At 39.9% G+C, this 115,343-nt stretch carries 100 protein-coding genes and 1 tRNA gene (1 of these 101 running past the window's edge); 55 read left to right on the top strand and 46 right to left on the bottom strand.

What is annotated here, in order from left to right:
• Positions 1–1,717, bottom strand: the 5' portion of a protein-coding gene (locus tag QWZ08_RS18900; RefSeq protein ID WP_290339090.1) for a VCBS repeat-containing protein. 1,592 nt of this gene lie to the left of the window's left edge; only the first 1,717 of its 3,309 coding nucleotides appear in the window; the start codon lies at positions 1,715–1,717; its stop codon lies beyond the left edge, outside the window.
• Positions 1,718–1,845: 128 nt separating this feature from the next.
• On the opposite strand from QWZ08_RS18900, the gene QWZ08_RS18895 reads away from it, so the two are divergent.
• Complete coding sequence (locus QWZ08_RS18895) at positions 1,846–3,081, top strand: multiheme c-type cytochrome (protein WP_290339089.1); 1,236 nt, start codon at positions 1,846–1,848, stop codon at positions 3,079–3,081.
• 109 nt (positions 3,082–3,190) lie between these two features.
• Here QWZ08_RS18895 and QWZ08_RS18890 read toward each other — a convergent pair whose 3' ends face one another.
• The 7 genes from QWZ08_RS18890 to atpD form a co-directional block, all read right to left on the bottom strand.
• Positions 3,191–4,057: a LamG domain-containing protein gene (locus QWZ08_RS18890; RefSeq protein WP_290339088.1), complete on the bottom strand. Its 867-nt coding sequence runs from the start codon at positions 4,055–4,057 to the stop codon at positions 3,191–3,193.
• A gap of 38 nt (positions 4,058–4,095) precedes the next feature.
• Positions 4,096–5,661, bottom strand: a complete 1,566-nt coding sequence (locus tag QWZ08_RS18885; RefSeq protein ID WP_290339087.1) for a RagB/SusD family nutrient uptake outer membrane protein — start codon at positions 5,659–5,661, stop codon at positions 4,096–4,098.
• A 19-nt stretch (positions 5,662–5,680) separates the two neighbouring features.
• Positions 5,681–9,028 carry a TonB-dependent receptor gene (locus QWZ08_RS18880; RefSeq protein WP_290339086.1) on the bottom strand — a complete coding sequence of 1,116 codons (3,348 nt, stop codon included), beginning with the start codon at positions 9,026–9,028 and terminating at the stop codon, positions 5,681–5,683.
• A gap of 207 nt (positions 9,029–9,235) precedes the next feature.
• Positions 9,236–10,363 carry a FecR family protein gene (locus QWZ08_RS18875; RefSeq protein ID WP_290339085.1) on the bottom strand — a complete coding sequence of 376 codons (1,128 nt, stop codon included), beginning with the start codon at positions 10,361–10,363 and terminating at the stop codon, positions 9,236–9,238.
• A gap of 66 nt (positions 10,364–10,429) precedes the next feature.
• On the bottom strand, positions 10,430–11,017 hold the full coding sequence (locus QWZ08_RS18870; protein WP_290339084.1) for an RNA polymerase sigma-70 factor: 588 nt from the start codon (positions 11,015–11,017) through the stop codon (positions 10,430–10,432).
• Between the two features lie 133 nt (positions 11,018–11,150).
• Positions 11,151–11,402, bottom strand: coding sequence for an ATP synthase F1 subunit epsilon (gene atpC, locus QWZ08_RS18865; RefSeq protein WP_290339083.1), 252 nt, complete (start codon positions 11,400–11,402; stop codon positions 11,151–11,153).
• A gap of 74 nt (positions 11,403–11,476) precedes the next feature.
• Entirely contained in the window at positions 11,477–12,982 is a 1,506-nt protein-coding gene (gene atpD / locus QWZ08_RS18860) for a F0F1 ATP synthase subunit beta (RefSeq protein WP_290339082.1), read from the bottom strand.
• Positions 12,983–13,282: 300 nt separating this feature from the next.
• On the opposite strand from atpD, the gene QWZ08_RS18855 reads away from it, so the two are divergent.
• From QWZ08_RS18855 to QWZ08_RS18795, 13 genes are all read left to right on the top strand, one after another.
• On the top strand, positions 13,283–14,395 hold the full coding sequence (locus QWZ08_RS18855; protein WP_290339081.1) for an endonuclease/exonuclease/phosphatase family protein: 1,113 nt from the start codon (positions 13,283–13,285) through the stop codon (positions 14,393–14,395).
• Between the two features lie 63 nt (positions 14,396–14,458).
• The gene (locus QWZ08_RS18850) at positions 14,459–15,631 is read left to right on the top strand and encodes a hypothetical protein (protein WP_290339080.1); all 1,173 of its coding nucleotides are present in this window, start codon (positions 14,459–14,461) and stop codon (positions 15,629–15,631) included.
• 78 nt (positions 15,632–15,709) lie between these two features.
• On the top strand, positions 15,710–17,530 hold the full coding sequence (locus QWZ08_RS18845; protein WP_290339079.1) for a DNA polymerase III subunit gamma/tau: 1,821 nt from the start codon (positions 15,710–15,712) through the stop codon (positions 17,528–17,530).
• Between the two features lie 200 nt (positions 17,531–17,730).
• Entirely contained in the window at positions 17,731–19,389 is a 1,659-nt protein-coding gene (locus QWZ08_RS18840; protein ID WP_290339078.1) for a pyruvate dehydrogenase complex dihydrolipoamide acetyltransferase, read from the top strand.
• A 117-nt stretch (positions 19,390–19,506) separates the two neighbouring features.
• Complete coding sequence (locus QWZ08_RS18835; protein ID WP_290339077.1) at positions 19,507–20,013, top strand: GbsR/MarR family transcriptional regulator; 507 nt, start codon at positions 19,507–19,509, stop codon at positions 20,011–20,013.
• 88 nt (positions 20,014–20,101) lie between these two features.
• Positions 20,102–20,464, top strand: coding sequence for a hypothetical protein (locus QWZ08_RS18830; RefSeq protein WP_290339076.1), 363 nt, complete (start codon positions 20,102–20,104; stop codon positions 20,462–20,464).
• Positions 20,465–20,486: 22 nt separating this feature from the next.
• Entirely contained in the window at positions 20,487–20,945 is a 459-nt protein-coding gene (locus QWZ08_RS18825) for a hypothetical protein (protein WP_290339075.1), read from the top strand.
• On the top strand, positions 20,942–21,835 hold the full coding sequence (locus QWZ08_RS18820; RefSeq protein WP_290339074.1) for a TIGR01777 family oxidoreductase: 894 nt from the start codon (positions 20,942–20,944) through the stop codon (positions 21,833–21,835). Before QWZ08_RS18825 ends, QWZ08_RS18820 begins: the two co-directional genes overlap by 4 nt.
• A gap of 43 nt (positions 21,836–21,878) precedes the next feature.
• Positions 21,879–22,280 (top strand): thiol-disulfide oxidoreductase DCC family protein, encoded by a 402-nt coding sequence (locus QWZ08_RS18815; protein ID WP_290339073.1) that lies wholly within the window; start codon positions 21,879–21,881, stop codon positions 22,278–22,280.
• A gap of 95 nt (positions 22,281–22,375) precedes the next feature.
• A complete protein-coding gene (locus QWZ08_RS18810; RefSeq protein WP_290339072.1) occupies positions 22,376–22,741 on the top strand; it encodes a CoA-binding protein in 366 nt (121 codons plus the stop codon).
• Positions 22,742–22,879: 138 nt separating this feature from the next.
• Positions 22,880–23,350 carry a hypothetical protein gene (locus QWZ08_RS18805; protein WP_290339071.1) on the top strand — a complete coding sequence of 157 codons (471 nt, stop codon included), beginning with the start codon at positions 22,880–22,882 and terminating at the stop codon, positions 23,348–23,350.
• Between the two features lie 75 nt (positions 23,351–23,425).
• The gene (locus QWZ08_RS18800) at positions 23,426–25,003 is read left to right on the top strand and encodes a T9SS type A sorting domain-containing protein (RefSeq protein ID WP_290339070.1); all 1,578 of its coding nucleotides are present in this window, start codon (positions 23,426–23,428) and stop codon (positions 25,001–25,003) included.
• 249 nt (positions 25,004–25,252) lie between these two features.
• A complete protein-coding gene (locus QWZ08_RS18795; protein WP_290339069.1) occupies positions 25,253–25,726 on the top strand; it encodes a ribonuclease H-like YkuK family protein in 474 nt (157 codons plus the stop codon).
• Positions 25,727–25,825: 99 nt separating this feature from the next.
• Here the strand turns inward: QWZ08_RS18795 and yihA are convergent, their stop codons facing one another.
• A complete protein-coding gene (gene yihA / locus QWZ08_RS18790; protein WP_290339068.1) occupies positions 25,826–26,614 on the bottom strand; it encodes a ribosome biogenesis GTP-binding protein YihA/YsxC in 789 nt (262 codons plus the stop codon).
• Between the two features lie 60 nt (positions 26,615–26,674).
• On the opposite strand from yihA, the gene ubiE reads away from it, so the two are divergent.
• A complete protein-coding gene (gene ubiE / locus QWZ08_RS18785) occupies positions 26,675–27,418 on the top strand; it encodes a bifunctional demethylmenaquinone methyltransferase/2-methoxy-6-polyprenyl-1,4-benzoquinol methylase UbiE (RefSeq protein ID WP_290339067.1) in 744 nt (247 codons plus the stop codon).
• Positions 27,391–28,122 (top strand): type IX secretion/gliding motility protein PorT/SprT, encoded by a 732-nt coding sequence (gene porT / locus QWZ08_RS18780; RefSeq protein WP_290339066.1) that lies wholly within the window; start codon positions 27,391–27,393, stop codon positions 28,120–28,122. Before ubiE ends, porT begins: the two co-directional genes overlap by 28 nt.
• A gap of 25 nt (positions 28,123–28,147) precedes the next feature.
• Here the strand turns inward: porT and QWZ08_RS18775 are convergent, their stop codons facing one another.
• The gene (locus tag QWZ08_RS18775; RefSeq protein WP_290339065.1) at positions 28,148–29,863 is read right to left on the bottom strand and encodes a hypothetical protein; all 1,716 of its coding nucleotides are present in this window, start codon (positions 29,861–29,863) and stop codon (positions 28,148–28,150) included.
• A 39-nt stretch (positions 29,864–29,902) separates the two neighbouring features.
• Between QWZ08_RS18775 and QWZ08_RS18770 the strand changes: the two genes are divergently transcribed.
• From QWZ08_RS18770 to QWZ08_RS18750, 5 genes are all read left to right on the top strand, one after another.
• Positions 29,903–31,249: a dihydroorotase gene (locus QWZ08_RS18770; protein WP_290339064.1), complete on the top strand. Its 1,347-nt coding sequence runs from the start codon at positions 29,903–29,905 to the stop codon at positions 31,247–31,249.
• Positions 31,250–31,400: 151 nt separating this feature from the next.
• A complete protein-coding gene (locus tag QWZ08_RS18765; RefSeq protein WP_290339063.1) occupies positions 31,401–32,717 on the top strand; it encodes a MutS-related protein in 1,317 nt (438 codons plus the stop codon).
• Positions 32,718–32,904: 187 nt separating this feature from the next.
• Positions 32,905–34,704 (top strand): ABC transporter ATP-binding protein, encoded by a 1,800-nt coding sequence (locus QWZ08_RS18760; RefSeq protein ID WP_290339062.1) that lies wholly within the window; start codon positions 32,905–32,907, stop codon positions 34,702–34,704.
• A 203-nt stretch (positions 34,705–34,907) separates the two neighbouring features.
• Entirely contained in the window at positions 34,908–36,455 is a 1,548-nt protein-coding gene (locus QWZ08_RS18755; protein WP_290339061.1) for a YifB family Mg chelatase-like AAA ATPase, read from the top strand.
• 116 nt (positions 36,456–36,571) lie between these two features.
• Positions 36,572–37,630 carry a glycosyltransferase family 4 protein gene (locus QWZ08_RS18750; RefSeq protein ID WP_290339060.1) on the top strand — a complete coding sequence of 353 codons (1,059 nt, stop codon included), beginning with the start codon at positions 36,572–36,574 and terminating at the stop codon, positions 37,628–37,630.
• A gap of 6 nt (positions 37,631–37,636) precedes the next feature.
• Here the strand turns inward: QWZ08_RS18750 and QWZ08_RS18745 are convergent, their stop codons facing one another.
• Positions 37,637–38,608 (bottom strand): glycosyltransferase family 2 protein, encoded by a 972-nt coding sequence (locus tag QWZ08_RS18745; protein WP_290339059.1) that lies wholly within the window; start codon positions 38,606–38,608, stop codon positions 37,637–37,639.
• A gap of 135 nt (positions 38,609–38,743) precedes the next feature.
• On the opposite strand from QWZ08_RS18745, the gene QWZ08_RS18740 reads away from it, so the two are divergent.
• Complete coding sequence (locus QWZ08_RS18740; protein WP_290339058.1) at positions 38,744–39,664, top strand: glycosyltransferase family 2 protein; 921 nt, start codon at positions 38,744–38,746, stop codon at positions 39,662–39,664.
• Positions 39,665–39,745: 81 nt separating this feature from the next.
• Complete coding sequence (locus tag QWZ08_RS18735) at positions 39,746–40,630, top strand: glycosyltransferase family protein (RefSeq protein WP_290339057.1); 885 nt, start codon at positions 39,746–39,748, stop codon at positions 40,628–40,630.
• 8 nt (positions 40,631–40,638) lie between these two features.
• On the opposite strand, the gene QWZ08_RS18730 is transcribed toward QWZ08_RS18735, so the two are convergent.
• Positions 40,639–41,520 carry a glycosyltransferase family protein gene (locus QWZ08_RS18730; RefSeq protein ID WP_290339056.1) on the bottom strand — a complete coding sequence of 294 codons (882 nt, stop codon included), beginning with the start codon at positions 41,518–41,520 and terminating at the stop codon, positions 40,639–40,641.
• Between the two features lie 195 nt (positions 41,521–41,715).
• Between QWZ08_RS18730 and QWZ08_RS18725 the strand changes: the two genes are divergently transcribed.
• The 3 genes from QWZ08_RS18725 (at position 41,716) to QWZ08_RS18715 (ending at position 45,003) form a co-directional block, all read left to right on the top strand.
• A complete protein-coding gene (locus QWZ08_RS18725; protein WP_290339055.1) occupies positions 41,716–43,518 on the top strand; it encodes an ABC transporter ATP-binding protein in 1,803 nt (600 codons plus the stop codon).
• A gap of 92 nt (positions 43,519–43,610) precedes the next feature.
• Complete coding sequence (locus QWZ08_RS18720) at positions 43,611–44,054, top strand: DUF983 domain-containing protein (RefSeq protein ID WP_290339054.1); 444 nt, start codon at positions 43,611–43,613, stop codon at positions 44,052–44,054.
• A gap of 82 nt (positions 44,055–44,136) precedes the next feature.
• On the top strand, positions 44,137–45,003 hold the full coding sequence (locus QWZ08_RS18715) for a UbiA family prenyltransferase (protein WP_290339053.1): 867 nt from the start codon (positions 44,137–44,139) through the stop codon (positions 45,001–45,003).
• 11 nt (positions 45,004–45,014) lie between these two features.
• On the opposite strand, the gene QWZ08_RS18710 is transcribed toward QWZ08_RS18715, so the two are convergent.
• From QWZ08_RS18710 to QWZ08_RS18695, 4 genes are all read right to left on the bottom strand, one after another.
• Complete coding sequence (locus QWZ08_RS18710) at positions 45,015–45,944, bottom strand: phosphatase PAP2 family protein (RefSeq protein ID WP_290339052.1); 930 nt, start codon at positions 45,942–45,944, stop codon at positions 45,015–45,017.
• Positions 45,941–46,573: a phosphatase PAP2 family protein gene (locus tag QWZ08_RS18705; protein WP_290339051.1), complete on the bottom strand. Its 633-nt coding sequence runs from the start codon at positions 46,571–46,573 to the stop codon at positions 45,941–45,943. The genes QWZ08_RS18710 and QWZ08_RS18705 overlap by 4 nt, the downstream gene beginning before the upstream one ends.
• 195 nt (positions 46,574–46,768) lie before the next feature.
• Positions 46,769–49,183, bottom strand: coding sequence for a TonB-dependent receptor (locus tag QWZ08_RS18700; RefSeq protein ID WP_290339050.1), 2,415 nt, complete (start codon positions 49,181–49,183; stop codon positions 46,769–46,771).
• A gap of 131 nt (positions 49,184–49,314) precedes the next feature.
• Positions 49,315–50,493, bottom strand: a complete 1,179-nt coding sequence (locus tag QWZ08_RS18695) for a thiolase family protein (RefSeq protein ID WP_290339049.1) — start codon at positions 50,491–50,493, stop codon at positions 49,315–49,317.
• Positions 50,494–50,655: 162 nt separating this feature from the next.
• Between QWZ08_RS18695 and QWZ08_RS18690 the strand changes: the two genes are divergently transcribed.
• Both QWZ08_RS18690 and QWZ08_RS18685 read left to right on the top strand, forming a co-directional pair.
• On the top strand, positions 50,656–51,702 hold the full coding sequence (locus QWZ08_RS18690) for a quinone-dependent dihydroorotate dehydrogenase (protein WP_290339048.1): 1,047 nt from the start codon (positions 50,656–50,658) through the stop codon (positions 51,700–51,702).
• A gap of 16 nt (positions 51,703–51,718) precedes the next feature.
• The gene (locus QWZ08_RS18685; RefSeq protein WP_290339047.1) at positions 51,719–52,516 is read left to right on the top strand and encodes a TerC family protein; all 798 of its coding nucleotides are present in this window, start codon (positions 51,719–51,721) and stop codon (positions 52,514–52,516) included.
• A 3-nt stretch (positions 52,517–52,519) separates the two neighbouring features.
• On the opposite strand, the gene QWZ08_RS18680 is transcribed toward QWZ08_RS18685, so the two are convergent.
• Positions 52,520–53,227 carry a 16S rRNA (uracil(1498)-N(3))-methyltransferase gene (locus QWZ08_RS18680; protein WP_290339046.1) on the bottom strand — a complete coding sequence of 236 codons (708 nt, stop codon included), beginning with the start codon at positions 53,225–53,227 and terminating at the stop codon, positions 52,520–52,522.
• A 72-nt stretch (positions 53,228–53,299) separates the two neighbouring features.
• Positions 53,300–54,862: a replicative DNA helicase gene (gene dnaB / locus QWZ08_RS18675; RefSeq protein WP_290339045.1), complete on the bottom strand. Its 1,563-nt coding sequence runs from the start codon at positions 54,860–54,862 to the stop codon at positions 53,300–53,302.
• A gap of 492 nt (positions 54,863–55,354) precedes the next feature.
• Here dnaB and pheT point away from each other — a divergent pair, with 492 nt between their 5' ends.
• From pheT to QWZ08_RS18630, 9 genes are all read left to right on the top strand, one after another.
• Entirely contained in the window at positions 55,355–57,781 is a 2,427-nt protein-coding gene (gene pheT, locus QWZ08_RS18670; protein ID WP_290339044.1) for a phenylalanine--tRNA ligase subunit beta, read from the top strand.
• Between the two features lie 52 nt (positions 57,782–57,833).
• Positions 57,834–58,121 (top strand): hypothetical protein, encoded by a 288-nt coding sequence (locus QWZ08_RS18665; RefSeq protein ID WP_290339043.1) that lies wholly within the window; start codon positions 57,834–57,836, stop codon positions 58,119–58,121.
• Positions 58,122–58,124: 3 nt separating this feature from the next.
• Positions 58,125–58,406 (top strand): cell division protein ZapA, encoded by a 282-nt coding sequence (locus QWZ08_RS18660; protein ID WP_290339042.1) that lies wholly within the window; start codon positions 58,125–58,127, stop codon positions 58,404–58,406.
• Positions 58,407–58,544: 138 nt separating this feature from the next.
• Positions 58,545–60,110, top strand: a complete 1,566-nt coding sequence (rny, locus tag QWZ08_RS18655) for a ribonuclease Y (protein WP_290339041.1) — start codon at positions 58,545–58,547, stop codon at positions 60,108–60,110.
• Between the two features lie 182 nt (positions 60,111–60,292).
• On the top strand, positions 60,293–60,661 hold the full coding sequence (gene rplS, locus QWZ08_RS18650; RefSeq protein WP_290339040.1) for a 50S ribosomal protein L19: 369 nt from the start codon (positions 60,293–60,295) through the stop codon (positions 60,659–60,661).
• A gap of 175 nt (positions 60,662–60,836) precedes the next feature.
• On the top strand, positions 60,837–60,965 hold the full coding sequence (locus QWZ08_RS18645) for a hypothetical protein (protein ID WP_290339039.1): 129 nt from the start codon (positions 60,837–60,839) through the stop codon (positions 60,963–60,965).
• An 88-nt stretch (positions 60,966–61,053) separates the two neighbouring features.
• A complete protein-coding gene (locus QWZ08_RS18640; protein ID WP_290339038.1) occupies positions 61,054–61,344 on the top strand; it encodes a Sec-independent protein translocase subunit TatA/TatB in 291 nt (96 codons plus the stop codon).
• A 118-nt stretch (positions 61,345–61,462) separates the two neighbouring features.
• Entirely contained in the window at positions 61,463–62,914 is a 1,452-nt protein-coding gene (gene gatA / locus QWZ08_RS18635; protein WP_290339037.1) for an Asp-tRNA(Asn)/Glu-tRNA(Gln) amidotransferase subunit GatA, read from the top strand.
• Positions 62,915–62,926: 12 nt separating this feature from the next.
• A complete protein-coding gene (locus tag QWZ08_RS18630) occupies positions 62,927–64,123 on the top strand; it encodes a lytic transglycosylase domain-containing protein (RefSeq protein ID WP_290339036.1) in 1,197 nt (398 codons plus the stop codon).
• Between the two features lies 1 nt (position 64,124).
• Here QWZ08_RS18630 and QWZ08_RS18625 read toward each other — a convergent pair whose 3' ends face one another.
• From QWZ08_RS18625 to QWZ08_RS18585, 9 genes are all read right to left on the bottom strand, one after another.
• On the bottom strand, positions 64,125–65,402 hold the full coding sequence (locus QWZ08_RS18625) for an anthranilate synthase component I family protein (protein ID WP_290339035.1): 1,278 nt from the start codon (positions 65,400–65,402) through the stop codon (positions 64,125–64,127).
• Between the two features lie 47 nt (positions 65,403–65,449).
• Complete coding sequence (locus QWZ08_RS18620; protein WP_290339034.1) at positions 65,450–65,863, bottom strand: hypothetical protein; 414 nt, start codon at positions 65,861–65,863, stop codon at positions 65,450–65,452.
• An 82-nt stretch (positions 65,864–65,945) separates the two neighbouring features.
• Positions 65,946–67,208: an adenylosuccinate synthase gene (locus tag QWZ08_RS18615; RefSeq protein WP_290339033.1), complete on the bottom strand. Its 1,263-nt coding sequence runs from the start codon at positions 67,206–67,208 to the stop codon at positions 65,946–65,948.
• A gap of 333 nt (positions 67,209–67,541) precedes the next feature.
• Complete coding sequence (gene clpX / locus QWZ08_RS18610; protein WP_290339032.1) at positions 67,542–68,780, bottom strand: ATP-dependent Clp protease ATP-binding subunit ClpX; 1,239 nt, start codon at positions 68,778–68,780, stop codon at positions 67,542–67,544.
• Between the two features lie 186 nt (positions 68,781–68,966).
• Positions 68,967–70,052 carry a hypothetical protein gene (locus QWZ08_RS18605; RefSeq protein WP_290339031.1) on the bottom strand — a complete coding sequence of 362 codons (1,086 nt, stop codon included), beginning with the start codon at positions 70,050–70,052 and terminating at the stop codon, positions 68,967–68,969.
• Positions 70,053–70,188: 136 nt separating this feature from the next.
• Complete coding sequence (locus tag QWZ08_RS18600) at positions 70,189–70,818, bottom strand: ClpP family protease (RefSeq protein ID WP_290339030.1); 630 nt, start codon at positions 70,816–70,818, stop codon at positions 70,189–70,191.
• 115 nt (positions 70,819–70,933) lie between these two features.
• The gene (locus QWZ08_RS18595; protein WP_290339029.1) at positions 70,934–71,626 is read right to left on the bottom strand and encodes a ClpP family protease; all 693 of its coding nucleotides are present in this window, start codon (positions 71,624–71,626) and stop codon (positions 70,934–70,936) included.
• A 229-nt stretch (positions 71,627–71,855) separates the two neighbouring features.
• Positions 71,856–73,223, bottom strand: a complete 1,368-nt coding sequence (tig, locus tag QWZ08_RS18590; protein WP_290339028.1) for a trigger factor — start codon at positions 73,221–73,223, stop codon at positions 71,856–71,858.
• Between the two features lie 106 nt (positions 73,224–73,329).
• Positions 73,330–73,411 (bottom strand) — tRNA-Leu (locus QWZ08_RS18585).
• A 75-nt stretch (positions 73,412–73,486) separates the two neighbouring features.
• On the opposite strand from QWZ08_RS18585, the gene QWZ08_RS18580 reads away from it, so the two are divergent.
• Entirely contained in the window at positions 73,487–75,724 is a 2,238-nt protein-coding gene (locus QWZ08_RS18580; protein ID WP_290339027.1) for a RelA/SpoT family protein, read from the top strand.
• A 107-nt stretch (positions 75,725–75,831) separates the two neighbouring features.
• Positions 75,832–76,188: a hypothetical protein gene (locus QWZ08_RS18575; RefSeq protein WP_290339026.1), complete on the top strand. Its 357-nt coding sequence runs from the start codon at positions 75,832–75,834 to the stop codon at positions 76,186–76,188.
• Between the two features lie 105 nt (positions 76,189–76,293).
• On the opposite strand, the gene QWZ08_RS18570 is transcribed toward QWZ08_RS18575, so the two are convergent.
• The 5 genes from QWZ08_RS18570 to porX form a co-directional block, all read right to left on the bottom strand.
• Positions 76,294–77,436 carry an acyl-CoA dehydrogenase family protein gene (locus QWZ08_RS18570; RefSeq protein WP_290339025.1) on the bottom strand — a complete coding sequence of 381 codons (1,143 nt, stop codon included), beginning with the start codon at positions 77,434–77,436 and terminating at the stop codon, positions 76,294–76,296.
• 51 nt (positions 77,437–77,487) lie between these two features.
• Positions 77,488–78,270 carry a helix-hairpin-helix domain-containing protein gene (locus tag QWZ08_RS18565; RefSeq protein ID WP_290339024.1) on the bottom strand — a complete coding sequence of 261 codons (783 nt, stop codon included), beginning with the start codon at positions 78,268–78,270 and terminating at the stop codon, positions 77,488–77,490.
• Between the two features lie 249 nt (positions 78,271–78,519).
• Positions 78,520–79,299, bottom strand: a complete 780-nt coding sequence (locus tag QWZ08_RS18560; protein ID WP_290339023.1) for an MBL fold metallo-hydrolase — start codon at positions 79,297–79,299, stop codon at positions 78,520–78,522.
• Between the two features lie 57 nt (positions 79,300–79,356).
• Positions 79,357–79,683 (bottom strand): hypothetical protein, encoded by a 327-nt coding sequence (locus QWZ08_RS18555; protein WP_290339022.1) that lies wholly within the window; start codon positions 79,681–79,683, stop codon positions 79,357–79,359.
• A 91-nt stretch (positions 79,684–79,774) separates the two neighbouring features.
• A complete protein-coding gene (porX, locus tag QWZ08_RS18550) occupies positions 79,775–81,331 on the bottom strand; it encodes a T9SS response regulator signal transducer PorX (RefSeq protein ID WP_290339021.1) in 1,557 nt (518 codons plus the stop codon).
• Positions 81,332–81,602: 271 nt separating this feature from the next.
• Here porX and QWZ08_RS18545 point away from each other — a divergent pair, with 271 nt between their 5' ends.
• The 5 genes from QWZ08_RS18545 to QWZ08_RS18525 all read left to right on the top strand — a co-directional run bounded on the left by QWZ08_RS18545 (position 81,603) and on the right by QWZ08_RS18525 (position 87,019).
• A complete protein-coding gene (locus QWZ08_RS18545; RefSeq protein ID WP_290339020.1) occupies positions 81,603–82,784 on the top strand; it encodes an HD domain-containing protein in 1,182 nt (393 codons plus the stop codon).
• A 70-nt stretch (positions 82,785–82,854) separates the two neighbouring features.
• Positions 82,855–83,901 carry a UDP-3-O-(3-hydroxymyristoyl)glucosamine N-acyltransferase gene (gene lpxD / locus QWZ08_RS18540; protein WP_290339019.1) on the top strand — a complete coding sequence of 349 codons (1,047 nt, stop codon included), beginning with the start codon at positions 82,855–82,857 and terminating at the stop codon, positions 83,899–83,901.
• Between the two features lie 223 nt (positions 83,902–84,124).
• Positions 84,125–85,531 (top strand): bifunctional UDP-3-O-[3-hydroxymyristoyl] N-acetylglucosamine deacetylase/3-hydroxyacyl-ACP dehydratase, encoded by a 1,407-nt coding sequence (locus tag QWZ08_RS18535; protein ID WP_290339018.1) that lies wholly within the window; start codon positions 84,125–84,127, stop codon positions 85,529–85,531.
• Between the two features lie 24 nt (positions 85,532–85,555).
• A complete protein-coding gene (gene lpxA / locus QWZ08_RS18530) occupies positions 85,556–86,353 on the top strand; it encodes an acyl-ACP--UDP-N-acetylglucosamine O-acyltransferase (RefSeq protein ID WP_290339017.1) in 798 nt (265 codons plus the stop codon).
• Positions 86,354–86,407: 54 nt separating this feature from the next.
• Positions 86,408–87,019 (top strand): ABC transporter ATP-binding protein, encoded by a 612-nt coding sequence (locus tag QWZ08_RS18525; RefSeq protein WP_290339016.1) that lies wholly within the window; start codon positions 86,408–86,410, stop codon positions 87,017–87,019.
• A gap of 5 nt (positions 87,020–87,024) precedes the next feature.
• Here the strand turns inward: QWZ08_RS18525 and QWZ08_RS18520 are convergent, their stop codons facing one another.
• Entirely contained in the window at positions 87,025–88,239 is a 1,215-nt protein-coding gene (locus QWZ08_RS18520) for an alanine dehydrogenase (protein WP_290339015.1), read from the bottom strand.
• Between the two features lie 27 nt (positions 88,240–88,266).
• Positions 88,267–88,680 (bottom strand): tRNA (adenosine(37)-N6)-threonylcarbamoyltransferase complex ATPase subunit type 1 TsaE, encoded by a 414-nt coding sequence (tsaE, locus tag QWZ08_RS18515; RefSeq protein ID WP_290339014.1) that lies wholly within the window; start codon positions 88,678–88,680, stop codon positions 88,267–88,269.
• A gap of 62 nt (positions 88,681–88,742) precedes the next feature.
• Between tsaE and QWZ08_RS18510 the strand changes: the two genes are divergently transcribed.
• Positions 88,743–90,860 (top strand): heavy metal translocating P-type ATPase, encoded by a 2,118-nt coding sequence (locus QWZ08_RS18510; protein ID WP_290339013.1) that lies wholly within the window; start codon positions 88,743–88,745, stop codon positions 90,858–90,860.
• Positions 90,861–90,882: 22 nt separating this feature from the next.
• The gene (locus tag QWZ08_RS18505) at positions 90,883–92,787 is read left to right on the top strand and encodes a RecQ family ATP-dependent DNA helicase (RefSeq protein WP_290339012.1); all 1,905 of its coding nucleotides are present in this window, start codon (positions 90,883–90,885) and stop codon (positions 92,785–92,787) included.
• A 245-nt stretch (positions 92,788–93,032) separates the two neighbouring features.
• Here QWZ08_RS18505 and QWZ08_RS18500 read toward each other — a convergent pair whose 3' ends face one another.
• From QWZ08_RS18500 to QWZ08_RS18475, 6 genes are all read right to left on the bottom strand, one after another.
• Positions 93,033–94,958 carry an LTA synthase family protein gene (locus tag QWZ08_RS18500; protein WP_290339011.1) on the bottom strand — a complete coding sequence of 642 codons (1,926 nt, stop codon included), beginning with the start codon at positions 94,956–94,958 and terminating at the stop codon, positions 93,033–93,035.
• 36 nt (positions 94,959–94,994) lie between these two features.
• Complete coding sequence (locus QWZ08_RS18495) at positions 94,995–96,542, bottom strand: helicase HerA-like domain-containing protein (protein WP_290339010.1); 1,548 nt, start codon at positions 96,540–96,542, stop codon at positions 94,995–94,997.
• 192 nt (positions 96,543–96,734) lie between these two features.
• Positions 96,735–97,739: a vWA domain-containing protein gene (locus QWZ08_RS18490; protein ID WP_290339009.1), complete on the bottom strand. Its 1,005-nt coding sequence runs from the start codon at positions 97,737–97,739 to the stop codon at positions 96,735–96,737.
• A 15-nt stretch (positions 97,740–97,754) separates the two neighbouring features.
• Positions 97,755–98,690 carry a DUF4381 family protein gene (locus tag QWZ08_RS18485; protein ID WP_290339008.1) on the bottom strand — a complete coding sequence of 312 codons (936 nt, stop codon included), beginning with the start codon at positions 98,688–98,690 and terminating at the stop codon, positions 97,755–97,757.
• Between the two features lie 27 nt (positions 98,691–98,717).
• Entirely contained in the window at positions 98,718–99,686 is a 969-nt protein-coding gene (locus QWZ08_RS18480; protein ID WP_290339007.1) for a DUF58 domain-containing protein, read from the bottom strand.
• A gap of 72 nt (positions 99,687–99,758) precedes the next feature.
• Complete coding sequence (locus QWZ08_RS18475) at positions 99,759–100,760, bottom strand: AAA family ATPase (RefSeq protein WP_290339006.1); 1,002 nt, start codon at positions 100,758–100,760, stop codon at positions 99,759–99,761.
• Between the two features lie 246 nt (positions 100,761–101,006).
• Here QWZ08_RS18475 and QWZ08_RS18470 point away from each other — a divergent pair, with 246 nt between their 5' ends.
• Positions 101,007–101,342, top strand: a complete 336-nt coding sequence (locus QWZ08_RS18470) for a YbjQ family protein (RefSeq protein ID WP_290339005.1) — start codon at positions 101,007–101,009, stop codon at positions 101,340–101,342.
• A 10-nt stretch (positions 101,343–101,352) separates the two neighbouring features.
• Here QWZ08_RS18470 and QWZ08_RS18465 read toward each other — a convergent pair whose 3' ends face one another.
• A complete protein-coding gene (locus QWZ08_RS18465) occupies positions 101,353–103,035 on the bottom strand; it encodes an NAD+ synthase (RefSeq protein WP_290339004.1) in 1,683 nt (560 codons plus the stop codon).
• Between the two features lie 85 nt (positions 103,036–103,120).
• Between QWZ08_RS18465 and gldB the strand changes: the two genes are divergently transcribed.
• On the top strand, positions 103,121–104,131 hold the full coding sequence (gene gldB, locus QWZ08_RS18460; protein ID WP_290339003.1) for a gliding motility lipoprotein GldB: 1,011 nt from the start codon (positions 103,121–103,123) through the stop codon (positions 104,129–104,131).
• Between the two features lie 2 nt (positions 104,132–104,133).
• Here the strand turns inward: gldB and QWZ08_RS18455 are convergent, their stop codons facing one another.
• Entirely contained in the window at positions 104,134–105,240 is a 1,107-nt protein-coding gene (locus QWZ08_RS18455) for a fatty acid desaturase family protein (RefSeq protein ID WP_290339002.1), read from the bottom strand.
• Between the two features lie 77 nt (positions 105,241–105,317).
• Positions 105,318–105,704: a Co2+/Mg2+ efflux facilitator ApaG/CorD gene (apaG, locus tag QWZ08_RS18450; protein WP_290339001.1), complete on the bottom strand. Its 387-nt coding sequence runs from the start codon at positions 105,702–105,704 to the stop codon at positions 105,318–105,320.
• Between the two features lie 78 nt (positions 105,705–105,782).
• On the opposite strand from apaG, the gene QWZ08_RS18445 reads away from it, so the two are divergent.
• Positions 105,783–106,016 (top strand): (4Fe-4S)-binding protein, encoded by a 234-nt coding sequence (locus QWZ08_RS18445; protein WP_290339000.1) that lies wholly within the window; start codon positions 105,783–105,785, stop codon positions 106,014–106,016.
• 12 nt (positions 106,017–106,028) lie between these two features.
• Here QWZ08_RS18445 and QWZ08_RS18440 read toward each other — a convergent pair whose 3' ends face one another.
• The 3 genes from QWZ08_RS18440 to QWZ08_RS18430 form a co-directional block, all read right to left on the bottom strand.
• Positions 106,029–106,376 carry a translation initiation factor gene (locus QWZ08_RS18440; RefSeq protein WP_290338999.1) on the bottom strand — a complete coding sequence of 116 codons (348 nt, stop codon included), beginning with the start codon at positions 106,374–106,376 and terminating at the stop codon, positions 106,029–106,031.
• A 172-nt stretch (positions 106,377–106,548) separates the two neighbouring features.
• Positions 106,549–107,418: a carboxylating nicotinate-nucleotide diphosphorylase gene (nadC, locus tag QWZ08_RS18435; RefSeq protein WP_290338998.1), complete on the bottom strand. Its 870-nt coding sequence runs from the start codon at positions 107,416–107,418 to the stop codon at positions 106,549–106,551.
• Between the two features lie 84 nt (positions 107,419–107,502).
• Positions 107,503–107,895 carry a DUF4783 domain-containing protein gene (locus QWZ08_RS18430; RefSeq protein ID WP_290338997.1) on the bottom strand — a complete coding sequence of 131 codons (393 nt, stop codon included), beginning with the start codon at positions 107,893–107,895 and terminating at the stop codon, positions 107,503–107,505.
• 131 nt (positions 107,896–108,026) lie between these two features.
• Between QWZ08_RS18430 and gpmI the strand changes: the two genes are divergently transcribed.
• From gpmI to uvrC, 6 genes are all read left to right on the top strand, one after another.
• Positions 108,027–109,544 carry a 2,3-bisphosphoglycerate-independent phosphoglycerate mutase gene (gpmI, locus tag QWZ08_RS18425; RefSeq protein WP_290338996.1) on the top strand — a complete coding sequence of 506 codons (1,518 nt, stop codon included), beginning with the start codon at positions 108,027–108,029 and terminating at the stop codon, positions 109,542–109,544.
• Between the two features lie 72 nt (positions 109,545–109,616).
• Entirely contained in the window at positions 109,617–110,120 is a 504-nt protein-coding gene (locus QWZ08_RS18420; protein WP_290338994.1) for a heme-binding domain-containing protein, read from the top strand.
• Positions 110,121–110,246: 126 nt separating this feature from the next.
• Positions 110,247–110,834, top strand: a complete 588-nt coding sequence (locus tag QWZ08_RS18415) for an RNA polymerase sigma factor (RefSeq protein ID WP_290338993.1) — start codon at positions 110,247–110,249, stop codon at positions 110,832–110,834.
• A 76-nt stretch (positions 110,835–110,910) separates the two neighbouring features.
• Positions 110,911–112,464 carry a hypothetical protein gene (locus tag QWZ08_RS18410; protein WP_290338992.1) on the top strand — a complete coding sequence of 518 codons (1,554 nt, stop codon included), beginning with the start codon at positions 110,911–110,913 and terminating at the stop codon, positions 112,462–112,464.
• Positions 112,465–112,584: 120 nt separating this feature from the next.
• The gene (locus QWZ08_RS18405) at positions 112,585–113,196 is read left to right on the top strand and encodes a hypothetical protein (RefSeq protein WP_290338991.1); all 612 of its coding nucleotides are present in this window, start codon (positions 112,585–112,587) and stop codon (positions 113,194–113,196) included.
• Positions 113,197–113,223: 27 nt separating this feature from the next.
• On the top strand, positions 113,224–115,044 hold the full coding sequence (uvrC, locus tag QWZ08_RS18400) for an excinuclease ABC subunit UvrC (protein WP_290338990.1): 1,821 nt from the start codon (positions 113,224–113,226) through the stop codon (positions 115,042–115,044).
• Positions 115,045–115,343 lie beyond the last annotated feature (299 nt).

Here is a 115,343-nt window from a genome sequence, read left to right as displayed (position 1 = left end):
TTGCTGCATCACCCAAACCAAAATGCAGCCTTGGTTCAACGGAAGATTCAAAACCCCTGGTAAGCATCAGTTGCTGGTATTGTATTTTTTTGCCGGCAAATACATAGGCTTTGGCGCCAATGCCTGAACTGTTTAAGCTGTCGCCTTTAAAAGAAACAGTGATGTAATTTTTCTTTGGCGCATTATTTTTTAAGATTACAGCTGGTGCATTGAGGCTGTTAATTATGATATCAAGGTTACCATCATTGTCAAGATCAGCATAAGCTGAGCCGTTGAAATAACCTTTCATTTCACCAGTACCCCAACTATCGCTGACATCTGAAAAATGGCTGTTTCCAGCACCCTGGAAAAGAAAGGGATGTGATGCTCCATCAGGCATTTTTTCCAATGCCGCCGCATCATATTGATCTGTCTTATTCATTGCCTGTCTAAAAGATAAGTCTGAAACAAAACGAATGTAATCAAGATCCACTGGACGTTTCACAATACCGCCTGATATAAATAAATCCTTATTTCCATCGTTGTCAAAATCAGCAAAGAGGGGAGCCCAGCTCCAATCGGTTGCCGAAATACCACTCAATAAACCAACCTCGCTAAAACTAATGCCATCGCCATTATTTTGTTGCAGACAGTTTTTTGAATACTGGTACTGAAAGCCATTACTGATGAGCTTAAATTTATAGGTGTCGGCATTCTCATCACTGCCATAGGTTTTTAAGGTCTTTTCCTCGCCCGGTAACATATCTACTGTTACAATATCCAATTGACCATCGTTATTAAAATCAGCTATATCATTACCCATACTAAATCGGCTGTAATGTCTAAAATGTTTGGCACCACTTTCTGTAAAAGTTCCATTGCCATTGTTAATATAGTAATAATCATTCTCGTGAAAGTCGTTACCGATATAAATATCCTCCCACCCATCATTGTTGATATCTGCAACCGAAATGCCGAGCCCGTAGCCCAAACTGCTTTGATAAATACCCGACATTGCTGAAACATCTGTGAACTTTTTAGCGGACGTATTCATATCATTACGCATTAATTTATCACCCGCTTCCGCGTCAAATTTCCTTCGGTTAATTGTGTCGACAATATTTTCATTTGCCTTATGAGATTGGTTTAAAATATAACAGTCCAGATCTCCGTCGTGGTCATAATCAAAAAAGGCAACCTGTGTGGTAAACCCTGAAAAATTCAATCCATATTGTGCGGCACTTTCTGTAAACGTTACTTCGCCGGGAGCTGTTTTAGATGGTCCGTTATTTATAAATAACCCATTGTGTCCTTTTATTTTTCCGTTGATGTTTACTGCCGAAACATAAATATCCAGTAACCCATCACCGTTTACATCTGCCATGGTTGAACCGGTACACCAGTCTGAACTTCCCGCTACACCAGCATTTTCGGTAATGTCTTCAAATTTAAAATTGCCTTTGTTAATGTATAATTTATTACCTGCGTGGTTATTGGCGGTAAAATAAATATCCGGCAATCCATCATTATTTACATCTCCAACTGATACTCCGCCGCCATTATAATAATACAGGTAATATAAAATTCCAAAAGCCTTCTGATCTTTCAACGTATTTTGGAACCGCACATTTGTTTCGGAAGAAGACAGACTGGTGAATAACGTATTGGATTTTTTGCACGAAATAAAGAGAAAAAAAACAGAAGAAAAATACAAATAAATTATTCGGTTGGCAGGCATAAAAAGATTTTAAAAAATGCAAAATCTGTTACTGTAAAAGTAATCATTTAATTAGGGCTTAACTGAGTTTTTGGTGTTTGTATTTTATTGATTTAACTTGGTAGTACTGGGTTACACCTTCTTTTTTTATGAAAATATTTGCACCATACTTTCGTTCTTTTCTTACCATTTTTATCGTTGCATTGGCTGTGATTTTCTTTGCGCAATGCATCCATCCCGACAAGGAACAAGCACCCGTGACACCAACCGTTTCCATTAACCAATTTGCCGGATCTGCCAGTTGCATCCAATGTCATAAAAGTATCTACGACACCCATCTTCACACGGCCCATTATTTAACCACCCGAATTGCCGAAGAAAAGTTTATAAAGGGTAGTTTTAATAAAGACAGTAATATGTTTGCTTATGATACCAGCCATTTTGTTGCCATGGAAAAAAGGGATAGTGGCTTTTACCAGGTTGGTTACAGCAATGGTATCGAAAAAATTGCCCGTCGCATGGATATTGTTATTGGCTCCGGCACCATGGGCCAGTCTTTTTTAAACTGGAATAAAAACCTGCTCTTTCAATTGCCCGTTACTTATTTTTCCGCAGCCCATCAATGGTCTAACAGTCCGGGTTACCCGAACAAAATTATCTTTAACAGGCCCATCACCTCACGGTGCCTGGAATGCCATACCACTTTTGCAAAAAAGCTTACGAACGAAAATGAAGATCCCGAAGCTTTCGACCGCAATCAAATAATTTACGGTGTGGATTGTGAAAAGTGTCACGGCCCGGCCGCTGAGCATATAGCTTATCAAACTCAACATCCAACTGCGTTAAAAGCAAAGTTCATCATTAATCCAGCGCATCTGACAAGGCAGCAAAACATGGATCTATGCGCTTCCTGCCACGGCGGCAGACTAACAAAAACAAAGCCCTCCTTTCAGTTTAAAGCCGGCGACAAGCTTGCTGATTTTTATGCAATAGATACCACGGCGCCGAATACAAATTCAATTGACGTACATGGCAATCAGTATGGCTTATTGAGGGCAAGTAAATGTTACAGAATGAGTGATACGATGACCTGCAATACCTGCCACAATACACACGAAAACGAAAAAGGAAAAACTACTTTATTTTCACAACGTTGTTTAACCTGTCACACAGTTGAGCATGGAAACTTTTGTACTTTAAAAAATGTGTCCGCCGCCAGTTTAAAAAGCAACTGCATTGATTGCCACATGCCATTGTCTCCATCCCGGGCTATTGCAGTATACTTAACCGGCAAGGCTGAGCCCACGGCAGCATTAATACGTTCGCACTTCATCAGCATTTACCCCGAAGAAACAAAGAGACTGCTTAACTATATTAAAAAGTAGCGCCGACATCTCTCCAAAAGATTTTTTAACAAACATCAAAGAACTGTAATTATAAAGAGGGCTGCAAAATCTTTGCAACCCTCTTGTATCATGTAAAAGAATTGAAAGCTTATTGCTTGTTGGCGTATAAAGCTGCAACATCCGCGGCGGATAATGCAGCACCATACAACCTGAATTGGTCCAGTTGACCGTCAAAATATCCCATCCACGAATTTGCTTTGTATGCTTCTTCTCCCGCTCCGCCAATAGTAAGCCCGGTGATAGGTTTATCTGCATTAAAGTTTAGCTGCCCCCTGGGCGAGCCGTTATTGGTTACGTTACCGAAACCTGCCGGTAAATTGGTTGGTACCGCACCATCAATGTACGGCGTAAGCACCGAGGTTGTTTCATCATAAGTAAATGCCAGGTGATGCCATTGACCGTTCAACACGTTCTTCATTCTTTTTGTTCCTGTAAATTCAAACCATTGATCGAACAGATAAAACTTAGCGGAAGCCGAGTCTGTTGTACTGGGATTGCCTGCATCTTCAAACTCCAGGAACATTTTTAAATTGGTCCAGCTGTAACCTGATGAATTTAAAGCAAAAGCAAAATTGGTTCCTTTGCCTGCAGCCTGGGGCGTTTTTTTAACCCAAAATGAAATAGTAAAACTGGTGGCAGATGTAAAGTCATTGGCAGATGCATATTGGGTAAATGCCGTTTCGCTACCCATATAACCTTTACCAGATATACCTTCTCCCACCGCAGCAGTATTGCTCGAAGGAAAATTCGCCCTGATACTATCAACACCATTCATCAACGGATTATCTGACGTGCCATCAAAAGCGGCATAAAATTTCAAAGGGCCACCTACAGGATTAGCATCTTTTGTATAATCTCCCAAAGCAGGATGGGTTATTTTTTGGCAACCTGCCAGCAGGCTCCCGAAGGCTATGATAAGAACGACATTTTTAGTCATTATTTTCCTTATGTTCATAATTAGATTTTTAAAGTGTGAACTTTTGTTTGCATGTTTTACCACTCAGGGTTTTGTACCAGGATACCTCCGGATAAATTGATGGCCTGTTGCGGTATAGGATAATACCTGCAACGGTTCGTATAGCCGAGGCTACCTAGTTCCTTAACTGCATCGCCCCAGCGAACCAAATCGAAGAAACGATAACCTTCCATTGCAAACTCAAACCTGCGTTCATTTTTAATTGCCGCACGCATCTGGTCCTGGTCAACAAATGGAATCGGCTTTACAATAGTACGCGTTGGTCCAAGGTTACCACTTGCCCTGTTCCTGATCAGTTCCAAATTAGTCGCAGCAGTTGCACCATCACCTAATTCGTTACTGGCTTCTGCCAGCATTAAAATCACATCAGCATAACGCAATATTCTATGGTTGATCCAATCGGCCCCGCCACTTCCAAAAATCTGTCCTGTAAACTGGCGCATGGCCGGATCAGAATACACTTTTTTATTCCAGTAGGGCTGATCCAAACCGGTACCGGGACTGTAAGCTGGTAATGTAGCTCCGTATCCACCAGCTGCCGGTCCGCCGTCGTACTGGCCGGAATATAAAATTGTCTGGCTTTTCCGCGGATCTGTACTGTCCCAGGCGCTAACCAGTTTTTGTGTAGGTGTATTCCATCCCCAGCCTAAATTCCATGCATTACTAGCGCCGCCTTGTCTCACGTTCTGGCTTGTTCCCCATTGTGTTCCTTTATTGGGCGTATTGTTCGGACCTACATAACTCTGCTCTTCAAAAATTGATTCCGGACCATTTTTACCAGCTCCGTTTAAACCATCCTTCCATATATCAGGGAAATTGGTAGTTAAACTATATTGCTGCGACTGAATTACCTGGTTGCAAAGACTTACAACCTGTGCCCAATCACCCCTGAATAAATGCGTTTGAGCCCACAAGGTGTTTGCAGCACCTCTTGTAAGACGGCCCGGATAGATATTAGTTCCACCCACAGACCAGTTCAATGGAAGGTATTGTGCAGCAAGGTTCAAATCTTCATCAATCTGCGCATAAATTGCCGCAACGGGAGACTTCGCTTTAATTCCATCCGCGGCATTGGTGTAATAGAAATTAATCAACGGCACATCTCCATAAGTTCTCACCAGGTCGAAATAGCAATAGGCCCTGAAAAAGCGGGCTTCACCAATATTTCTTAACGATGCCGGATCGCTGACTTTTAAAGAATCGGCATAATACAATTCCTTGTTTGCAAGGTTGATCATATAATACCGGTCGTTCCAATACGTATTGGGAGCCCAGTCATCTTTGGAATATTGAAAAGTTTCAAACTCTGTATTGATTTCCTTGCCATCCGTTGTACTGCTTCCCTTTTGCGCATCATCATCCCGTATACTGTGGAAGTCAAGCCATGGCAAAGTGGAAAAACCGGCGTAAGAAGTTAAGGTATTGTACAGGCCAAAACTTTGCGCTTCCAACGTTCCCTGCTTTAAATCATCCAGGGTGGCTGTTAAGGGTTTTCTATCCAAAAATTTTGCGCACCCCATTGTTAGCAGCATCAACGGCAGCACCGCCATTGCTAACTGTAATACAATTTTATTTTTTTTCATATCAATAAATTTAAAAAGATTAAAAAGTTACATTTAAACCTGCGGTAGATACCAGGGGAATCGCACCTCCTGCATTATCATAGCCAAACGCAGTTGCATCACCACCGTATTCAGCAGTATAGCCTAAATTGTTTTTCCATGTTTTCACATTTTGAACATTGAGGTATACTCTTAAGTTTTTAATCTTTGCCTTTGAAAGTAAACGCTGGCTGAAGTTAAAAGCCAATTGTACGTTCCTGATTCTGAAATAACTTCCGTCTTCAATATTATAGCTGGAGCCGTTGTAGTTAAAGCGATCTCCCTGGCTCAGGATGGGCACCCAGTCAGAGGTACCTGCGCCATGCCATCTGTTAATTTTTTCTGCTGAATAGTTTACACGCTGAAACGGAGATTCAAGCGAACCCCAGGTTCTGAAAATCTGGTTACCATAAACGCCGCCCATATCAACCGCAAGGCTTAAACTTTTATAAGTTAAATTAACGGAAGTACCATAGGTAAACTTAGGTGTTGGATTACCAATAACAGTTCTGTCATCAGCAGTAATTTTTCCATCTCCATTCAAATCTTTAAATTTAAAATCGCCCGGCCTGTAAGCACCAATAGCAGAGGCAACTGGTGATTTCAAGATGTCAGCATAGCTTTGATATAGCCCCTCTACTTCGTACCCGTAAAAAGACCCGATAGGAAGTCCTGGCTGGGTGCGGCTTTCAGCTGATCCATTGTTTTGAAATGCTCTTGAGAAATACCCTGCCACCGTACCTTCAGCAATGCTTAATACTTTGTTTTTTAAGAAGGTAATATTGCCTCCGATATTAACAGAAAAATCACGGTTAACAGCCTGGTTCCAGCTGGCAGAAAATTCTTCACCCCAGTTTCTTAAACTACCACCATTTGTCAGCTGATCCGGCAAACCAATGGAAGCCTTGCTTAGATATGACATCAGGTTATTGGTAGTTTTGTTGAAATAATTGGCTTCAAAATGCAACCTGTTTCTAAAGGCTGACAATTCAAATCCTGCTTCCTGGGCCGAAACGGTTTCCCATTTCAAATCTGGATTAGGCACATAGGAAGGTTGTGCAGCACCATAAATATTGGTGCCAAAAACTGCTGCGATACCTGTATTTAATCTTGGATAAAATGGATAATTGATGGTTAATCCATTGGGATCTACCGCTGTTTGATTGCCCAAGACACCAACAGATCCTTTTAATTTAAGATAGTTTAAAAACGTTTGTCCCTTCATGAAATCTTCCTTGGATATTTCCCATGCGCCTCCAAGCGCCCAGAATTGCTGGTGACGATTTTTTTCGGGGATTTGTGACGAAGCGTCATCCCGGACAGATGCGTTTAAAAAATACTTTTGCTTGTAATTGTACAATATCCTTCCCAGCATTGAAACTGTTGAATATTCGCTTTGAGAGGAAGATGCCAGTGATGTTGTTGGATCCTCAAAACCATTGGTCATGTACCAGAATCTTTTATCATCAGGTATTGGCAAGGCATTACCGGTAGTATAGGGTTTAGCAACGCCAGACCTGTTGAAGTTGCCGAAATAGTAAGAAGTAAAACCAGCAGTTGCAGTTAAATTATGATCTCCAAAACTTTTTCTGAAGGTAAGGATATGGTCCTGCTGAAATTTTTTGTAAGAGTTGTCATTCTCACTCACCTGTGTTTTTGCACCGTACAGGTAAGGGGTGTTATTTAAAGGGTCATAAGCATAATAAAGCGGTGAATATTGCCTGTTATTCACTGTGCTCATATCCGCATAGAAAGTTGATCTGAAATTGAAATATTTAAGGAAATTAATTTCGCCATAAACACTTGCAACAGTTCTAAACTCGATATTAACCTGCTTATTCCATGTATTTTCCAATTCAAGCAATGGATTTACAACACCTGAATTTTGAAGCGCATTATCAAGGCCTGAATACAAATTAACAGTCATGCTATCTCCGCCATAAGGATTCGCTACACTGAAAGGCTTTGTGCCCGCTGAAACCTGTGGCATTACTTTTCTGGCATTGTCCAATACGCTGGTTGCGTTGTAAGGATTATTTTGCCTTGATGCATTGAAGTTGATGCCAATTTTTATGGCTTTATTCACCTTAAACTCATCCCCAAAAGAAAGTAGTATTTTTTCTAGCTTTTCGTGTTTGATAATTCCTTCGTCGGTTAAATATCCCAGCCCGAAGTTGAAACGGTTTTTTTCTGTGCTTCCGGAAATACTCAGGTTATTATTATTAAATTTTCCGGTCCGGGTAACAGCATCAATCCAGTCTGTATTGGCAGTTAAGGCTGAATAGTCTGGAGTAGCAACACCATTATTGGCATTTTCTTCATCAAACAAGGTTTTAAACTGGGTGGCATCTGCAAGCTTAATTTTATCTACCAGTTTTTTTGTTCCGTAAGATGTATTGAAGTTTACTACCACCTGGCCTGCCTTGGCTTTTTTAGTGGTAATAGCAATAACACCTGTGGCGCCTTTTACACCAAATATGGCTAATGAAGAAGGATCTTTCAGTACTTCTATAGACTCAATGTCATTCGGATTGATATAATCAATGTTATCGTTAAAAATACCATCCACTACATATAACGGATGAACCTGTCCAATACTTACAGTTCCCCTGATCCTGATGTCCGGAGCTGCACCGGGAGTACCGTTGTTAACAACTGACAAACCGGCTACCTTTCCCTGCAAAGATGCAACCGGATTAGTATTGGGTTTATCGGCGATATCTTTACCGGCTACTTTTGTAATTGATCCTGTCAGGTCTCTTTTGCTTGCGCTACCATAACCAATCACCACAACCTCATCCATTTTTTGAGTAGCAGCTTTCAATTTAACATCGATGGTAGTTCTACCTCCTACTGCAATTTCAACTGTTTCGTACCCTACGTAAGAAATTATAAGCGTAGCATTATCGGGCACAGCTAATGAATACTCGCCCGAGGCAACTGTATAGGTCCCTGTTTTATTTCCCTTTACTTTAATGCTGGCTCCTTCGAGTCCTCTTCCGTTTTCATCAGTAATTGTCCCTTTAACAGTAAGATCTTTTACTTCATCGTCACGCTGGTACAAAACAACAAGGTTGTCTTTCATAATTTTATAAGACAAACCTGTACCGGTAAGGAACTTTGTCATCACTTCGGGCAAATCTGCCTCTCTAAAAGTGGCATCAATCTTTTTTGCGACAGGGATCAAATTGTTATTGTACACAAAACGATAATCGCTTTGTTTTTCCACCAGTGACATCGCTTTTGTGAGCTCAATGTTTTTGAGTTTGATGGTAATCTTGTCCTGTCCTTTAGCAGAAACAGTTAGCTGCGTCATAAAAATGAGCAACACGGGGGTCATCAATTTCATAAGCAGTAAAATTTTAAACTTGCTTCGGTTGCCCAAAGCTTGCAGCCGTTTGTTTTTTTTCATATGTTTGTCTTTTGGTTAATGTATACAAAAAGGAAGTTTGATCCACTTGAGCGTTTTTCAAATTTTCCATGTTAGCCTTTCTGAACCCGGGAAATGCGTCAACATTTTCCTGGGTTTTTTTATCTTTTTTCTTCTTACATAATTTTATTTTGAAATGGTGATGCGATCATTATTTATTTTAAAATTAAACCTGGTTGCTAATTGGAGTGCATGAAGCGCTTCTGATAAAGTTTCTTTTTTAAAAGTAGCTGTGAGTGGTTCTGATTTTAATTTTTCATCTGCAAACGCAATTTCCACCCCATACCATTTCTCCATCTTTAAGGCAACTTCTTCAAACGTTTCGCTGCTGAATACCAGCCTGTTTTCTACCCACGCTGTTTCTACAATCGTGCTATCCTGCGGCAAAACGGTTAAGTGACGCAGTACTATGATATCCTTTGCAATTACTTTATCAGCAGTTTTATCAGGTGTTGCTGATTTTGCCGGACCCGCCAGTTCTTCGTCACTTATAATTAATTTCTCTGATGGCCTCAGCATTATTTTATCCTTCCTGTTTTTCAAAGTCACTTCAATACTTCCCCTTATTAAACTGGTTTCCGTCTTTTTTTCACCAGGGTAACAACGCACATTAAAAATAGTGCCCAGCACCCTGACATCCATTTTACTGGTGTGAATAATAAATGGCCGGCCAGCATTTTTTACCACGTCAAAATAGCCTTCACCCGTAAGAGAAACTTCACGGACCGCACCATTGAAATGTTCATTATCATACATTAGTTTGCTGCTGCCATTTAACCATACCTGCGTACCATCCGGAAGTTGAATTTTAGTGCGGGACCCGTTTTTTGTGCTTACTTCGCTCTGCGGGCTCTTTACAGATTCCTTGCCTTCAAAAGCAAATACCTTTTTATTGTTATTGAAAAAGACAAAAAATAACGTTATTGTTGCTGTGGCAAAAATACATGCGGTAAGCAATTTTTTGTACTTTTTTTTGCCGGGTGATGGGTGATTGTTATCAAGTGCTTCCTCAGTATTATTTGTGGCCAGATCATATCCTCCGGCTTTCATCCGGTTTAAATGCAGATGATAGGTAGCTTCCAAAAAATCACTATCGTGTTCAGCAGATACATTCCAATATTCATCCAGCAGGTTTGCCGGAATCTGCTGATCAGGAAAATTTTTTAGTAATTCAGCAAGTTCAGTCAACTCCGAAGCAGTGGCTTCGCCAGCCAGTTTCCTTGACAATAATGTGGAAATTCTATCTATACTCATAGCTTGTATTTTGTTAGAGACAACAAAATATAAATTCCCCTATGAATGTTAAAAAAAAATTAACAATTAGTTGGAAGAAGGCTTTTTGGCGGAAATATTTAATACGGCAGCGAGCTTTTTTACTGCCGTGGCGACTTGATTATCGATTGTTTTTATGCTTACATTCAGCAATAATGCAATCTCCTTATACTTTAATTTATCTTCTTTGGCTAGTTTGAAGATTATTTTACAGCGTTGCGGAAGTGTTTCAATGGCAGCATCAATTTTAAGGGATAATTCGTCATTAAGTAACCGGGTTTCTGCATTTTGATCAGGAGAAGCAAACTCCACCTGCAATTCATCAAGCGAAAAAAAAGCCGCTTTTTTATGCTGATTTAATTTTCTTACCGAATTGTTGCGTACGCTGGTATATAAATACATTTTAAGGTCTTCAATGGAACACAATTGTTTTCTCTTAATCCATATGTCCAAGAAAATATCTGATACTATTTCTTCGGCGGTTTCTTTGGATTTAATTATGGAGAAAGAAAAACTTTTTAAGGGCAGAAAATAATGGAAAAACAACTTTTTGTATGCAGCTTCATCTTCATACTCAGCAATACGTTGCTGCAGTTCGTAAATATCTTTTGAGCCTAAGTCTTGTTTTCTGTTCATGGCAAACAAATCAAGTTCGAAGTTAATACTTTATTTGCTGTAGAGATAAAATTGTATATAGCGTGCCCCAATTAAGGTAGTTATAAAAAAAGCCTCCAATAAAATTGAAGGCTTTCACTATTATTTTCATTTTTTAAACTTCTTCCGCACCTTCTACCAAAACAGTTGTTTTGTTATTCAGCACTTCCGCAAACCCGCTTTGAATGGTGAAAAGCATGGTAGTATTTTTATCTTTTAAAATTTTAAGTTTACCTGCTTTTAAAGCACTTACCATGGGTGCATGTTTGTCCAGTACTTCAAACAAACCGGTAATGCCGGGCAACTGTATACCATACACATCGCCGCTGAATAATTTCTTTTCGGGTGTTAAAATTTCTAAAGTCATACCCCTGCCCCCTAAGGGGAACTTTGTTTGTTAGTTAAATAATTATTTGCCTTCTCTCTTCAAAAGGAGTGGATTTATGCCTGTGCTGCTGCCATCAACTTCTTACCCTTCTCAATTGCATCTTCCAAAGTTCCTACCAGGTTAAATGCAGCTTCAGGATATTCATCTACTTCGCCGTCCATGATAGAATTAAATCCGCGTATGGTATCTTCAATTGGTACCAATACACCTTTCAAACCTGTAAACTGCTCAGCTACAAAAAATGGCTGACTCAGGAAACGCTGTACTTTACGTGCCCTTGATACAGTTAATTTATCTTCATCACTTAATTCATCCAAACCAAGGATTGCAATGATATCCTGCAATTCCTTATAGCGCTGTAAAATTAATTTTACCCTGTTCGCTGTATTGTAATGTTCGTCACCAACAATTAACGGAGTTAATATTCTTGACGTAGAATCCAACGGATCTACCGCAGGATAAATACCCAAATCCGCAATTTTACGACTCAATACCGTAGTGGCATCCAAGTGAGCAAAAGTTGTTGCGGGAGCCGGATCCGTTAAATCATCCGCTGGTACATATACCGCCTGTACGGAAGTAATAGAACCATTTTTTGTAGAAGTAATTCTTTCCTGCATCAAACCCATTTCTGTAGCCAATGTAGGCTGGTATCCTACTGCTGAAGGCATACGGCCTAACAAAGCTGATACTTCAGAACCCGCCTGAGTAAAACGGAAGATATTATCAACAAAAAACAGGATATCTTTTCCCTGGCCGGTACCATCACCATCACGGAAATATTCCGCCACAGTCAGTCCGCTCAAAGCCACACGGGCACGGGCGCCAGGAGGTTCGTTCATCTGTCCGAATACAAAAGTTGCTTTTGATTCTTTCAGGTCTTCCATATTCACAGCACTCAAATCCCATCCACCTTCTTCCATACTATGTTTAAACTTCTCGCCGTAGTTCATAATACCGGCTTCAATCATTTCCCTCATCAGGTCATTCCCTTCCCTTGTTCTCTCCCCCACACCGGCAAACACAGAAACACCACTGTATGCCTTGGCAATATTATTAATCAATTCCTGAATCAATACTGTTTTACCCACACCGGCACCACCAAACAAACCAATTTTACCCCCCTTTGCGTATGGCTCAATCAGATCGATTACTTTAATACCGGTAAATAAAATTTCATTGGCGGTACTTAGGTCTTCAAATAATGGAGGCTTGGCATGTATTGCTCGTCCGCCCACTTTGCTAACCTGTGGTAAACCATCAATCGCATCTCCGGTTACATTAAATAAACGACCCTTAATTGCATCACCCACCGGCATTGAGATAGGAATACCAGTATCAACTACAGCCATACCACGTACCAAACCTTCGGTACCGTCCATCGCAATAGTTCGTACACTGTCTTCACCTAAATGCTGCTGTACTTCAAGCACCAGCAGGTCGCCATTTTCACGGGTAAGCTGCAATGCGTTTAGAATTTCAGGGAGTTTGCTGCCACTGTCAAACTGTACGTCAACTACGGCACCAATGATCGATTTTATTTTGCCTGTATTGGCCATAAATCAAATTTTATTGTAATGAGGTGTTTTTTCAGAGCGCAAAGGTAAGGGTTGCAAAGTAATTTTTGAAATTCGACAATCAATATTTTAGCAGGCCATTTTAATCGGTGAAATAGTTTGAAAAATATGCTTTGGAGTGTTCCCGCATTTCGATGTTACAAAACGCTTAAGGCCGGTAAATTTAGTTGATGCTGTTTTTCGCTTGTATATTTTGGAGTAAATCATACCGGCATTTAATTTTATCATTGCATTTTAAAATATACTTTAACCCGGTTCGTTAGCCCAAAAACAATATACCATTTGTCTTTTTCAAAAAAAATAGTTAGCCGTTTATTTTTAATACTAAACTTTTTAACGGTTTTTATTTACCTGCTCACCTGCCTGGTTCCATATATAGACCCCGGCAGATACTGGTTTGTAAGTATTCTGGGTCTTGCATTTCCGTTGCTATTTTTTGCTGTGATTACTTTTCTTGCTGGCTGGATTTTCGCCAGGTCAAAATGGGTGCTGATTTCTTTCATTGCCCTGCTGCTAAGTTTTCAGCAGGTAAAGGTTGCCTTTGGCTGGCATTATTTTCAACCTTTTTCAGCAATAAAAGCGCAGGGAAGTTTACGGATTTTATCCTGGAATGTGTCCAGTTGGGACGAACTGAATAAGGTACAAAAAGGCGGCACCAGCTACCGGCCGCTCATGATGGCAGAGGTGAAGAAATACAATGCGGATATATTGTGTTTCCAGGAGTTTCTGGAAACCCGCAATCTGGAATTGTTTGATCCCACTATTCCTGAAATCAGGCTAATGGGTTATCCCTACCACTATTATATACCCAGTTACAGCGAAAAAAAATATAGTGAAATGGGGATGGTCATTTTTTCTAAATACCCGATTACAAATACTGGCGTGCACGATTTCGGCGACGAAGAATCTGTTCAGCAATTGATTTATACTGACATTGATTACAATGGAAAGCCAATACGTGTATTTAATGTTCACCTTCAATCGGTAAGATTTGGCGAAAAGGAATACAAAAGTCTTGACCTGATCAAACACAGTGAGAAGGACGGACTGAAGGATTCAAAAACAATTATCAGCAAATTAAGGAGGGGCTACCGGTTCCGTGGAAACCAGGCTGATATTGTAAATGATTTTGTACAAAAAAGTCCTTACCCGGCTATACTCTGCGGAGACTTTAATGATGTGCCGAACTCCTATACCTATTTTACCATTAAAGGAAATATGCAGGATGCTTTTTTACAAAAAGGCAGCGGTATAGGCAGAACATTCAGGCATATATCCCCTACGCTGCGTATAGACTACATCTTTTCAGATAAAAAATTTACCGTTGACCAATATCAAAGACTAACTGTTCCCTGGTCGGATCATTTTGGCATTATGGCCGATATGAGTTTTTAAAGTGGCCGGTTGCTATTCACAAGTGTGCATTGCCTTAACTACATTTGCGTTTTACCTTATAATATGATGCAGCTCATTCCCGTAAACGATTCTAAAACCGCCCGGCAATTTTTACAGGTTGCAGTGCAACTATATAAAAACGACGTCAACTGGATCCGTCCGCTGGACAAGGATATTGAGGAGGTATTTGATGCAAAAAAAAACAAGGCTTTTCGTTTTGGTGAAGCGGCCCGCTGGATTTTACTGGACGACGATCATAATTTAATTGGCCGTATAGCCGCTTTTGTGAATAGTAAATATAAAAATAAAGGGGATGATGTGCCGGTTGGAGGCATTGGCTTTTTTGAATGTATCAATAACCAGCATGCCGCCGATCTTTTGCTGGATAATGCCAAACACTGGCTGACGCAAAAAGGAATGGAAGCAATGGACGGACCAATTAATTTTGGTGAGCGGGACCGTTGGTGGGGACTCGTCACAGAAGGCTTTACCGAACCGATGTACTGCATGAATTATAATCCACCTTATTACCGGCAGTTATTTGAGAACTACGGATTTAAACTGTTTTTTAATCAACTGTGTTTTGGCATGCATCCCAAGGATGTTTTAAGTGCCAAAATGTTTGAAAGACACGCCCGCTTTGGCGCAGACCCCGAATTTACAGCAACGTATATCGATAAAAATAACCTGGAGAAATTCGCTGCAGATTTTGCAACAGTTTACAATAAGGCCTGGGCTGGGCACGGCGGCTTAAAGCAAATGCCCAAAGAGCAGGCATTGCTGTTATTTAAAAAGATGAAACTGGTAATGGACGAACGGATTGTCTGGTTCGCCTATCACAAAAATGAACCCATCGCCATATTTATAAATCTGCCCGATTTAAACCAATGGTTTAGGCACCTGGATGGCAAATTTGGATTGCTGCAAAAGCTGCAGTTTTTATGGCTTAAAAAATTTAGTCCCAATAAAAAGTTTTGTGGCATCGTATTCGGCGTAGTGCCGGAGTGGCAGGGGTACGGTGTTGATGCATATATTGTTGTGGAAGCAGCCAAAGTAATACAAACACCCTCGCTTCCATATAAAGAATATGAAATGCAGTGGATTGGCGATTTCAATCCTAAAATGGTCAACATAGCTCAAAGCCTGGGAGAAGTTTTTCAAAGCCGTAAGCTTACTACCTACCGCTATTTATTTGACAGAACAAAAGAATTCAAACGACATCCAATGCTGGCCTAGCGTGATTTGACCCGTTGAAACTGTTTTCCTTTCAATAATTATCTTTTCAAAAAAGGCTATTAATCGTAATTTGCACGCATGGATAAATTTGTAGTATCGGCAAGAAAATACAGGCCGCAAAATTTTTCAACGGTGGTAGGGCAGGCACATATTACTACCACGCTGAAAAATGCTATTAAAAATAACCAGCTGGCGCACGCTTTTTTATTTTGCGGGCCAAGAGGTGTGGGTAAAACTACCTGTGCCAGGATATTGGCTAAAACAATCAACTGCGAAAATCAAACTAAAGACGGGGAAGCCTGCAATGTATGCAACAGCTGCATTTCTTTTGATGCCGGCACTTCTTTAAATATACATGAACTGGATGCTGCCAGCAATAACTCCGTAGATGATATCCGCAGCCTGGTGGAGCAGGTGCGCTTTGCGCCACAGGCGGGTAAATACAAGGTATATATAGTAGATGAGGTCCACATGCTAAGTTCGTCTGCATTCAACGCATTTCTAAAAACGCTGGAAGAACCTCCTCCCTATGCCATCTTTATTTTAGCCACCACCGAAAAACATAAGATACTACCTACTATTTTAAGCAGGTGCCAGATATTTGACTTTAAGCGCATCACCAACAATGATACGGTTGAACACCTGCAGGAAATCTGCGATAAAGAATCAATAAAAGCAGATAAGGCTGCACTGCATGTAATTGCGCAAAAAAGCGAAGGCTGCATGCGGGATTCCCTGAGTATCTTGGATAAGATTGTAAGCTTTACAAATGGCGCCGTTACTTACACCAATACTTTAGAGCACCTGAACATCCTGGATGAAGATTATTATTTTAAACTGCTGGATTATTTGCAGCAGCAGGATTTAAGCAGTGCTTTGCTGATGTATGATGAAATTAACCGGAAGGGTTTTGAAGGAGATATGGTACTGGATGGCTTTTCAGAATTTTTGCGCAACTTGCTGGTAAGCCGGGATGCAAAAGTGGCTATGCTGCTGGAAGTAGCGGAAGATTTTAAACAAAAATATTTACAAACAGCCCAAAAAATACCAGCGGCATTTATCATCAGTGCTTTAAATATTTTAAACGAAAGCGAGCTGAATTATAAACAATCCCGCAACAAACGCCTGCATGTGGAGCTCACTATTATTAAGCTCAGCTATTTGCAACAGGCCTTGGAACTGGTAAACAACGATGGCGTTGTAAGTAAAAAAAAACTGATTGATGGTGCAAAAACCATTGCTTTCCGTGCGTTGCCGATTGAAAAATTAAAGCCATCATCTGTTGAAAAGCATGGTGAACAAGAAGCACAACTTAAGCAACCCGTAAACCGGCAACCGCAGGCAGAAGCAAAATTGATCATTGAAGAACCATCACCGGTAATAAAAAAGTCGGCTCATGATACGGCGCCGGGCAATACTTCAAATGCAACTGCAGCCACGGCTGCAAAACCTACACTTGGTTCACTTAGCAAAATACGCCAGCAAATAGCGCAACAAAATCAAAACGGCAGCAACGAAGCCGTGCAAATAACTGAAGACGAACTGTATGTTTGCTGGGGCCTGTTTATTGAAAAGCTGCGAAATAAAAGTAATTTTTCGGCGGTAACTAATTTTAAAGCCGCCGAGCTGAAGGTTATTGACAACAACACCATCGAAATCATTACCCAGGGCGAAATACACAAAGCTTTTATTGAAGTTGAACGTGCAGACCTGGTTACCCACCTGCAGCAGCATTTCAATAACCGCTTGCTTACATACCAGGTTTTGGTAATAGAAAAAGAAGATACCGCGGTTGAAACAGATATCCCGCTGACAAGAAAACAGCAGTACCTGAAAATCATAGAAGAATACCCGCTGGTTAAAGAGCTGAAAGAAAGATTAAAACTGGAACTGGATTAACATATAATTTCACATTCATGTTAAAAGCTCCGGATTCAAAGTCCCTTTGACACGGTATCTTTTGTTTCAGAAGTTTTGCTTGTCTGAAACAAATGCTTTTTATTGCAACAATTAGAAATGCGCTAACGAACAATGGTGGATTTCCCTTTTTTGCATTAATTTCGACCTTCAATTTAAAAAACAAACAGAAATTATTTATTATGGCAGAAGTGATACGCATGCCGCTGTTGAGCGATACTATGACGGAAGGAAAAATAGTGACCTGGAATAAAAAAGTAGGCGATAAAGTAAAGAGTGATGACGTGCTGGCAGATGTGGAAACCGACAAAGCTACCATGGAAGTGACAGGCTATGTGGACGGCACTTTGCTTTACATTGGCGTACCTGCAGGAGAGGCCGCTAAAATAAACCAGATTATTGCCATTGTAGGTAAAGAAGGTGAAGACTATAAAGCCTTGCTGGAAGGAGATACCAAAGCCGCAACACCTGCAGCTCCTGCAGCAGAAAACAAAGCTGCAACACCTGCCCCTGCTACAATAGCGCCTGCCACACCTGCACCCGAAACCAAATCTCAAAAAGTTGCACTGCCTGCCGGTGCAAAAGAAATAAGAATGCCTTTGTTAAGCGATACAATGACGGAAGGAAAGATTGTATCCTGGAATAAAAAAGTGGGCGACCAGGTAAAAAGTGATGATGTACTTGCAGATGTTGAAACCGATAAAGCAACGATGGAAGTGGTGGGTTATGAAGAGGGTACTTTATTATATATTGGAGTGGAAGCTGGTAAAGCGGCTAAGGTAAATGAAATTATTGCCATAGTTGGTAAACCGGGAACGGATGTGAGCGCATATGTTGCTGCAGAAAAATCTGGTGCCAATGCAGGACCAGCTTCAGCTCCTGCTGCTACTGAGACTGCGGCTGCTCCTGCTGAACAGGTTGCTCCACAGGTTGCAGAAACTGCTTCGTCTGACCAGCGCATTAAAGCCTCTCCCCTTGCTAAAAAACTGGCCGCCGATAAAGGAATAGATTTATCAAAAGTAAACGGCAGTGGCGACAATGGCCGAATTACCAAAAAAGATATAGACAACTATACACCTGCTACTGCACCTGCAAAAGCCGCTTCTGAGCCGGCTTCAACGCCTGCTGCTACAGCGCCTGCATTTACTGCCGTTGGACAGGAAGGATATACTGATACGCCGTTAACGCAAATGCGCAAAGTGATAGCCCGCCGTTTAAGCGAAAGCAAATTTGCTGCGCCGCATTTTTATCTTACCATGGAAATTAACATGGACAACGCCATGACTGCAAGAACAGCGATGAACGAAGTAAGCCCTGTAAAAATTTCCTTTAATGATATGGTGATAAAAGCAAGTGCAATGGCACTTCGTCAGCATCCTGATGTGAACAGCAGTTGGATGGGAGATTTTATCCGTCACAACCAGCACATTCATATCGGTTCTGCACTTGCATTGCCCGAAGGGCTGATTGTTCCTGTGATCCGTTTTGCAGATCAGAAATCTTTATCACAGATAGCCGCTGATGCTAAAGAACTGTATGGTAAAGCAAAATCCAAAAAATTACAGCCAAACGAATTTAGCGGCAATACATTTACCATTTCCAACCTGGGAATGATGGACATTGAAGAATTCACCGCCATCATTAATCCGCCCGACAGCGCCATTTTAGCCGTGGGCGCCATCAAGGAAAAAGTTGTTAAGAAAGGGGATGGTTTTGCCGTAACCAATGTAATGAAACTTACGCTGAGCTGTGATCACAGAAGTGTGGACGGTGCTGTGGGGGCATCTTTTTTACAAACACTTAAGAAATTTTTAGAAAACCCGGTTACCATGCTGGTTTAATTTAAAATAAAATAGCTGAAAAGCGTTGGCCTAATTGCCAACGCTTTTTTTTTGCCGACTCAAAATTAATCTTTCAATATATTTTGAAAGTTCAGAAATATACTTTAGCTTTAACACATGAAATTAACCGAAGCAAAGCAACAATTTATCAGCAGCTGGGGCGCCTTTGGTAGCCAGTGGGGTATTAACCGCACGATGGCACAAATACATGCATTGCTGATGGTGAGCCCGGATCCGCTTACCCAGGAAGATGTAATGGAGCAGCTGAATGTAAGCCGTGGTAATGTGAATATGAATATGCGTGACCTGATTAGCTGGGGACTGGTCGACAGGGTTTTGATACCTGGTGAAAGGAAAGAATATTTTTCAGCCGAAAAAGATACCTGGAAGATAGCAACACAAATTATACAGGAAAGAAAGAAACGGGAACTTGACCCCATGCTGAAATTACTGGGTCAGCTGGAAAAAATTGAAGGCGATAAGAAAGATAAAAATGTGAAACAATTTGTGGATACGGTAAGCGGCATCCGGAAATTCGGCAACCAGGCAGAAAAAATGCTGGACATGATGGTAAAGGCGGACGAAAACTGGTTTTTAAGCGGGTTGATGAAATTGTTTAAATAGATCAGCAACTCCAACTAAACAAGCTGCACTGCAGCTTTTATTTGGAGACAAACTTTCAAATATTTCTGAAATTATAAAATACACAATCATGAAAAGTATTATGAAAATAGATTTTCGGATAAGTTCGTGTTTAATTATTTTTTTCACCATAGTTACTTTATTAAAAACTGAAAGGCCCATTGTTGACTTGAATTTTTTAACCGGTTACTTCGTTGTGGGCGGCTGGCAGGTTATCAGTATGATTGTTCACGCATTGAATCATTGGTTTACTTACAATAAAGGCAAGCGCTATGCATATCATTGGATTACATTTATAAGTATAGTCACAATGCCACTGGGTTCAGTTGTTATTTTAGTATTTACAGCACCATTTATGGCGATTTGGTATACCTGGATATGTTATGAAGAAGTGTATATAAAAATGCAACGGCCGCTGGCATTACTTAAGTAATATTTACACTTCAAAATACATCATGCAAGTCTCAAAAATAACAATTCCGCCAATCTTTAAATTAGCTGCAATAGCATTTTGTATTGCTGTGACAGCCTTCACCTTAAGCCGTTTTGCCTTGCTGATTCAGCATCTTATTGTAATAAAATATAACTGGCAGTTTGAGCTTTTCATGATTACAGGCATGATGTTGTTCCAGTTTCCGTTGATTTATAAAAAACCCAATTCACTAAAGTTGGATTATTATTTCAACCTTTTGATGATATCATTCATTGGGGCTGTTTTACTCTGGCCGTTATTGCGCATCAATCTCGTTTACCAAATGAACGATATGGTAAACCTCGCCTACTTTTTTGCTATCGTTCTCATTCTCTTTTTTGTACACAAGCGGGTAGTTGCTACATTATCGCTGCCGGAAATGCTCTCTTATACCTGGGTATTTTACCGCTTTATTGTTTTACTTTTTATACTTTTAAAATGAAAGAAAAAATTATTATTGCCGGTGGAACAGGTTTCATTGGAAATTATCTCAGGGAAAGATTCAATGCGTTGGGTTTCGAGGTTAAAATAATTTCGAGACATCCTGATCATGTTAAATGGACCGACACAACGGCAATTATTAAGGCACTTGAAAATGCAGCTATACTGGTTAATTTAGCCGGAAAATCTGTTGACTGCAGATACAATGACCAAAATAAAAAAGAGATTCTCGACTCAAGAATAAACACTACCATTGCCCTGGGTGATGCCATATTAAAATGTAAGAATCCGCCGAAACTCTGGATCAATTCAAGTACAGCAACAATTTACCGGCATGCAGAAGACAGGCCAATGACAGAATCGGCAGGTGAGATTGGTAGCGGATTCTCGGTGAATATTGCCACCAGCTGGGAGAAAGCATTTTTCGGTTTCAAACTAAACCACACAAGGCAGGTCGCATTAAGGATGGCGATCGTAGTAGGCAAAGATGGAGGCGTTCTAAAACCATTGAAAAGATTGGTTCAATTTGGCCTTGGGGGTAGGCAGGGAACCGGCAGACAGATGTTTAGCTGGATACATGTAGAAGATATTTTTGAAATAATCTTGTTTTTAAAAAAACATACAATTTTGGAAGGCGTATTCAATGTGTCGGCACCTAATCCCGTAAATAATTATACACTAATGAAATCATTACGCAATAATATGAAGGTGAAGTTTGGCGCACCAGCTCCCGTATGGCTGCTTCGGATAGGGGCTGTTATTATCCGCACTGAAACAGAATTGATTTTGAAAAGCAGGTGGGTTGTCCCGGAAAGATTATTAGCCTGCGGCTACATATTTAAATTTGAACAGCTGGATCATGCACTTAATGACATTTTGGAAGGACATTAAATCCACGGATATAATTCATTCACGGATGTAACTTTGCTGGCAAATGAAATCAACCTCCATCATCTTATTCGACGGCGTTTGTAATTTATGCAACGGGGCTGTGCAGTTTATCATTCGTCACGATCCCAATGGTAAATTCTTATTTGCTTCTTTACAAAGTGAAGCGGGCCAGCAACTATTGCAACAACATCAATTACCCGTTGATGAATTTTCTTCATTCATCCTGGTGCAGCATAATAAAATTTTCACAAAATCGACAGCAGCGCTGTATGTTGCCAGGCAAATAAGGGGTGCCTGGTGCTGTTTATATATTTTTATAATTGTTCCGCGGTTTTTACGGGATGCAGTATACAACTGGATAGCGCAAAACCGCTACCGTTGGTTTGGAAAGAAAGAAACCTGCATGATTCCAACGCCTGAATTAAAAGCAAGATTTTTGCCCTGATGATAATCTTGTTTAACCAACATTTTGTAAATGTAGTCTGTTTCATGAAGCGTACAGCAACAACTATCTTGTTGTAAAATTTTGTAATTTTAAGTATGCAAAAGAAAAAAACGCTCGTTATTGGCGCTTCAGAAAATCCGGCACGGTACAGTTACCTTGCAGTGAAAAAGTTAACGGCAAATGAGCACCCCGTGGTGGCATTAGGCATAAAAAAAGGCAACATCGGTAATATAATTATTGAAACTGAAAAAAAACCTCTTGACGATATTGATACCGTAACGCTTTACATCAATCCTGCCCGGCAACCGGACTATTATGATTACATTATGTCACTACACCCCAACAGGATTATTTTTAACCCAGGCACTGAAAATGAAACGCTGGAAGAGCTGGCACACAAAAACAACATTGCCACACAGGAAGCCTGTACACTGGTATTATTAAGCACTGGTCAGTATTGATGCTTTACAGTATCCATCCAAATTAAAGCCCGCCTGCTGAAAAAAAACCTTCTTTATAAAATAATATTGACGGACTGTCGTTCTCTGTAAAGACAAATCTATTCCTTACACAATAGTTTTGTTTAAATCCTTTGTACCATGAAACACCTTGCAACTACCACCCTTATGGTACTGCTGATCCTTGCAGCAGTCACCAGCTTTGCACAAGAGCATCCCCAAAACAGGGCCTCTCCTGCTAAACCAGCATTATTCACTCAATTTCCTGACGTTATCAATTGTACAGCCGGACAGCTAAACAGTTTTTTTAACAGCCGCCCCGGAGAAAACATTGCAGTTTCTTTCAACAGCAATCTTATGCTGGATGGAAATGTAAAAAGCAATATTTCAAAATACAGCAACCTTCAAACGGTAGTTGTAAAACTGGCGCAGTTTAATAATATATCGTTCACAATTTCCAGGATAATAGATGAGGACAACCAGATTGTATACTCCGGTCATTTGTTTGATCCTGCTTATGCGGACGGATTTGAACTTAAAAATAAAGGAGGAGGCAACTATCAGTTCGTGAAAATCGAGTTGCAAAAAATGCTTCCCACCTGTAGTCAGTAAAGCATACCCTACTACCTTACAAAATCCTTACCCTACATGTTTCTGGCCTGACAAACCGGGAAGAAAATTATTAACATGAGAAAGCCCACTACCCTTTTTGTGCTATTGATAGCATTGTTGGTTTCTTTCGATACCTATGGTTTGCCTAAATTAAGCAGCTATCCAACTGCAAGTGCAACCATCTTTCTGGACTTTGACGGTCACAACGTTAACAGCCCACTCTGGCAGGGCGGCACCCCGTTTACCTGTGCTTCGGCTCCAATGACAGATGCCCAGATAACTGAAGTATTCAACAGAGTTGCTGAAGACTACCGGCCGTTTAATATAAATATTACAACAGATTCAATCGTTTTTTTGGCTGCTCCTCTTAAAAAAAGAATCAGGGTGGTTATTACCCCTACCAGTGCCTGGTATCCCGGTGTAGGAGGCATATCTTACGTAGGCTCATTTACCTGGGGTGACGATACCCCCTGTTTTGTTTTTTGTGACCGGCTTGGGCCCAATAACGCAAAATATGTAGCCGAATGCTGCTCTCACGAAAGCGGACATTCCGTAGGCTTGTCTCATCAGTCGAGATACGATGGCAGCTGTAACTTAACGGCCACCTACAATGATGGGGCTGGTACAGGCCAGGTTGCCTGGGCACCCATTATGGGCAATAGTTATAACCGTAACATGAGCGGTTGGAACAATGGGCCCACCCCCTATGGATGTACTGCAACTCAGGATAACCTTTCCATCATTACCACTCAAAACGGCTTTACTTACAGACCGGATGATTTCAGTGATGCTATCAGCGGATCACCAACGCAGATCAATTTGTCACCTGTTCCTGTAACCGGCATCATCACTACTTCTACCGACCTGGACGCATTTAAAATTCCGGTAGCGGTAAATTCAAATATCCATCTGGATATTTCTCCATTTAGCATCGCGGCCAATAATAATGGCGCTGACCTGGATGTGAAAGTAAGCTTATACGATGCAACAAAAACGTTGATTAATACCTACGACCCAACTGACAAAATGAATGTAACCATCGACACAATTTTAAACGCAGGCAATTACTATATAATAGTACAGGGGGCTGGTAATAGCAACGCTACAGATTATGGCAGTCTTGGTTCTTATACCATTACCGGCGTGCAGGGTACGTTACCCATCCGGCAGGTACTCCTGGCAGGGAAAAGCGAAAAAAACAAGCATTCCCTCACCTGGAATATTCAGGCAGATGAACCTGTTCAATCTGTTACCGTTGAGTCTTCACTCACAGGTAGTAATTTCAGTACGCTCGCCAAAGTCGATGGGACTTCCAGCGGTTACAGCTATGCACCATTTCAGCGTGGAGATATTTATTACAGGCTAAAAGTAACTTCAGTACTCAATCAAAGCATGTATTCCAATACCATTGTTTTAAAAGACGCCGTAAAAGCCGATTTTAAGGTTTCTACTTTGGTTCATAGCCAGCTCACCATAACAGCAAACAGCAATTATCAATACCGGTTGAATGACATCAACGGCAATACCCTTGCCGCAGGAAACGGCAGACAAGGCTTTAACCAGCTGAATATGGATAACCGGCCGGCCGGTATATATATACTGCAACTGGTAAACAACAACAAACAACAAACAGAAAGAATTATAAAACAGTAAGGTAGATTCATGTGTAAGTTAAAGGGTCAGCGTAAGGGGCTGGCCCTTTTTTATTTCCCGCTTTCATTCTTGCCCGTAAATACAGCAGAGTATAGAATGCTTTGCAAATGCTTTTCAGCATCTTAAGATGCCCTTTCCCTTCAATACCACAAAATATTTTCTTAAATAAACATTAAATCAATTCATCACGAAATGCCTCAACGTTGATGATATATATTTTTTAAGTAACTTTAAAAAACCCTTTTTTATATGTTATGGAGAAAATTCAATGGCGATCCCATTCAACTACCCATTAAACAGGCGGTAGAAGAAACAATCACAAGAGAAACAAAAGCAGGCAACCATCTTAAAGTTTGCATCGGTACAGACAGCCAGGTAAAAGGCAAGGAAACAGAATTTGCAACCGTAATTGTGTTTTTACGCGAGGGCCGCGGTGGCTTTATGTTTATTCACAATGAAAAAAGTTTGGTGAAGTACAGCATTAAAGAACGTATGCTGGTTGAAGTTGCCAAAAGTATTGAAATTGCGTATGAATTATGCGACCTGTTTACGTTGTATGATGTTGACATGGAAGTACATGCCGACATCAATACCAATCCGCAATTTAAAAGCAACGAGGCTTTGCGTGAAGCGATGGGCTACATACTAGGTATGGGCTTTGCATTTAAAGCCAAGCCGGAAGCCTTTGCCAGTAGTAGTTGCGCCAACAAAATTGTAAACTAGCTTCCTGTTTCTGACTGAATTGTTTGTATGCTAAATCATACAAACTGTAAATCCGACTCCCTGATATTTTTAATAGCACTAACAAGAATAGTCGACTGCTTACCCTTCTTCCTTTACTTCGTTCCGTTCATCAATCAGGTGCAATATTTTATCACGCCCTAATCTTTTGGTAGCGCTGCTTATAAAATGCTGTGGTAAAAATTGCCATGTTTTTCTTAATCGTTCCAAAAATAATTTCACATTTTTCGCCACTACCGCCTGTGTCTCTTTATCAGCTTTTGTAAATACCAGGGTAAAGGGAATTTGCCAGGCATCCAGCTGATTTAAGAAATCAAGATCCAGTTTCTGAGGTGTATGACGGGCATCTATTAAAACAAATACCATCTCAAGATTGGTTCTTTTGCGCAGGTAATTTTCAATCATTTGTTCCCACCTTCTGCGGCTGCGGATGCTTACTTTAGCAAAGCCATAACCCGGTAAATCAACCAGGTACCATTTTACATTTTCACCCTCTTTTTTTGTGTTAACAGCCGAAGCTGAAATAATTTCAAAATGGTTGATGAGTTGGGTTTTACCCGGCGTGCCGGATGTTTTGGCCAGCTTATCATTATTGCAAAGCATATTAATTAAAGAAGATTTGCCTACGTTACTGCGACCAATAAAGGCATATTCTTTCTTATCCGGGGCGGGGCATTTTTCAAAATCAGGACTACTGATGATATATTTTGCAGATTTTATAAGCATGCCGCAAAGATAGGCTGAAAGCGCAAAGCTCAGGTCTGTAAGCCTGGCGCAAAGCTGAAGCCCCATGCAAAATCCGGACGTTTCGAAATGTTGGCAACGCTTGACGCCTTCAGCCTTACGCTTTTTGATCAAAATGTTAAACATATTCCGTATTCTTCAACAACAGCCACCCAAAAAAGCTGAATCCTATATCTTTGCACCACAATGACCCAATTTGCTCACGATACCATCTTTCCGCTAAAAGATTCTGATCTTTCAAAAAAAGACCAGGTGGCGGATATGTTCAATAACATTGCTCACCGGTACGATTTTTTAAATCGCTTTTTAAGTGCCGGGGTAGATATATGGTGGCGGAAAAAAGCTATCCGCCAGCTAAAAAAATTAAACCCGAAAAAGATCCTGGATGTAGCAACCGGCACAGCTGACGTGGCAATTATGTCGGCATCTATCCTGAACCCGGAAAAAATTACGGGCATTGATATCAGCGACGGCATGCTGGAAATAGGCCGTACAAAAATTAAAAAGCAGGGCCTTGAAAAAACGATCGAACTGGTGAATGGAGACAGTGAAACAATAAAATTTGCGGACAACTCGTTTGATGCGGTAACAGTGGCCTTTGGTGTGAGAAATTTTGAACACCTTGAAAAGGGGCTGGCGGAAATTAAAAGAGTTTTAAAACCGGGCGGCAAATTAGTGGTGCTTGAATTCAGCCAACCTAAAACTGCCGGTGTTACGCAGGTGTATAATGTGTATATGAAACTGGTGGCGCCCAATGTGGGTAAGATATTTTCGAAAAACCGCAACGCATATAAATATTTAGATGAATCAATTAAAAAATTTCCTGAAGGCAAAAATTTTACTTTAATCCTGGATAACCTGGGATACACAAACACTTATTGTAAACCATTGAGCTTAGGAATATGCAGCATCTATTGCGGAGAAAAATAACCTCCATCATCATCGCTTGTTCATTACTCCCGTTTACCGGGCTATCGCAATTACGCAGTGAATTGAACCAACCCGACCACGATTATAAGCCTTACCATTTTGGTATTAACCTGGGCTTTAATAAATCGCATTTTAGTTTTACACACCACCCAAGTTTTATGCAGCAGGATAGCGTTCTTGCTATCGAAAGTATCAACAGTACAGGCCTGAATTTAGGGTGGCTTGTAGATATTCCTTTATCAGACCACTTTGACGTACGTACTTATCCCCTCGATTTAACATTCAGTGAAAAGGCCTTTGAATACTCGCTGGCTTATCCTGACGTTCCGGGCGGAGAAAGTAAGCTGACCATTAAAAAAGTTCAGTCCATTACCATGAGTTTGCCTGTGCAAATAAAATTCACCAGTGACCGTATTGATAATATGAAAGTGTATACCATTGCCGGTGTTAAGTTTGATTATGACCTGGCGGCCAATGCCGGAAAAAACAACGGCGATGAATTAATTAAACTAAATAAATTTGATTATGGGATTGAGGGCGGCATTGGCTTTCACCTGTATTTTCCTTACTTTGTACTAACGCCTGAATTGAAGGTAAGCTGGGGACTGGCCAACTTGCACAGCCGTAATCCACTTCTTAAATTTTCCAGCAATATTGATAAAATTAACAGCCGGATGATTTCGTTTTCATTAACTGTTGAATAAATTTTCTTTTTTTATAAAAGGTGGATTAAAAATCATACTGCCTTTTGGCGATATTGAGCCTTACTCCTGCGGTAATCAAAGACATTGAGTTATCCTGCGCTGGTGTGTTTACCACCTTAAAACTGCGGTGCTGGTAGGAAAGATCGATATATAAATTTTCTCTTAACTCATAAGATACCTGCATCAATGCGTTGATACAGGTTGCCTTTTTACCTCCGCCAACAGTATAGCCTTCATCAATACCATAGCGATCGGTATCAAGCCGAAAGATGTTACCACCTGCGTTATATCCCAGGCTATCCAGGCCCTTTTTATAATAAATAAGTTTTGCCATAATAAATACTTTAGCCAAAGGCTGATAACGGGCAATACCAACAAACTCATTAAAGTTTGCTCCCAGCGGGTGCCCCAATGGCTGGTTATAATGACTGTAATTGGAAACAGAATCATTATGAGAATAGGTATACGGCCTTACTCTATTGGTCTCCGCCTGTAAGTCAAGATTGGGAATACCAAACGCATCAATATATTTTATACCCAGTTGCGTACCATATTTATTAGCCCACCATCCGCGGTTTGCTTTTATCCTGCTCAATACAAATTCATCCAGCAATAATTGTCCGTACACCTGAACCTTATGAGCGATGTTTGCTTTAAAATCTCCCCCAAGCAATGCATTGTCAGGGCTCCCAACTGTACTTTCAATATGCCTTAAAAAGATAATCGGATTTAAGTATTCGAAATCAAAATGGTTTCTCCTGCCGAAAATGATACTTTCAAAAACGCCCACGTTCAGCCATTTGGTAACATTCATGCTTAGGTGATGCATGGCTGCATATTTCCTGTCCAATAAATTATCGCCATTCTTTATAAACTGTGGCATCAGTTCCATAAACAAATTCTGGTAATTTAATTTCCAGATTTTAGTATTTAATTTTAAAAACAAATTGCTATTACCCCAATCGCTCAAAAACAAACTACGGTAACCATTGCCGATAAAATTTTTATCGTAGCCAAACTGTACATCAATATATTTCGCCGCGTTAAATGTGATGTACCCCCGTGCATCAAAATAATCTACACCTGTATTTTTAAATCCTTTATAATACCCGGCACCCGGCACCGCCCTGGCGCTGCCAATGTATTGTTGAAAAAATTGCGGGCCCCTTTCCTGGTTGTCTGTGATGGTAGTTACAAAGCCCAGCTTCTTAGCAATCATTCCCCTTGCAGTTATGCCTCTTGTGTTTAAAAATATGGTCTCACTATTACCAGACTCTTTTGATAAATTGAATTGCAAAACTGGATTCACGACCAGGAAGAAGTCTTTTACATTTACCTCCAGCAGGTTGGGTTTGGTTTTATAAAAAGCTCCCCAGAAAGGCTTCTTGCTTAAAAAACTTTCTTTGGAGCCTGTAACCCACTCACTGTTATTCATCAGCAAACTGTTCATATTGTATTCATCCAGTTTGGTAAACTTTATGTGATGAGTTTCTTCCGTAACTAGTGAGCTGGCGAACTGCTTACGAAGGCTGTCAATATATTCGGCTTGTTGTACGATGTATTTACGGTTATAGGGTTTTAGCGTAGAAAAATTGAGGTCGGTATTGGTTTGCTGTTTAATCTCCAACCGGTCAACAAAATGATAGCCTTTGTCTCCTTGCGGCAAATAGGTTGATTGCGCCGTAGCGGCAAAGGGGCAAATAAAAACTGCCAGTTTGAATATGCTTTTAATAATTTGCATAAAATTTTGTTGGTTTAACGAAACATTCATTTTGAAGATATGCAAAAATACCTTTTTAAGAACATACATATTGTAAACGAAGGAAAAATTGAAACCCTCGATCTGCTAACCGATGGTGAACGAATCGAAAAAATTGGTTCGGGGTTGAGTTGTAAAAGTGATGTTACTGAAATAAATGGAGAAGGTAAGTTTTTACTTCCCGGTGTGATAGATGACCAGGTACACTTCAGGGAACCCGGGCTTACACATAAAGCCACCATTTATACAGAAAGCAAAGCGGCGGTAGCAGGTGGCGTTACCAGTTTTATGGAAATGCCCAATACTATACCCAATGCCTTAACAGTTGATTTACTGGAAGACAAATACAGCATTGCTTCACAACACTCTCTGGCCAATTATTCTTTTTTTATGGGGGTTAGTAACACCAATGCAGAAGAGGTTTTAAAAGTGAATAAATTAAAAGAAAATATTTGCGGTGTTAAAATTTTTATGGGTGCCAGCACGGGTAATATGCTGGTGGATAACTACAATACATTAGAAAAAATTTTCAGAGAAACTGAATTACTGGTGGCTACGCATTGTGAAGATGAAAAAATAATCAGGGATAATTACCAGCGTTTAAAAACAGCCAGGGGTGTATTAACCGCCTCTGATCATCCATTGATCAGGGATGATAATGCATGCTATGAATCCTCTCTGGCGGCAATACAAATTGCAAAAAAATTCAACACCCGCCTGCATATACTGCACATCAGCACCGAAAAGGAATTACAGTTGTTTGGCAACATGTTCCCTTTAAAACAAAAAAGAATTACCAGTGAAGTATGCGTACACCATCTGCATTTTACTTCAGACGATTATGCTGAACTTGGCTACAAAATAAAATGCAACCCTGCCATAAAAGCGCCCAACAACAAAGCTGCCTTATGGAAAGCCTTGCTGGACGATCGTTTGGACGTTATTGCCACGGATCATGCACCACACCTGATGTCAGAAAAAGAAGGCGATTATGAGCATGCGCACGCTGGCCTTCCGCTTGTACAACATCCATTATTACTGATGTTGCATTATTATAAACAAGGACATATTGCACTTGAAAAAATAGTTGAAAAAATGAGTCATGCCGTTGCAGATTGCTTTGGCATAAAAGACCGCGGCTATATCCGGGAAGGTTATTTTGCTGATCTTGTACTGGTTGATATGAATCAGCCTTCGGTAGTTAGTAAAGAAAATATTTTATACAAATGCGGCTGGAGCCCGCTGGAAGGCTTTGGCTTTCCGGCAACCATCACGCATACATTTGTAAATGGCTGTATGGTTTATGGAAAAGGTGTGTGGCATGAATCTGAGAAGGGGCAAAGATTGAAATTTGGTGGCCCCCTCTAACACCCCCGGGGGAGAGTGAGATGTGGTAATTTTTGTTTGGCAACAGTGTTAGTCTTTAGAAAGAATGATTATCGATGTCAGGAATTTTTAAAATAAAAATTATTTCAATGTTCTTTTAATACATCTCAGGTAATAAAGAACATTTCTTTTTATGGAAACAGATAAAACCACGCTGGCCGACTTATCTATATTGGATACAGGCGACGATTTCTCGGTGTTTAGCAAATTAAATCTCTGCCGTACTGTTGGGGGAAGGGACAAAATGTATGAGAATTTCACCAACCCGCTCAACAACATCGAAGCGATTACCGGCATTCAACAAACCTTGCAAACCATATTGCAAAACCTGCAATACTGGCCAGACGAGATAAGCAATGGATCTGTTTTAATGATCGGGAAATTTTATTACGCCGCAATAGATGATATTCCGGCAAGCCCATCCGTTATTTCTGCTTATGGATACAAGTATTTTCATAAAGCCGATTTCTCCCTGGTAGAATATTCAGTGGGTCATGCATTTGATTTTATTAAAGGCATGCAAAAACTGGTAAAGCATTTTATTACTGATACCACCCCGGCGCCATTGCTGAATATTTTAACGTCGGTTCGAGATATGATGCAACCGGAGCAATTAGCCATCATCGAAAAAAAGAACAAAGCTGGTGATTTAACCATTGTTGAGCAATTGCAGCTGGGCCGCTTTTTAAGGCATTATTACAAGCGCAATATGTTACAGTTACTGGATATGTACAGCCAGCTGGATGCCTGGTACGGCATGGCCATGTCGGTAAAACAATTTGGCCTCAGCTTTCCTGAATTTGTAACCGAAAATGAGCCTATGCTGGAAGCAAAAGGGCTTTACCACATTTTATTGAGCACACCAGTAGATTATGACATCAGGCTGGACCCGGCCCGTAATTTTTTATTCCTCACTGGTGCAAATATGGCTGGCAAAAGCACTTTTATCAAGTCTGTTGGCACGGCTGTCTTTTTGGCCCATATTGGCATGGGTGTACCTGCACAACATATGCAACTGAGCTTATTTGATGGCCTGTTAAGTAATATCAATGTGGCTGATAATCTACACAAAGGCGAAAGCTATTTTTACAACGAAGTACAACGTATTAAATCAACCGTAACAAAAATTTCTGACGGCCGCAAATGGCTTATCCTAATTGATGAACTATTTAAAGGCACTAATATTGAAGATGCCATGAAATGCTCTTCCACCGTGATTGAAGGGTTTCTCAAAATCCATAATTCCCTCTTTATTTTAAGCACACACCTGTACGAAATTGGTGAAGCATTGAAAAAATACTCCAACATAAGTTTTAATTATTTTGAAACTACGGTTACCAATGAGCAACTGCTGTTCAGCTATCAGTTAAAAAATGGGATAAGTAATGACCGGCTCGGTTATCTTATTTTAAAAAATGAAGGTGTGGTAGATATGCTGGAGAAGTTGTAGCAGCCGCCTCAATTCCCTAAACGAAACTTTTGGTACAGGGAGTTGGGTAATTATTATTTTCTCTATCCAACAGCATATTACGTTTAAACCTTTCGATATTCGTTTTCAGCCACGTTAAATTTATCCCCTTATTCTTTATTCCGTGTACATTTGTAGTTACGTTTTTTTAAATTAACAGCATTCAATAATGAAATTTTTCAGGATTTTCAAGTACATACATATACCCAAAAATAAACTGGCCTTATACCTGTTTTATTCCATCCTCGCTACCTTGTTTTCCCTGGTCTCTATCAATGCCCTGGCACCTTTCTTTAATATTATATTTAAAGCCGACAGCCCGATGCCAACGGTACCCCAAAGTTCACTGGGAAGATTTAATGTATTCTTTGCAGCGCTGGTAAAAAATCATTCCCCTTTATATGCATTAGGCATTATATGCATGGTAATGGTTGGTTCAGTTTTGCTCAAGAACTTTTTCGTTTATCTTTCTATCTATATTTCAACACCGATGCGTAGCCGGATTATGACCGATTTCCGTTTACGGTTTTACTCCAAAATTTTACAGTTGCCCATTAGCTTTTTTACAGAACAAAGAAAGGGCGACATTATGAGCCGTATGATCGGCGATGTTACTGAAGTACAAAACTCCATTTTTACTGCATTGGAAGGATTGATAAAAGATCCTTTGCTCATCATCGGCTTTTTAATTTCCATGATCTTCATAAGCCCGCAACTATCCCTCTTCCTCCTGATTTTTCTACCCGTAACAGGACTGCTCATCGGCCGTGTTAGCAAGCGTTTAAAAAGGCAGTCGGTTGAATATTCCGCAGCCAACGGCGAAAATTTGTCCCATGTGGAGGAAACCCTTGGGAGCATTAAAGTAATAAAAGCATTCACAGCAGAATCGCGTATGCTCACAAAGTTTACAGATGGAAACAATAAAATGTTTTTCATGCTCAACAAAATGACTTTGCGCCGTGATTTGGCAAGCCCGTTAACAGAAACACTGGGTGTGACAGTATTGAGTGCCATTTTATACATTGGCGGCAGGTTCGTTTTTAGTCCGGGTAATCATCTTACCGGCGGCGAGCTGGTAAGTTTTATTGTAGCTTTTGCAATGATCATAAACCCCGCAAAAAATTTTTCCACTACCATTTCTAATTTACAAAAAGGATTGGGTGCCGTAGAAAGAATTGAAGATATTTTAAATGCACCTTTGGAAGTAGAAGAAAAGCCAAATGCTACCGTATTGTCCGATTTTCATAATAGCATCGAGTTCAAAAATGTATCTTTTAACTACGATGATAAGCCCGTGTTAAAAAACATCAGTTTCGTAATTGAAAAAGGAAAAACAGTGGCACTGGTAGGTTCGTCAGGAGCAGGCAAATCCACACTGGCAGATTTGATACCAAGATTTCATGATGTTGCAGAAGGAGAAATTCTGATTGATGGCGTAAATATCAAAGAGTTTACCATTCAGTCCTTACGCAGGCAAATGAGCGTAGTAACACAGGAAGCGATTTTATTCAATGATACGATTGCCAGCAATATTGCACTGGGTAACAGCAAGGCAACTGCAACGGAAATTGAAGAAGCCGCGATGATTGCGAATGCGCATAAATTCATCATGCAAAAAGAAGATGGTTATAATACAAACATTGGCGACCGCGGTATGAAATTAAGTGGCGGCGAACGCCAACGTGTTACCATTGCGCGGGCGGTTTTGCAAAATCCACCGATACTGATTTTAGATGAAGCCACCTCTTCGCTTGATACAGAAAGTGAACGACTGGTGCAGGACGCCATCGTGAACCTGATGCAGGACAGAACCTCATTGGTAATAGCCCACAGGCTAAGCACTATCCGCAATGCAGATGAAATTATTGTTTTGCAAAAAGGCGAAATTATAGAAAGAGGGACCCACGAAATTCTGCTTGCACAAAATGGTTTTTATACCCGGCTTGTAAAAATGCAGGAGATAAAATAAATGTGTTGATATTTTTGAACCCGGCTTCTGTATTACAATCAAACTTCACAGGCGTCGCACACTTCAACTAAACAATACTATTGATCGTAAACACAGCAATCAATTTATCTGCTCAATGTTTTATTTGAAGTGTAAACCTATAGCATTTAAAAAATGTATTGCTTATCTTTCATTCCATTTATCAAATCCTTAATCATTCACCCATGCTGGTTAAAACATATGGCAGCGCTGTTTATGGCGTAGAAGCAATTACCATTGCGGTAGAAGTCAATATCAATAACCAGGGTAAGTCTGACGCCATCATTGTAGGCCTGCCGGATGGCGCTGTAAAAGAAAGTCTATTGAGGGTAGAAAGCGCCATTAAAGACAATGGTTATTTTATGCCGCGTACAAGACTGATTGTAAATTTAGCCCCGGCCGATATTCGTAAAAGCGGTACTGCCTTTGACCTGCCGATAGCAATGGGCACACTCGGGGCAAGTGAGCAACTGATTAATCCTGAAAAATTAACAGACTATGTGATCATGGGAGAACTGAGCTTAGACGGTTCTGTCAGGTCTATCAAAGGTGCTTTGCCAATAGCCATCCAGGCAAGAAAAGAAAATTTTAAAGGCCTGATTGTACCTAAACAAAATGCCCGCGAAGCAGCGATGGTGAATAACCTGCTGGTTTATGGAGTTAGCCACCTGAATGAAGTAATTGATTTTTTTAAAGATGAAACTACATTACAACCCATCATCGTAAATACAAGGGAAGAATTTGCCTATGCGCAAAGTGATTTTGACATTGATTTTTGTGATGTAAAAGGCCAGGAAAATATCAAGCGTGCGTTGGAGATAGCCGCGGCGGGTGGCCACAATGCCATTTTAATTGGCCCGCCTGGTGCCGGTAAAACCATGCTGGCAAAGCGTTTACCAACGATACTGCCACCGCTTTCACTACATGAGGCTTTGGAAACAACCAAGATTCACAGCGTGGCGGGCAAGCTGCCGGAAAACGCAACGTTAATTTCTAAAAGGCCTTACCGGAGCCCGCATCATACTATTAGTGACGTGGCTTTGGTCGGGGGCGGCGGTAATCCTCAACCCGGAGAAATTTCACTGGCACATAACGGTGTGTTATTTTTAGATGAATTACCTGAGTTTAAAAGAACGGTGCTGGAAGTAATGCGGCAACCGATGGAAGAAAGAAAAGTGACCATTAGCAGGGCAAAAATTGCATTGGAATTTCCAGCCAGCTTTATGCTAATCGCCAGTATGAACCCTTGCCCCTGTGGCTATTTTAATCACCCGGAAAAACCCTGCACCTGCCCACCTGGAGCTGTACAAAAATACCTTAACAAAATTTCGGGACCATTGCTTGACAGGATTGACCTGCATGTAGAAGTAACCCCAGTAGCGTTTAGTGAACTATCCAGCACAAGGCAATTTGAAAAAAGCGACAGTATACGGGCAAGGGTTATAAAAGCAAGGGAGATACAGGAAGAAAGGTATAAAAACAATGAAGGCGTTTATTCCAATGCCCAGATGAGCAGCAAAATGCTGAAAGAAATTTGTATTATAAATACTGCCAGTCAAAACCTGTTGAAAATTGCTATGGAAAAACTAAATTTATCAGCCCGTGCGTATGACAGGATTTTAAAAGTAAGCAGAACCATTGCAGACCTTTCGGGAAGTGAAGACATCAAAGCAGAGCACCTTGCCGAGGCAATACAATACCGGAGCCTGGACAGAGAAGGTTGGGGTGGGTAACGTGGTGAATCATAAATTGTGAATCCTCAAATCAGGCATTCAATCGCCGTGGCGTATAGAAAATAGATAAACTGGTATGGGCATTTTTGTAAGCGTCCGGAAAACAACAATAAAACATGTCTAAAAAAATCATCATCGACTGTGAACGCATGAAATATCCCCATACAGGGCTTCACAGTTATTGCATCAATCTTGTGCCGGCCCTGCAAAAAGTTGTTCATCCCGATTCAGAAGAATTGTGTTTTTTTTTGCCTAAAGAACAAAATGGCGCTTTTGGAAACGACCAGGATTATCTTTTTCAGCACTCTTATCATAAATTGGTAATGCCGTCACTAAAAAAGTTTTCCATTTGGCATTCATTGCACCAGGACAGCGACTATTATCCTTTAAAAAATAAATTACCGGTAGTTCTTACCATACACGACATCAATGTTATGCACAACGCAGACAAGAGTGCGGCTAAAAAAAAGCGTTATATCCAACAGGTTGAAAAAAAAATACGCAGGGCAAATCATGTGGCCTTTATCTCCAACTTTACCAGCAACGATGTGAAGCAATATATTGACTTTACCAACAAGCCTAATTCAGTAGTGTACAACGGGTGCACTATAAGGGAAATTTATCCGTTGCAAACACCTTCGATAAAACCGGCAGCGCCCTATTATTTTACGTTGGCCACCATCATGAAAAAAAAGAATTTCCATGTGTTACCAGCCTTGCTTGTTGGTAACGACAGGTTATTGGTAATTGGAGGCATTACTGCCAGTGAATCTTACAAACAGGAAATTATTAGTATAGCTATAAAATACGGAGTGGAGAAAAGGCTCGTCTTTACAGGCCCTGTTACTGAAAATGATAAGCAGTGGTACATGAAAAATTGTGAAGCATTTTTATTCCCCTCATTAACAGAGGGCTTTGGTGCTCCGGTTGTGGAAGCTATGTATTTTGGCGTACCCATTTTTCTTTCGCAGCTTACCTCCCTGCCTGAAATTGGCGGAGACGTTTGTTACTATTTTCCATCATTTGAAAAAGAGGCTATGCAACAGACAGTAAAGGAAGGATTGCAGCATTACAAAAACAGCAACGCTGCTGAAAAAATAAAAAAAAGAGCAGCCATGTTTAGCTGGCCCAATGCGGCTGCAGAATACCTGAATATTTACCGCAGTTTATATTGAGTGATGTTATTTTATTATCACGAACATCTTGAGGCAAAACAAATAACGCCTGATTGCAGAACGTTTTTTTGACGCCAGGAATTGATCCTGGTATTTGAAAAACAGCATCATCCGTTGAAAATTATTGACCAGGGAAAAATTCTGGTAAGTTTTTACCAGTTTTTTCAACACTGCTTTTTCTTTAACCAGCGCATCCGGGCAGGCATTGTAAAAAGCATTCATCCTGGTACGGATGCGGCTCATTTCAAGCCTGTTTCTTTCCGCCTTATTAATTTTGTTATGCTTGCGGCTTTTGCTGCCTACCACTCCAAAAATATTAGCTGCGTGCTGCCGGTAGCTGACCAGTTGTTCTGGTAAGTATTTTATTCCGCCATAAAATGTTGCCCTATAGCACAACCACCAGTCGTGTGGTATAACTTCTAAAAATGGCACCGCCTGCTGAAGAAAAAATTTAGTCATCAGTGTAGCATGACCGTAAATCCTGCAAAATACAACCTGCTGCAAACAGCTATTAAAATCAATAGAGTTTACCCGGTCAGATATGTTTACTCCGAGCGGCTTAAGGTGCTCGTCGCATAAAATGGAGTCGCAGTAGATGAGCGGATAATTACCGATGGCAGCCTGCATGTTTTTTATTTTATCGCTATGCCAGTAATCATCCTGGTCGCACAAAGCAATCAATTCACCGTTTGCCAGCAAACAGCCTTTTTCAAAATTTTTAATGTAGCCAAGATTAACTTCATTCCGGATTATTTTTAGGAATGAATATTGTTGCTGAAAACGTTGTAGAATTTCAACGGTGTCGTCGGTGCTTCGATCGTCAACAATAATAACTTCAATATTCGGATAAGATTGAGCAACGATTGACTCCATTTGCTGGGCTAGGTATTTATTTCCATTGTAAGTAGCCATTACAATCGAAACGAGTGGGAATTCCGAATTGACATGATTTTGAGTCTCAGATTGATTGATATTCACGATAAATTATATTTACTTAGATTGCCTGGCTGCTACATTGGATTAGCTAAAACGCAACTGCTATTGCAAAAATAATAATAGTAGGGTGATGTTTCTTTGAACCTTTTAACAAAACAGTAATAAACAATACTCTTAATGAACCATCCGTTAATATCTATACTCTTATGCACATATAACGGTGCGGATTATCTGGAAGAACAGATACAATCTCTGTTGCACCAAACATACCCTAATATTGAAATCATCATTTCAGATGACGCATCAACAGATAAAACCAGCAATATTTTAAAAAAATACACCAGCAATCCAAAAATCACTATCAATTTCAATGAAAAAAATGTAGGCTTACAGAGAAATATTGGGGTCGCCGCTGCTTTGTCCAATGGCCGTTTTATTTGTTTTTCAGACCAGGATGATTACTGGCTGCCAAGGAAGGTAGAGAGATTATTTAATTCAATTGGTAGTTATTCATTGGTTTATAGTGACAGCAAACTGGTTGATGCTAAAGGCAATTCCCTCAATAAAAATTTATCTGACTTCAGGAAGTTACAGGATGTAATGGATTCAAAAGGCTTTAGTGTTGACAATGCGGTATCCGGGCATTCCATGATGGCCACAAGGGAGTTATTGAATTTGGCCTTACCAATACCCGAAGAACATTTTCATGACTGGTGGATTGCCGTTCAAGCTTCAAACCTAAATGGCATAAAATATTTGGATGAAAAGCTAACGTTATACCGGCAACATACTAAAAATATCACCCCAAGTTACATTGAAAAAGTAGCCGGTTCAAGAAGCTTTAACACAAGACATGGGCAATTCATAAAGGAATTACAAGGGCTTGAATTGCTTAAAAATAATGAATTAGAAAAACAAAAATTATTCTACAAACAATTTTATAATTTACATCTCCAGAAAAAAAAGGGCAGTTTTACCTGGCCTTTGTTCTGGTTTTTAATCAGGAACAAAAAAGATATTTACAGGTTTTCAAAAAAAAGTGAATTGAGTCAGTTAAATGAAATCAGGAAAAGATCGAGGGCTGAAAAAGAAATGTAAATTAGTGACGATGCTTTTACTGCCTTCACAAATGCGGAAACAAGCACCTGCTGCAGCTTATATCAGATAAAATTTATATTCATGAAAATTGCTGCGGCTATTATTTTATATCATCCTGATAAGTCTTGCTTAGCCAATATTCATACCTACTACAATTACGTACAAAAACTCTATGTTTTCGATAATACCGAAACCGGAAATAACTTCAGAGATGAATTGCAAAGTCTTACCAAAATTGAATATTACCAGGATGGAGTAAACATGGGCCTTTCCAAAAGGTTGAATGAGGCCTGTAGCCTGGCCATCACGGATGGCTTTGACTGGCTGCTGACAATGGACCAGGATTCAAGTTTTTCGGAAGGTGATTTTATAAAATACCTGGGTTGTGCAAACCAGTGTACGGCAATGGATACCGTTGCGATGTTTGGTTTGGCATATGAACGGGACAATTCCGGCCCATCACCAACCTGCCGGTATGAAGAAAATATCCGGCTGATAACTTCCGGCTCCTTGTTAAACTTGCAAACCTTTAAAAAAATTGGTTCGTTCGATGAAGCACTGTTTATTGATTTAGTAGATCACGATTATTGCATACGGGTAATAGCTGCGGGATACAAAACGATCCAATACAACAATATTTTACTTTTACATAACCTGGGTAATACCGTATACAATGCTTCAATCAAATCACTTTTTCTTGTTAAAAAGAAAAAGGTAATACATTCACCTGTACGGTATTATTACATGGTAAGAAATACTTTTTACCTGATTAAAAAATTTGAAAACCAAAATTTACCGCATGTTGGGCAGCTTAGAGCTGACCTGAATACCCGGCTAAAAATAGCTTTTTTTTATAGCAGAAATATCTGGCAGATTTGGAAATATGTTCGCCTGGGGTACAATGACTATAAACAAAACAACATGGGGCAAATTGATGATATGCAGAATGCCGGGCCGGGTCGTTAAAATAAATTTTATCCTTTTACTCGTCGGTAATTTTTAAAATCAAACAATCGCTTGCCTGTCTTCTTCTCAAACCAGAACAATAACTTTTGTTTTAGTGAAAACTTCTTTTTGCTGATATCCAATTCTATCTGCCAGTTTTTCCTTTTGATGCGCTGAAGCATTACCGAAGGATGACTGCCTGTAAACTTTCGCAGAGAATCATAATTTTTTTCAAAATCGTATACCTCAGAACTTTTTATAGCCATATGGCTTTCATCGGCTTTTTTAAGATAATACTGGTCAGTATTTTTTTGTTTTTGCAGCATCTTATGTGGTTCCTTTACCCAGCCGTAATGATACACTTCCGCATCAATTAAAACCACGTCCAGTTTTTTATCACCCATTCTAAATCCCTGCGCATCTTTATAAGATGTAATTCGCCGGTCATTTTTAATCATCCTGATTTCATAATTATACCACTTTCTGCTGTCGCCAACGTAATCGTAGGTGGCATAAAAATGAAGGTATTTAAACAGCAACCCCTGCACTTTTTTATTGTCAGCATATTTTTCTGCAGCAGCTGTAATTACCGGGTGATATTTTTCATGAATCACTTCATCCGCCTGTATATAGAATATCCAGTCAGTGTCGGCCGAAACCTGGGCGATAGCTTTATCCGTTTCTATTGCATATACACGCCCGCCCTGCTTCAATGCCATATCCCAGGTTGAGTAAACTATTCTTATTTTATCAGAAGCAATACTTTTTATCAACTCATCTGTTCCATCGTTGCCTTTATCAATGCTCACAATCATTTCGTCTACCATGGGTAGAACAGAAGTAATGGCCTCCACTACCGGGTAATCATTTTTCACCGCATTTTTAATAATGGTAACGCCTGTAATTTTCATGTTTGTGAGTTATCAAATTCAAAGAACCGAAATTATTCTGACAGAAGATGATTACGGTCCAAACAAAAATTGGTTTACATTAAAAATGGTTGCTGTTATATTTTGCCCGCCTGTTATCTTGTCATTTTTACCGAACTTGTACGATATTTGACACATTGAAACTTTTCGATACAATTTTACGCTTCAATACAATACATGAAAATATTACTTACTTATTTAAAGCCTTATAAATGGCTGATTGCATTGGCGCTTTTACTGGCAGCCATCAACCAGATTTTCTCCATGCTTGATCCATTCTTTTTTGGGAAACTGATCGATCAATATGCTGCACATCCAAAAGAAACGGGTGATTATGATGCAAAAAAAGTGTTTCACTCAAGCGGAATCAGAAGCCAGGGAGAATTTGTGTGGGGTGTTCTGGGCATGCTTGGTATTTTAATCAGTGTGGCCATGGTATCCAGAATTGCCAAGGCTTTCCAGGATTATTTTGGCAATGTGATCGTGCAGAAATTCGGCGCAAAAATTTTTACTGACGGGTTGCAGCATTCCATGAAACTGCCTTACCAGGAATTTGAGGAACAACGGAGCGGCGAGACCTTGTCTATCCTTTCAAAAGTAAGGTCGGATACTGAGAAATTTATTATTTCGTTTATCAATGTGTTGTTTGGTATGCTGGTGGGTATCATATTCGTATCTGTGTATGCAGTAAGATTACATTGGTCTATTATGCCCATCTATCTTGGCGGAATGATCGTGCTGGCATTGCTTACCAGTTTGCTGAGTAAAAAAATAAAAATCATTCAAAAGAACATTGTAAAGGAAACGACCGTATTGGCAGGCTCTACCACTGAATCTTTAAGAAATATTGAACTGGTAAAAAGCCTTGGATTAACCAACCAGGAGATAGACCGGTTAAATAAAAACACGTATAAAATCCTTGGTCTCGAACTGCGTAAAGTAAAAAGCATCCGCACGCTCAGTTTTATCCAGGGCACGTTTGTAAACTTTCTTCGCCAGTTAATTATGTTTACTTTATTGTGGCTGGTTTTCCAGGATAAGTTAACAGCAGGTGAGGTGATAACACTTACTTTTTACTCCTTCTTTATATTCGGTCCACTGCAGGAAATTGGAACTATCATTCTTTCCTACCGGGAAGCTGAAGCCTCTTTAAATAACTTTCATATGCTGATGAATAAGGCACCGGAGCCCACGGCAATTAACCCCAAGCCACTCGGTACAATCAATGAACTGGCTTTTAAAGGTGTAAGTTTTAAATACAATACTGTCAGTCACAAAGCAATTGATAAAATTACTTTCGATGTGAAGGTGGGCGAAACGATTGCATTTGTAGGACCAAGTGGCAGTGGTAAATCGACCTTAATGAAATTGCTGGTTGGTTTGTACCGGCCGCAGGAAGGAAGGATTGAATACAATGGATTGGATGAAACCAAAATCAATTTTGATGACCTGAGAAAACAGATAGGTTTTGTAACGCAGGATACCAACCTCTTCAGCGGTACTATTAAGGAAAACCTGTTGTTTGTAAATCCAAATGCTACCGACAACGATTTGAATGATGTGTTACAAAAAGCAAGTTGCACCAATTTAATCATGCGGGCTGAAAAAGGCCTTGATACCATGATTGGTGAAGGCGGGTTAAAATTATCAGGTGGTGAAAAACAACGTCTGTCCATTGCGCGGGCATTGTTAAGAAAACCACACCTACTGATTTTTGATGAAGCCACTTCTGCGCTTGACTCTTTGACCGAAGAAGAAATTACCAATACCATTAAAGAAATTTCTTCTGCCAAAGAACAAATCTCAATCTTAATAGCCCACCGTTTAAGTACCATCATGCACGCCGACAGAATTTATGTACTGGAAAAAGGGGATGTTGTAGAAACAGGTACGCACGAAAATTTGCTTACAGAAAAAGGGTTGTATTATGCCATGTGGCGTCAGCAAATAGGGGAAAGAAAAAAGATGCAATTGCAATAAAGTTTCTTTATCAATAAGTGCTGACTATCGTTATTGATTGTATATGCTTTGTTTACAGACCGGCTTGGTAGTTTTTAATTAACTTTGCAGCCATGGAAAATAAAAGACCGAAACCCGGGTATCTCTTGAGTATTCTTGGTATGCGTTGCCCCAGGTGTCGCAGGGGTGAAATGTTTACACATAAAAATCCTTTTAAAAAAATAAAGCTCGACTATATACTGGATATGCCCGAGACATGCCCCGAATGTGGACAAAAATTTGACCTGGAACCGGGGTTTTGGTTTGGTACTGGTTATGTTAGCTACGCCCTCGCAGTAGCCCTTTCCGTTGCTACTTTCGTAGCCTGGCTGGTACTGATAGGCGTATCAACAGAAGATAACCGGATTTTTTACTGGCTAGGCCTAAATGGAATTTTATTGGTTGTTATACAGCCTTGGCTCATGCGCCTGAGCCGCGTTATCTATTTATATTTTTTTGTGAGTTATGATGAAAACTACCAGCAATCAAAGCCATTTGAATTTGATCATAAATTGTAATGGATCTTTATCGCAATCTGATTGTTAAGGCGCAGAAGTAGTTTATCAAATAGTGTAACTTGCAATTCAACAATCATACACATTGAGGCTGTTTTATTTCCTGATCAATACCAATATTTTTATTGCGCTTGCCGCAGTGGTGCTTACGCTTGAAACACAGGTACAGCTTGGAATGCGGCCTCAATTTCACCCCTATCTAGTATTGATTTTTTTTTCTACACTTTTTGATTATAATCTCCACCGGCTCATTACCGTACTTACCAACAAAGAGGCATTGAATTCTGTAAAGCACCGTTGGGTGAGGAAAAATCTGGTTCTTTTTTATATACTCGTAGCATCTTCCGTAATTGGATTTTTATGGGCTGTTTTTTATGCAGATATAAAAGTGTTGATCACACTTGCCCCAATTGCACTGATAACATTTTTTTATTCTGTGCCGGTATATAAAAACAAAAAAAGTCTTTTCCGGCTAAGAGAAATTCCCTGTTTAAAAATATTCTTAATTTCATTTGTGTGGGCAGCAACAACTATCTTATTACCGGTGATGCGGGGTTCCACAATGTATTCCAAAGAACATGTTTTACTGATGATGGCGGAACGATTTCTTTTTGTATTTGCCATTACAATACCTTTTGATATAAGGGATATGAAGGCTGATGCCAGGCAGGGCTTAAAAACCATTCCGCTATTAATCGGTAAAACCCCGGCGTTAATCTTAGCCAACGTCTTATTGTTTTTGTTCCTCGTAGTAATCGTTCAGCATTACAAATTTACAGGCACAAACTGGCTTATATATCCTCTCTCCCTTTCTGCAGCCACTACTTTTTTGTTTTTAAATAATAAGAAACTTCAATCTAATTTCTTTTATCACTATGGCATTTTGGATGGCACCCTTTTGCTTCAGGGTGCGCTGGTGTTGGGGATGTTTTATTTGCGAAGCATGTTTTAAAATAGTTCAACCTAAAGGGCTGTCACAACCTTGATATGATTTTTTTTGGTGATGAATTTGCCGAAACCGTAACCCAATGCAAAGCCCAGCGGGAAATCGCCTGCCCAGTGTACACCGTTGTTCATCATCGCAAAACTTAACAATCCAGATATAGTATAACCAACCGGCTTTATCCATTTTACAAAAGGGTAATTTTCAGAGATAATAGTAATTGCACTTACAAAAGTGGCCAGGTGCCCCGAAGGGAATGCATCAAATTTTGTTTTATCATTTTGAAAATCACTTAGTCTTGGAAAGGGCCGCCACCTGCCGCCCGGTATACTTGCTGCAGAAGGATTTTCCCGGCCGGTTGCATACTTCATAAGCTGGGTGCCTGCGCCAAGCGTTAAAAAAGATTCGCCCAACTGGCTGGCAGTTTGCAATGCCCGGTTATCATTTTTAATTTTACCAGCCACCAAAAATCCTGCAGCCATTAACACTACAGAAGAGCCCTGCCCCAAATTATAAAAAGCTGTGTTTACATTCCTGGGCATCTTACCCAGGTTGGTATTTTTTCCGAATAACTTAACCCTGACAATAGGATCAAAATCTTCGCTGGCACTGATGCCATTACGACTGGCAAAGCGCTGCACCCCATTGGTGATCTGTTGATCAAAAATAATAAGCAACGCGGAAGAAGCAGCTACAATTCCTACTTTGTATAAATTTTGCTTTTGAAAAGAGTGCTTTGCATACCCAACAGCATCGCCCGGAATATGGCTTAAAAAATCAAATGTTTTAGGTTTGTTACAAATGAATGAATCGCCATTTTTTTCAAGATAAATTCTTTGCTTCGGCAGGGGAGCGATACTGTTTACCGCAGGCAGACTGTCTGATGCATTTAACGCATAAGTAGCAAAGGGACTTGTAATAAGGAGGAGTATAATGCACTTTTTTATCATAACGAAACTGTAGCAGTTGTTTTGTGATCAGTATGTTTCTTAGTCATCCATTTTTCAGCTTTATAAGCGAGCCACGCAGTCCCGCTTCCCACAATGGCCCCTACCAGTACATCCGTAGGATAATGAACACCCTGGTACATCCTAGCATAACCTACAGAAGCGGCATACAAATAACAAGGCGCAATTACGTACCATTTTGGAAAAAGCAAACTTAAAGAAGTTGCCGTACAAAACGCGGCAGTAGTGTGCCCCGATGGCATGGAATAACCTCCCCCAGCGTCTCTTTTTATAATGTAGTTGTAAGTAATAAAGGGTCGGTCTCGCTGGATAATTCTTTTCATTCCCTGCGTAATAATTGCCGAAGCTAAAAAACCTCCGGCCATATAAACAGCATCTTTCTGCATTTTTTTATCATGATTGATTAAACCCGCTGCAAACACGCCTGCAGGTGCTGCAATGTTGAAAACAAACACGCTTTGTGCAGTAGCCTTAAAATAATTATTCTTAAAAGTACTTTCGTGGAGGTTGATTTTTTTTAGCAGATCAATGTCGAAATTCTGGGCAAAAGCCATCGTAATACATAAAAGATAGCTGGTAAAAACAAGGGTAATTTTTTTGTGTAAAACCATGGATATTTTATTTGTGAAGATTGCAAGATAATTGCTATCGTTGGGTTTCGGCAAAAAAAATAAATAACAATTGTTATCAGATGGTTATTCTAATTCTGCAAGCATTGGTAGGATTCTACAACAAAGGTTGCAAACCTCTTTAATTATAAGGTAGCATAAAAACTGTCTGCCTGGAAGCCAGAATAGCAACTGTAATTACTGACTTATTTTATAACTGAACGGAATGTTCAGTTTGATGCTGAAATTACGGCCCATATTAAACACACCAATTCTGCCGGTAGCCAGGTTTTCAGGCGCATATTTTAGTCTGCTTAAATGATTTTGGTAAGCAACATTGCCCAGGTTGTTTCCGCTAATGTTAAGACTAAAAAGTTCGGTACCGTTTTTATTTACAAAGTCAGCGCCAACGCCGGCATTTAAAATAGTATACCCCGGGGTGGCAGTTTCTGTATTGTAGGCAAAAAAGATTTTGTTTTGTGCGAACGTATTATCAGCTTCTATTTTTACATAAAAATCATGCACGGTGTTGCTTATTTTTTTAAAGTTTCCTCTCACTTCTGTAATCAGCCTCGGAGCAGGTATAAAGGGCAAATATTTGGCACCTTCAACGGGATCCTTCAACCGGCCTGATACATACGAAAAAGTGTTTTCAATATGCAGCCAATCCAGCGGATGCGGATGAATATCCATTGTAACTTCCAGGCCACTTAACGTTGCTTTTTGCTGATCGAATTTAAAAGCGGTCAAATCAGCCCCGCCAACGTTCAACGTGCTGTCGCCACCACCTGCAGCCTGTAATTTTCTATATAAAATAAAATTGCTGAAATTATTGTAAAAGCCTGACAGGCTGAAGGAAATGTGCCTGGTATTCAGTTCCAGACCGGCATCAAATTGTGCACTGATCTCACTTTTCAAATTTACATCGCCATACTCATATCGTATGGTGCCTTCGTGAGAGCCATTACTTGCAAGCTCCGGAATACTCGGAGCTCTGAAGCCACGTGCGGCGTTAATTTTTAAATTTAACTGATCCGTTAATTGTATGGCCGTGCCAATACTGCCCGAATAATTGCCAAATGATTTTTTGAAGGCTGCTCCTTTAGCTGTGTTTCCATCCATTAACTCTTTCACATTCAGGTTTCTTGTATCATATCGTACACCACCACTAAGGGTAACTTTTTTAATTGTTTTTTGCGTATACACATATCCGCCGATGTCGAATAAATTATAATCAGGTATCAGTTGCTCAAGCCCTTTATTGGTATTTTGCTGCCGCATTCCGTTAATACCGAAGGATGTTTTCCACCCATTCATATCAGCCAGGTTCAACCGTACCGTGTAGGTAATTGTTTTCAGATCAAAATACAAAGCCTTCTCAGCAGGATCATCCACATTGCCAAATTCTTCCCGCTGGTTATGCTGAAAACCAACATTGATTAACAGCCGATTCTTGCCCAGTTTAAAATTATTATCGGTTGCTATTTTAAAATGGCGGATGTGCTGATAAGGAATTTCAGGCGAAGTACTGTTGAAGTCTGTTGTTGTCGCTACTGCTTGTCCACCTCCGGCAACTGGCTTAACAAAAAACCCTGTGCTGTCCCGCTCTCCTTCTACTAATCCTGTTTTTAAATTAAAATTGCTAAACAGTAAATGACTGTAACCCCATCCGCCGTTGTATCCTGCGTAACCTCCAAAATTTTTCTCGTTAAATTTGGAATTGAAAACCCGGCCATCATATTTATTTTGATAATCAGCAGCTGTGACGTTAGAGCCATATAAATTCCAGTTAATACCTTTTATATTGCCGGCGACATTTCCATTGAAGGAGCGTGATTTATTATTGGTTTGATAATTGGAAAAAAGATTGGCCTTGATACTGTTATTTTCAACAGGCACATTGGTGATGATATTGATTACACCAGCTGTGGCATCGCTGCCATAAATTAAAGAGGCTGGCCCACGCAAAATTTCTACCCTGCTTACACTGGCTTCATCAATCTCAATTCCATGCTCATCTCCCCATTGCTGCCCTTCCTGTCGTACCCCATCGTTAATAGTCAGGACACGGTTATAACTTAAACCACGGATAACAGGCTTTGAAACCGAAGGGCCGGTTGACAAAGTTGATACGCCCGGCTTCTTAGCCAGTGCTTCAATAATATTGGTAGATGAACTCTGAGCCAGCTCTTCTTTATGCATTACGGATACCTGGAACGGTGTTTTTTTTGACTGGGTAGATGTACCCACTCCTGTTACAATTACCGCATTGTTTTCTACGATGGATTCGCTGAGCGCATAATCTTTTTTTGTGTCAGAAGAGATGTCTACATATTCTATCACCGAGGTATATCCCACATGCGACACCTCAATTAAATGCCTTCCTTCAGGCAAATTTTTAAACACAAAATTTCCTGCGGCATCAGTTGAAGTCCCCACTTTTACATCTGTAAAATAAACAGAGGCGCCCCGGATGGGCGCTTTGGTAACGACGTCAGTTACTTTTCCATAAAATGTACCTTTCAGATCAAATGCAGTTTTACCGGCGCCTGCATATAAAGTACCAAAACAAAACAAAAAAGCGATTATTAAAACGGGGGAAAATAACTTCATACTGTATTTATTGTAACAACGTTGCAAATATAAGGCATTTCTGAGCAACAGTTTTACATCATTCTCCCACAATTTAAAAAGTTCCAGCTTAAGGCCGGAACTTTCGTCAGTGAATAACATTATAAAAACATCTACTCAATATTTTCTATAATACCTGCAATGCCCTGACCTCCGCCAACACAGGCAGATACAATGCCATATTTTTTATTCAGGCGTTTCATATCGTTAAACAATTGAATGGTCAATTTACAACCTGTACATCCCAGCGGATGTCCCAATGCGATTGCTCCGCCATTGATATTCACTTTTTCCGGTTCCAGTTCCAGCTGACGAATTACAGCCAGCGATTGTGAGGCGAATGCTTCATTCAATTCAATTAAATCAATATCGTTTAAGCTCATACCAGCCTGCCGTAATACTTTCGGGATGGCTTCAACAGGACCAATACCCATTATGCGTGGATGTACGCCGGCACTGGCACAATTCACCAAACGGGCAATTGGCTTTAATCCCAATTCATTGATCATTCTTTCACTCATTACGATAACAAATGCAGCACCGTCGCTGGTTTGGGAAGAATTGCCCGCGGTAACACAACCACCAGCAGCAAAGGCAGGTTTTAATTTTGCCAGTCCTTCGGGCGTAGTATCTGCACGTACGCCTTCATCCGTATCCACCGTAAAATTTCTCTGTTGCTTTTTTCCTTTTGCATCCAGGTAAATTTCAGGCACATTAACCGGCAGAATACCCGATTTAAAGAAACCATTTTTTATAGCATTCCCTGCTTTTAAATGGCTGTTGTAACTGAACATATCCTGATCTTCGCGACTAACATTGTATTCCTTAGCCACGGCCTCTGCTGTTAAACCCATGCTTAAATAATAATCAGGTTCCTCCGATGCAATGGTAAAAGAAGGTGAAGTTTTCCAGCCTGCCGTGGGCACCATACTCATACTTTCAACACCGCCAGCGATGATACATTCCGCCATGCCTGTTCGTATCTTCGCAGTTGCCATCGCAATACTTTCAAGTCCACTTGCGCAATAGCGGTTAATGGTTATACCAGGCGCATGAATGCCTACCGCTTTTGCAGAAATCATTCTGCCAACCTGTAAGCCTTGCTCCGCCTCCGGTACCGCATTACCCACAATTACATCGTCTACCCTTTTAACATCCAGTTGCGGCACACTTGCCAGCAATCCTTTTATAACGTCAATGGCAAGATCATCCGGCCGTGTAAACCGAAACCCGCCTTTTTTGCTTTTTGTTATGGCTGTTCTGTAACCTGCTATTATATACGCTTCCTGCATGATGTGGATTTTGTCCTGCTTTAAAAGATGGTTCAATATGGCTGCATTCTTTAACTCCTTCAGGTAAGAAGGAAAATAGTTGTTTATGCAACTTTATATACCAAAGTTATAATTTCTATACGAAAACGAAAAATTGAAAACGCTGCCCTACTTTTGCGCAATATGTACAAATTACTGCGCTCTTTTTTATTTCTATTTGATGCTGAAAAGGTGCATTATTTCGCGATGCATGTTTTTAAATCGCTTTGCAAAATTGGGTTTATAAAGAAGATCATTGCCAAAACTTTTACCCCACCGCCATTCGCAGACCAACAGTTTCAGCTTGGAAAACTTTCTTTTAAAAACCCTGTTGGCCTGGGTGCCGGCTTCGACAAAAATGCATTGTACCTCGCGGAACTGGAAGCATTGGGTTTTGGCTTCGTTGAAATAGGCACAGTAACGCCACTGCCCCAGGCCGGCAATGATAAACCAAGATTGTTCCGTTTGCCAAAAGACAAAGCTTTGATCAACCGGATGGGTTTTAATAATGATGGAGTAAAAGTAATAGCTGAGAGGTTGCAGGAGTGGTCGAAAAGACAAAAAAACGCTTCCCCAAGGTTGATCATTGGCGGTAACATTGGAAAAAATAAAATAACGCCTAATGAAGATGCCTGGAAAGATTATGAAATTTGCTTTACTGCCTTGCATGATCATGTTGACTATTTTGTGGTAAATGTAAGCAGCCCTAATACGCCCGGCCTGCGGGAATTACAGGAAAAGGATGCACTCGCAAAAATTTTGCAAAACCTGCAGCGGTTGAATGCTCTGACAAAAAACCCGAAACCTATCTTATTAAAAATAGCACCTGATTTAAATTCCAATCAGGTGGATGATGTAATTGCGTTGGCGATGGATATAAAGCTGGATGGTTTGGTCGCAGCTAATACTACCATTGACCGCTCGGATCTGGTTACATCAAAACGCGTTTTGGATACGATTGGTGCCGGTGGTTTAAGCGGGCTGCCGTTAAAACAACGCAGTACGCAACTGGTTACTTATCTTCATGAAAAAACTAAAGGGCAAATACCCATTATTGCAAGTGGCGGCATTTTCACCGGCGCTGATGCAAAAGAAAAACTGGCTGCGGGCGCCGCACTGGTGCAGGTCTGGACCGGCTTCATTTATGAAGGACCGAAAATTGTAAGCAACATTTGTAAAACTTTGCAGTAAGGCATTAAATTCAATTATGGACTATTTATTTACATCGGAAAGTATTATCAGCTTTTTCGTTTTGGTTATTTTAGAAATTGTGCTGGGCATAGACAATGTAATATTCGTTAGCATTATTATTAACCGTTTGCCGCAGGAAAAAGAAAAAACCGCCCGGCGGTTTTGGATGATAACGGGCATCATTACACGCAGTTTATTATTGATGGCGCTGGGTTGGTTACTCACACAAAAAGGCAAGCCTGTATTTACTGTTTTTAACAAAGGTTTTGATTTGGCAAGCCTTGTAATGCTTGCTGGTGGTATCTTCTTAATCTACAAAACGGTAATGGAAATTCACCATAAACTGGAAGGCGAAGATGACAGTTATGAAGCACAAAATAAACCACCACTAACGCTTGGCAAAGCGGTCGCTCAAATCATGTTGATTGATATGGTGTTTTCATTTGACAGCATCATTACCGCCGGAGGTACAGCTGACCACGTTGAAATAATGATTGCGGCTGTAGTGATTGCCATGTTTGTTATGTTTTTATTCAGCCCAAAAATTTCTGCTTTTATTCATAAACATCCTTCCATTAAAATGCTTGCCCTTTCTTTTTTGGTGATGATTGGATTATCGCTGGTAATCGAAGGCTGGGATGCGGCTAAATCAGAAGAATTGCATTTGAAAAACTACATTTATTTTGGAATGGCATTTTCCTTTTTAGTAGAAATACTGAATATTTCTATGGTGAAAAGACAGAAGAAAAGACGTGTGGTGGAATTAAATGAGCCTAAGTTAACACAGCGGAATGAATCGGACCAGGCAAGTTGAAAACTAACAATTACAAAGTATTGTAGCTGCTACAACGCCGGCAGTTTCCGTTCTTAGCCTTGTGTTGCCCAATGCCACTGGTATAAAGTGATTTTCTATTGCAGCTGCGATTTCATCTTTTGTAAAATCTCCTTCAGGACCAATTAATATAATGCTTTTCGTTGCGGCAGCTGATAACGTTTGAACAAGTTGTTGTTTCAAAGTTTCCTCTTCACAATGGGCTATATATTTTTGTTGGGCGGGATGATGAACAGCTTCAGCAAAAGGAGTCGGTTCATTTAATTTGGGCAGCCAGGTTTGCTGCGATTGCAACATAGCACTGATCAGGATATTCTTCATCCGGTCGTGCCTGAAGTGTTGCTTTTCTGTGCGGCTGCAGATTAAAGGAACAATTTCAGCGATGCCTATTTCTGTGGCTTTCTCCAAAAACCATTCAAACCGTGTACTGTTTTTTACAAGTGAAATAGCAATGGTGATTTTTTTTACGGGTTCAGTCTGCACAGATTCAGACAGCACGTTTACTACACATTTCTTCCTGTTATCGTCAATTATCTCCGTTGTAAATAAATGCCCTTTCCCATCTGTCAACAGTAATTGTTCCCCTGCTTGCATCCGCAAAACCTGTATCGCATGTTTGGATGTTTCTTCGCCTAAAACAAACTGAATCGCACCAGTTTTAATTGAATCGGTATAAAAAAAAGGAAGTGCCATTTTCAAAGACGGGGTTACTATATTTTATCCTATTGACTTATGTTATTGTCTCTTATCATCAAAAAATCTACATTAGAAGGGAGCTTCGTCATCAAATGCGCCATCATTCATTTTGCTGCCTTTCTGTATATATAGTTTTGCACCTCCACCATCATCATCTGTTTTTACCGGCCTGAAATTGCCGCCGGGTATTCCACCACCAAAATCATCTCCACCATCTGTGTCTTCCACAAACTTTTGTATATGCAGCAAGGCTCTCAATTTCACGGTATCAAGGCTACCATTTCTGTGTTTTGCAATCTTTACATAGGTTTCTCCCTTGTTACTTTCACCATGTTCATTGGCAGTTATATCATAGTATTCCGGGCGGTATAAAAACATTACCATGTCCGCATCCTGCTCAATAGCGCCCGATTCACGCAAATCACTTAGCTGCGGAATTTTCGCACCTTCTTTTCTTTTTTCCACTTCACGACTTAACTGGCTCAGTGCAATAATCGGCACCTGTAATTCTTTTGCCAATCCTTTTAAATCCCTTGAAATGCTGCTGATCTCCTGCTCACGGTTGCCATTTTTATTGCTGCCACCACCGCTCATCAGCTGCAGGTAATCTATAATTATCAGGCCGAGGTTATTTTTATTTTTAAGCCGTCTGCATTTGGCCCTTAATTCAAAAATATTTAGAGCTGCCGTGTCGTCGATAAAGATGGGTGCGTTGCTTAATCTTTCGATTCCCTTTTTATACAACTGCTTCATTTCATGCTCTTCCAGTTTACCCCGGTTAATTTTTTCCAGCCATATTTCACTTTCAGCACTTAAAATACGTTGTACCAGCTGGCCGGCACTCATTTCCAAACTAAAAAAGGCAACGGTGGTGGGTTTGGTAGGATGCAATGCCGCAGTCCGGCAAAGGTTGAGGGCAAAAGCAGTTTTACCAACTGATGGCCTTGCCGCAAGTACAATCAGATCGGTTGGCTGCCAGCCATAGGTTAGTTTATCCAGCGAAGGGAATCCGCTTGGCACGCCGGTAAGATCTTCGTCTCTGTTACGCATATCTTCAATGCGTTGAATGGTTTTTACCAAAACGGTATTGATGTCATCAAAATTTTTGCGCAAATGGCTGTTGGTTATTTCAAACAATTTGCTTTCGGCATCATCCAGTAAATCAAAAACATCCGTGCTGTCTTCATATGCATCGCCGATTATTTCTCCGCTGATGCGGATCAGCTCCCTTTGAATAAATTTCTGCAAAATTATCCTGGAATGCGCCTCAATATTAGCTGAAGAAACTACTGAGTTGGTTAATTTAGAAACATAATACGGCCCACCTACGAGGTCAAGTTCTTCCTTAAATTTCAGTTCTTCTACCACTGTCAGCAAATCAATCGGCATACTCTTTTGTGCCAGGGAGATCATCGATTTAAAAATCCGCTGATTGGCTTCTACGTAGAAACACTCAGCTTTCAATATTTCAATCACCGTATCAAATGCGCTTTTCTCCAGCATGATGGCTCCCAGAACTGCTTCCTCCAGGTCTTTCGACTGGGGCGGCACTTTTCCAAAAACCATGTTGCCAAGGTCGAGCGAAGGCTTCCTTCTTGTCTTTCTATCTTTATTAAGGTTAGTAAATTCCATTTCTTTTTTGTTGGTTGGTAAGATTAAAAATTTATCATCTGGCTTGCTGAACTAACTCTTGTCACGGGAATGTTGTGTCCGCTGCAAGTATTATTTCCCTTTCCTAATTTTCTGTTCTGATCCCCGAAAATTATTGCAGGGCGGCTAAGGTAAAGTCAAATTTCTTACCGTTATCCACATTATGATGTCATCAACTTTTTATATTGATTTTCCACCGCAAATCCACAGGCAAAAATAGCTTATTCACGGCTTATGCACAGGTTTATTAACAGGGTAAAATCAAACACAGCCGCAATGCGTAACAATTTATTAACACGCCGCAGACAGCCCTTTTATTTTTCTTCACCGGCAGGCATTTTTTTTTCACTTGTTTTATTGAAACCGAATCAGTAGTTTTTTTACTACAAGGTTTTCGAAGCTATTTGCTGCTTGTTTTTGTCCTTAACCGTCAATGGCTATCTTTGCGGTCTCAAATAAAACAATCATTTATCGATGACCATAAGTTACAATTGGCTGAGCGAATATCTTCCGGAAAAAATAGAAGCGGAAAAGTTAAGTAAAATTCTTACTTCTATTGGGTTGGAAGTGGAAAGCATGGAAAAATACGAAGAGTTGAAAGGCGGCCTTGAAGGTTTGGTAACTGGCGAGGTGCTGGAATGCGTGAAACATCCGGATGCGGATAAATTAAGTCTTACCAAAGTTGACATAGGAGCAGGCGAGCCATTGCAGATTGTATGCGGCGCACCCAATGTAGCAGTAGGGCAAAAAGTAATAGTAGCTACGGTTGGAGCAACTATTTATCCGTTTACGGGTGAGCCTATGACTATGAAAAAAGCAAAGATCCGCGGCATCGAGAGCTTCGGGATGATTTGTGCAGAAGATGAAATTGGATTGAGCGATAATCACGCAGGTATTTTGATTTTGCCGCCCGCCACCAAAACCGGTATTCCCGCAGCTGCTTATTTTGGTACCTATAACGATATTATCTTTGAAATAGGCCTTACGCCAAACCGCATGGATGCTATGAGTCACCTGGGCGTAGCGAGGGATGTCTGCGCCTGGTTGCTGCACCATAATAAAAAAGATACGCATGTAAAATCGCCCTTTAAAACTAATTTTAAACCAGACCACCAGGGAGCTTCAATTGAAGTAAGTATTGAAAACAAAACTGCGTGTGAACGCTATGCCGGGGTTTGCCTGCAGGGAGTTACCATTGCTGAAAGCCCAAAATGGTTGCAGCAAAAATTAAAAAGCATCGGTTTGAGGCCCATTAATAATATAGTGGACATCACTAACTTTATTTTGCATGAAACAGGCCAGCCGCTGCATGCTTTTGATGCCGACATGATTAAAGGCAATAAGATAATTGTAAAAAATTTACCCGAAGGCAGTCCGTTTATAACGTTGGATGATAAAGAAAGAAAATTGTCAGCGGAAGATTTAATGATCTGTAATGAAACAGAAGGCATGTGTATAGCAGGCGTATATGGAGGTGCACATAGCGGGGTGAGCGCCGGTACAAAAAATATTTTTTTGGAAAGTGCCTGGTTTAATCCCATCACCATTCGCAAAACTTCTTTCAGGCATGGCTTGCGTACGGATGCTGCAACACGCTTTGAAAAAGGAGTCGATATCAGCAACACGGTAAACGTACTAAGAAGGGCGGCTTTATTGATAAAGGAAATCGCCGGTGGCAAAATAGCATCTGATATAATTGATGTATACCCGGATCCAAAAAACAAAACAGAAGTTGCCATCAAATATCATTACTTAAAAAAATTAAGTGGTAAAAATTATCATGGCGATACCATCAAAAATATTTTAGCCGGGCTTGGGTTTGAAATCATTAAAGAGGGGTTAGATGATATCAGGGTGGCTGTTCCGTTTAGTAAACCGGATATTCATATCCCGGCAGATATTGTGGAGGAAATTATGCGGATAGACGGGCTAGACAATGTGGAGATACCAGCCGTCATCAGCATGTCGCCTGCAGTTGAAACCCTTGCGCAGGAAGCTGCTTACAAAGAAAAAACTGCTGCCTGGCTTACAGGAGCCGGCTTCAATGAAATTTTTACCAACAGTATAACAAATGCGGCCTACTACAGTGAAGCAGTGCTGGAATCAACTGTAAAAATGATTAACAGCCTGAGTGCGGATTTAAATGTAATGCGCCCGCAAATGATGGAAACGGGCCTGGAAAGCGTTGCCTATAATTTAAACCGCCGCAACAGCAACCTCCAGTTTTTTGAATTTGGTAAAACCTATGGTACGGATGGTGTCGGGAAATATACAGAACAACAACACATTAGTATTTATATTACAGGTAAACGAAATGAAGACAGCTGGAAAGCAAAAGGCGACAAGGCCGATTTTTATTTTGCAAAAGGCATCTGTGAAAAAATCATGGTATTGCTTGGTTTATCCATAGCGGCTTACAAAACCGAAGCCGATGATAAACTGGATAGCTGTGTAAAAGCTCTTATCAAAAATGAGGTGGTAGCAACTATCGGGTCAGTTAATAAAAAAGTGCTGGAACGTTTTGATATTAAGCAACCTGTGTTATACGCTGATATTGATTGGGATAAAGTAATCACACTAAACAAAAACCTGAAAATAGCTTTTGCGGATATTCCAAAATTTCCGTCGGTACAAAGAGACCTTTCGATTGTAGTGGATAAAGCGCTTAAATATGAGCAGGTAGAAAAAGCCACCATAGCCGCTAAGCTGAGTAAATTAACATCCGTTAACTTATTCGATGTATTTGAAAGTGAAAAATTAGGGCAGAACAAAAAATCCATGGCCATCAGCTTCACTTTTTCTGATGAAGAAAAAACCATGACAGATAAGGATATTGATGGCATGATGGGAAGAATCATTGACTGTTACCAAAAGGATTTGCAGGCAGAGATTAGGAAATAATGCTATCTTTTAAATAAACTGGCATGAAAATGTTACAATTTTAGCATCCTCTATGGCAGCAGTAGAAGAACATATTAACCGGGTATATAATAAAATTCAGCAGCTGCTGAAACAGTATTATGTGTTGCAAAAAGAAAATGAGAAATTAAGACTATCCGTGGAGACCCTGCAAGCAACACACCAGCAGGATACTGAAAAAATACACCAGTTAATGCAGCAGGTCAGTATTTTAAAATCGGCTGCAGGACAAATGGAAGAGCCCGATAAAAAGGTTTTTGAAAAACAAATCAACCAATACATTAAAGAAATTGATAAATGTATTGGACTGTTAAGCGAGTAGCATATGTCAGAACTAATCCCGATCAACATAGTTATAGGTGACAGAACCTATCGCATTAAAACTCTTCCTAAAGATGAGGAGGTAATCCGGCGTACGTTAAAAACTGTCAACGATAAAATAGTTGAGTTTAAAACCCAGTTTGGCGGAAAAGACATGCAGGATTACATTGCTATGGTAATGATCTGGTACGCCACCCTCGCAAATGCAGATGCTAATCCTGTGCTGGAAAAAGAAGTAAGTGAAGCTTTACAAAAAATGGAGTTAGCCATTGATAAAGCATTGTAAATTACTTTAATAAACACTTATTAGGCGCTCCCAACTCTCCAAAAAATCATTATCTTCGCCAACTATCTGCGTACCCTGTAATTATGGGGTTAGAAGTGTATACAAGATTGTGAACCGTTTAAAAACAAAAAATTATCAATGGAATCAAACATACTTTCCATCATCATTGGTGCAGCAGCCCTTGTTATAGGCGTTGTACTGGGCAAAATTGTATTTGCCAAAAACACAAAAAAACAAGTAGAAGAAGCTGAGCAGCAGGCAAAACTTATTTTAAAAGAAGCAGAATTAAGAGCCGAAAATTTAAAAAAGGAAAAAGAACTGGACGCCAAAGAAAAATTTGTGCAAATGAAGGCTGCACATGACAAGGACGTGATGCAGCGCAATCAAAAAATTCTGGATTCAGAAAATCGCATCAAACAGAAAGAGCAAGGCATTAACCAGAAAGAAGCCAACCTGGATAAACAGGTAAAAGAAAACGAAGCCATTAAAGAAACCCTTAACCGGCAGATTGAAGTAGTTAATACAAAAAGAAGCGAACTTGAAAAACACCAGGAAGAGCATATTCGCCGTCTTGAAAAAGTAGCAGGTCTTTCTGCAGAAGATGCAAAAGCACAGTTAATTGATAGCCTTAGACAGGAAGCACAAACCAAAGCACTGGTAATTCAGCAGGAAATAATTGAAGAGGCTAAATTAAAAGCCAATAAAGAAGCACGCAAAATTGTAATTCAAACCATTCAACGTACGGCTGCAGAACAGGCAATTGAAAACTCCATCACTGTATTTAATCTAGAAAGTGATGAAATAAAAGGTTCTATTATTGGCCGTGAGGGACGTAACATCAGGGCGATCGAAGCCGCGACTGGTGTAGATCTCATTGTAGATGACACGCCCGAGGCTATTGTATTGTCTTCCTTTGACCCATTGAGAAGAGAAATCGCCCGTTTGTCGTTACAGCGCCTTGTAGCTGATGGCCGTATTCACCCTGCCCGTATTGAGGAAGTGGTAGAAAAAACTAAAAAACAACTGGATGACCAGGTAATGGAAATAGGGGAACGCACTGCCATGGAGCTCGGTGTTCACGGTCTTCACAAGGAGTTGGTGAGGATGGTGGGCCGCATGCGCTTCCGCTCTTCCTACGGACAAAACTTGCTGATGCACAGTCGCGAAACGGCTAACTTATGCTCTATCATGGCCGCTGAGTTAGGTATGAATCCAAAATTGGCAAAACGTGCCGGATTGTTACATGATATTGGTAAGGTACCAGATGAAGAAACAGAATTAAGCCATGCATTATTGGGTGCAAAACTTGCTGAAAAATATGGCGAAAATCCAGCCGTGGTAAATGCAATCGGCGCTCACCATGATGAAATGGAAATGCAATATGTAATTTCTCCTATTGTACAGGCTTGCGATGCCATCAGTGGCGCCCGTCCCGGTGCAAGAAGGGAAATCATGCAACAATACATTCAGCGTATTAAAGACCTTGAAAATTTGGCGCAGGCTTACCAGGGCGTTGAAAAAGCATACGCAATTCAGGCCGGCAGAGAATTAAGGGTAATTGTAGAAGCGGACAAAGTAAGTGATGGCGATAGTGATAAATTAAGCTTTGAAATTGCGCAGAAGATTCAAACAGAGATGACATTTCCGGGGCAAATTAAAGTAACCGTGATAAGGGAAAAACGAGCAGTAAATATTGCCAGGTAAATTTTGTAAAGAAGCCGCAGTCCGAAAGCTGCGGCTTTTTATTGCCAGGCCAATTTTAAACTTGTTTCTTCAACTAGCAAGGCAGTTTTAAAAAATATAAGTAGAATTAAAAAAATATCTGTTATTCATTTTACAATTATCAATTAAACCCCTACCTTTGCCGTCCGTTAAAAATAATGATTATGAACGCAGTTTCTTTTGTACACGAACAACTAACAGCAAAACCAACACTTCCTGCTTTTAAAGCCGGTGATAACATCACTGTTAACTATAAAATTGTTGAAGGCAGTAAAGAACGTATCCAGAGCTTTAAAGGCGATGTGATTAAACGCCAGGGGGTTGGTGCAACGGCAACTTTCACTGTTCGTAAAATGAGTGATGGTGTGGGTGTTGAACGTTTATTTCCTTTCTATTCTCCCAATATTGAAAGTATAGTGTTAAATAAAGTTGGTAAAGTACGCCGTGCTAAATTGTTTTACCTTAGAGAAAGAAGCGGTAAAAGTGCACGTATCCAGGAAAAAAGAATGGCTGTTGCCCTTAAGAAAAAATAATAAGCGTTTAAATATATTAAAAGGCGAAAATCAGTTGGATGATTTTCGCCTTTTTAGTTGGTATACTGCCTAATTGAATTTTATAGAATGATTATTGGAAATTGATATGGAATCCTTACCGTTAAATGCTTTACCCCTGATTAACAACCTTTTTTCTCAACTTAATAAACTGAAAATGATGAGGAAGTTAATCACGTCTTTCCTGATTTTTTTTGCTGCCATTTATTTTATTTCCTGTTCGAGAGGTATTACCAATTATGAAGCCGCCAATGGCAAAGCAAAATGCGGCAGGTATCTCAGATAATTATCAACGTTAAAAAATTTGATTATTAACAATCAAAAAACTGCTCAAGAAGATATTTCTTTTATCTTTGTTGACTAAATTTAATATCATGCTACTATCAAGTTTAAATGCTGTTTTTTTGATTGGGATGCCGGGCGGATCTGAATGGATCTTTATTTTGCTGGCAGTTGTATTACTATTTGGCGGAAAAAAAATTCCTGAATTAATGAAAGGCATCGGCAAAGGTGTAAGAGATTTCAATGATGCCAAGGCAAGTGTAAAAAATGAAATAGAGGAAGGCATGAAAGAAAAGGATAAGGATTCTGAAATCAGGGAATTGAAGCAACAGCTGGAACAAAAAAGAGCCCAGGAAGCCCAGGCTCAGAATATAGCAAAATAATTTTTAGTATTACATAACTACGGCTGAAGTGATTTTGCTGTCATGTATCCAAAGTCGGATAGCGGGCAGTATAAAAACACTTCAGCCTCTTTTATACATATCCATCAAACCTTTCTTTTTGTTTACTTCTATTAAGGAATATCAACAACAACTACTAACTGGCCGCACTACCTGTGTAACAGCTGTTAATAATTATCTGCAAAAAATTGACACTAAAAAACACCTCAACGCTTTTACAGAAATCTTTGCTGAAGAAGCACTGGAAAAAGCGGCATTGCTGGATGCTGCAAGAACTGAAGGTGCCAAGATGGGCCGTTTACATGGGGTAGTCATCGCTATTAAAGACGTGATTTGTTATAAAAATCACAGGGTGACCGCCGCATCGAAAATTCTGGAAGGGTTTACTTCCGTTTATAATGCCACCGCCATTCAGAAATTATTGGACGAAGAGGCCATCATAATTGGCAACTGCAATTGCGACGAATTTGCAATGGGGAGTACAAACGAAAATTCTGCTTACGGAAATGTACTGAATGCGTTGGACGAATCTAAAGTCCCTGGAGGTTCATCCGGAGGCAGCGCAGTGGCAGTGCAGGCAGGTATGTGCATGATTAGCCTGGGCAGTGATACAGGCGGCTCTGTACGCCAGCCTGCAGATTTCTGCGGCATAGTTGGTCTTAAACCCACGTATGGCAGGATATCCCGTTATGGATTGATTGCGTATGCTTCTTCCTTTGATCAAATAGGTATTTTTGGCAATTCTGTAGAAGATGTGGCCATAGCTTTGAAAGTTATTTCAGGAGCAGATGACTACGACAGTACAGCAATTACGCAGCCTTTGACAGTAAAAGAGAATTCAATTGATTTCAAAAATAACGGGGCGGCGGATAGAAAATACCGCATAGCTTATTTTAATGAAGCGTTACAACATCCTTCACTCGACCAGGAAATCAGCACCAGCATTTTTTCTACAATACAAGAGTTAAAGAATGCTGGTCATACCGTTGAAGCGGTTGATTTTGATTTACTGGAATATATTGTACCAGCCTATTACGTTTTAACAACGGCAGAAGCCAGCAGCAATCTTAATAGGTTTGATGGTGTGCGTTTCGGTCACCGCACTAAAGAAGCGGTGGAAGATTTGACGGATTTCTACAAGCGCAGCCGCAGTGAAGGCTTCGGCAAAGAAGTGCAACGAAGGATCCTGCTGGGAACTTTTGTTTTGAGCGCCGGCTATTTTGATGCATATTTTACCAAGGCACAGCAGGTGAGGCGTATGCTTGCAGACCGTACAACTGCTATTTTCAACAATTATGACGCGATTATTCTTCCGACAGCACCTACTACTGCATTTACAATTGGTGAAAAAAGCGATGATCCTATCGCGATGTACCTGGCAGATATTTATACGGTATTCGCTAACCTGACCGGGTTACCGGCTATCTCCATTCCGATATATAAACATGGCAACGGTATGCCCTTCGGCTTGCAGGTGCTCACAAATAAAATGGATGAAGTAACTTTGCTGCAATTATCAGCTATGTTGCTGCAACAGTTTAAAAGTGTTTAGTTACCCTGCATAATGAAAAAAGTATTTATCATATCTTTTTTATGTGTGCTCATCGCCGGCGCAAAGGGTAAAGAGAATTTTTTAAAGTTTCCTCTTCTCCATTCTTCAATTGTACAAGATACAGTTCCCGAAAATATTGCTGAAGAGGATTCACTTATTGAAGAGGTAATAAAAACCAGGACGCTTCCTAAAAAGGATAAAGTGCAGTATTTCAACCAGGTCACTAAATATGGTTTTAAAAACCTGTTTTCCAATTATAGCTACAACGCTTCCATGCCCTATACTGCACAGGTAAACCCCAATGCAGAAAGTTTTGTACAGGATTATATAAAAGCGCATAACAATTACCTGCAAAATATGAAGGGCTGGGGCAAACCTTATTTTAACCTGATAGAAAATATTTTGCAGCAATACGGTTTGCCTAAAGAATTAAAATATATCGCAGTAATAGAATCCAATTTAAGTACCGGCGCTACCAGTGTGGTGGGTGCCGGCGGCCCATGGCAGTTTATGCCGTACACTGCCAAAGATTACGGGCTGGTTGTAAATGGAGCGTTGGATGAGCGTAGAGACTACTATAAAAGCACACATGCCGCAGCAAGGTATTTGTTGTATTTATATAGCCAGTTGCACGACTGGCTGCTGGTAATGGCTGCTTACAACGGCGGACCCGGAAGGGTCTACAGCGCTATAAAAAAGAGCGGCAGCAACGACTTCTGGCGTCTGCAGTATTATTTGCCGGAGGAATCAAGAACCTATGTTAAAAGATTTATAGCCACCCATTATATTATGGAAGGTGGTGGCGGCATCACAACATTTTCTGCAGGCGTTCTGCCAATGGGGAACGATGTAAATCGTACCACCTATGGAAGAAGCAGCAATGCAGGACCTTTCAAAACAGCAAACCTGACTACAGATGAATTGGTTGACGTTGAAGTACTGTCCATTACAGGAAAATATAACTCGCTGATTATTGCCAAAAATATAATGATGGATATCGCTTTATTCAATCATTTCAACCCTTCATTCGATGCAACTATGTCCGTTACCGGCAACTTTGATCTTCGGTTGCCGCCCGATAAAATGCAATTATTTACTGCCAACAAATACCAGATTTTAAATGAAAGCGTGCAGGCCTTATTAGGCGATGCATCTGTACCCGATTTTAAAACGGTATATCCAGTACCCGGAAAAAAGAAAACCAGGTAAGTTACTCCAGCACCTTCTTTAAAGCGGCAGCTTTCAACAAACACTCTTCATATTCCGATTCAGGGTCGCTGTAAAAAGTAATGGCACTCCCTGTTTGAAAGGATACATATTTTGTAGCGGCATTGTATAAAATACTTCTTATTACCACATTAAAATCACAATCACCTTGGGGATTTACATACCCGATTGCGCCTGAAAAAAGTCCCCGTCTGGTTCTTTCATATTGTTCTGTTAGCTGCATTACCCGTAGTTTGGGAGCCCCGGTCATTGATCCCATCGGAAAGGTAGCTTTTATTGCATCCATCCATTCCATCCCCTCTGCCAGTTCTCCGCTCACTGTACTTATCATTTGATGCACCTGCGGAAAACTATAAATGCCAAACAGCTGGTCAACTTTTACAGTTCCCTTTTTACAGACCTTGCTTAAATCATTTCTCACCAGGTCAACCACCATCACATTTTCGCTTTTTTCTTTTTCACTGTTCTGTAATTGCTGCCTGCTTTTTGCATCTGCAACAGCATCGGTTAAACAACGCCTGGCTGTGCCCTTTATCGGTTGTGATATTATTTGATTACCCGATTTTTTCAGGTAACGTTCCGGGCTTGCGCAAATGCAATATTGATCGTCCACTTTATATAAAGCGGCAAAAGGGCTGGGCGAAAGCTGCATTAATTTATTGTAGACTGACCAGGGATCAATGCTAACATTCTCCGAAAAAAATTCCTGGCAAAAATTAAGCTCGTAGCAATCGCCCCGTAAAATGTGTTGTTGTAATTTTTGTACGCTGCTAATATAGTCCACTTTTGAAAACCTGCTGTTGATAGTAAACCCATCTGAAGTTGTTTCCTCATACTGTTCTAAAGATGCGATGGCAGCAAATATTATCTCTGCATCCCCTTCACAGTAAATCGTAAGCGTTTGTTCTTTTAATTGCAACACTGTTCGCGGTACAAAAAAATGCATATCAGCGAAACCTACTCCGTCAAAATTGCCGGATTGCAGCATATTGGTTTCATTTTTCAGGTCATATGCAAAATGCCCAAATAACCAATCATGATGATGAGAGCTAAATTCTTTTACGGCTTCAAAAGCATTGCCGGCATTGGTTTGTAACCTTGCATCAGAACCTGCTGCCAGCAAACATTCAAAAGCAGGCTTATCAAATAAATAACCACTATTATCCAGTAAACAAAAAATGTTGAACTGTTTTGACCAGTTCAACATTTTTAATCTAAAAGAAGCAAAATCATCAATTGCAAAAGTTGTAGCTTTTTTCACTTTATTGTTTTAACTACAGGCAATTACAAATCGGTATAAATTATTCTCTAAAAATCATCGTCATCATCATCAAAACCACCGCCATCGACGTCTAAATCGTCAAAGCCCAGGTCTTTAAATTCATCTTCGTCATCATCCTTGGCCGATTTTTTGCCGACAGATTTTTTTGCAGCAGATTTTGGCACATCAAATTCATCGAAGTCTGCATCCCAGTCATCGTCATCTTCACTCTTTTCCCATTCATCTTCCGTTTCGTCGATATCATCATCGTCGTCATCATCGTCACCTGCTTTTTTTGAAGCAGCTTTTCCCTTTTTAACGGGCTTTATATCTTCATCCAAATCATCATCATCGTCATCATCATCTTCCTTTTTAGATTTGGGTGATGCTTTTGGAGTAGTTTTTTTTAAAGGTGCGTCCTCAGCAGGAGTTGTCTTTTTTTCTTTGTTAGATTTTGCCATAATTTAACCAGTTGTTACTGTAAAATTTCTGATAGATTTTTAATTAGCCAAAAAAAAAGGCATTTATTTTTATAATTATTTTTTACGCCAGTATTATCTGATCTCTTCCCGGCCCGTTACTGATGTATTTAACAGGAACCTTCAAAAAATTATTGATGTAGTCAATGTAATTTTTCATCTTTTGAGGTAAATCTGTATAATTATCAATTTTTGTAATGTCCGTTTGCCAACCCTGAAAACTCTTGTGAATAGGATCAATTTTTACCTTGCTCATCTGGAATGGAACATAACTTTTCTCTTCACCATTGATAGAATAACCGTTACAAACTTTTAATTCAGGCAATGCATCCAGGATATCTGTTTTGGTCATAATAACCTGCGTAACGCCATTGATCATGCAGGCAAACTGCAATGCTACCAAATCAATCCAGCCACAACGTCTCGGCCTGCCGGTCGTAGCTCCAAATTCACTTCCGGTTTTGCGAATCAGTTCACCCATATCATCGTCCAGTTCTGTAGGAAAAGGACCACTGCCCACCCTTGTACAATACGCTTTTGATACGCCGAACACATCTTTAATTTTTTGCGGTGCAATCCCCAACCCGGTACATACACCGGCAGAGATGGTACTGCTGCTCGTAACAAAAGGAAAAGTGCCAAAATCCACATCCAGCATGCTTCCCTGTGCACCTTCTGCCAGCACCTTTTTCCCCTGCTGTATTTTATCATTGATAAAATATTCGCCGTTCACGATATTAAAACTTCTCAGTTCTTCAATTGCTTCAAAAAATTCATCTTCCCACAAGCTGATATCTTCCTGGAAGTTGTAATTATCCAGCAAACGCTGGTGCTTCAAGCGTAATTTAATGTATTGGGAGGTAAAACTTTTGTCCAGCAAGTCTCCAACTCGCAATCCATTTCTGCCTGTTTTATCCATGTACGCCGGACCTATGCCCTTTAACGTAGAACCAATTTTTTCATTGCCTTTTGCAATCTCACTCGCTTTATCCAATGCCCGGTGCGTTGGTAAAATCAGGTGTGCTCTTTCGCTGATGTATAAACTTTTTTTATAGTCAACACCCATGGATGCTACTACTCCGCACTCTCTTTTAAGTGTTACCGGATCCAACACAACGCCATTGCCTATCAGGTTGGTTTTCCCTTCATGAAAGATACCACTTGGTATTTGGTGCAATACTACTTTTTGTCCGTTTACATACAAAGTATGCCCTGCATTCGGGCCGCCCTGGAACCGGGCAATCACATCATAATTTGGAGCAAAATAATCAACAATTTTTCCTTTGCCCTCGTCACCCCATTGAAGTCCGAGAATTACGTCTACCATTATATATTTTTATCTGTTTTAAGTTGCCCTTGTTTTCTCAATAGAAATTGGGGGTAAAGTGTTATGTCATTTGTCCGGGCCATAAACCAATGTGGAACATCGTTGCGTCGCCCTCTTGTACCGAAAACCTGTTTTGTACTTTTATCAAAGCGAAGCGGGTAACTATTTACCGCATAAAAATACTGCGCTTCTTTTTTGCGGCTCAAAAATATATTGAAATAAAACAACCACCTAAAATGAATTGCATTTGTTTGAAACTTGGGTAGAAAGTGAACGCTCCCGGGCATAAAAAAACTGCAATTGCTAGTTGCAGTTTCATACAAATTTATTCTTTTACGCTACTTTAAGCATACTCATTTTGCTGGTATTAAACTTCCGTTGTGCATATTCCAGCGTCACTTCAAAAGTTTTTACCTTTTGAGAGGGTAATTCATACATTGCATCGGTTAAAATACTTTCGCAGATACTCCTTAATCCTCTTGCTCCCAGCTTATATTCCAATGCCTTTTCAACCATAAAATCATACACGGCAGGTTCAAAAGTCAAGGCGATGCCCTCGATATCAAACAAGCGGGTAAACTGTTTTATTAAAGCGTTTTTAGGCTCAGTTAAAATATTGCGCAAAGTAGGTGCATCCAGCGGATTGAGATAGGTGATCACCGGCAAACGGCCCAGTAATTCAGGTATTAAACCGAAAGTTTTTAAATCCACTGCATTAACAAACTGCAGCAGGTTTTTCTGCTGAAATTCCTGTAATTCCTTGTTCACGCTGAAACCAATCGCATGTGTATTAACACGGCGTGCAATGATTCTGTCTACGCCATCGAAAGCGCCTCCGCAAATGAAAAGAATATTTTGCGTATTTACTTTTACCAGTTTCTGTTCAGGGTGTTTACGTCCCCCTTGTGGCGGCACCAGTACTTCTGTTCCTTCCAGTAACTTTAAAAGCCCCTGTTGTACTCCTTCGCCACTTACATCTCTTGTAATAGAGGGATTATCACTTTTACGGGCGACTTTATCAATTTCATCAATAAAAACAATTCCCTTTTCAGCAGCTGCTACATCGTAATTACAAGCTTGTAACAGGCGGCTCAGCATACTTTCCACATCTTCGCCAACGTAGCCAGCTTCTGTGAAAACGGTAGCATCCACTATAGCAAAGGGCACATTCAGCATCCTGGCGATTGACTTAGCCAGCAAGGTTTTACCTGTACCCGTTTCGCCTACCATGATGATGTTGCTTTTTTCAATTTCAACATCATTTTCCACCTTTTGATTCAATCTTTTATAATGGTTGTACACCGCTACTGCCAGAATTTTCTTTGCGTCGTCCTGGCCTATCACGTACTCATCTAAAAATTTCTTTATTTCAATCGGTTTTCTTACGGTTAATTTATGCGCTGCCCCACCCTGTTTAGTTTCAGGGTAAATCATCAGTTCCTGGCCAATGATTTCCTGTGCATGCTCCACACAATTTTCGCAAATATGTCCTTCCTGACCGGCTATCAGAATTTTTACCTCATCGCGGCTGCGGCCGCAGAAAGAACAGTGTAATGTTTGTTGTTTTGCCATTGTTTCCTGTTTAACGCTCTTTTATTTTTTGCAACTGCAAAGATAACCAATCGCTGCTCTTTAACAGACAATCTTCTGTTACAGAACGTTGCAGCAATTGTTAAAATACAATAACGGAAAATAAGAAGGATAAGTGTAATTAGAATAAATAAACGGATAATTAATAAAATGTTGGATATCAAATTCCTATTTTGGAACCTGCAGTAAATGCTTTTGCAGCATCTGTTTCAACTGCCGCTTGACAATGGCACCCATGCTATTGCATTTGGAAAAGTAATTCGTATTGAAATGCTCATTCAGCTCGCTTCTCAGCAACTTTACTTTGTAGTTCTCAGATATTTCATCTTTAATCATGATATTCAGCAATTCCATAATCTGCCTCCGGCTTGCTATTACGCGGTAAGCCATAGTGGTGCGCTCTTCGGCCTGGTATTGTTCAATTACATCGGGGCTGAGATGTTTTAGCACCAGTTCCACATACTCAAAATTTTCTTTATAAAACTGGGGCAGGTACAAATTCTTCCTTCCTTCATAGGATTGCTGATCGAAATCGATGGCCCTGATGCGGTATTGATAATCCTCAATATCCGGTGTAATATCAATCACAAAATTATAACTACGCATGTCACCCAATAAACGGGCGAAACAGCGTTCATTAAATTTTACAAATTCCTTGGCAATGCGTATTTTATTTGTTTCGGGCCTGTTCATGTAATCCTGCAAAAAAACATCGCCAGGTATGCCGGGGATATGCTCTTCTACCAATGTATTTTTATGGTACAGGAAAGTAATGCGGTTTGGCGAGAGCAGGTGTTCCAGCTCCAATCCGTATATCCGCGATGCATCGAAAGATTTGATATAATAATGATCGTAGTTGCCATTGATGGTATTGATAATCCTTATTCTGAAAGGCACGCTATTGCCAAATTCGCAAAAATCTATTCGTTCAACATCCAGGTGCTTGATGTAATTTAAATTGCCTTCTGTTTTCAGGATGGCGTAGGTTTTAACGAGGCCTTCCTTTAAAAATTCCATTTCTTTTAAATCGTACACGGCGGTTTCCCAATGGGTCAGTTTGCCATGCCTGTCTCTTAGTGAAGTAGCGTAACGGTAGTTGAGCAGGTCTCTGTATGCAATGGGTAAAATGATATCGCGGCCATATTTTTTAAGATACGCTTCCAGGCCTTCGCTTACAGGGAATGCTTCTTTTTTCATCATGGGCCGGTCCATGTCTTTACTCAATTTCGCATTGATAATCTCTTCGAACTGCATATTGTAAAGTTAAGCAATCTCCCCCCATCCCCTAACGGAGGAGTTATTTGAAACGTTTGTTGAAAACGCAGGTCCCAACAGGTTTAATTAAAATGGCCGGTGATTAAACCGGCCATGAGATATTTTTAAATTCAGCTTACAATTTATTCATCACGCCATCCACTATGCCATAAGCGATAGATTCTTTGGCATCCATCCAAAAATCGCGGTCGAAATCTTTCATTATTTTTTCGTAGGTCTGGCCGCAGTTTTCAGCAAGAATGCGGGCACCAAGCTGCTTGATTTTAAGTATCTGCACGGCCATAATTTCCAGGTCGGCACTAACGCCCTGTCCGCCGCCGCTTGGCTGGTGAATCATCACCTGGCCGCTAGGAAAAATAAAACGTCTTCCCTTAGCGCCGCCACTTAACAGGATGCTTCCCATACTTGCAGCCATACCCATACATACGGTGCTTACAGGTGAGCTGATCATTTGCATGGTATCGTAAATCACCATACCGCTTGTAACTACGCCACCGGGGCTGTTTATGTAAAAAGTAATTTCTTTTCCCGGATCAATTGCTTCCAGGTAGAGTAAACGGGCAGTAATATCTTTAGCGCTTTTATCTTCTACAGCGCCCCATAAAAATATTTTACGCTGCTCAATAAATTTTTTGTCGAACTGCCATCCGCTCATCATCTTTTCCATCGGGTTTTCGGGCAATTCTTTTGGATTTTCTTCTTCGTCGTCGAAACGTATTTGTTTGTTGTTATAGTTGTAATTCATTGTTTTCAATTTTTTAGAATGCTGTTTAAATTGGAAGCGTTCAATAATGGTTTGCCGTACAAGAGAGTGACACAACGATGTTTAATAGTAGTACCATCGCCGGTGCAATATTGACTTAATCTTTTTTTGCTTTACGGGGATTGATGGTCAATACTTCATCCACAATGCCATAATCCTTTGCTTCGGAAGAAGTCATCCAGTAATCTCTCTCGCAATCCTGGGAAACTTTATCATACGGCTGATTTGTATGTTGGGCGATGATTTCGTACAACTCACTTTTAATTTTACGAATCTCATTTACGGTGATTTCAATGTCACTTGCCTGTCCACCGGCACCCGCGCTTGGCTGATGCAGCATGATGCGGCTATGTTTTAAAGCGGTCCGTTTGCCGGGTGCTCCTGCACACATCAATACGGCCGCCATACTTGCAGCCATGCCTGTACAAATAGTGGCAATATCTGGTGTTACAAACTGCATGGTGTCATACATTCCCAAGCCCGCATATACGCTTCCACCGGGAGAATTAATGTACATCTGTATATCTTTTGTGCGGTCTGTGCTTTCTAAAAACAGGAACTGCGCCGTGATAATATTGGCTACTTCATCCGTTACGGGGTAGCCCATAAAGATAATCCGGTCCATCATCAAACGGCTGTAAACGTCCATCACCGCTACATTCATTGGCCGCTCTTCGATGATATTAGGTGTAAGGTTAGTTACGTTGTGCTTAATATATCCATCAAGGGTATTGCTGCTGATACCCCGGTGTTTCACAGCATATTTTTCAAATTCTTTTCCAAAATTCATGAGATATAATTATTTATGGTAACAAATATAGTTGATTGATGAACCCAAATATTATGCTATAAAAAAATTGCGACAAAAAGTCGGATGGGATGGCGGATGTCTGATTTTTTGATGTCTGATTTAAATGCAGCCTATTGTTGGTTTCAGCTATTATATTTTTGGGCAAAAAAATGCCGGAGAATTTAAGCTCCGGCGAATTCAACATTTTTAATTTTTACTTCTTAATTTTTTAGTGCTGGTGATTGTGCTGCATTGCAGTCAGCTCTTCACCGGTTACATGTTTTTCAACAGGCGTTACCTGCGACTGTGCCCAGTTAAACAATTTATCTGTTACGAGCCTGCGGTAGCTGGCATCGATTTGTTTTTCATCTTTCATCATACGGTCTACATAGCTGTCTAACCAGCTGGTATCATCACCTAAACTAGCGCCGCCAAAATACCGCATTACTTCCGCCTTCATAGATTCTTTCAGCTCTTCTGCAGATACTTCCAGCTTGTTTTCTTTTACAATCTTATCGCTGATTAGCGTCCATTTTAACTGGCTGCTAAACTGTGGAAACTCAGCTTCGGCCTGCTCCGGTGTTTTGCGTTCTTCGCTGCCTACCTGTAACCACCGCTTTAAAAATTGCTCCGGAAATTCAATTTTGGTTTCATCCAGCAAATAATGATATAACTGATCGTGCAGCTGGTTGCGGCTTTGCGCATCCCAGTATTGCTCAATTTCTTCTTTTAATTTTTTTCTGAATTCTTCCTCAGTTGCAACGGCTGCGCCGGGAAAAACCTCAGCGAAAAATGCTTCATTCAATTCTCTTTTTTCAACCAGCCCGATTTTTACAATCGTTAGTTTGAAATATTTTTTTGCAGATTCCTTGTCGTCTTTATCTAGACCTAAATCAAGCACAAATGCTTCCAGTTTATCTTTGTCGAAAGTTTTTGATAACTGCAATACAACAGCATCGTCCTTCTTTTTACCCATGAACTGCTTTTGAGCCGCGGGTGTTAAGTATTTTACTATTACAGAGTTCTCTTTTTCAATACCACCTTCAATCGTATTACCTTCCTTATCAACTTCTGTAAACAAAATATTCAAAACTGCTTCTTCCGTTTCAACTGTTTCAGGTTCGGTCATTTTACCGCCTTTAATCAGCATACGGTCTACTTCTTCCTGCACCATCGCATCTGTTACTTCAACCTTGTGTAAGATGGCTTTGGCTTTGGGTAAAGAAGCCAGTTCAAAAGCCGGTTTTAAACCAATCTCAAATCCAAATTCGTACTCAGCGGGATTATTTAAATCCAATTTGCGGATGTCAGCGTCTAATGCCAGTGGTTGTGCAAAAATGTCTGGCTTTTCTGTATCAAGATAAGTGTACAATTGCTTCTCAACAGTCTTAAGTACTTCATCTGTATAAATAGAAGCACCGTACATTTTTTTTATCATGCCGGCAGGCACCATTCCTTTTCTAAAGCCGGGAATATTAACTGTCTTACTGTATTCTTTCAGCTTTTTCTCAAAGGAGGGGAAATAATCTTCTTTACCAACTTTTATAAGAATCTTGTCGTTTAGTAATCCGATGTTCTCTCTAGCTACTGTTGCCATAAATGCAATGTTGTAATGTTAAAAATTAAAAAGTTGATAAGTGATGGAAAAAAGAAAGCATTAACTGCTAACTCCTCAACCACTCTACTTATCAACTCAAAAAAAGTCCGGATGATAGGGGTCGAACCTACATGGATTGCTCCGCCAGATCCTAAGTCTGGTGCGTCTGCCAATTTCGCCACATCCGGTTAAGGGGTGCAAAAGTAAGGGTTTTATACAAAAAAGTAAAACAGAAATGTTTTTTCGTAAATTCGTTTTAATAGATGGAAACAACACCCCCAATTTTAAAATACAACCTCAACGAAGAGGAAGAGAAGAAGGAAATACTCAGGCAATACCGCGGTTTACTTAAAGAACTGAAACCTAAATTAAAGCCCGGAGATAAGGAATTAATACGTACCGCTTTTGAAATAGCAGCAGAAGCCCATAAAACCATGCGCCGTAAAAGCGGCGAACCCTACATTTTACATCCACTGGCAGTCGCCCGCATTTGCGTGGAGGAAATTGGCCTCGGTGTGCGCAGTACCATCTGTGCACTGTTGCACGATACGGTAGAAGATACCGACATTACCCTGCAGGACATTCAAAGAGAATTTGGTGCTGAAATAGCCAAAATTGTGGATGGTCTTACCAAGATCAGCACGGTGATGGATACCAACACCAGCCAGCAGGCTGAGAATTTCAAGAAAATTTTACTTACGCTTACGGATGATCCCAGGGTAATATTGATCAAGCTTTCTGACCGCCTGCATAACATGCGTACCATGGACAGTATGAAGCGGGAAAAGCAATTGAAGATTTCGAGCGAAACTGTATACGTCTACGCTCCATTGGCGCACAGGATGGGTTTATATGCCATCAAAACAGAGATGGAAGATTTGGCGATGAAGTACCTGGAACCAGATACTTATAAATACATCGCCCAAAAACTAAATGATACAAAAAGAGAACGCACCCGTTTTATAAATGATTTTATCCGGCCACTTAAGGATAAACTAGAACGGGCTGACTTTAAATTTGAAATTCATGGTCGCCCGAAAAGCATTCATTCCATCTGGAATAAGATGAAAAAGAAGGGCGTTAGTTTTGAGGAAGTGTATGATCTTTTTGCCATCCGCATTATTGTTGATTCGCCTGCCGAAAAAGAAAAAGAAGATTGCTGGAAAGTGTACAGCATGATTACGGATGAATACAACCCATCACCTGAGAGATTGCGGGATTGGTTAAGCAACCCGAAGAGTAATGGTTATGAAGCATTGCACACCACGGTTATGGGCCCACAGGGCAAATGGGTGGAAGTGCAGATACGCACCAAACGGATGAATGAGATTGCGGAAAAAGGTTTGGCGGCTCACTGGAAATACAAAGAAGGCGCCAGTGTTGAAAATCGTTTTGACCAATGGTTTAGCCAGATCAGGGAAGCGCTCAGCAGTCAGGACTCCAACTCTCTTGACTTTTTACAGGACTTTAAGACCTCCTTTTTAACAGAAGAAATCTATGTGTACACCCCAAAGGGTGATATTAAAATGCTGCCCGTTGGAGCCACTGCGCTGGATTTTGCATTTGGCGTACATACTGCTGTTGGCAGCAGGTGCATTGGTGCTAAAGTGAATCACAAACTGGTGCCGATTGGGCACAAATTACGCAGCGGCGACCAGATAGAAATTATTACAAGCGCCAAACAAAAGCCCAGCCAGGAATGGTTGAACCTGGTTGTAACACCTAAGGCAAAACAAAAAATTAAGGATACACTGAAAGAGGAAAAAAGAAAAGTCGCAGAAGACGGAAAGTATATTCTTCAGAAAAAACTGGAAGCCATCGGTGGCATGATGACGCAGCATAATATTGAGGAGTTAGCCACTTTTTATAAACTGAATTCATCGCTGGATTTATTATATGAAATTGCCATCAAGAAAATTGATTTAAAAGAACTGAAAGAGTTCACGGCATCCGGTGACCGCCTGTTTCCGCCAAAACCTGTAAAAGTGGAGATTGAAGAAAAGAAGGAAACAGATATTACAGACAGGCCTTACAATAAAAAAGATGCTGAATTAATTATCTTCGGAGAAAGCAGTGATAAGATTATGTATACGCTTGCCAACTGCTGCAAGCCCATCCCTGGTGATGATGTTTTTGGATTCGTAACTACAGGTGAAGGCTTAAAAATTCACCGTACCAATTGCCCCAATGCGGCCAGGTTAATGGCTAATTTTGGACACAGGATTGTAAAAACAAAATGGGCGAAAAATAAAGAGATTTCTTTTTTAACTGGTTTAAAAATTGTGGGATTGGATGACGTAGGCGTAATTCATAAAATTACAAACCTGATCAGCGGAGAAATGAAATTTAATATTTCGGCCATGACTATAGAAGCTAAGGACGGCATCTTTATGGGAAATTTAAAAATATTTGTACATGACAAAGAGGAACTGGATCATTTGTGCAATGCGTTGCTACAGTTGCCAGGTATTGAAAAAGTAGAGCGCTACGATACCGAATAACAATTGCTAAACCTTACCTGCCATATTGAATAACACTTTGAAAATTGATTTGCAAATTCATTTTTAAACATGCAACATTTGCATTACAAATTTTAAAACTATACACCATGAACGAGTTAATTACCAGCCTCACAGAAAAAGCAGGCATCACCGCAGAACAGGCGCATAAAGCTGTTGAAACAATCAAAGATTTTGTAAAAGAAAAATTTCCAATGATGGCAGGCGCAGTCGATAATTTATTCGCGGCGGCACCAGCTTCAGCCGCAACTGCCGCAACAGCTGCTGTGGTTGACCCAACTGCTCCCAAAGCAGAAGGAATGATGGATAAAATCAGTGATGTTATACCGGGCGAAACCGGTCAAAAAGTAGAAGACTTTGTAAAGGACGCTGCTGAAAAAGTTGAAGATGCTTTTGATAGCCTGAAAGATAAGGTAGGTGGTTTATTTGGCGGAGATAAAAAATAAGCATTCACATAATACACTCAATAGAAAAACCATCTGGTCATCGGATGGTTTTTCTATTTATAATAATTTCTCTACCAATAATTTCTTTGGAAAGAACTTATTGTTTTATGGACGCAATACTTCCCGGCTGATCACTAATTTTTGTACTTCACTTGTTCCTTCGCCGATTGTGCACAATTTACTGTCACGGTAAAATTTCTCTACCGGAAAATCCTTGCTGTAGCCATTTCCACCAAATACCTGTACCGCTTCCGTACTCACTTTTACGGCGATTTCACTTGCATAATATTTTGCCATGGCGGATTCTTTGGTCATGGGTAATCCTTTTATTTTAAGATCGCATGCCTGGTGAATCAGTAAATCAGCGGCAGCAATTTCAGTTGCCATATCGGCCAGTTTAAAACTTACCCCCTGAAAATTGGCGATCGGCTGATCGAACTGGTAACGCTCCTTCGAATATTTCACTGCTGCTTCATAAGCGCCTTTGGCTATACCCAGGCTTAACGCTGCAATGGATATTCTGCCTCCATCCAGCACTTTCATAGAATGTTTAAACCCCTCGCCTACCTCGCCCATTCTGCTGCTATCCGGTATACGGCAGTTGTCAAAAATCATTTCTGCTGTTTCACTTGCCCGCATACCCAGTTTGTTTTCTTTTTTGCCTCCCGCGAAACCTGGGGTTCCGCGTTCAACTATAAATGCTGTTGAATTATCTTTTGTGCGGGGTGTGCCGGTACGGCAAATTACAACGGCTACATCACCACTTTTACCATGGGTTATCCAGTTTTTTGTACCGTTCAAAATCCATTCGTCGCCGTCTTTTATAGCTGTCAACTGCATATTGCCTGCATCACTTCCCGTGTTGGCTTCTGTTAATCCCCATGCACCCAGCCACTCACAGGTGGCCAATTTGGGCAAGTACTTTTTCTTTTGTTCTTCGTTGCCAAAACTTAAAATATGCCCTGTACACAATGAATTATGCGCAGCTACAGACAGACCAACAGAACCACATACCTTTGAAATTTCCTGCAGAATTACATTGTATTCAAAGTAACTCAAACCCGCTCCACCATAGGCTTCCGGCACCAAAACACCCATCATGCCAAGTTTGCCTAATTCTTTATATACTTCCAGGGGAAACTGCTGGCTTTCATCCCACTCCATTACATGTGGCCTGATAAATTTATCTGCGAAATCTTTTGCTGTTTGGGCTACCTGCAGGGTCAGTTCATCTTGCTGAAAATTCATAGTTTAAAATTATGTATTGCAAATTAACCCTTTTTAAACAGTTGAATATCGTTAGTTTACTTTTACGTAAGGGGCGGTTTTGTTGTAAATATCTTCTGTGATAAGCATGATTTTTTTCAGTTCTTCTACACTGGAAAAATTGCCGTGTTGAGTTCTGTATTGTACAATGGCATTGGCTATAGCATAGCGCAAATATGGATGCGTTTTCATTTCATCGGCTGTAGCAGTATTGACATTTATTTGATGGACCGCTGTCGCATCAACGATAAACCTGGATTTTATTTTTTGAAAAACAGAGTCCGGCAAACCATAGGTTTCTGCTATTTGATCTACTTTATAAAAACCACCGAGTTTATCTCTGAATGCCACAATTCGCTGCGACAATTTACTTCCAATTCCGGGTAGTGCAATCAATGCGGTTGTATCTGCGGTATTAATATCAACTGCAGCAGATAAATATTTCGGCTTTTCATACACCTTGTTCTCATACTGCTTTTTCTCATAAACGGCTTCCTTATTTGCCTGCTTAATTTGTACAAAAGGAATTAGTCTTTGTACTTCGTCCTCATGCAAACCCCATATTTTCCCAAGGTCTTCGGCTTTGTAAAACCTACCTCCCTTTTCAATAAATTTCTGTATGGTTGCAACGATTTTATCCCTTATTCCCAAACGCTTCCAGCCGCTCTCATCCAACGTATTGGGATCAAAAACAAAGAGGTCCCCTTTTGCTTTATTTGGGTGATTACGGTTGTATTCCGGCTCCCGGTAATTTAGATAATCCTCTTTGTCAACATTTCTCCTGGCATATTTAAATGTGGTATCTGCCTGTTTCATTTTCAATTGATCAATTTGCTTTTTAAATAACGAAGCATCAGTTGGCTTTGTATGAATAAAGAATGGAAATAAAAAAGGAAGGGTTATGAAAAAAGCAATCAATACAAGTAGCACGATTATGCCAGTACGCTCCTTTTTCGTAAAGCTTAAATAATCGGACATAAAACGCTTCCACATAAAGTTGCTGATTAAGTATTAAAAATAATCACCAGTTATCTGGAATACAATACCCTAAAGTGGTAATAAAAATCAGGTGAAAGAAAGTGTCAGGCCATCATAGGCAAGGTGCATATTAAGCGGGAGTTCTTTGGCAACATCTGCGTGTTTACCCAGCTGATGGCTTACATGCGTGAAATAGGCTGTTGGTATTTCCAACTCTTTTACTAAATCAATCGCCTCATCCAGGGTAAAATGAGACACGTGGGCGGCATGCCGGAGAGCATTTACAACTAATATTTCGCTGCCTTTAATTTTTTTCTTCTCTTCAGGTTCTATTCTATTGGCATCTGTTATATAGGTAAATTTTCCAAACCGGTATCCCATTACAGGCATCTTCATATGCCAGACCAATATTGGCGTTACAGGTATATCGCCAATCATGAAAGGTGTACTATCAATTGTATTCAAATTAATTTCAGGAATACCCGGATATCGTTTGTCTGCAAAGATGTAGGCGAATTCCCGTTTGATACCTTCTTCTGTTAACGTATTGGCGTATACTTCCATCGCTTTCCCTGAGAAAAAAGAAAAGGCTTTAACATCGTCCAATCCTGCTATATGATCCTTGTGTGGATGGGTGAACAAAACTGCATCCAGTTGTTTAATCTGTTCCCTTAGCATCTGATAGCGAAAGTCTGGTGTTGTATCTACAACAAAAGATGTGGCAGCACTCTGCACTAAAATACTGCTGCGTAAACGCTTATCTTTTTTATCCTCTGAAGCACAAACTGGGCAAGGACAAGCAACCATGGGAACACCGGTGCTGGTTCCGGTACCAAGAAATGTTATTTTTAAAGGAGGGCTTTGCACGTGACAAAAATAGACAATAACAACCAAGCAAGCATACAAGAATAAAGAAAATGGTCGTTACTTATCATTTCCAACTGTCATCAGCTCATCATACAGCTTTTGACTTTCATGGGTAAGGGCATCAAAATTTATCTCCAGTTGTGGTAACAAATCAATCAGGGTATTTATTTTACCTTCTGTTTGAAAAAACTTATTTAACACCACTACCTTTTTAGCTTGCAAAATGCAATAACCGCTTTGAAAATTGCCTCTCTCGTAACGAATTACATAACCGCTTTCCTCGATGATTTTTTCAATTTTATCAAGCGTATGTTGTGTAAATTTTATTATCATAAATAGTACGCCTTTAAGCACAGATTGTTTATGCAAATTTACTACAGCCATTGAGTTTTGCTGGTTTCTACTTATCCACAAAAGTTTATAAGTCTTGTGCATCAAGGTCGGCGCTGAGGGTCAGACCGCAGTAAAGAGTCTACTATTTATTTGTCATGCGTATTATCGGCACTATCATTTCTTCCAGGCTTACACCTCCATGTTGAAATGTATTGCGGTAATAATTAACAAAGTGATTGTAGTTATTAGGGTAGCAAAGAAATATATCCCCTTTGGCAAAAATGAAAGATGAATTTACATTCGGTGTTGGCAGCCCCGCCTCTTTGGGGTCTCTGAACACCAACACGTCTTTTGCATCATAGTTTAAATTGCGGCCATGTTTGTAACGAAGATTGGCAGTAGTTTGTTTGTCGCCTATTACTTTAGCAGGCGTTTTTACCCTCACCGTTCCATGATCGGTTCCAACAATAACAGTCACTTTTTTATCTGCGATTTTTTTCAGTGCCTGGTTAAGAGGCGAATGTATAAACCAGCTTTCAGTAATACTGCGGTAGCTGATTTCATCCCCCGCCAGCTCTTTCAATACTTCCATTTCCGTACGGGCATGACTGAGCATATCGATGAAATTATACACAATAATATTGATGTCATTTTGCATCATGTTATGCATATTCTCCACCATTTTTTGCCCGTCGTGATTATTGGTTATTTTGGTGTACGAATATTTTAAATCCGATTTACCCAACCGCTTCAGCTGGGCTTTAAAAAATTCTTCTTCGTACAAATTTTTGCCACCTTCTTCATCATCATTTTTCCATTGCTCTTTAAACTGCTTTTCAATATCAATGGGCAGCATGCCGGAAAAAATCGCATTGCGGGCATATTGTGTAGCGGTAGGCAAGATGGAATAAAATGTATCTTCTTCCTGTATGCGAAAATTTTCAGCGAAGATGGGTTGTATTACTTTCCACTGATCGAAGCGCAAATTATCTATGAGTACAAAGAATAACGGAACACCTTTTTCAACATGCGGCAGCACTTTAAATTTCATTAAATTATGACTCATTACCGGCGCACTACCATTTTTAGGATTGATCCAGGATGCGTAGTTGCGGCTGATGAATTTAAAAAATTCTGTATTGGCTTCTGCCTTTTGCGATTGAAAAACTTCCTGCATTTCCGGGCTGTCGCTCTTCTTCATTTCCAGCTCCCAGTACACCAGTTTTTTATAAATCTCCATCCAGCCATTGTAATCCGGATTATCGTTCAGCGCCATAAACAAGCTGCGGAATTCCTGCTGATAGGCTGACGTAGTTTTTTCTGCAACCAGTCTTTTATTGTCAATCAGTTTTTTTAAACTAAGCCATACCTGGTTTGGGTTTACCGGCTTTATCAGGTAATCACTTATCTGGCTGCCAATAGCCTCATCCATTAAATTTTCTGCTTCGTTTTTTGTTATAAGTACAACAGGCAAATTACTGTTGGCTTCCTTAATTTGCTGCAATGTCTGCAAACCAGTTATGCCGGGCATAGTCTCATCCAGCAATACTACATCTACAATATTTTCTTTAACAAATTCAACGGCATCAAAACCATTTGTCTTGGTTTGCACTTCGTAGCCCTTATTTTCTAAAAACATTATTTGCGAAGTCAGACTGTCAATTTCATCATCTACCCACAGTATTTTGGCTATACTCATAATTGTGTTATTTGTTTATTGTTTGTTATTAGCAATCTCAATGTGTCAATTAAAATATTTATAGCTTATAATTGAAGAAAATTACCACTGGGTAATAAGCGATTGAACAAAAAGATAAAATCAGCGATGTAAAAATTATCTATACGGTTGTAATAATAAGTTAAACAAATAAGGTGTGTCAGCAAATATAATGGTTTCACCTTTCAGATTTGTAGCTTTGCGCTGCATGCAAAATAAGATTTAACAAAATACTACCAACCATAAAATAGTAATGCAGCTAAAAAAAATAATCAACGATCCGGTGTACGGTTTTATCACCATCGATGATGAACTGGTTTTTAAAATCATTGCCCATCCGTACTATCAGCGTCTTCGCAGAATACACCAGATGGCCATGGCACACCTGGTTTACCCGGGGGCTGTGCATACCAGGCTGCATCATTCACTGGGGGCTTATCACTTAATGTGCAACGCCCTGAACGAATTAAAAAATAAAGGTATTGACATATCAAAGGAAGAAGAGCAGGCCGCAAAAGTGGCGATATTACTGCATGATGCGGGGCACGGGCCATTTAGCCATGCACTGGAAAACGTGTTGATTGAAGGCATGCCCCATGAGTCGATTTCTTTGTTACTGATGAAGGACCTGAACAAACAATATAATGGTCAGCTGCAGGTTGCAATGGATATATTTACCAATGTATACCCGAAGAAATTTCTTCACCAGCTTATCAGCGGGCAACTGGATGTAGACAGGATGGATTATTTAACAAGAGACAGCTTTTTTAGCGGCGTGAGCGAGGGTGTAATCGGGTACGACCGGATTATAAAAATGCTAACGGTGCACAATGGCGAACTGATGGTAGAAGAGAAGGCGATTTACTCCATTGAGAAATTTTTGGTAGCACGCCGGCTGATGTACTGGCAGGTATACCTGCATAAAACTGTCTTATGTGCTGAGCAAATGTTGCAGCAAATTATTAAGAGGGCAAAATATATAAAGGCATTTACCAAAACCCCGCTTAACAAATTTATTAATGAGCCAATTGAAACGGTAACGCTGGCAGAATTTTGCCAGCTGGACGATTACGATGTAATGAGCGCAATAAAAGAATGGTGTACACATAGCGATGCTGTATTATCCATTTTGTGTAAAGGGATTATTGACAGGCAGTTGCTTAAAATAAAATATTTTGGTGACCCTGTTGATACTAACCTGGTGGCCGAAAAAACTATTATGGCAATGGAAAAATATAATTTGAATGCTGTGGATGCGGGTTGGCTGGTGTTTACCGGTGAGGCCGTAAGCAACACTTATAATTTTGAAGATGAGCATATTCATATTTTGTTTAAGGATGGTTCAGTGAAGGATATATCGGAAGTGGACAATGCTCTTATTAATCAAAACATGAAGAGCAAGGTTAAAAAATATTACATTTGTTTTTCAAGATAGCCGCGTAGCTTTTGGCATTCCCCAATGCACTTTTAAAGTTTCGTGTTATATGCTTAAAGCTTAAAAAATTATGCAATTTTCAGCAGCACAAATAGCCATGATGATAGATGGCAAAATTGAAGGTAACGCCAATATACAGGTAGGATTTTTCGGCAAAATAGAAGAAGCTGTTGAAGGCGAACTGACTTTTTTAGCCAACCCAAAATATGAAGAATACCTATACAGCACCGCAGCTTCTATCGTAATCGTAAATCATTCGCTGGAATTAAAACAACCCGTATCAGCAACATTGATAAGGGTTCAGGATGCATATACAGCTTTCGCTACTTTGCTGGACAAATATCAACAAATAAAAAATCAACAGTTAACAGGCATTCAGCAACCCGCCTACGTTGATGCAACTGCAAAAATAGGCGAACAGGTATTTATTGGTGCGTTCGCTTATATAGGCGAAAAAGCAATTATTGGTAATAGGGTTAAAATTTATCCCTCTGCCTATATCGGCAACAGGGTAACCATCGGTGAAAACACCATAATACATCCGGGTGTAAAAATATACCATCATTGCAACATTGGTAACAATGTGGTAATCCATTCCGGAACTGTAATTGGCAGCGATGGCTTTGGCTTTGCACCGCAGGCAGATGGTACTTATATCAAAGTTCCTCAGATTGGTAACGTGGTTATTGAAGACAATGTGGAAATTGGCGCCAATACCACCATTGACAGGGCTACCATTGGCAGTACCCTTATAAAGTCAGGAGCAAAACTGGATAATCTTTTACAAATTGCCCACAACGTTGAAATAGGGAACAACTCTGTAATTGCGGCCCAGGCCGGTATCAGCGGCAGCACAAAAATTGGTAACAACGTTATGATTGGTGGACAAGCTGGCGTTGTTGGCCACCTGCAGATAGCCGATGGTACCAAAATAAATGCGCAGAGTGGCGTTAGCAAATCAATAAAAAATCAAAATACCTCCGTAACTGGTTCTCCAGCCTTTGAATATACCGCAGCGTTAAGAAGCCAGGCAATGATCAGAAGCCTTCCCAAACTGGAAAAAAGAATAGAGGAACTGGAAAAATTAGTGAAAGAGTTGTTAACACAGAAGGCATGAATATACTGTTTACCTGTATTATTTTTTAGCGAGAATTCTATAAGTATGTTTAATAAAACAGCTAAAGCCAAATTCGTGGCAGTTCCGGAGACAATCTTCTTAAAAATATACTATTTTTTAGTACTATAAGAAGGGAGAGGCGGGTGAACAAGGCGATTATATACCGGCGCCTGATGCCAAAAATAAAATACCTTTGCCGCAATTTATAAAAACCGGTTTACGTATGGATGCACATTTCAACCCCGATAAACAACATACTCTCCTATCAGCTGTCAACATATCAGGTACAGGATTACATACTGGTATTAATGTAGATATGACCCTCCGGCCTGCCAATGCCGGCTTTGGATACCAGTTTCAGCGAATCGACTTGCCGGGAATGCCTATCATTAAAGCTGATTGTGACCTTGTAACCGATACGTCCAGGGGGACAACTCTTGAAGTGGGTGAGGCAAAAATAAGCACCGTAGAGCATATTCTGGCTGCACTGGTAGGTATGGGAGTAGACAATTGCCTGATTGAAATAAACGGACCGGAAATACCCATCATTGATGGCAGTAGTGAACCCTTTGTTGAAATTATCAATGAAGGCGGTATACTGGAACAGGAAGCTACAAAAGCCTGGTATTCGATCGATAACAATATTTCTTACTACGATGAAGTAAAGCGGGTGGAAATGACTGTTTTACCTGCCACTGACTATAAAATAACCACGCTGATAGATTTTAACAGTCCGGTTTTAGGTACGCAACATGCAAGTTTAAAAAGCATGCACGAGTTTCAAAGCCAGATATCACCTTGCCGCACCTTTTGCTTTTTACATGAGTTGGAAGCTTTGCTGGATAATAATCTTATAAAAGGAGGTGATATCAATAATGCCATTGTAGTGGTTGATAAACCTGTAACAAAAGAAGAAATGACCAGGCTCGCAAAAGCTTTCGGCCGTGAGAGAGTAGAAGTTAAAAGTGAAGGCTACCTGAATAACCTGGAACTGCGTTTCCCCAACGAACCGGCCAGGCATAAATTACTGGATGTGATAGGTGACCTTGCCCTGATTGGTTACCCCATTAAAGGGCATATTATTGCCAACAGGCCAGGCCACAGCAGCAATGTAGAATTTGCAAAAAAGATAAAAAACTACATCAAGAAGAATAAACATACCAAGGGCATTCCTATTTATGATCCCACACAACCACCGGTATATTCTCTTCAACAGATCGAAAAAACATTGCCACACCGCTATCCTTTTTTGTTGGTCGACAAAATTATCGAGCTGACAGATAAACAAATTGTAGGTATTAAAAATGTAACCTTTAATGAATATTTTTTCCAGGGGCATTTTCCCGGAAACCCTGTAATGCCGGGTGTTTTACAGATTGAAGCCTTGGCGCAAACAGGAGGCATTCTCTGCATTAATGCCATGCCCGAAGGCCAGTATGATACTTATTTTATTAAGATTGAAAACTGTAAATTCAAACAAAAAGTGGTTCCCGGAGATACCATGATTTTAAAAATGGAATTAATTGAACCGATTCGCCGCGGTATTTGTGTGATGAGAGCCAGCATTTTTGTTGGAAATAAACTTTGTACAGAAGGTGATTTGACAGCACAGCTGGTAAAAAGAAATTAATTACTCAACAGGTCAATTTTTGTCATGATTCATCCGCATACATATATTCATCCCAACGCCAAACTGGCAACAAACGTAAAGATTGATCCATTCAGTGTTATTCATCCCAATGTTGAAATTGGTGAGGGTACCTGGATTGGAAGCAACGTAACCATAATGGAAGGTGCCCGAATTGGTAAAAACTGTCGCATTTTTCCAGGTGCTGTTATTGCTGCCATACCACAGGATCTTAAATTTGAGGGCGAGCAAACCACGGTAGAAATTGGAGACAACACAACCATACGGGAATTTGTTACAGTGAACAGGGGCAGTAAAGACCGCTGGACAACCAAGGTTGGCAATAACTGCTTAATAATGGCTTATAGTCACATTGCTCACGATTGTATTGTTGGTAATAATTGTATTATGAGCAACAGTACACAAATGGCGGGGCATGTAACCATGGGTGATAACTCTATTCTTGCAGGGATGTGTGCCATTCACCAGTTTGTCCAAATAGGCCAGCATGCTTTTATTAGCGGAGGCTCATTGGTTAGTAAAGATGTGCCCCCCTATATTAAAGCTGGCCGTACGCCACTGAGTTATGCAGGTGTTAATTCTATCGGCTTAAAACGTAAAGGCTTTTCTATAGACCGCATCAACAAAATTCTGGATATTTACAGGATTATCTACAATAAAAGTATGAACACATCGCAGGCGCTCAATTTTATTGAAGAAGAATTGCCTGCAACAGATGAAAGAGATGAAATTGTGACTTTTATAAGGGAAAGTGGCAGGGGTATTATAAAGCGTTTCTCAAAAGGCAGCGGTGACGACGAGTAATTAATTTTACAGCATCTGTAAAATCTCCTGGTAAACAGCACCTTCATACACATTATGCAAATCACATTAAACAATGTTGGAAAACGATTTAACCGGGAATGGATTTTCCGCCATTTTAGCTACCAGTTTTCTGATACCAAAAAATATGCTGTTACAGGATCCAATGGCTCGGGTAAATCTACTTTATTACAGGTGATTGCGGGTTCACTTTCTCATAATGAAGGAAAAATTGATTTTTCATTACGGCAGAATCAATTGGAAAACGAACACCATTTTCAACATATTTCTATCGCGGCTCCTTACCTGGAACTAATTGAAGAAATGACCGCAGGTGAATTTATAAGCTTTCATCAGCAGTTTAAACCGCTCATTTTACCCGATGCGGAAATACTGGAAATTGCTGGCTTAAAAAAAGCGGTTAATAAACAGATTCGTTATTATAGCAGCGGCATGAAACAAAGACTAAAACTGGCGCAGGCTTTCTTTTGCGATGCCCCTGTTTTATTGTTAGATGAGCCCACCACTAATTTAGATGCTGAAGGAATTGCGTTATACCAAAGGCTTATCAGGGATTTTACAGAAACCAAGCTCGTAATAATCAGCAGCAACGATTTACAGGAATACAATTTTTGTGACGTTGTAATTGCTATTGCAGATTATAAGTAACCCTGTTACCGCCGGCTGGCGATAAGTAAATTGAGATCTGTATATTTTAAATCAAAGCGCTCACTTAGATAAAAATTGGTAAGGCTTCCTTTAAACATGTAAATACCGCTGCGGATATTTATTTTGTACCACACCACGTTGTCAATGCCCCCATCATCAGCAGTTTCAAGCAGCAAAGGCATCAATACGTTACTGATTGCCTGGGAAGCCGTACGGGCAAAGCCACTCGGGATATTGGGTACGCAATAATGTATTACGTCATACTTTCTAAAAACAGGTTTCTCCAGCGTGGTAACTTCGCTGGTCTCAAAACATCCGCCCCTGTCAATACTCACATCAACAATCACTGTGCCCGGCCGCATATTGCTCACCATTTCTTCGGTAACTACAATAGGAGTACGGCCGCCGGTACTGCTCAGGGCGCCTACGGCAACATCGCAGGTTTTTAGTTGTTTGGATAAAATTTTAGGTTCAATTACTGAGGTCCACAACCGGCCACCAATATTATTTTGCAACCTTTTCAGCCGGTAGATACTGTTGTCAAAAATCTTTACACTGGCACCCATTGCCAGCGCTGTTCTTGCTGCATATTCACCAACAATACCAGCACCGATAATGATCACTTTTGTTGGAGGAATACCACTGATACCGCCAACCAACACCCCTTTACCATGATTGGCGTTATTGAGGTACTGCCCGGCTATCAGCATTACTGCACTGCCTGCAATTTCGCTCATGCTGCGCACAATGGGATTGTGCCCGCTATCATCTTTAAGGTTTTCGAAACTTAAGGCAGTAATTTTTTTGTCCATCATTTTTTGCAAAATTTCCCGTTTCATAACAGACAAATGAATGGGAGAAATAATGTAATGATTGGGCTTCAGCAATTCGCATTCGCTTTCACTTACCGGCGCACTTTTTACGAGTATGTCACATTCAAAAACTTCTTTCTTATCATAGGCGATTTTTGCCCCTGCGTCGCTATAATCTTTATCACTATAACTGGCACCCTCACCCGCCATAGTTTCCACTACTACCCTATGGCCATTGGCAACCATTACACCCACAGCTTCTGGCGTAAGTGCAATCCGGTTTTCACTAAAAGAAGTCTCTTTTGGAATGCCAATAAATAACTCTTCCCCTTTAGGTTTTATATCCAGTGTTTCTTCCAGTGTTTCATAACTAAAAGAAGGAGAGACAAATGGTTTTGATGTTGCCATAAATTTTTACAAGTTCAAGCGTACAAATTACAAATTAATTTTCAGCTTTCTGGTATTGGTGTCAATTGCTGTAATAGCGACGTGCAATGTACCATCAGGAAATAGGCCGGGCGTTTTTTGAGGCCATTCCACAAAACAGGTATTTCCGCTATACAGGCAATCTTCAACACCGGCCTGAATCGCTTCCTCCTCGTTTTTTAAGCGATATAAATCTATATGATAAATAAGCTGCCGTTGGGGGGTGATGTATTGGTTGATGATGGAAAAAGTAGGGCTGCTGATACCGTCTGTTACACCTGCAACTTCACACAAAGCGTGTACAAAAGTAGTTTTGCCTGCACCCATCTCCCCTTCAAACGCAAACACTTTAAAAGCATTGGTGATGCTTGTAAACTCTCTTGCAGCGGCTTCTATATTATCCAGCGTATAAATTAACTCCATGTTGCAAAGATATTTTCCTTCAATAGTAATACGGTACCAAACACAAAGAATAATTTTGCGGTATGGAAAAGGTAGACTGGAAGGTAGATGGAATGGACTGTACAAATTGTGCACTTACCATTTCAAAATATCTTACAAAAGAAGGGGTAAAAAACGTAAAGGTTAATTTCATCGGCGGAGATGTAAGTTTTGAACTAAACGGAAATACGCCAAAAGAAAAACTAGCGAAAGGCATAGCAGACCTGGGTTACACGGTAGTGGGTGAAATGCATGCGGATATGGCCAAACCTCCGTTTAAACTTTTTGCCAATCATTTACAACGTTTTTTATTTTGTCTCCCATTTACAACGGTACTGATGCTGCATATGCTGCCCTGGCATATCCATTTCTTAATGAACCCCTACATTCAACTGGCCATTTGCTTGCCTGTTTATATTGTAGGCATGAGTTATTTTGGGGTGAGCGCAGTAAAAAGCTTACGCAGGGGAATACCCAATATGAATGTACTGATTGCCATTGGTGCCACTGCGGCATTTGTATACAGCCTGATTGGAACACTTGGTAATTATGGAATGGATTATGTGTTTTATGAAACAGCCGCTACAATCATCACCCTGGTTTTTTTAGGCGAATGGGTAGAACACAGGTCTGTTGCTCTTACGCAAAAAGAACTGAATAAATTAGCTGGTCAGCAAAAGGTGATGGCTAATATGATTGCCTTTGACGACGAGCATAAGGAGAATATTTTTCCGGTAGAAAATACACAGCTCCGCCCCGGTGATTTAATCCTGATTAAAAGTGGTGAACAGGTTCCAACCGATTGCAAAATATTATGGGGCGATGCACAGGTGAATGAATCCCTGTTAACAGGCGAAAGTGTTCCTGTGCGCAAGCACAAAAAAGATAGTCTTATAGGTGGCAGTATTTTAACAGATGGTACAGTAAAAGCCCAGGTAACCGCCACCGGAAAAGACACTGTGCTCAGCAATATTTTAAACCTGGTAAAACAAGCGCAGGGCGAAAAACCGCCGATACAGCAATTGGCAGATAAGATCAGCGCCATTTTTGTGCCTGTTGTTTTAGGCATTTCGGTACTTACATTTCTTATCAATTACTTTTTTGTTGATGCCGGAATTACGCATTCTTTAATGAGAAGCATCGCTGTTTTGGTAATCAGCTGTCCTTGTGCCATGGGGCTCGCAACGCCTGCTGCCATTGCTGTCGGGCTTGGCAGGGCGGCAAAAAATGGGATTCTTTTCCGCAATGCAAAAAGCCTGGAATTATTTAAAGATATACAAACAGTAGTGTTTGATAAAACAGGAACCCTTACCAAAGGCGAATTTGTAATCACCAGTTTTCACTCTGCTGTTTTACCTGAAGAAGATTTTAAACGGATTATTTTTTCATTGGAAAAATATTCCAATCACCCCATTGCAAAAGTGATCACCAGCAACTGGAAAACCAATAATACTATTAGCTGGAAAAAAGTGGAAGAGATAAAAGGAGTAGGCGTTACGGGAACCGATAATGAAGGCAATGTATACCAGTTGGGTAACAGCAATATCGAAGCTTCTTCCGGTACAGAAAAAAGTCACACCGCTTATCTTGTCAAAAATAACCAGGTAATCGGCTGGTTGGATATGGAAGATGAAATCAGAAAAGAATCAAAAGAGGTTATCGACTACCTGCACTCAAAAAACATCACCACTATATTGTTAAGCGGCGACGGCTACGAACGATGTAAAAGAATTGCAGATGCTGTTGGAATTGATACCGTATACGCTGAAAAAAAGCCAGCGGAAAAATTACAGGTAATTGAAGCCTTAACGAAGGAGCATCCAACCGCTATGGTGGGTGATGGCATCAATGATGCTCCTGCACTGGCTAAAGCTACCATTGGCATCTCTATGAGCGACGCTTCACAGCTGGCCATGCAGACCGCACAAGTGGTGTTGATGAACAAAGGAATACAACATTTGCCACTGGCGCTTGGGCTGGGTAAACATACTTTCGGCACCATTAAACAAAACTTATTCTGGGCTTTTATTTATAATATTGTGGCAATCCCAATCGCCGCTGCGGGGTTCCTGCATCCGGGCATAGCTGCTCTTGCAATGGGTTTCAGCGACGTTGTACTGGCTATTAATTCCATTAAGCTCAATTACAAAAAAGTGGTTTAATTTCAAACCATAAAAATTCCATTTGTCAATCAATCAAATTCTACAAGAGTACTGGGGATATGATGTATTCCGTCCTCTACAGGAAGAAATCATCTATTCAGTTTTGGCTGGAAAAGATACACTTGCCTTATTGCCTACCGGTGGGGGCAAATCTATTTGTTTCCAGGTGCCCGCTTTGGCGAAAGATGGAATATGCCTCGTTATCAGTCCGCTGATCGCTTTAATGAAAGATCAGGTACAAAATTTAAAAAATAAAGGTATCCCTGCCCTGTCTGTGTATTCGGGCATGAGTTTTTTTGAAGTAAAAAAAACATTGCAGAATGCCGTGCATGGCAATTATAAGTTTCTGTATGTGTCACCCGAGCGCCTGGAAACAAATCTATTTTTAGAATACCTGCCGGCAATGAATATCAACCTCATCGCAGTGGATGAAGCACATTGTATTTCGCAGTGGGGGTATGATTTCAGACCTCCTTACACCCGCATAGCACAATTACGGGAATACTTGCCTGATACGCCAGTACTCGCCTTAACGGCGTCGGCAACAGCAATCGTGCAGGATGATATTTGTGAAAAATTAGCCTTCTCCAAAAATCAGCAACGGTATCAGCAGTCTTTTGAAAGAGCGAATCTTTCCTACAGTATTTTTAATGTAGCCAGCAAGCAAATTAAACTGCTTGAAATTTTAAATAATGTTAAAGGCAGTGCCATTGTTTACTGTAAAAGCCGGCGGCATACAAAAGATATTGCCGACCTCTTATCACTAAATAAAATAAGCGCTAGCTTTTACCATGCCGGTTTAAGCAACGAAGAAAGAAATAAACGGCAGGAAGACTGGATCAATAATGAAACCCGTGTAATGGCCTGTACCAATGCTTTTGGTATGGGCATAGACAAGCCGAACGTGAGAGTAGTAGTGCATTATGATGTACCCGATTGCCTGGAAAACTATTACCAGGAAGCAGGCAGGGCCGGCCGCGATGGCAAAAGAGCTTATGCAGTGTTATTATACAGCGACCGGGAGCTACAGGACTTACAATATCAGTCTGCCATCCGCTATCCGGAAAAAGAAGAAATAAAAAAAGTGTATACAGCTATCATGAATCACCTGCAGATTCCCGCCGGCAGCGGCGAAGGTATCAGTTATGATTTTGATATGGCAACTTTTACAACAGCTTTCAAACTTAACATGCTAACCGCAACCTATGCAATTAAAACGCTGGAGCAGGAAGATATAGTCACATTCAATGAACTCTTTTTTAAACCATCTTCTGCGTCCTTCACCTGCGATAAAAATCAGCTTACCGAATTTGAGCAACAATACCCGCAACTTGAACCTTTAATAAAAGGGCTTCTAAGATCTTATGAAGGAATTTTTGATTTTCCTACCGCCATTCATGAAAATCAACTGGCTAATTTTATTCATAAAAAATTACCGGATGTTTTACAGCAATTACAATTTTTACATCAAGGCGGTATCATTGATTATTCACCCCGGAAAGACAAACCACAACTAACCCTTTTGCAAAACAGGATGTACGCAGACAGCTTTGTTATTGACCTTTCCAATTACACAAAAAGAAAATTAAATTTTGAAAAAAGAGTGCAGGCAATTTGCGGATACATTCAGCAAACAACCCGCTGCAGAAGCCAGTTTATTGCTGCCTATTTTAATGATCACGATGTAAAAGCATGTGGCATTTGTGACAATTGCATCAATCAGCAGGATTTGAAAATAAGTGCGGAAGAATTTGAGAAAATTACCGGTGAAATTTATAAACAGGTAATTCAGCAACCCCTATCCTATAAAGAGCTGATGAAAAATTTAACCGGTTTAAATAAAGAAAAATTCTGGAAAGTATTTAATTATCTGCAGGCAGAAAAGAAGATTAATATTAACAGGCATGGCGTAATAACCAAAGCCTGAACTTTAATTTTGGTTGCAACAGTAACAGCGAAAAACAAGCGGTTATAAAAATAAAAAAGGGACCAAGATAGAAATCTAGTCCCGCTTTAAAATCCAATATCCTATGAAAAACCGAAACGAAGATAGGGTGTAATATCTTACCATACAACATTTTTGAACAATTATTTTATTGCCGCCACCCCCTTTTTAAAAGTAAAAATGACAATATACGAGACTTTCAAAGCGGATAAAATGCCGTTTATGAATTAGTTTTTAATTGTATACCGGTGGGTTTTAAATAGAAAAGAAGCGCCCTGGTACCATGCTATTGCTTCTTTTGACAATTCATCAGAAAGCGGAATCGGGGCCAAGATGCCCGTCGAAAAATCTGTTTGAAACTGTGCTATTTTTTTTTGTGGTGATAGTATTAGCAGCTTATTATCTTTTATAAAACCCATATTTTGGTAAGTACTGATAAAAACTCTGTCTCTTTCAACCGGCGTTCTGTACAAATCAAAACCTAAAAAACGGCTGGAATAATTCATATTCATTATTCCCAATAATGTTGGGGCAAGGTCAATCTGGCTGGCAAGCCGTTCTTCAATTTTTGGCTTAACTAGCGCTGGCGCATAGATGAAACAAGGGATGTGATACCTGTTTGCGGGCAGATCTGTTTTACCGGCACTACGGGAACAATGATCGGCAACAATTACAAATATGGTGTTGTTAAACCAAGGCTTTTTTTCAGCATCTTTTAAAAATTTATGAATGGCGTAATCAGTATATTTTACGCCTCCCTGCATAGATTGGGAGGAAGAGGGAATATCAATTTTTCCTTCAGGGTAGGTATATGGCCGATGATTACTAATGGTCATCAGATGATTGAAAAACAGTGTGCGTTTATTATAGCTTTTGTCGCATTGCTGAAGACAAAAATTAAAAGCAGCTTCGTCGTCAATACCCCAGGCGGTTGTATGATGCACCAGGCTGTCGGGTATATCTCTTTTATCCAACACTGTATATCCATTGTGGCTGAAAAAATACCCCATGTTGTCAAAAAAACTATTGCCGCCGTAAATGAAGTTTACATCATAGCCTTTTCCTTTTAACACCCCACCAATTGTAAACAAATTTTCATTGTTCGGGCGGCGAACAATCGACTGGCCCGGCGTTGGTGTAATACCCAATGACAAAGCTTCCAATCCCCTTACCGTCCTGGTTCCGGAAGCGTAAAAGTTTTTGAAAAACAGGCTTTGCGGTATCAGTGAGTCGAGGTAGGGTGTTATATTTTCTTTACTCCCAAAATATTGCAGGTAATCGCCACTTAAACTTTCTACGCTTATCAATACTACATTCCACTTTTTTTCTGCGCTATCATTGTGGATTAATCTTTCAACACTTAATGGATCGTTGGTAAAAGTGGCATTGGATGTTTGTAACTGATTACGCAAAATTTTGATGTTGGCTGTATCATTGTTGACCTGGTAAAAACGGTTATAATCTAATTCATTGTTCCAGAAGGCTGCACCAAATTCGTACGTGCCGTTGCCTCCCAATTCGTTTACGTAATTATTCTTGCTGATATTTTTCCACCTGCTATTTACAAGAAAATAGCCTGCCAGCGGCACGAGTAAAAAAAGTAAAAACCATACAGTGCGTTTTCCAAAACGCATACTCTTAAGTTGAGATGCTATAAGCGCTTTTTTTACGAGAAAAAGTATCAGCAGGGTAACCAGCACTACGGCCGAAATAATCAGCGGCATATTATACGACTCCTGGATATTGCCTAAGACTTCATTGGTATAAACAAGGTAGTCTACTGCAATAAAATTGAATCGTACATTGAACTCATTCCAAAAAACAATTTCGCTGCCAGCGATCGTTACAATGATAAAAATGAGAATGAAAAAGAATATGAAAAGAGGAACACGCTGTCCTTTTTTTTGAAAGAAAGAATCATTGATCAACCAGCAGTACAAGGCGACGGGTATGGCGAAAAAACTGCTTACAACCAAATCGTAAAACAAGCCAATAACAAAAATACCCAGCAAAAGCAAGGGTGAAAATTCCAGGTTGGGCCAACTTTTTATCAGTAAAATAAGGCGTGTAATAAAACTTATACCACAGATAATCAGCGTAAGTAAAAATAACGGACCAAAACGCTGTGTAAAAAGACTGCTCCATTTTTTCATCCTGCAAAATTAACAAAGCAATTGTTGCAAAAGCTGTTAAAACCAACTGGTAGTTTTTTTGGTTGACCGGCCGCCCATACCCAATGCACCCAGCAGAGACCGTACGATCGTATTGCCTGCTGTACGAGCCATGCTTTTTACGATGGTGTTATTGGCAATTTTTTCAAAAGTGGATTCTTCTGGTTTTGCTGTCCCTTTGTTATCAGCCGCCTGCTGCGTTTTGTCTGCAGCATCCTGTAATTTAGCCGTTAAGATTTCATAAGCACTCTGGCTGTCAATAACCTGGTTGTATTTAGCGGCTATTTTAGAATGACTTACGATCGAATCAATTTCGGCGTCAGTCAGCACATCCATCCGGCTCCTGGGCGAGCAAAGCATCACCTGCGCCAACGGTGTGGGAATGCCTTTTTCATTTAGCATTGTAATTAACGCTTCACCAATACCTAATTGAGTTATCAGGTCTTCTGTTTTATAAAAAGTAGTTTCAGGATAGTTTTCTGCAGTTTGTTTAATTACTTTTCTATCAGCAGCTGTAAAGGCACGCAAAGCGTGCTGCACTTTTAAACCCAACTGCGCCAGCACGCTGGCAGGTACATCCATTGGATTCTGTGTACAAAAGAAAATACCGATTCCTTTGGAACGAATCAACTTAACGATTGTTTCAATTTGTTGCAGTAAAGCTTCGCTAGCTTCCTGAAAAATAAGATGTGCTTCATCAATAAACATCACCAGTTTAGGTTTGTCCAAATCACCTTCTTCAGGGCAGGTTGCGTATAACTCAGCCAGCATCTGCAACATAAAAGTGGAGAACAACTTTGGCTTGTCCTGTAAATCAGTAACCCGTAATACATTGATCATTCCCCGTCCCTGGTCATCCATGCGCATCAGGTCATCTACCTCAAAACTTTTTTCTCCAAAAAAAACATCCGCACCCTGTTGCTGTAATTCTATTACTTTACGCAAAATCGTTCCCGTACTGGTAGTAGAAATTTTACCATATGTTTTTTCCAATTCAGCTTTTCCTTCATCACCAATATACTGCAGTACTTTTATAAAATCTTTTAGATCCAGCAAGGGCAACTTTGCATCGTCGCAATATTTAAATATCATCGCTACAACGCCGCCTTGCGTATCGTTAAGCCCAAGTATTTTTGTCAGCAACACAGGACCAAACTCGCTTACAGTCGCTTTTAAATGCACCCCTTTCTGTCCGCTCAATGTCATGAGCTCTGCCGTGAATTGTTCCGGTTTGTACTCCATCTGCAGCTTTTGGTAGCGATCAGTTACTTTATCATTTACGGAGCCCAAAGCAGCAATACCGCTCAGATCTCCTTTTATATCCATCAATAAAACCGGCACACTTGCATCACTTAAAAATTCACTGATCATCTGCAGGGTTTTTGTCTTACCCGTTCCGGTAGCACCTGCAATCAATCCATGGCGGTTCATTGTTTTTAACGGAAGAAAAATACCAGCCTCGGGTATCACTTCGCCATCCAAAACAGCGGCGCCAATTTTTACACTTTCGCCTTTAAAAGAATAACCGTCTTTTATAGCCTGTATAAAATCCTCTTTTTTTGCCATTGGTAAAATTTTAGGAAAGATACAAATGCAGTGGAAATACCAAGCATTTTTTTTATGAATAACATCCCCTTAATGAATTTGTGGAAGCATTGATTTGATTCATTAATCCGGACAAAAATTTTGAATAATAGATAAGGCGATTGCTGGCAAAAGTAAAGACAATTATTAAGTAAGAAACCCGGATTTACCCAACTATGGAAATTTCTTCAATACCGTAAAGCGCAATAAAAACTCCAGCAGCAATAAAACGAAAGCAGCTGTGGCAAATGGAAAAAACTTTTCTGTATATCTTGTAAGTGTTGATATTTCTACTTTTGATTTTTCAAGCCCGTCTATCTCCTTGTAAATACCCGCCAGGCTTGCATTGTCTTTCGCCCTGAAATATTTGCCACCGGTTTCGGTTGCTATCTCTTTTAATAATTTTTCGTCAATCGTTACTTTTTGTTGCTGCATTACAACACCCATTTCCGTCCTCACCGGAAAAGGTGCATACCCTTCTGTGCCCACACCAATAGTATACACTTTAACGCCGAATGCTTTTGCTATTTCTTTAGCATTGGTCGGGCCTATCAGGCCGCCGTTATTTTCGCCGTCGGTTAATAAAATAATTACTTTACTTTTTGTTTTGCTGCTGCGCAGGCGATCAACGCTGGTAGCCAGTCCGTCGCCAATGGCGGTACCATCTTCCAGCAAACCATTGCGTATATTATCTACAGCAGACTTTAATACAGCCCTGTCCGTTGTAAGCGGACATTGTGTAAAACTTTCTCCTGAAAAAATTACTATCGCTATTCTATCTGTTAGCCTGCTGTCAATAAAATCCTGGGCTACTTTTTTGGCAGCCTCCATTCGGTTGGGTGTAAAATCCTGCGCCGTCATGCTGCCACTTACGTCAATGGCCAGCACAATATCTACGCCTTCCCCTTCAGCTTGCTGCTCATCTGTTTTTGTCTGAGGCCTTGCCAATGCTGCAATAATAAACGCAACACTAAGCAGCCTTAATAAAAATGGCAGGTGCCTGAAACTACTTTTCCATGATGTAAGGCCGGCAAAACTTTTACTGGAAGAAACCTTAATACCAGCCTGGTTAACGCCATTCTTTTTTACATACCAAAAAATCATTACCGGAAGCAACAGGCCCAGCCAGAAAAATTGCGGAGCAGCAAAACTTATATTATTTAGGTAGCTGAAAAACAATAGTTGTATAATTTTTTATTTTGATGGTGACGATTCGATTAACTTAATAGTATCTTTTATTAATTGCTGATTATTTTCACTATCAGATGGCAACGGAATATATTTTGCAAACTTTACCGCATTGCTGAAACGCAGCGCTGCAGCGGATTTATCCAGAATATCAGTAGCCGCATAATTTGATTTGATTGCAATCAGCATATCGCCCGTTGTTTTATTGCTGTAATCAGTGTTCTCTTTACGCGATAAATATTGTCTGTAAATTTCTATCAATTTTGTGTGATACTGTTTTATGTCTTTCGGCTCAGATAAGTTGAAGTTTTTCAGCTTATCAATTTCCTGCATGGCTTCTTCAAACGGTGATAATTTTGATACAGATTGTGCTGGCTTTTTGCCTTTCTTTTTGGTTCTGTACCACCAGTAAAGCAATGCCAGCAACAATATAACCAGCGCTCCTCCCGCAACCCAATACCAAAGCGGGTTAAAGACTTCTACTTCTTTGATTGCCTTAATATCCTTTAAAGCACTGGTAGTATCCGCAACTGAAAAAGAAACCGTTACAGGCAATGAATCCGTAAACATGGTAATTGTAGTATCATCCTTTGCAGGATTAAAATTGATATTGTAAGAAGGAAATGTCCATTTGCCGGAATCAAAACTGGTGAGTGTAAAACTTTGAGTAAGGCCGGATAATTTTTGATTGGTAAAAACAGAATCAATTTTACTTTTTTCTACCAGTTCAAAATGTTGCATTGAATCTGGTAAGGCTATCCATTTTATAAAATAATCATCGCCGGAAAAATTGGCTTGCACCTTTAATTTAAACTGTTCTCCAATTAAAATTTCACTTTTATCAATGGTTGTTCTTACAACAGGTTGCGCAGTACAAAACAAAAAAGCAAGAGAGCTGATTGCCACTGTCAATAATATTCTCCGCATTTTCCTGTTGTCCATTATCAATTATAAAATTATCAATTAACCCTAGCTTCTTTTAATGAAAAATTTCTGCAATACTTTTACGTAATCTTCATCGGTACGGATATGCAATAAATCTGCCCCGGCTTTTCGGAAATAGTTTTTACTTAATTCACTTTGCTTTAAAAACTGTTGCTGGTAATTGTACTGCACCATTTTATCACTGCTGTCTATCCATTGCTTTTTGCCGGTTTCAAGGTCTTCTATCTGCAACAACCCGGCCTCGGGTAACTGCATATCCATCTTGTCGTAAATACGCAAGCCAATTACATCATGCCTGCCGCCAATTACCTTTAAATCATTTTCATACACAGCATCCACAAAATCACTCATCAAAAAAGCAATGCCCCGGCGACCGCTTGTTTTATTAAAGAACTTAATAGCTTCTTCCATATTGGTTGTTTTACCAACAGGCTCTGCCGTCAGCAATTCCCTTACTATATACAGGGCATGTTTTCTACCTTTTTTTGGAGCGATGTATTTTTCAACCTTGTCACTAAAAAAAATAGCTCCTACTTTATCGTTGTTGTTAATAGCACTGAAAGTGAGGACAGCGCCAATTTCTGTGATCAAATCTTTCTTTTTGTTTTGAACCGTACCAAACATATTGCTGGCACTTACATCAACAAGCAAAAAAACGGTCAGCTCCCGCTCTTCCTCAAAAACTTTTGTAAACGGGTGACTAAATCTTGCACTTACATTCCAATCAATAAAACGTACATCATCCCCTGCATAATATTCCCTTACTTCTCTAAAACTCATTCCCTTTCCTTTAAATGCAGAATGATACTCACCGGTAAATAAATGAGTGGTGATCTTTTTACTTTTTATTTCGAGCTCTTTTACCTTGCGTAAGATTTCTTCGGTGGTCAACACGCCACCAGCTACCTCACGGGAAGAAGGATCGTCTGCCTTTACAGAAAGTGAATCTCCTGTAATGTCATTGGTGGTTATATTTTTTTTCTTTTTAAACAAGTTTATATTTAAGTTACACTATTTAAAAGCCCTTCAATATTGTTAGCTCAAAATCTTTTTTAATCAGCCAAACTAAGGCACATTTACCACACGCAGAATTTCATTGATCACCTGTTCTGCATTTATATTCTCTGCTTCGGCCTCATAAGTTAATCCTATTCTGTGCCGCATTACATCTTTACAAATACTTCTTACATCTTCCGGAATTACAAATCCTCTTTTATTTAAAAATGCATAGGCCTTTGCTGCCAATGCAAGGTTAATGCTTGCCCTTGGTGATCCGCCAAAGCCGATGAGTGGTTTTAATTTTGACAAATTATACTTGTCAGGAAAGCGGGTTGCAAAAACAATATCCAAAATATAGTGCTCTACTTTTTCATCCAGGTAAACCTGTCTTACCAATTCTTTTGCAGTTAATATTTCCTGGGTAGAAGCAACCTGGTTAATGGGCGGGAAAGAAAGCCCCTGGGTATTTTGCCTGATGATCAGCGCCTCTTCTGACTTGGACGGATAATCGATTACCACTTTTAACATAAACCTGTCCACCTGTGCTTCAGGTAAAGGATAGGTACCTTCCTGTTCAATGGGGTTTTGTGTTGCCAACACTAAAAATGGTTCTTCTAATTTAAAAGAAGTATCCCCAATTGTTACCTGCCGTTCCTGCATAGCTTCCAGCAAGGCACTCTGCACTTTTGCAGGAGCTCGGTTGATTTCATCTGCCAGGATAAAATTGGAAAAGATGGGTCCTTTGCGTACATAAAATTCATTCTTACCCTGGTTATAAATCATCGTACCTACCACATCTGCCGGCAATAAGTCAGGAGTAAATTGTATACGGCTGAAGTTAGCCTTGATGGATTGCGCCAGTGATTTAATTGCCAGTGTTTTTGCCAGGCCGGGTACACCTTCCAGCAAAACGTGTCCATTACTTAAAAGGCCGATCAGCAAACGTTCAATCATGCCATGCTGGCCAACTATTACTTTACCAAGTTCATCATTAATACGGGTAACAAACCCTGCTGCATCATTTATCTTCTCATTCAGCAAGCGGATATCCTCGGCTGTTTGTAGCATAAAAAAAATTTACCCTTTGCCCTGAAGAGCGCCGGTATTTTAAATTAATATTTTTATTGGTACAGCAGGCATGTATCAATTTTTACAGAATTTTTGCTGGTTACTACTGTGCCTGCCCGTTTAAATTAATGCCCTTTGCGGGATGCGGCGAAAATACGAACAATGCACTAACAAAAATTTTGCCGTAATGGGGAATGGAAAAAAATTCTGTTAAAATGGCTTTATCTTTAAGTAAATTATAAAGCTATGACAGATCAGCAATTAATCACTACTTCCAATTTGCTAGAAGGGTACCGCATCGTGCAGCACCTGGGTGTTGTAAGAGGAATTACTGTTAGAAGCAGAAGTATACTGGGCAATATCGGTGGCGGTGTGCAATCATTGTTTGGAGGCAAATTGTCCATTTATGTTGAACTGTGTGAAAAAGCAAGAGAAGAGGCCTACCAGCTAATGTTGCAAAATGCCAATGAAAGGGGCGCCAATGCCATCATTAATATGCGCTACGATGCCAATGAGGTGATGCAGGGCATTACGGAAGTACTCGCTTACGGTACTGCAGTAGTGGTAGAAAAAATCGCTTGATAAGACTATCTTATCCCAGGTATTTCCCTACGATCGGCACTCTTCTTCCTACACCAAAAGCTTTGGGTGAAACCCTTATGATGGGGCAGAACTGGTTGCGTTTGTATTCGTTCATGTTCACCATCTTGAGAATTCTGTCTACCAGGTCCGCATCAAAACCCTGCGCTTTAATTTCTTTTGGTCCCATCCTGCGCTCTATATACTGAAATAATATTTTATCAAGGATGGCATAATCGGGTAACGAATCTGCATCTTTTTGTCCCGGTCTTAGCTCTGCCGATGGTGCCTTATCTATAATATTCTGGGGAATAATTTCCTTGTTACGGTTAATATATTTTGCCAGTTCATACACCTGTAGTTTATAGCAGTCCCCCAACACACCCAAGCCACCGGCCATATCTCCATATAAAGTACCATAGCCCGTTGCCAGCTCACTTTTGTTGGAAGTATTCAGCAAAATGTATCCAAATTTATTGGCAATGGCCATTAATAAATTTCCCCTTGTACGGCTCTGGATATTTTCTTCGGCAACACTAAAAGGCAGGTCTTTAAAGATGGGTTTTAAATCCTGCAAAAAAGCGTCATAAATATTTTTGATCGGAATGATCTCGTAAGGATTACCCAACGTTTTACTCAATTTTTCTGCATCTTCCACAGAATGACCTGTAGAATATTGAGAAGGCATTAAAACAGCTTTTACATTGTCAGCTCCCAATGCTTCACAAGCCAATGCAATGGTAACAGCACTATCTATGCCCCCGCTGCTGCCAATAATAGCTTTGGTAAAACCCATCTTAAAAAAGTAATCTTTTATGCTCATTACAATGGCGGCATAAATCTTTTCTATGTTTAAGTTTTCATGTAACACAAGCGGATTGAGTGGTGCATCCGGCACATGACTGGCGGGCTGAATCACAGGCCCATCAATGGTTCCATCATCGTTCAAGATAAAAGACTGCAGGGCCGATTGAAAAGAAGGAAGCTGTCCGCAAAGGTTGGCATATTTATCAAACACCAAAGAAGAACCATCGAAAACAATTTCTGTTTGACTGCCCGTTGCATTGCAGTAAAACATCGGCAGTCCATATTTTACAACCGTTGCTTTCACAACAGCTTTCCTGTCTTCATCATGCGTATAATCAAATGGCGAAGCCGAAATATTGATCATGATATCAGGCTGGTGTTTCATTAGTTCATCCATCGGGCAAATTCGGTACAACGGATTATCGCCTAAATTCCAGATGTCTTCGCAAATGGTTACCGCCAGCTTCTTTCCTTTATATTCAATTATATTCCATTCGTATGCCGGTTCAAAATACCGGTTTTCATCAAACACATCGTAAGTTGGTAAACAGGTTTTATGCGCTATGCCTTTCACTTCTTTTTCAAATAAAAAATATGCTGCATTGAAAAGGTCCTTGCCCTTGGGGATGGTATTTTTATCCGGTGCGCCAACGATAACTGCTATGGTATCAGCATGCTGTTTTATTTCTTCTACCGCTGCATAGCATTTGCTGATGAAATCATCAAACTCTAAAAAATCACGTGGCGGATAGCCGCATACAGATAATTCGCTGAACACAATAATATCGCCACCCTGCTTTTTGGCTTCTTCAATAGCGCAGATTATTTTTTTTGTATTGTCATCAAAGTTGCCAATATGATAATTCTGCTGTGCTAAAAATATTTTCATACCCGTACCCTTAAGGAGCTTAACTTTATATTAATAAATCAATTGTTTTCTTTGTAAAGTTAAAACTTCAAAAGCATTATCGTCCATGAGAATATCCTTTGCTGTAATTGTACTGTGCGCTCTTTTATTTTCCTGCTCTTCCAATAAAATACCTGATGTTTCCAATATTAAAATCGATCTCACTACTGAGCGTTTTGAAAAAGATATCTTTGATACAACCGCTCCTAACCTGTTATCTTATCTGAAACATATCAATACAAACAGTCCTGCTTTTATAGATAACTATCTTGGCAAAATATTAACTGTAGACCCGGCATGGTCTGCTGATACTGCAGCTGCGTATGTAAATGGATTTATAAAAGCGTATCGTCCTGTTTACGATTCGGCTGAAAAAATATTTAACGATTTCAGCCCGTATGAAAAAGAAATAAAAAGAGGGCTGCAGTTTGTGAAATATTATTTTCCTGATTATCGTGTTCCTAAAAAAGTAATTACTTATATCGGTCCTGCCGATGGCTATGGTGATATTTTAGCCGAGGATGCTTTGGTCATTGGCTTGCAGCATCATCTTGGTAAAGATAACTCCCTGTATAGAACAACGATGGTGCAGGAGACTTATCCTGAATATATTTCCAGGCGATTTGAGCCTGGTTATATCGCCGTGAATTGCATAAAAAACATAGTGAATGATCTTTATCCCGAAAAAGAAAGTGATAAGCCTTTGGTGAATGAAATGGTTGAAAAGGGTAAACGGCTCTACCTGTTAAGCAAGTTGCAGCCGGAAACAGAAGAGTATAAACTTATGGGCTATACTCCGGAACAAATGAAAGACAGCTACGCACACGAAGCCGTAATCTGGGATCTTTTTATTAAGAATTCACTATTGCAGGTTACAGATAAAAATATTTTGAAAAATTACATTGATGAAGGCCCTAAAACGCAGGAACTTGGAGAAGGAGCACCCGGAAATATTGGGTCGTTTGCAGGATGGCAGATTGTTAAAAAATATATGCAGAAAAAACCCGCAACTACTTTACAGGAACTAATGACCCTGGACAGCGAAATTATTTTCCAGGAGGCCAAATATAAGCCTTGATTTTAAGCCGCCTGAGCCTGATGCTTTTTTATAACTATTGGTTGTTTTCCCAATGATTTCATCATTCTGAAATGGGAGGATATCGCTCCAAATAAAGTATCGTATTTGTTGTAAGGCAGGTTAAACTCCTTACATTTCTCTATTACAATTTTGCTGATTGCAGGATAATGAACATGGCTTACTCTTGGAAATAAGTGATGTTCAATCTGAAAATTCAGTCCGCCTACAAACCAGGAAATTACCGGGTTACCCATAGCAAAATTGGAACTGGTTCTTACTTCATGTTCCGCCCAGGCGGTTTCAATGTGTTTCGTTTCATCCAAAGCTACGGTTTCAAACTCTGTATTTTCTACTACGTGTGCCAGTTGAAATACCAGGGATAAAGTAATGCCCATCACTATATGCAACACCAAAAAACCGAGCAGCCACGGGCCAACGCCCCAAACCATTGCAGGAACAACCATATAAAATGTGAAGTAAGATATTTTAGTAGCCCAAAAAATAATGTGATTTTTTGTATTCAGTTTCCAGGCCTCTGTTGTATAAATTTTACGTGTAAAATATTTTGTGAAATCCATAAAAAACAACCAAAAAATGGAAGACAATGCATAGACTGGTAACAAGTACAAATGCTGTATTTTATGTGCAGGCACCCATTTTTGTGATTCGCATTGACGAATGATCGGGCTCTTTGCGATGTCATCATCTATGCCGTCCACATTGGTGTAAGTATGATGAATAATGTTGTGCTTTTGTTTCCAGAAATAAGAACTTGCACCCAGTGCATTTGCAGTTAAACCCAATGCATCATTTAGCCATGGCTTGGTGCTGTAACTGCCATGGTTGGCGTCGTGCATCACGCTAAAACCAATGCAGGCAAATACATATCCCAGGATACCGCACAGTCCCAATGCAGGCCATGCATTCATTTTAACAAACATAAGACTTCCGTAAATAATAATGGCAGCGCTGATTAATGTGATGGTTTTAATGTATAACCGCCAGTCGCCGGTTCTCTTTTTATGCCTGGTAGTAAAATACTGATCAACGGCAGCTTTAAGACTTATGTAGAATTGATTATCTCTGTTATCGAAAGTTACTTTTGCCATGATGGATATTGGTATTTTTTATTTTGCACATTCCAAGGTAGGTAAATAAGCTGAATATGAAATGATAAAGTATCGCTTTAATTCATCTTAAAAGGAACAGTCATTTCAAAAGCAGGTATAGTTACGTCGAACTCCTTACCACTATTAATATTTTCCATTAAATAAGTGCCATACATCTTGCCCATTTCTGTACGCAGGTTACAGCCACTGATGTATTGATATTCCTCCCCTGGATTGATTTGCGGTTGCAACCCTACAACTCCTTCACCTTCAACTTCCCTTAAGCTTCCGGTAGCATCATATATATACCAGTGCCTGCGCAATAACTTTACTGGATAGGAATTGTTATTTTGTATGGTAATCCGGTAGGCAAACATATACTCATTTTCAGATGGATTGCTGTATTCCGGCTGAAAAAAAGTTTCAACACTTACCGTAATTCCTTCTGATATTTTTGAGATCATGTATTGGTCGCTTTTTGTAAAAATAGTTTAAAAATCAGCCAATTGTTGTAAATTGATATAAGTTAATTGTTAAAACATATGCCTGCTTCAACCCATCATTATTCCAATGGAGAAATCACCATTTTGTGGCAACCTTCCTTATGCAAACACTCCGGTATTTGTTTCAAAGGTTTACCTGCCGTGTTTGATCCCCGGCGAAGACCTTGGATAGATATAAGGCAATCATCAACTTCCATAATTATTGAGCAGATAAAAAAATGTCCGAGCGGTGCGTTAAGTATTGTTACAGAGCCAAATGCAATGCAACAATAAGAACTGTATAACTCAACCAGCTTTTTTTGAATTGGTATATCCATTTTTTTGCAACCATTGCAATATCTTATCCCTGTTATCGCCCTGAACAATGATTTCACCATCTTTCACCGAACCTCCTGTTCCGCAAAAACTTTTAAGTTTTTTTCCCAAGTCTTCCCTGTCAGTATTTTTGCCTGTGAAACCTTCAATTAAAGTAACTGCTTTTCCTGCCCGGTGTTTTTTATCTAACCAGATCTTTAGCTTTTGCTGGGCGGGTGGCAATGTTTCATCTTCTTCCACATTTCCAGTCTCCGGTTTAAAATTGGGATCTGTTGAATAAACCAATCCACCCAAAGAGGTTATTTTTTTTTGTGCCATGGCTGCTGTTTGCTTTTTGAAATAACACTATTTCATCAACGGTATTTCCAATATAAAATTATTGTTTATTGTAATTTTTGCATTTAAACGTAAGTCACCATGTTCATAATCGCTGTAAGTTTAATCTTGATTTATTTCAAAATTAATCCAGTTGCATTATTTACGCTATTACTCATACAGTCTTAAATCTACCGGGTATAGAGGCCTTTAAGCTCAAATCCAGGCTTCTTGCCTGGTGTATAATGGCTCCGCTGGAAATATAATCAACACCGGTTGCAGCGTAGCTTTCAATATTGTCCAGGTTAATGCCACCACTGGCTTCTGTTTCATACTGATCTTTGATAATTTGCAAGGCTTCGGTTATTAAAGCAGGTGTAAAATTATCCAGCATTATCCTGTTTACCTTGCCTGTTGCCATCACTTTTCGCACATCGTCAATGGTCCTGGTTTCCACCTCAATCAGTAATCCGGGTTGTACATTTTGTACGTAATCGTACGCCTTATTAATAGCCATTTCTATACCGCCACAATAATCAATGTGATTGTCCTTGAGCATAATCATATCAAATAAACCAAAACGATGGTTAACGCCACCGCCTATGCGTACAGCTTCTTTTTCAAGCAACCTGAAATTAGGAGTTGTCTTCCTCGTATCAAGCAATTTTGTCTTATAGCCTTTTAATTTATCGGTATATAATTTCGTAAGTGTGGCAATACCGCTCATGCGTTGCATGGTGTTCAGCACCAGTCTTTCCGTTTGCAAAATAGTATGTATCCTTGCTTCTACCTCAAATGCCAGTTCACCAAAATGCATCGGTTCGCCATCCTTTTTAAAGGTTGAAAAAGTAACGTCAGGTTGCACATAACGAAATATTTTTTCTGCTACTGTAACTCCCGCCAGGATACCTTCTTCTTTAATTTTAAGTATTGCTTTACCATTGGCCGTTGCATCTATACTTGATAAGGTAGAATGATCTCCATCGCCGATATCTTCTGCCAGTGCGTTTTTTATCAGCAGGTTTAGCTGTTCGTCATAATTCATAGCAGGCAAATGTAAAAAATAAAAAACCTGTAATAGAAAAAGTCTTACAGGTTAATAATATATTGGCGGAAGGTAAAAATAAGGTCAATGATTTTCAAAACGCAATTCCTGGATTACCTGCAGGTCCCCCTTTTGCTTCATATACACAGTCGTTCGGTAAGTACCGGCTTTGGTGACAAGTTTCCCGATGCAATACTGCGATTGTGAACCTGCATTCTGACCTTTATGAATCACTTCAAAGCTTTTTACTATGTTAGTGGCAAAAAAATCTTTCAGTACGAGCTCTCCCTGGCTTTTACTATAGCTATTGCTTTTATCGGGCATGGTAATTTCAACGGTATTGTCAAAAAATTTCGCTATTTGAGCGGAGTTGCCTGTTTGCATGGCAGCTATTACATCATCAATCCCAACTTTCAAGGTAAAAGAGGATAAAAACAGGCCGGTAAGTATTGGAACAATCGTAAAGAAGCGTTTCATAAAGAAATTTTAGTGGTCATTTTGCTAAAAACGTGCCAGCTCCGAATAATATTTTAGGCTGAAAGATAAAGCGATCTACTACAATGACAATAAGCTTTTTATAAAAGCTGCAAAAAAGTTAACTTTACACCATGAAAGACAAAAAAGCAATACTAATAATCATGGATGGATGGGGACTCGGCAAAATTAAAAGCAGTGATGCCATTCAGCACGCCAAAACTCCTTTTGTTAGCTCTTTATATACTAAATATCCCAATGCAACTTTGGTTACCTGCGGCGAAGATGTAGGATTGCCTGAAGGACAGATGGGCAATAGTGAGGTTGGTCATTTAAATTTAGGTGCAGGAAGAATTGTTTACCAGGAACTGCAAAGAATAAATGTCGCCATCCGAAGTGGTGAATTTCAACAAAACCCGACCTTGCTGAATGCAATCAGCTACGCCAAAGAAAATAATAAAACATTGCATTTGCTGGGTTTGGTAAGTGATGGCGGTGTGCATTCTCATATCAATCATGTTAAAGCCCTGGCTTCACTTTGTGCAGCGCAAGGCCTGCAAAATGTATTGGTTCATGCGTTTACTGATGGCAGGGATACCGACCCTAAAAGCGGATTGGGCTTTTTAACAGATTTGCAAAATCATCTGCAGACTTCTGCCGGTGATATAGCAACAATAACAGGCAGATATTATGGAATGGACCGTGATAAAAGATGGGAAAGAGTTAAACTGGCGTATGATGCAATGGTACATGCAACTGGCATAGCTACAAATGATGTTTTGGGAGCTATCAAAAAATTATACGATGAAGGCATAACTGATGAATTTATAAAACCCATTATTAACAGCAATGTTGCTGATACAAAAATTAAGGAAGGTGATGTGGTTATCAGCTTCAATTTTAGAACTGACCGCTGCCGCGAAATAACAGAAGTGCTTACTCAGCAAAACATGGCTGAGTTTGGCATGCATAAGTTAAACCTGCATTACACAACCATGACGCAGTATGATCAGTCTTTTGAAAACGTACATGTTGTTTTTAAAAATGATGATCTTAAAAATACACTGGGTGAAATTTTGGAGCAAAACAACAAAACTCAGATACGTATTGCCGAAACTGAAAAGTACCCGCATGTATCTTTCTTTTTCAGCGGTGGCAGAGAAGTGCCTTTTGAAGGAGAAAAAAGAATTATGATTCAGTCTCCAAAAGTAGCTACATACGATTTACAACCAGAAATGAGCGCTTATGAAGTAGCTGCAGCAATTGTTCCGGAAATTGAAAATAAAACGGCTGATTTTATTTGCTTAAATTTTGCTAACGCAGACATGGTGGGTCATACAGGCGTTTGGGATGCAGTAATAAAAGCAGTGGAAACAGTAGACACATGCGTAGAGAAAGTTGTTACAGCTGCTTTGGCAAGCGATTATGCAGTTTTCCTGCTGGCAGATCATGGTAATGCAGATTATGAAATTAATCCGGATGGCACGCCCAACACTGCGCATTCGCTGAACCTGGTGCCGTTTTTTGTTATTGATAATAAATGGAGAGGTGTTGTGAAAAGTGGCAAATTGGGAGATGTCGCCCCTAGCATTTTAACCATGATGGGGCTGGCAATTCCAAAAGAAATGACGGGTAATATTTTGATCGGCTGATTTGTTGGTGAATAAATTTCCTTGCTCAATGCTTTCGTACTATTTTGTTCTTTTTATCCATAAAACTTAACCATGAAAAAAGTATTGCTTGTGTTGATTGTTATCCTGGTGATAATACAATTTATTCATCCGGCAAAAAATAGCAGCTCGGAGGATGCGATGCTCGTGAATGACATCAGCAAAAAGTATATAATACCACAAAACGTACACGACATTTTAAAGACGAGTTGTTACGACTGCCACAGCAACAATACAGTTTACCCCTGGTATTCAAAAATACAGCCGGTTGACTGGTGGTTAACCAATCATATCAATGAAGGAAAAAAGGAAGTCAATTTTTCGGAATTTGCAACCTATGGCATAGGAAGGCAATACAAAAAACTGGAGGAGATTATGGAGCAGGTGAAAGAAGATGAAATGCCATTGTCTTCCTATACTCTTATTCACAAAAACGCAATACTTTCAGCTGATAAAAAGCAGGTGCTCACCGCCTGGGCCACCGGTTTGAGAGACAGTATAAAGGCTAATACACCAGCAGACAGCCTTGCAAGAAAAAGGCCGCCTGCAATAAAATAATACCGTAATATTTGCAACAGCGATTTTTATGGTTGTTATCAAGCAACAGGTGTATAATTTTTATTGCAAAGCAGCAACTAATAGGCTTAAATTGTCTATATTTAAGGTGTTAAACCAAGCACAACTATGACAGAAGAGACCATGCTTAATGGATGTCTTGAAAATAATGCCGCCGCTCAGGAAGCGTTGTATATGCGTTTAAGCCCTAAAATGCTTGGCGTATGCTATCGCTTCGCAAAAAACAGGGAGGATGCGGAAGACATGCTGCAGGAAGGTTTTATTAAAGTATTTGCTCAAATCCATCAATACCGCAATGAAGGTGCGCTGGAAGGATGGATAAGAAGAATTGTGGTGCACACTTGTATTAATATCCTCAAAAAAAACAAAAAGTTTTCTGACAGTGTAGATATTAACTATGCAAATGGCATTGGCATACGCGAAGAAACGATCCCTTCTATAATGCAGGCGAAACAGGTGGTTGAATGCATCCGGTTACTTCCGGTAGGCTATCGTACAGTATTGAATTTGTATGCTGTGGAAGGCTATTCACACAAAGAAATCGGGGATATGCTTGACATTGAAGAAAGCACCAGCCGTTCGCAATATACAAGGGCGAAAGCTATGCTGGAAGATATTTTAATTAAGAAAAATATTTTACTGAAGCCAAGAACCAAAAGCGGTGTTGCATTGACGGGAGCTATAGCTTCAAATTAAAACGACCAGACTAATAAAACATACGAATTAGATTAACGATTGCTTTTTACCAAAACCAACAGAAATTTCGTCGATAATGGAGAGAAATTTAGATATAGATAGTTTTGAACGGTTGCTTAAGGACAGGTCAGATGAATTTAAAATGTATCCTGAAAAACGAGTATGGCACAGCATTTATAACAATATTCATCCGGGTAGAAAATGGCCATCTGTCGCAATGAGTATTACTTTAATAGGCATTCTTCTTTTAACCGGCTACCTGAATACAGATACAAAAAATGCAGGCAAACGATTCGCTTCGCAAAATCAACATAATGAAACTAAACCGGCTGATCCCACCACTGCTATTTACATTCCGCTTTTAGACAAAATACATTTTAACAACCAACCATCTAAACCATATGCAAATAATTCTACTTTAAACTTCTCTGGTCAATCTTTTATTGATAACATTGAACAACAGGACATGTCCAGTAAAAGTGTTAACAATCTGCAGGAACCGCCGAATCTGGTTAAGACACTGTCCGGTGTGAATAACAAAAGCAACGGCGACAATTTAACTCACGAGCGTTTTATTTCATTAGCTAAAATTGAATCAACTGAAATCGCTCCTATCAAAAATGACCCTGATTTCAAGACTATACCTGCAAACAGGCCGGCGATATTTCACAACAAGGTGCTGATTGTTTCACTGGATAATTCGGAAAACAAAATCAGACACCAGAATGTAAATAACGTTACGTCAGAAAAAAATATCGTAACCGGAAGTGAAACCGATTTATCTGCCAATGATGTCACCCTCAAAAATAAAGGGCTTTTATCTGCAGAAACAATATCAACTGATAAAAATGAAACATTGATTTTATCAGATGAAGAAAAAGCATGGGTTGAAAATTATGCAATGTATAACAGACCGGCTCCCAAAAAATGGGCAGGTAAATTAGGGTGGCAAATGTATTTCACTCCATCTGTGGTTTACAGGCAACTAAAAAATACTATTTCAGATGGTGCTGACGTAAATCGGGATGTTGCACAACATCCCTCCTACGGACTGGAAATAGGAAGTGGTTTTACCTATCCGGTGTTAAAAGGGCTTAGAATAAGAACTGGTTTGCAACTCAATTTCACCATGTACAATTCGGATGCTTTTACTAATTCTCACCCGGTTGCAACTACAATTACGCTTGTTTCTTCTGAATCTCATCAGCCTTATCCTGCATACAGGTCAACTGCTTATTCTAATATTGATGGTATATCTGCCGTTAAATTACACAATGAAACTTTTCAGATCTCATTACCTGTGGGTATGGACTTAAAAATAGCTGGTAATGAAAACTTACAATGGAATATAGGTGCAACAATACAACCAACTTATGTAATGGGAGGCAAATCCTATTTGCTTTCTTCTGACAAGAGAAATTATATAAAAGAAACTTCACTTTTAAACCACTGGAATGTGAATGCAGGCTTTGAAACATTTGTAAGCTATAAAACAGACAAAGGGATTACATTTCAGTTTGGACCACAATTCAGGAAACAGTTATTTACAACCAACAGCAAGCGCTATATCATCCAGGAAAAGTTAAACAACTATGGCTTTAAATTCGGTATCACCAAGTTGTTGAAATAATTACTGTCATTTTTTTTTACAGCACTTCTCTTTCAGTTTGTGATCTTATTTAACAAAAACCGCAGCACGTTCGCAACTGCGGTTTTTGTTTTACAACAGCTTTCTGTTTAATTTTGGCGCATGAAAAAATTATTTTTTCCGGTACTTATCTCTGTTTTAATAAGCTGTAACAACAATACAAAGAATGCTTTGCCTGCCACTATAGCAGAGTCTGCTCCGGCAATAAATGAAGCCAAAAAAGATTCATTTTTCCCCGTCACGTCTTTCATCAGGGGACAAATTCGTTCATTTGATTCTTTGCTTGTCACACCGTTACACACCACCGTAATCAATGATAAAACAGATTCTGTATGGATAAAACAAAATGCTTTGATTCCATTGCTAAAAGATTTTCTTTCTCCCGAAATAAAAGAAACCAACCTTACTTCATTTTTTAAAGAATCTTCTTTTAATGATCAAACTTTAAACGCCGTTACATTCACATACGATCCTGTAAGAACTTTACCTGATTCAATCTCACTGCGGCACTGGGATGTTTATATTGACCCTGAATCTGGAAAAATTTCGAAGATATATCTTGTAAAGCAACTGAAAGGGAAGGAAGGTAATATAACGCAGCAACTAACCTGGAAAACAAATAAATGGGCGGGCATAAATACCATTTTGAACAAGCCGGACGGGACCAGTATTTTATTAAAGGCTGAAAAATTCATCTGGAATTTTACTGAGTAAAAATGCCTTTTACAATCTATACAAATAATGACACAAAAAGAATTTGCTTTATTGGCTGCTACAATTCCTTTGCAGCCGGGCATTTATAAATATTACGATAGCAATAATGAATTGTTGTATGTTGGGAAAGCAAAAAGCCTGCGCAAAAGAGTAAGCTCTTACTTTTCTAAAACCTATACCAACTATAAAACACATGAACTTGTTCAACGGATACGTAAGATTGAATTTACCATTGTAAACAGTGAGCAGGATGCTTTCTTGCTGGAGAATTCGCTGATCAAAAAATTTCAGCCATTATTTAATATTAATCTGAAGGACGATAAATCTTATCCCTACATAGTCATAAAAAACGAACCCTTTCCACGAGTTTTTTTTACAAGAAGAAAAATTAACGACGGTTCTCAATACCTCGGCCCATACACTTCTGTTGGTAAAGTAAGGGAACTGCTTGACTTTATTAAACAAACTATCCAGCTAAGAACATGCAAGCTCAATTTGACAGCTACCAATATTGAAAAAAAGAAATTCAAGGTTTGCCTGGAGTATCACCTGGGCAATTGTAAGGGACCATGTGAAGCGCTGCAATCGTTGGAAGATTATGAGGAAGGCTTACAACAGTTAAAGAATATTTTGAAAGGAAATCTTTCGCCGGTAATACAACATTTCAAAGCTGATATGCAGGAAAAGGTTGCGCAGCTTGAATTTGAAAAGGCTGGGCTGATAAAAAAGAAACTGGAACATTTACAGCAATACAAAGCCAGGTCTGCGGTTGTTAATGAACGTATGGGAACCATTGATGTGTTTAGTATACTTGAAGAAGGAGATACTGCTTATGTAAATTACCTTGCAGTAAGCAATGGTAATATTGTACAAACAAAAACGATTACACTTAAAAAGAAACTGGATGAAACTGCAGACGAAGTTTTAATCTTCGCGATAGCGCAGCTAAGAGAAACCTTTAACAGCGAGGCCAACGAAATCATTGTACCATTTACGATAAGTTATCCGCAACAGGATATTGTTGTTACCTGCCCCAAAGGTGGTGATAAGAAAAAACTGCTTGACCTGTCGGAAAAAAATGTCAATTATTTTAAAGAAGAACTCAGAAAAAAGAAGCTGCTTTTATTGGAAGACAAAACCGCATTGGAAGTAAATAACGTGTTGGTACAACTACAAAAAGATCTTCAATTGCAAGAACTACCGGTCAATATTGAATGCTTTGATAACTCCAACTTTCAGGGAAGTTATCCTGTATCTGCCATGGTAAGTTTTAAAAATGGACAGCCAAGCAAAAATGATTACAGAAGATTCAATGTAAAAACTGTGGCAGGTATCAATGATTTTGCTACCATGGCGGAAGTAGTTTACCGCCGCTATAAACGTTTAAAAGAAGAACAAAAACCATTTCCACAGCTGGTTATCATTGATGGCGGTAAAGGCCAGTTAAGTGCTGCAATGGAAAGTATTGAGAAACTTGAATTGACAGGAAAACTGACACTTGTCGGGCTGGCAAAGAATGAAGAAGAGCTTTTTTACGCAGGCGACTCAGAGTCGTTGAAATTACCCTGGGATAGTGAAAGTTTAAAATTGATCAGGAGAATACGTGATGAAGTACATCGTTATGGTATTACTTTTCACAGAAATCAACGGAGTAAAGGCAGCTTTAAAAATGAGCTGGAACATATTGAAGGAATTGGAAAATCTACAATTGACATTCTGCTTAAAAATTATAAGTCTGTAAAGAATATTAAAGTACAAACATTAGAGGAGTTGACAACGGCCATCGGCAAGTCCAAAGCAACTATATTGATTGATTATTTTAATCAGGCAATAAATGCCCACTCGTAGACATAAAAAAAGGGCCAGGATAAAAATCCAGCCCCGTTTAAAATCCAATATCCTATGAAAAACCAAGACAAATATATAGATTAGTTTTTTCTCTGTCCAAACGCTTAGCTGAATATTATACAATTGGCGACTTTGACTGAGTAAACGGCAGAATTCGATTTCAATGATGCACCTGAAGATAGATTTTAGCCGGCCCTGATTGCGTCTGTTGAAAACTGAACCAAAGTTACGGGTATTAAAAAAGGCTGTCTCAAAAGTTGAGCAGCCTTTTTTTTCGTTATATAGCGGTGTGTAAATTG

The sequence above is a fragment of the Ferruginibacter paludis genome, from assembly GCF_030409685.1.
GTDB classification, from domain to species: domain Bacteria; phylum Bacteroidota; class Bacteroidia; order Chitinophagales; family Chitinophagaceae; genus Ferruginibacter; species Ferruginibacter paludis.
Note: the sequence above shows the minus strand (reverse complement) of the source record. Positions and strands in the feature narration are given on the sequence as shown.

Coding starts and splice junctions, on each gene's coding strand:
- QWZ08_RS18645 (WP_290339039.1), top strand. CDS start 60,837: ATGATGAGGAAGTTAATCACGTCTTTCCTGATTTTTTTTGCTGCCATT.
- nadC (WP_290338998.1), bottom strand. CDS start 107,418: ATGAATTATGACGAACAGCTAAACCTGCTGATAAAAAACGCACTGGCA.
- QWZ08_RS18495 (WP_290339010.1), bottom strand. CDS start 96,542: ATGGCAAAAAAAGAGGATTTTATACAGGCTATAAAAGACGGTTATTCT.
- QWZ08_RS18665 (WP_290339043.1), top strand. CDS start 57,834: ATGGCAGCAGTAGAAGAACATATTAACCGGGTATATAATAAAATTCAG.
- atpC (WP_290339083.1), bottom strand. CDS start 11,402: ATGACTTTAGAAATTTTAACACCCGAAAAGAAATTATTCAGCGGCGAT.
- uvrC (WP_290338990.1), top strand. CDS start 113,224: ATGACACAAAAAGAATTTGCTTTATTGGCTGCTACAATTCCTTTGCAG.
- ubiE (WP_290339067.1), top strand. CDS start 26,675: ATGACCCAATTTGCTCACGATACCATCTTTCCGCTAAAAGATTCTGAT.
- QWZ08_RS18545 (WP_290339020.1), top strand. CDS start 81,603: ATGCAGCTAAAAAAAATAATCAACGATCCGGTGTACGGTTTTATCACC.
- QWZ08_RS18705 (WP_290339051.1), bottom strand. CDS start 46,573: ATGGTTTTACACAAAAAAATTACCCTTGTTTTTACCAGCTATCTTTTA.
- clpX (WP_290339032.1), bottom strand. CDS start 68,780: ATGGCAAAACAACAAACATTACACTGTTCTTTCTGCGGCCGCAGCCGC.
- QWZ08_RS18815 (WP_290339073.1), top strand. CDS start 21,879: ATGAAATCAACCTCCATCATCTTATTCGACGGCGTTTGTAATTTATGC.
- QWZ08_RS18500 (WP_290339011.1), bottom strand. CDS start 94,958: ATGAAAAAATGGAGCAGTCTTTTTACACAGCGTTTTGGTCCGTTATTT.
- QWZ08_RS18770 (WP_290339064.1), top strand. CDS start 29,903: ATGCAAAAATACCTTTTTAAGAACATACATATTGTAAACGAAGGAAAA.
- QWZ08_RS18630 (WP_290339036.1), top strand. CDS start 62,927: ATGAAAAAAGTATTTATCATATCTTTTTTATGTGTGCTCATCGCCGGC.
- QWZ08_RS18470 (WP_290339005.1), top strand. CDS start 101,007: ATGACAGATCAGCAATTAATCACTACTTCCAATTTGCTAGAAGGGTAC.
- QWZ08_RS18575 (WP_290339026.1), top strand. CDS start 75,832: ATGAACGAGTTAATTACCAGCCTCACAGAAAAAGCAGGCATCACCGCA.
- QWZ08_RS18595 (WP_290339029.1), bottom strand. CDS start 71,626: ATGAATTTTGGAAAAGAATTTGAAAAATATGCTGTGAAACACCGGGGT.
- pheT (WP_290339044.1), top strand. CDS start 55,355: ATGACCATAAGTTACAATTGGCTGAGCGAATATCTTCCGGAAAAAATA.
- QWZ08_RS18420 (WP_290338994.1), top strand. CDS start 109,617: ATGAAAAAAGTATTGCTTGTGTTGATTGTTATCCTGGTGATAATACAA.
- QWZ08_RS18615 (WP_290339033.1), bottom strand. CDS start 67,208: ATGGTAGACGTAATTCTCGGACTTCAATGGGGTGACGAGGGCAAAGGA.
- QWZ08_RS18680 (WP_290339046.1), bottom strand. CDS start 53,227: ATGGCACTTCCTTTTTTTTATACCGATTCAATTAAAACTGGTGCGATT.
- QWZ08_RS18605 (WP_290339031.1), bottom strand. CDS start 70,052: ATGCAGTTCGAAGAGATTATCAATGCGAAATTGAGTAAAGACATGGAC.
- QWZ08_RS18690 (WP_290339048.1), top strand. CDS start 50,656: ATGTACAAATTACTGCGCTCTTTTTTATTTCTATTTGATGCTGAAAAG.
- QWZ08_RS18775 (WP_290339065.1), bottom strand. CDS start 29,863: ATGCAAATTATTAAAAGCATATTCAAACTGGCAGTTTTTATTTGCCCC.
- QWZ08_RS18520 (WP_290339015.1), bottom strand. CDS start 88,239: ATGGCAACATCAAAACCATTTGTCTCTCCTTCTTTTAGTTATGAAACA.
- porT (WP_290339066.1), top strand. CDS start 27,391: ATGCAGCATCTATTGCGGAGAAAAATAACCTCCATCATCATCGCTTGT.
- rny (WP_290339041.1), top strand. CDS start 58,545: ATGGAATCAAACATACTTTCCATCATCATTGGTGCAGCAGCCCTTGTT.
- QWZ08_RS18760 (WP_290339062.1), top strand. CDS start 32,905: ATGAAATTTTTCAGGATTTTCAAGTACATACATATACCCAAAAATAAA.
- QWZ08_RS18695 (WP_290339049.1), bottom strand. CDS start 50,493: ATGCAGGAAGCGTATATAATAGCAGGTTACAGAACAGCCATAACAAAA.
- QWZ08_RS18870 (WP_290339084.1), bottom strand. CDS start 11,017: ATGAACAGAAAACAAGACTTAGGCTCAAAAGATATTTACGAACTGCAG.
- QWZ08_RS18890 (WP_290339088.1), bottom strand. CDS start 4,057: ATGAACATAAGGAAAATAATGACTAAAAATGTCGTTCTTATCATAGCC.
- QWZ08_RS18455 (WP_290339002.1), bottom strand. CDS start 105,240: ATGGCAAAAGTAACTTTCGATAACAGAGATAATCAATTCTACATAAGT.
- QWZ08_RS18740 (WP_290339058.1), top strand. CDS start 38,744: ATGAACCATCCGTTAATATCTATACTCTTATGCACATATAACGGTGCG.
- QWZ08_RS18730 (WP_290339056.1), bottom strand. CDS start 41,520: ATGAAAATTACAGGCGTTACCATTATTAAAAATGCGGTGAAAAATGAT.
- apaG (WP_290339001.1), bottom strand. CDS start 105,704: ATGATCTCAAAAATATCAGAAGGAATTACGGTAAGTGTTGAAACTTTT.
- QWZ08_RS18765 (WP_290339063.1), top strand. CDS start 31,401: ATGGAAACAGATAAAACCACGCTGGCCGACTTATCTATATTGGATACA.
- QWZ08_RS18835 (WP_290339077.1), top strand. CDS start 19,507: ATGAAATTAACCGAAGCAAAGCAACAATTTATCAGCAGCTGGGGCGCC.
- QWZ08_RS18700 (WP_290339050.1), bottom strand. CDS start 49,183: ATGAAGTTATTTTCCCCCGTTTTAATAATCGCTTTTTTGTTTTGTTTT.
- tig (WP_290339028.1), bottom strand. CDS start 73,223: ATGGCAACAGTAGCTAGAGAGAACATCGGATTACTAAACGACAAGATT.
- QWZ08_RS18820 (WP_290339074.1), top strand. CDS start 20,942: ATGAAAGAAAAAATTATTATTGCCGGTGGAACAGGTTTCATTGGAAAT.
- QWZ08_RS18620 (WP_290339034.1), bottom strand. CDS start 65,863: ATGGCAAAATCTAACAAAGAAAAAAAGACAACTCCTGCTGAGGACGCA.
- QWZ08_RS18750 (WP_290339060.1), top strand. CDS start 36,572: ATGTCTAAAAAAATCATCATCGACTGTGAACGCATGAAATATCCCCAT.
- QWZ08_RS18430 (WP_290338997.1), bottom strand. CDS start 107,895: ATGAAACGCTTCTTTACGATTGTTCCAATACTTACCGGCCTGTTTTTA.
- yihA (WP_290339068.1), bottom strand. CDS start 26,614: ATGTTTAACATTTTGATCAAAAAGCGTAAGGCTGAAGGCGTCAAGCGT.
- QWZ08_RS18875 (WP_290339085.1), bottom strand. CDS start 10,363: ATGAGTATAGATAGAATTTCCACATTATTGTCAAGGAAACTGGCTGGC.
- QWZ08_RS18525 (WP_290339016.1), top strand. CDS start 86,408: ATGCAAATCACATTAAACAATGTTGGAAAACGATTTAACCGGGAATGG.
- QWZ08_RS18830 (WP_290339076.1), top strand. CDS start 20,102: ATGAAAAGTATTATGAAAATAGATTTTCGGATAAGTTCGTGTTTAATT.
- QWZ08_RS18445 (WP_290339000.1), top strand. CDS start 105,783: ATGCCTGCTTCAACCCATCATTATTCCAATGGAGAAATCACCATTTTG.
- QWZ08_RS18660 (WP_290339042.1), top strand. CDS start 58,125: ATGTCAGAACTAATCCCGATCAACATAGTTATAGGTGACAGAACCTAT.
- QWZ08_RS18720 (WP_290339054.1), top strand. CDS start 43,611: ATGGAAAATAAAAGACCGAAACCCGGGTATCTCTTGAGTATTCTTGGT.
- lpxA (WP_290339017.1), top strand. CDS start 85,556: ATGATTCATCCGCATACATATATTCATCCCAACGCCAAACTGGCAACA.
- QWZ08_RS18795 (WP_290339069.1), top strand. CDS start 25,253: ATGTTATGGAGAAAATTCAATGGCGATCCCATTCAACTACCCATTAAA.
- QWZ08_RS18735 (WP_290339057.1), top strand. CDS start 39,746: ATGAAAATTGCTGCGGCTATTATTTTATATCATCCTGATAAGTCTTGC.
- porX (WP_290339021.1), bottom strand. CDS start 81,331: ATGAGTATAGCCAAAATACTGTGGGTAGATGATGAAATTGACAGTCTG.
- QWZ08_RS18800 (WP_290339070.1), top strand. CDS start 23,426: ATGAGAAAGCCCACTACCCTTTTTGTGCTATTGATAGCATTGTTGGTT.
- QWZ08_RS18755 (WP_290339061.1), top strand. CDS start 34,908: ATGCTGGTTAAAACATATGGCAGCGCTGTTTATGGCGTAGAAGCAATT.
- QWZ08_RS18810 (WP_290339072.1), top strand. CDS start 22,376: ATGCAAAAGAAAAAAACGCTCGTTATTGGCGCTTCAGAAAATCCGGCA.
- dnaB (WP_290339045.1), bottom strand. CDS start 54,862: ATGGAATTTACTAACCTTAATAAAGATAGAAAGACAAGAAGGAAGCCT.
- QWZ08_RS18710 (WP_290339052.1), bottom strand. CDS start 45,944: ATGATAAAAAAGTGCATTATACTCCTCCTTATTACAAGTCCCTTTGCT.
- QWZ08_RS18895 (WP_290339089.1), top strand. CDS start 1,846: ATGAAAATATTTGCACCATACTTTCGTTCTTTTCTTACCATTTTTATC.
- tsaE (WP_290339014.1), bottom strand. CDS start 88,680: ATGGAGTTAATTTATACGCTGGATAATATAGAAGCCGCTGCAAGAGAG.
- QWZ08_RS18555 (WP_290339022.1), bottom strand. CDS start 79,683: ATGGCTGTAGTAAATTTGCATAAACAATCTGTGCTTAAAGGCGTACTA.
- QWZ08_RS18805 (WP_290339071.1), top strand. CDS start 22,880: ATGAAACACCTTGCAACTACCACCCTTATGGTACTGCTGATCCTTGCA.
- QWZ08_RS18885 (WP_290339087.1), bottom strand. CDS start 5,661: ATGAAAAAAAATAAAATTGTATTACAGTTAGCAATGGCGGTGCTGCCG.
- QWZ08_RS18405 (WP_290338991.1), top strand. CDS start 112,585: ATGAAAAAATTATTTTTTCCGGTACTTATCTCTGTTTTAATAAGCTGT.
- QWZ08_RS18465 (WP_290339004.1), bottom strand. CDS start 103,035: ATGAAAATATTTTTAGCACAGCAGAATTATCATATTGGCAACTTTGAT.
- QWZ08_RS18475 (WP_290339006.1), bottom strand. CDS start 100,760: ATGCTACAAACAGCCGAGGATATCCGCTTGCTGAATGAGAAGATAAAT.
- QWZ08_RS18685 (WP_290339047.1), top strand. CDS start 51,719: ATGGACTATTTATTTACATCGGAAAGTATTATCAGCTTTTTCGTTTTG.
- QWZ08_RS18725 (WP_290339055.1), top strand. CDS start 41,716: ATGAAAATATTACTTACTTATTTAAAGCCTTATAAATGGCTGATTGCA.
- gpmI (WP_290338996.1), top strand. CDS start 108,027: ATGAAAGACAAAAAAGCAATACTAATAATCATGGATGGATGGGGACTC.
- QWZ08_RS18510 (WP_290339013.1), top strand. CDS start 88,743: ATGGAAAAGGTAGACTGGAAGGTAGATGGAATGGACTGTACAAATTGT.
- atpD (WP_290339082.1), bottom strand. CDS start 12,982: ATGGCCAATACAGGCAAAATAAAATCGATCATTGGTGCCGTAGTTGAC.
- QWZ08_RS18580 (WP_290339027.1), top strand. CDS start 73,487: ATGGAAACAACACCCCCAATTTTAAAATACAACCTCAACGAAGAGGAA.
- QWZ08_RS18410 (WP_290338992.1), top strand. CDS start 110,911: ATGGAGAGAAATTTAGATATAGATAGTTTTGAACGGTTGCTTAAGGAC.
- QWZ08_RS18840 (WP_290339078.1), top strand. CDS start 17,731: ATGGCAGAAGTGATACGCATGCCGCTGTTGAGCGATACTATGACGGAA.
- QWZ08_RS18570 (WP_290339025.1), bottom strand. CDS start 77,436: ATGAATTTTCAGCAAGATGAACTGACCCTGCAGGTAGCCCAAACAGCA.
- QWZ08_RS18485 (WP_290339008.1), bottom strand. CDS start 98,690: ATGGACAACAGGAAAATGCGGAGAATATTATTGACAGTGGCAATCAGC.
- QWZ08_RS18825 (WP_290339075.1), top strand. CDS start 20,487: ATGCAAGTCTCAAAAATAACAATTCCGCCAATCTTTAAATTAGCTGCA.
- QWZ08_RS18880 (WP_290339086.1), bottom strand. CDS start 9,028: ATGAAATTGATGACCCCCGTGTTGCTCATTTTTATGACGCAGCTAACT.
- lpxD (WP_290339019.1), top strand. CDS start 82,855: ATGCAATTTTCAGCAGCACAAATAGCCATGATGATAGATGGCAAAATT.
- QWZ08_RS18850 (WP_290339080.1), top strand. CDS start 14,459: ATGATGCAGCTCATTCCCGTAAACGATTCTAAAACCGCCCGGCAATTT.
- QWZ08_RS18600 (WP_290339030.1), bottom strand. CDS start 70,818: ATGAATTACAACTATAACAACAAACAAATACGTTTCGACGACGAAGAA.
- QWZ08_RS18565 (WP_290339024.1), bottom strand. CDS start 78,270: ATGAAACAGGCAGATACCACATTTAAATATGCCAGGAGAAATGTTGAC.
- QWZ08_RS18640 (WP_290339038.1), top strand. CDS start 61,054: ATGCTACTATCAAGTTTAAATGCTGTTTTTTTGATTGGGATGCCGGGC.
- QWZ08_RS18440 (WP_290338999.1), bottom strand. CDS start 106,376: ATGGCACAAAAAAAAATAACCTCTTTGGGTGGATTGGTTTATTCAACA.
- rplS (WP_290339040.1), top strand. CDS start 60,293: ATGAACGCAGTTTCTTTTGTACACGAACAACTAACAGCAAAACCAACA.
- QWZ08_RS18535 (WP_290339018.1), top strand. CDS start 84,125: ATGGATGCACATTTCAACCCCGATAAACAACATACTCTCCTATCAGCT.
- QWZ08_RS18415 (WP_290338993.1), top strand. CDS start 110,247: ATGACAGAAGAGACCATGCTTAATGGATGTCTTGAAAATAATGCCGCC.
- QWZ08_RS18845 (WP_290339079.1), top strand. CDS start 15,710: ATGGATAAATTTGTAGTATCGGCAAGAAAATACAGGCCGCAAAATTTT.
- gldB (WP_290339003.1), top strand. CDS start 103,121: ATGAGAATATCCTTTGCTGTAATTGTACTGTGCGCTCTTTTATTTTCC.